Annotated in this window: 78 protein-coding genes and 3 pseudogenes (1 of these 81 running past the window's edge); 54 read left to right on the plus strand and 27 right to left on the minus strand. The window is 61.7% G+C overall.

Translation table 11 applies throughout. From position 1 onward, the window contains the following. The 5 genes from PBR20603_RS17690 to def all read left to right on the plus strand — a co-directional run. Nucleotides 1–737 carry the 3' portion of a DMT family transporter gene (locus PBR20603_RS17690; protein WP_150560811.1) on the plus strand. It extends 250 nt beyond the left edge of the window, so only the last 737 of its 987 coding nucleotides appear in the window; its start codon lies beyond the left edge, outside the window; the stop codon is at nucleotides 735–737. A 122-nt stretch (nucleotides 738–859) separates the two neighbouring features. After that, complete coding sequence (gene smc / locus PBR20603_RS17695) at nucleotides 860–4,375, plus strand: chromosome segregation protein SMC (RefSeq protein WP_150560812.1); 3,516 nt, start codon at nucleotides 860–862, stop codon at nucleotides 4,373–4,375. Nucleotides 4,376–4,414: 39 nt separating this feature from the next. Next, complete coding sequence (locus PBR20603_RS17700) at nucleotides 4,415–5,953, plus strand: cell division protein ZipA C-terminal FtsZ-binding domain-containing protein (RefSeq protein WP_150560813.1); 1,539 nt, start codon at nucleotides 4,415–4,417, stop codon at nucleotides 5,951–5,953. A 173-nt stretch (nucleotides 5,954–6,126) separates the two neighbouring features. After that, a complete protein-coding gene (gene ligA / locus PBR20603_RS17705; protein ID WP_150560814.1) occupies nucleotides 6,127–8,220 on the plus strand; it encodes an NAD-dependent DNA ligase LigA in 2,094 nt (697 codons plus the stop codon). Nucleotides 8,221–8,236: 16 nt separating this feature from the next. After that, entirely contained in the window at nucleotides 8,237–8,770 is a 534-nt protein-coding gene (def, locus tag PBR20603_RS17710) for a peptide deformylase (protein ID WP_150560815.1), read from the plus strand. Between the two features lie 111 nt (nucleotides 8,771–8,881). Here the strand turns inward: def and PBR20603_RS17715 are convergent, their stop codons facing one another. The 3 genes from PBR20603_RS17715 to map all read right to left on the minus strand — a co-directional run bounded on the left by PBR20603_RS17715 (nucleotide 8,882) and on the right by map (nucleotide 14,080). Then, the gene (locus PBR20603_RS17715) at nucleotides 8,882–10,579 is read right to left on the minus strand and encodes a pseudouridine synthase (protein WP_150560816.1); all 1,698 of its coding nucleotides are present in this window, start codon (nucleotides 10,577–10,579) and stop codon (nucleotides 8,882–8,884) included. Beyond that, nucleotides 10,576–13,140 carry a [protein-PII] uridylyltransferase gene (locus PBR20603_RS17720; RefSeq protein ID WP_150560817.1) on the minus strand — a complete coding sequence of 855 codons (2,565 nt, stop codon included), beginning with the start codon at nucleotides 13,138–13,140 and terminating at the stop codon, nucleotides 10,576–10,578. Before PBR20603_RS17720 ends, PBR20603_RS17715 begins: the two co-directional genes overlap by 4 nt. 76 nt (nucleotides 13,141–13,216) lie before the next feature. Continuing rightward, nucleotides 13,217–14,080, minus strand: coding sequence for a type I methionyl aminopeptidase (gene map, locus PBR20603_RS17725; protein ID WP_150560818.1), 864 nt, complete (start codon nucleotides 14,078–14,080; stop codon nucleotides 13,217–13,219). Between the two features lie 485 nt (nucleotides 14,081–14,565). Between map and rpsB the strand changes: the two genes are divergently transcribed. The 16 genes from rpsB (at nucleotide 14,566) to PBR20603_RS17805 (ending at nucleotide 30,119) form a co-directional block, all read left to right on the plus strand. After that, complete coding sequence (gene rpsB, locus PBR20603_RS17730) at nucleotides 14,566–15,315, plus strand: 30S ribosomal protein S2 (protein WP_039374321.1); 750 nt, start codon at nucleotides 14,566–14,568, stop codon at nucleotides 15,313–15,315. Between the two features lie 154 nt (nucleotides 15,316–15,469). After that, a complete protein-coding gene (gene tsf / locus PBR20603_RS17735; protein WP_150560819.1) occupies nucleotides 15,470–16,351 on the plus strand; it encodes a translation elongation factor Ts in 882 nt (293 codons plus the stop codon). Nucleotides 16,352–16,449: 98 nt separating this feature from the next. Then, a complete protein-coding gene (gene pyrH / locus PBR20603_RS17740) occupies nucleotides 16,450–17,163 on the plus strand; it encodes a UMP kinase (RefSeq protein ID WP_039374323.1) in 714 nt (237 codons plus the stop codon). Nucleotides 17,164–17,249: 86 nt separating this feature from the next. After that, a complete protein-coding gene (gene frr / locus PBR20603_RS17745) occupies nucleotides 17,250–17,810 on the plus strand; it encodes a ribosome recycling factor (RefSeq protein WP_039374325.1) in 561 nt (186 codons plus the stop codon). 64 nt (nucleotides 17,811–17,874) lie between these two features. Next, entirely contained in the window at nucleotides 17,875–18,657 is a 783-nt protein-coding gene (gene uppS, locus PBR20603_RS17750; RefSeq protein WP_150560820.1) for a polyprenyl diphosphate synthase, read from the plus strand. Then, nucleotides 18,657–19,466, plus strand: a complete 810-nt coding sequence (locus tag PBR20603_RS17755; RefSeq protein ID WP_150560821.1) for a phosphatidate cytidylyltransferase — start codon at nucleotides 18,657–18,659, stop codon at nucleotides 19,464–19,466. The genes uppS and PBR20603_RS17755 overlap by 1 nt, the downstream gene beginning before the upstream one ends. Nucleotides 19,467–19,468: 2 nt before the next feature. Further along, nucleotides 19,469–20,668: a 1-deoxy-D-xylulose-5-phosphate reductoisomerase gene (ispC, locus tag PBR20603_RS17760; RefSeq protein ID WP_150560822.1), complete on the plus strand. Its 1,200-nt coding sequence runs from the start codon at nucleotides 19,469–19,471 to the stop codon at nucleotides 20,666–20,668. 44 nt (nucleotides 20,669–20,712) lie between these two features. Then, nucleotides 20,713–22,104, plus strand: coding sequence for an RIP metalloprotease RseP (gene rseP / locus PBR20603_RS17765; protein WP_150560823.1), 1,392 nt, complete (start codon nucleotides 20,713–20,715; stop codon nucleotides 22,102–22,104). Between the two features lie 71 nt (nucleotides 22,105–22,175). Then, nucleotides 22,176–24,479, plus strand: a complete 2,304-nt coding sequence (gene bamA, locus PBR20603_RS17770; protein ID WP_174977960.1) for an outer membrane protein assembly factor BamA — start codon at nucleotides 22,176–22,178, stop codon at nucleotides 24,477–24,479. Between the two features lie 47 nt (nucleotides 24,480–24,526). After that, entirely contained in the window at nucleotides 24,527–25,069 is a 543-nt protein-coding gene (locus tag PBR20603_RS17775; protein WP_150560825.1) for an OmpH/Skp family outer membrane protein, read from the plus strand. A gap of 14 nt (nucleotides 25,070–25,083) precedes the next feature. Beyond that, nucleotides 25,084–26,154 (plus strand): UDP-3-O-(3-hydroxymyristoyl)glucosamine N-acyltransferase, encoded by a 1,071-nt coding sequence (lpxD, locus tag PBR20603_RS17780; RefSeq protein ID WP_150560826.1) that lies wholly within the window; start codon nucleotides 25,084–25,086, stop codon nucleotides 26,152–26,154. Then, nucleotides 26,151–26,609 (plus strand): 3-hydroxyacyl-ACP dehydratase FabZ, encoded by a 459-nt coding sequence (fabZ, locus tag PBR20603_RS17785; protein WP_150560827.1) that lies wholly within the window; start codon nucleotides 26,151–26,153, stop codon nucleotides 26,607–26,609. The genes lpxD and fabZ overlap by 4 nt, the downstream gene beginning before the upstream one ends. Nucleotides 26,610–26,626: 17 nt before the next feature. Continuing rightward, a complete protein-coding gene (gene lpxA, locus PBR20603_RS17790; protein ID WP_150560828.1) occupies nucleotides 26,627–27,418 on the plus strand; it encodes an acyl-ACP--UDP-N-acetylglucosamine O-acyltransferase in 792 nt (263 codons plus the stop codon). 3 nt (nucleotides 27,419–27,421) lie between these two features. After that, nucleotides 27,422–28,597: a lipid-A-disaccharide synthase gene (lpxB, locus tag PBR20603_RS17795; protein WP_174977961.1), complete on the plus strand. Its 1,176-nt coding sequence runs from the start codon at nucleotides 27,422–27,424 to the stop codon at nucleotides 28,595–28,597. A gap of 110 nt (nucleotides 28,598–28,707) precedes the next feature. Continuing rightward, nucleotides 28,708–29,343: a ribonuclease HII gene (gene rnhB, locus PBR20603_RS17800; protein ID WP_174977967.1), complete on the plus strand. Its 636-nt coding sequence runs from the start codon at nucleotides 28,708–28,710 to the stop codon at nucleotides 29,341–29,343. Next, a complete protein-coding gene (locus PBR20603_RS17805; protein WP_150560830.1) occupies nucleotides 29,340–30,119 on the plus strand; it encodes a TrmH family RNA methyltransferase in 780 nt (259 codons plus the stop codon). The genes rnhB and PBR20603_RS17805 overlap by 4 nt, the downstream gene beginning before the upstream one ends. Before the next feature lie 96 nt (nucleotides 30,120–30,215). On the opposite strand, the gene ppsR is transcribed toward PBR20603_RS17805, so the two are convergent. Then, on the minus strand, nucleotides 30,216–31,094 hold the full coding sequence (gene ppsR, locus PBR20603_RS17810) for a posphoenolpyruvate synthetase regulatory kinase/phosphorylase PpsR (RefSeq protein ID WP_150560831.1): 879 nt from the start codon (nucleotides 31,092–31,094) through the stop codon (nucleotides 30,216–30,218). 265 nt (nucleotides 31,095–31,359) lie between these two features. Here ppsR and ppsA point away from each other — a divergent pair, with 265 nt between their 5' ends. The 3 genes from ppsA to PBR20603_RS17825 all read left to right on the plus strand — a co-directional run bounded on the left by ppsA (nucleotide 31,360) and on the right by PBR20603_RS17825 (nucleotide 35,519). Beyond that, nucleotides 31,360–33,750 carry a phosphoenolpyruvate synthase gene (ppsA, locus tag PBR20603_RS17815; protein WP_150560832.1) on the plus strand — a complete coding sequence of 797 codons (2,391 nt, stop codon included), beginning with the start codon at nucleotides 31,360–31,362 and terminating at the stop codon, nucleotides 33,748–33,750. Between the two features lie 157 nt (nucleotides 33,751–33,907). Next, nucleotides 33,908–34,342: an NfeD family protein gene (locus tag PBR20603_RS17820; protein ID WP_150560833.1), complete on the plus strand. Its 435-nt coding sequence runs from the start codon at nucleotides 33,908–33,910 to the stop codon at nucleotides 34,340–34,342. 193 nt (nucleotides 34,343–34,535) lie between these two features. After that, the gene (locus tag PBR20603_RS17825) at nucleotides 34,536–35,519 is read left to right on the plus strand and encodes an SPFH domain-containing protein (RefSeq protein WP_150560834.1); all 984 of its coding nucleotides are present in this window, start codon (nucleotides 34,536–34,538) and stop codon (nucleotides 35,517–35,519) included. Between the two features lie 99 nt (nucleotides 35,520–35,618). On the opposite strand, the pseudogene smpB reads toward PBR20603_RS17825, so the two are convergent. Further along, nucleotides 35,619–36,068: pseudogene (gene smpB / locus PBR20603_RS17830) on the minus strand (SsrA-binding protein SmpB); the annotation flags it as partial. 156 nt (nucleotides 36,069–36,224) lie between these two features. On the opposite strand from smpB, the gene PBR20603_RS17835 reads away from it, so the two are divergent. Both PBR20603_RS17835 and PBR20603_RS17840 read left to right on the plus strand, forming a co-directional pair. Further along, a complete protein-coding gene (locus tag PBR20603_RS17835; protein WP_150560836.1) occupies nucleotides 36,225–36,659 on the plus strand; it encodes a type II toxin-antitoxin system RatA family toxin in 435 nt (144 codons plus the stop codon). Next, on the plus strand, nucleotides 36,649–36,984 hold the full coding sequence (locus PBR20603_RS17840) for an RnfH family protein (RefSeq protein WP_150560837.1): 336 nt from the start codon (nucleotides 36,649–36,651) through the stop codon (nucleotides 36,982–36,984). Before PBR20603_RS17835 ends, PBR20603_RS17840 begins: the two co-directional genes overlap by 11 nt. Nucleotides 36,985–37,015: 31 nt before the next feature. Here the strand turns inward: PBR20603_RS17840 and PBR20603_RS17845 are convergent, their stop codons facing one another. Continuing rightward, nucleotides 37,016–37,945 carry a DMT family transporter gene (locus PBR20603_RS17845; protein WP_150560838.1) on the minus strand — a complete coding sequence of 310 codons (930 nt, stop codon included), beginning with the start codon at nucleotides 37,943–37,945 and terminating at the stop codon, nucleotides 37,016–37,018. Between PBR20603_RS17845 and PBR20603_RS17850 the strand changes: the two genes are divergently transcribed. The 4 genes from PBR20603_RS17850 to guaA are packed head-to-tail and all read left to right on the plus strand — an operon-like array spanning nucleotide 37,944 to nucleotide 41,946. Further along, nucleotides 37,944–38,201, plus strand: a complete 258-nt coding sequence (locus tag PBR20603_RS17850; protein WP_150560839.1) for a hypothetical protein — start codon at nucleotides 37,944–37,946, stop codon at nucleotides 38,199–38,201. The genes PBR20603_RS17845 and PBR20603_RS17850 overlap by 2 nt on opposite strands. Before the next feature lie 27 nt (nucleotides 38,202–38,228). Next, a complete protein-coding gene (guaB, locus tag PBR20603_RS17855; RefSeq protein ID WP_150560840.1) occupies nucleotides 38,229–39,689 on the plus strand; it encodes an IMP dehydrogenase in 1,461 nt (486 codons plus the stop codon). A gap of 6 nt (nucleotides 39,690–39,695) precedes the next feature. Then, entirely contained in the window at nucleotides 39,696–40,388 is a 693-nt protein-coding gene (locus PBR20603_RS17860) for a hypothetical protein (RefSeq protein WP_150560841.1), read from the plus strand. Next, complete coding sequence (guaA, locus tag PBR20603_RS17865) at nucleotides 40,363–41,946, plus strand: glutamine-hydrolyzing GMP synthase (RefSeq protein ID WP_150560842.1); 1,584 nt, start codon at nucleotides 40,363–40,365, stop codon at nucleotides 41,944–41,946. The genes PBR20603_RS17860 and guaA overlap by 26 nt, the downstream gene beginning before the upstream one ends. Nucleotides 41,947–42,654: 708 nt before the next feature. Here guaA and PBR20603_RS17880 read toward each other — a convergent pair. Further along, on the minus strand, nucleotides 42,655–44,169 hold the full coding sequence (locus PBR20603_RS17880) for a DHA2 family efflux MFS transporter permease subunit (RefSeq protein ID WP_217425976.1): 1,515 nt from the start codon (nucleotides 44,167–44,169) through the stop codon (nucleotides 42,655–42,657). Between the two features lie 293 nt (nucleotides 44,170–44,462). Here PBR20603_RS17880 and PBR20603_RS17885 point away from each other — a divergent pair, with 293 nt between their 5' ends. Further along, the gene (locus PBR20603_RS17885; protein WP_150560843.1) at nucleotides 44,463–46,016 is read left to right on the plus strand and encodes a hypothetical protein; all 1,554 of its coding nucleotides are present in this window, start codon (nucleotides 44,463–44,465) and stop codon (nucleotides 46,014–46,016) included. A gap of 30 nt (nucleotides 46,017–46,046) precedes the next feature. On the opposite strand, the gene ribB is transcribed toward PBR20603_RS17885, so the two are convergent. From ribB to PBR20603_RS17915, 6 genes are all read right to left on the minus strand, one after another. Continuing rightward, nucleotides 46,047–47,195: a 3,4-dihydroxy-2-butanone-4-phosphate synthase gene (gene ribB / locus PBR20603_RS17890; RefSeq protein WP_150560844.1), complete on the minus strand. Its 1,149-nt coding sequence runs from the start codon at nucleotides 47,193–47,195 to the stop codon at nucleotides 46,047–46,049. Between the two features lie 144 nt (nucleotides 47,196–47,339). After that, a complete protein-coding gene (locus tag PBR20603_RS17895) occupies nucleotides 47,340–49,601 on the minus strand; it encodes a TonB-dependent receptor (RefSeq protein WP_150560845.1) in 2,262 nt (753 codons plus the stop codon). Between the two features lie 373 nt (nucleotides 49,602–49,974). Then, nucleotides 49,975–51,342 carry an acyl-CoA dehydrogenase family protein gene (locus tag PBR20603_RS17900; protein WP_150560846.1) on the minus strand — a complete coding sequence of 456 codons (1,368 nt, stop codon included), beginning with the start codon at nucleotides 51,340–51,342 and terminating at the stop codon, nucleotides 49,975–49,977. 31 nt (nucleotides 51,343–51,373) lie between these two features. Continuing rightward, nucleotides 51,374–51,970 (minus strand): NADPH-dependent FMN reductase, encoded by a 597-nt coding sequence (locus PBR20603_RS17905; RefSeq protein ID WP_150560847.1) that lies wholly within the window; start codon nucleotides 51,968–51,970, stop codon nucleotides 51,374–51,376. Continuing rightward, nucleotides 51,967–52,569 carry a nitroreductase family protein gene (locus PBR20603_RS17910; protein ID WP_150560848.1) on the minus strand — a complete coding sequence of 201 codons (603 nt, stop codon included), beginning with the start codon at nucleotides 52,567–52,569 and terminating at the stop codon, nucleotides 51,967–51,969. The genes PBR20603_RS17905 and PBR20603_RS17910 overlap by 4 nt, the downstream gene beginning before the upstream one ends. Nucleotides 52,570–52,594: 25 nt before the next feature. Then, entirely contained in the window at nucleotides 52,595–53,878 is a 1,284-nt protein-coding gene (locus tag PBR20603_RS17915; protein ID WP_150560849.1) for an acyl-CoA dehydrogenase family protein, read from the minus strand. A 236-nt stretch (nucleotides 53,879–54,114) separates the two neighbouring features. Here PBR20603_RS17915 and PBR20603_RS17920 point away from each other — a divergent pair, with 236 nt between their 5' ends. Then, nucleotides 54,115–55,713, plus strand: coding sequence for a tetratricopeptide repeat protein (locus tag PBR20603_RS17920; protein WP_150560850.1), 1,599 nt, complete (start codon nucleotides 54,115–54,117; stop codon nucleotides 55,711–55,713). Between the two features lie 14 nt (nucleotides 55,714–55,727). On the opposite strand, the gene PBR20603_RS17925 is transcribed toward PBR20603_RS17920, so the two are convergent. From PBR20603_RS17925 to PBR20603_RS17935, 3 genes are all read right to left on the minus strand, one after another. After that, complete coding sequence (locus tag PBR20603_RS17925; RefSeq protein ID WP_150560851.1) at nucleotides 55,728–56,156, minus strand: hypothetical protein; 429 nt, start codon at nucleotides 56,154–56,156, stop codon at nucleotides 55,728–55,730. Between the two features lie 53 nt (nucleotides 56,157–56,209). Then, nucleotides 56,210–56,854: a GTP cyclohydrolase II gene (ribA, locus tag PBR20603_RS17930; protein WP_150560852.1), complete on the minus strand. Its 645-nt coding sequence runs from the start codon at nucleotides 56,852–56,854 to the stop codon at nucleotides 56,210–56,212. Between the two features lie 62 nt (nucleotides 56,855–56,916). Then, on the minus strand, nucleotides 56,917–58,488 hold the full coding sequence (locus PBR20603_RS17935) for an MFS transporter (RefSeq protein WP_217425977.1): 1,572 nt from the start codon (nucleotides 58,486–58,488) through the stop codon (nucleotides 56,917–56,919). Between the two features lie 305 nt (nucleotides 58,489–58,793). Between PBR20603_RS17935 and PBR20603_RS24200 the strand changes: the two genes are divergently transcribed. Together PBR20603_RS24200 and PBR20603_RS17945 are read left to right on the plus strand one after the other, a co-directional pair. Continuing rightward, the gene (locus tag PBR20603_RS24200) at nucleotides 58,794–59,111 is read left to right on the plus strand and encodes a hypothetical protein (RefSeq protein WP_174977962.1); all 318 of its coding nucleotides are present in this window, start codon (nucleotides 58,794–58,796) and stop codon (nucleotides 59,109–59,111) included. Between the two features lie 84 nt (nucleotides 59,112–59,195). Next, nucleotides 59,196–59,400 (plus strand): annotated as a pseudogene (locus PBR20603_RS17945) (IS3 family transposase); the annotation flags it as partial. Nucleotides 59,401–59,425: 25 nt separating this feature from the next. Here the strand turns inward: PBR20603_RS17945 and PBR20603_RS17950 are convergent. Further along, entirely contained in the window at nucleotides 59,426–60,802 is a 1,377-nt protein-coding gene (locus PBR20603_RS17950; RefSeq protein ID WP_150560853.1) for an acyl-CoA dehydrogenase family protein, read from the minus strand. 160 nt (nucleotides 60,803–60,962) lie between these two features. Beyond that, nucleotides 60,963–61,484, minus strand: a complete 522-nt coding sequence (locus tag PBR20603_RS17955; RefSeq protein ID WP_150560854.1) for a hypothetical protein — start codon at nucleotides 61,482–61,484, stop codon at nucleotides 60,963–60,965. A 628-nt stretch (nucleotides 61,485–62,112) separates the two neighbouring features. Between PBR20603_RS17955 and PBR20603_RS17965 the strand changes: the two genes are divergently transcribed. Then, on the plus strand, nucleotides 62,113–62,535 hold the full coding sequence (locus tag PBR20603_RS17965) for a nuclear transport factor 2 family protein (RefSeq protein ID WP_150560855.1): 423 nt from the start codon (nucleotides 62,113–62,115) through the stop codon (nucleotides 62,533–62,535). 186 nt (nucleotides 62,536–62,721) lie between these two features. Here PBR20603_RS17965 and PBR20603_RS17970 read toward each other — a convergent pair. The 5 genes and pseudogenes from PBR20603_RS17970 to PBR20603_RS17990 all read right to left on the minus strand — a co-directional run. Further along, nucleotides 62,722–63,019, minus strand: a pseudogene (locus PBR20603_RS17970) (transposase); the annotation flags it as partial. Nucleotides 63,020–63,048: 29 nt separating this feature from the next. Further along, on the minus strand, nucleotides 63,049–64,305 hold the full coding sequence (locus PBR20603_RS17975; RefSeq protein ID WP_150560856.1) for an MFS transporter: 1,257 nt from the start codon (nucleotides 64,303–64,305) through the stop codon (nucleotides 63,049–63,051). After that, nucleotides 64,302–64,631, minus strand: a complete 330-nt coding sequence (locus PBR20603_RS17980; RefSeq protein ID WP_150560857.1) for a hypothetical protein — start codon at nucleotides 64,629–64,631, stop codon at nucleotides 64,302–64,304. Before PBR20603_RS17980 ends, PBR20603_RS17975 begins: the two co-directional genes overlap by 4 nt. A gap of 2 nt (nucleotides 64,632–64,633) precedes the next feature. Then, complete coding sequence (locus tag PBR20603_RS17985) at nucleotides 64,634–65,197, minus strand: isochorismatase family protein (protein ID WP_150560858.1); 564 nt, start codon at nucleotides 65,195–65,197, stop codon at nucleotides 64,634–64,636. A 29-nt stretch (nucleotides 65,198–65,226) separates the two neighbouring features. After that, a complete protein-coding gene (locus PBR20603_RS17990; RefSeq protein WP_150560859.1) occupies nucleotides 65,227–65,679 on the minus strand; it encodes a MarR family winged helix-turn-helix transcriptional regulator in 453 nt (150 codons plus the stop codon). Nucleotides 65,680–66,053: 374 nt separating this feature from the next. Between PBR20603_RS17990 and PBR20603_RS17995 the strand changes: the two genes are divergently transcribed. From PBR20603_RS17995 to PBR20603_RS18015, 5 genes are all read left to right on the plus strand, one after another. Further along, a complete protein-coding gene (locus PBR20603_RS17995) occupies nucleotides 66,054–66,800 on the plus strand; it encodes an SDR family oxidoreductase (RefSeq protein ID WP_150560886.1) in 747 nt (248 codons plus the stop codon). A gap of 150 nt (nucleotides 66,801–66,950) precedes the next feature. After that, on the plus strand, nucleotides 66,951–67,805 hold the full coding sequence (locus tag PBR20603_RS18000; protein WP_150560860.1) for a DJ-1/PfpI family protein: 855 nt from the start codon (nucleotides 66,951–66,953) through the stop codon (nucleotides 67,803–67,805). Nucleotides 67,806–67,933: 128 nt separating this feature from the next. Beyond that, complete coding sequence (locus PBR20603_RS18005; protein ID WP_150560861.1) at nucleotides 67,934–68,398, plus strand: YybH family protein; 465 nt, start codon at nucleotides 67,934–67,936, stop codon at nucleotides 68,396–68,398. A gap of 198 nt (nucleotides 68,399–68,596) precedes the next feature. Continuing rightward, nucleotides 68,597–69,643, plus strand: coding sequence for an SDR family oxidoreductase (locus PBR20603_RS18010; RefSeq protein WP_150560862.1), 1,047 nt, complete (start codon nucleotides 68,597–68,599; stop codon nucleotides 69,641–69,643). 203 nt (nucleotides 69,644–69,846) lie between these two features. Next, nucleotides 69,847–70,557: a DJ-1/PfpI family protein gene (locus PBR20603_RS18015; RefSeq protein ID WP_150560863.1), complete on the plus strand. Its 711-nt coding sequence runs from the start codon at nucleotides 69,847–69,849 to the stop codon at nucleotides 70,555–70,557. 29 nt (nucleotides 70,558–70,586) lie between these two features. Here the strand turns inward: PBR20603_RS18015 and PBR20603_RS18020 are convergent, their stop codons facing one another. Beyond that, nucleotides 70,587–71,534: a GlxA family transcriptional regulator gene (locus PBR20603_RS18020; RefSeq protein ID WP_150560864.1), complete on the minus strand. Its 948-nt coding sequence runs from the start codon at nucleotides 71,532–71,534 to the stop codon at nucleotides 70,587–70,589. Between the two features lie 207 nt (nucleotides 71,535–71,741). Here PBR20603_RS18020 and PBR20603_RS18025 point away from each other — a divergent pair, with 207 nt between their 5' ends. Next, on the plus strand, nucleotides 71,742–72,161 hold the full coding sequence (locus PBR20603_RS18025; RefSeq protein WP_150560865.1) for a Rid family hydrolase: 420 nt from the start codon (nucleotides 71,742–71,744) through the stop codon (nucleotides 72,159–72,161). Nucleotides 72,162–72,194: 33 nt separating this feature from the next. Here PBR20603_RS18025 and PBR20603_RS18030 read toward each other — a convergent pair whose 3' ends face one another. After that, nucleotides 72,195–72,938 carry an SDR family oxidoreductase gene (locus tag PBR20603_RS18030; RefSeq protein WP_150560866.1) on the minus strand — a complete coding sequence of 248 codons (744 nt, stop codon included), beginning with the start codon at nucleotides 72,936–72,938 and terminating at the stop codon, nucleotides 72,195–72,197. Between the two features lie 99 nt (nucleotides 72,939–73,037). Here PBR20603_RS18030 and PBR20603_RS18035 point away from each other — a divergent pair, with 99 nt between their 5' ends. Continuing rightward, a complete protein-coding gene (locus PBR20603_RS18035) occupies nucleotides 73,038–73,949 on the plus strand; it encodes an AraC family transcriptional regulator (protein ID WP_150560867.1) in 912 nt (303 codons plus the stop codon). A gap of 78 nt (nucleotides 73,950–74,027) precedes the next feature. Further along, nucleotides 74,028–74,264 (plus strand): RidA family protein, encoded by a 237-nt coding sequence (locus tag PBR20603_RS24465; RefSeq protein ID WP_281356065.1) that lies wholly within the window; start codon nucleotides 74,028–74,030, stop codon nucleotides 74,262–74,264. 144 nt (nucleotides 74,265–74,408) lie between these two features. Here PBR20603_RS24465 and PBR20603_RS18045 read toward each other — a convergent pair whose 3' ends face one another. Then, complete coding sequence (locus tag PBR20603_RS18045; RefSeq protein WP_150560869.1) at nucleotides 74,409–75,113, minus strand: SDR family oxidoreductase; 705 nt, start codon at nucleotides 75,111–75,113, stop codon at nucleotides 74,409–74,411. Nucleotides 75,114–75,249: 136 nt separating this feature from the next. On the opposite strand from PBR20603_RS18045, the gene gcvA reads away from it, so the two are divergent. Further along, a complete protein-coding gene (gene gcvA / locus PBR20603_RS18050; protein ID WP_174977964.1) occupies nucleotides 75,250–76,149 on the plus strand; it encodes a transcriptional regulator GcvA in 900 nt (299 codons plus the stop codon). A gap of 42 nt (nucleotides 76,150–76,191) precedes the next feature. On the opposite strand, the gene PBR20603_RS18055 is transcribed toward gcvA, so the two are convergent. Beyond that, nucleotides 76,192–77,454 (minus strand): MFS transporter, encoded by a 1,263-nt coding sequence (locus PBR20603_RS18055; RefSeq protein WP_246174802.1) that lies wholly within the window; start codon nucleotides 77,452–77,454, stop codon nucleotides 76,192–76,194. Between the two features lie 116 nt (nucleotides 77,455–77,570). Here PBR20603_RS18055 and PBR20603_RS18060 point away from each other — a divergent pair, with 116 nt between their 5' ends. From PBR20603_RS18060 to uraD, 10 genes are all read left to right on the plus strand, one after another. Then, the gene (locus tag PBR20603_RS18060; protein ID WP_150560870.1) at nucleotides 77,571–78,509 is read left to right on the plus strand and encodes a LysR family transcriptional regulator; all 939 of its coding nucleotides are present in this window, start codon (nucleotides 77,571–77,573) and stop codon (nucleotides 78,507–78,509) included. Between the two features lie 19 nt (nucleotides 78,510–78,528). Beyond that, a complete protein-coding gene (locus PBR20603_RS18065) occupies nucleotides 78,529–79,143 on the plus strand; it encodes an LON peptidase substrate-binding domain-containing protein (RefSeq protein ID WP_150560871.1) in 615 nt (204 codons plus the stop codon). Between the two features lie 145 nt (nucleotides 79,144–79,288). Next, a complete protein-coding gene (locus PBR20603_RS18070; RefSeq protein ID WP_174977965.1) occupies nucleotides 79,289–80,158 on the plus strand; it encodes a ParB N-terminal domain-containing protein in 870 nt (289 codons plus the stop codon). 2 nt (nucleotides 80,159–80,160) lie between these two features. Continuing rightward, nucleotides 80,161–80,832: a GntR family transcriptional regulator gene (locus PBR20603_RS18075; RefSeq protein ID WP_281356064.1), complete on the plus strand. Its 672-nt coding sequence runs from the start codon at nucleotides 80,161–80,163 to the stop codon at nucleotides 80,830–80,832. Nucleotides 80,833–81,017: 185 nt separating this feature from the next. Next, nucleotides 81,018–81,821 carry a 2,5-didehydrogluconate reductase DkgB gene (dkgB, locus tag PBR20603_RS18080; RefSeq protein WP_150560873.1) on the plus strand — a complete coding sequence of 268 codons (804 nt, stop codon included), beginning with the start codon at nucleotides 81,018–81,020 and terminating at the stop codon, nucleotides 81,819–81,821. Between the two features lie 116 nt (nucleotides 81,822–81,937). Beyond that, nucleotides 81,938–83,248, plus strand: a complete 1,311-nt coding sequence (gene tcuC / locus PBR20603_RS18085; RefSeq protein ID WP_150560874.1) for an MFS transporter — start codon at nucleotides 81,938–81,940, stop codon at nucleotides 83,246–83,248. Between the two features lie 175 nt (nucleotides 83,249–83,423). Continuing rightward, nucleotides 83,424–83,957 carry a tRNA adenosine(34) deaminase TadA gene (gene tadA, locus PBR20603_RS18090; RefSeq protein WP_150560875.1) on the plus strand — a complete coding sequence of 178 codons (534 nt, stop codon included), beginning with the start codon at nucleotides 83,424–83,426 and terminating at the stop codon, nucleotides 83,955–83,957. After that, nucleotides 83,954–84,886 (plus strand): muramoyltetrapeptide carboxypeptidase, encoded by a 933-nt coding sequence (gene ldcA / locus PBR20603_RS18095; protein ID WP_150560876.1) that lies wholly within the window; start codon nucleotides 83,954–83,956, stop codon nucleotides 84,884–84,886. The genes tadA and ldcA overlap by 4 nt, the downstream gene beginning before the upstream one ends. 356 nt (nucleotides 84,887–85,242) lie before the next feature. Then, nucleotides 85,243–86,187, plus strand: coding sequence for an allantoinase PuuE (gene puuE / locus PBR20603_RS18100; protein WP_150560877.1), 945 nt, complete (start codon nucleotides 85,243–85,245; stop codon nucleotides 86,185–86,187). A 139-nt stretch (nucleotides 86,188–86,326) separates the two neighbouring features. Further along, nucleotides 86,327–86,860, plus strand: a complete 534-nt coding sequence (gene uraD, locus PBR20603_RS18105; protein WP_246174804.1) for a 2-oxo-4-hydroxy-4-carboxy-5-ureidoimidazoline decarboxylase — start codon at nucleotides 86,327–86,329, stop codon at nucleotides 86,858–86,860. Nucleotides 86,861–87,031 lie beyond the last annotated feature (171 nt).

Here is an 87,031-nt window from a genome sequence, read left to right on the forward strand (position 1 = left end):
TGCTCGTCGGCGTGGCCTTCGCTGGCGGCACCACCAACGTGGCGTTCGTCTGGGGGACGACGCACGGCCATGTGATGCGCGTGCTGCTGCTTTTCTATCTGACCCCGGTTTGGACGGCACTGTTTGCCCATTGGCTGCTCGGCGAGCGCGTTGGCACGCGGGGCGCGGGATTGATTGCGCTGGCGTTGGGCGGCGCGGGGCTGATGCTCTGGTCGCCCGAACTGGGCTGGCCGGTGCCGAACAACCCGGGCGAATGGGCCGGTGCTATTGCCGGCGCGGCCTTTGCGTTAAATAACGTGCTGCTGCGGCGCGTGAGTCAGTCGCTGCCGGATGTGCGCGCGGAAATGCGCAGTTGGACCCTCTATCTCGGCTGTTTGGTCGGCGGGTTGCTCGTGCTGCCGTTCGACGGCGGCGCCGATGCGGGCCGCGCCACCCTCTCGGCGCTCACGTCGAGCACGGCGACTGCGGCAGTTGCGCTGGCGCTGGGTTGCGCCATCGCGGTGACCAACGTCATTGTGCAGTTCGGCCTGGCGCGTGTGCCGGCCAATCAGGCGGCGCTCATCATGCTCTTCGAGATCGTGGTGGCGGCAATTTCATCCTGGTGGCTCGCCAGCGAAGGGCTGGGCATGCGTGAAATCGCGGGCGGGCTGTGCATTGTGGCGGCGGGTGTGCTGTCCGGAATTTTGCCGGATTCCCGTCGTTGTAAATCCGCGACGCCAGGGGATGCGATGGTATGATGCGTACCGATGTTATATCGATGTAAGCGGCCTGCGCACGCCAGCGTGCGCGAGGCCCGACAGGACCAGCTAGCGCGTCTGCGTCTTTCCCATCATTCAATGACCGATAAAGCGAACCTGCCGTGCGTCTGACCTCCATCAAACTCGCTGGCTTCAAGTCATTCGTCGATCCGACGAACTTCGCGGTGCCTGGCCAATTGGTCGGGATCGTCGGCCCGAACGGGTGCGGCAAATCCAACATCATCGATGCCGTGCGCTGGGTGCTCGGCGAGTCGCGCGCCTCGGAGCTGCGCGGCGAATCGATGCAGGACGTGATTTTCAACGGGTCGACTGCCCGCAAGCAGGCGAGCCGCGCGAGCGTCGAACTGGTGTTCGACAACAGCGCCGGGCGCGCCGCCGGGCAGTGGAGCCAGTACGCCGAAATCGCCGTCAAGCGCGTGCTCACGCGCGATGGCACCTCCAGTTACTACATCAACAATCTGCCGGCCCGCCGCCGCGACATCCAGGACATCTTCCTCGGTACCGGCCTCGGGCCGCGCGCCTACGCCATCATCGGGCAGGGGATGATCTCGCGCATCATCGAGGCCAAGCCCGAAGAGCTGCGCGTGTTCCTCGAAGAAGCCGCGGGCGTCTCCAAATACAAGGAACGCCGTCGCGAGACGGAGAACCGTCTGCAGGACACGCGTGAAAACCTCACGCGCGTGGAAGACATTCTTCGCGAACTCGGCACCAACCTCGAGAAGCTGGAATCGCAGGCTGTGGTGGCCAACCGCTTCAAGGACCTGCAGCGCGACGGCGAGGAGAAGCAGCAACTGTTATGGCTGCTTCGCAAGAACGAAGCGCAGAACGAACAAGAACGTCAGCAACGCGCCATTGAATCGGCTCAGGTCGATCTCGAGGCGCAGATGGCGCGTCTGCGCAGTTCGGAGTCCGATCTCGAAACGCTGCGTGCCGCCCACTACACGGCCACCGACGCCGTGCAGGCTGCGCAAAGCGCCATGTACGAGGCGAATTCGGAAGTCAGCCGTCTCGAAGCCGAGATTCGCTACGTTGTCGAGTCGCGCAACCGGGTGCAGGCCCAACTGGCGGCGCTCACCTCGCAGCGCGAGCAGTGGCAGGCCCGCTCGGCGCAGTCGGAAGAAGCGCTCGCGCTCGCTGAAGAAGAACTCATCATTGCCGAAGAGCGTGCCGCCACGGCGCAGGATCAGGCGGCCGATCAGAACGACGCACTGCCCGCGCTCGAAGCCAACTGGCGCGAAGCGCAGAACCTGCTCAACGAGCAACGCAGCGAGATCGCCCAGGTCGAGCAGAATCTGAAGCTCGAAGCTGCGCACCAGCGTAACGCCGATCAGGCATTGCAGCAGTTGCAGCAGCGCCAGGAGCGCCTGCAAGGCGAGGCGCGCGGGCTCGACAAGCCCGACGAAGCCGAGCTGGAAATGCAGCGTGCCGAGCTCGCCGAACATCAGGCGATGCTCGAAGATGCGCAAGCCGAACTCGCCGATGCCCAGGAGCGGCTGCCGCGACTGGAAGCCGAGCGTGCCGAGGCCCAGGCCAGAGTGCAGTCCGAGGCCGCGACCATCGCGCAGCTCGAAGCGCGTCTGACGGCACTCAAGCAACTGCAGGAGAGCGTGCAGACCGAAGGCAAGGTTCAGCCTTGGCTCGACAAGCACGAACTGGCGCAATTGCCGCGGCTCTGGAAGAAACTGCATATCGAGCCGGGCTGGGAAAACGCGCTCGAGTCGGTGCTGCGTGAGCGTCTTGCGGCACTCGAAATCAGCAATCTCGACTGGGTGAAGGCCTTTGCGAGCGATGCGCCGCCGGCCAAGCTGGCGTTCTACTCGCCGCCGCCGGCCGCCCGTCCTATCGAAACACCGGCCGCTCTGCGTCCGTTGCTCTCGTTGCTGCGGATCGACGATCCGGGCCTGCGTGCCGTGTTGCAGGAATGGCTCGGACACGTTTTCGTTGCCGACGATCTGGCGCAAGCCATGGTCGCCCGGGCGCAATTGCCGGAAGGGGCGTCCATTGTCGTCAAGGCGGGGCATCAGGTCACGCGTGTGGGTGTGCAGCTTTACGCGGCCGACTCCGAGCAGGCGGGGTTGCTCGCCCGTCAGCAGGAAATTGAGAATCTGGGCAAGCAACTGCGCGCGCAGGCACTGCTGTCGGACGAAGCCAAGTCGAGCGCTGTCCGCGCGGAGGCGGCCTACAGTCAGGCGGCGCAGTCCCTGACCGAAGTGCGCGGCCGTGCGGAGCGCGCCACGCAGCGCGTGCATGCATTGCAGATGGATGTGCTCAAGCTCACGCAAGCCTATGAGCGCTACAACGCCCGCAGTACGCAGATCGACGAAGAACTGAGCGAGATCGCCGCGCAGATTGAAGAGCAAGTCGCGCTGCGCGCCGAATCGGAAGCGAATTTCGAGCAAAGCGACGCGCGTCTGGCTGAGTTGCAAGCGACGTTCGAAGACGGTCAGCTCGAGTTCGAATCGCTCGACAGCCAGCTCTCGGAGGCTCGTAACCGTGCGCGCGAACTTGAGCGTCTGGCTCAGGAAGCGTCTTATGGTCAGAAGGGGATCTCGAGCAAGATCGACGAACATCGGCGCAATATCCAGACGGCGCTCGAGCAAGCCGAACGTCTGGTGGTGTCGATCGAGCAGGCGCAGGCCGAACTTGCACAGATCACCGAGCAGACCGTCGAGAACGGTTTGCAGGACGCGCTCGAATTGCGCGCCGAGAAGGAAGAGATACTTGGGGCTGCGCGCATCGAACTCGATGCGCTGACACAAAAGCTGCGTCAGAGCGACGAAGAGCGCCTTGCTGCGGAGCGCGGGCTGCAACCGCTGCGCGACCGCATCACGGAACTGCAGTTGAAGGAGCAGGCCGCGCGCCTGAACCGTGAACAATTCGTCGAGCAACTGACGACGGCCGAAGTCGATGAGGAAGCGCTCTCCAGCAAACTGACGCCGGATCTGAAGCCGTCGTATCTGCAGGGTGAGGTCACGCGTATCAACAATGCGATCAATGCGCTGGGGCCGGTCAACATGGCCGCGCTCGAAGAGCTGGAAACGGCGCGCGACCGCAAGGTTTTCCTCGACGCACAGTCGGCCGACCTGAACGACGCCATCGAAACGCTCGAAGGCGCCATTCGCAAGATCGACGAAGAGACACGCGTGCTGCTGCAAGGCACGTTCGACGAAGTGAACAAGCATTTCGGCGAGCTGTTCCCGATGTTGTTCGGCGGCGGACAAGCCAAACTCATCATGACGGGCGACGAAATTCTCGACGCGGGCGTTCAGGTGATGGCGCAACCGCCGGGCAAGAAGAACTCTACGATTCACCTGCTGTCTGGTGGTGAGAAGGCACTCACGGCGATTGCGCTGGTGTTCGGGATGTTCCAGCTCAACCCGGCGCCGTTCTGCTTGCTCGATGAGGTGGATGCACCGCTCGACGATGCCAACACCGAGCGCTACGCCAAGATGGTGGCGCGTATGTCGGACCGTACCCAATTCGTATTTATTTCGCACAACAAAATCGCGATGGAAATGGCCAATCAGCTCATCGGCGTCACCATGCAGGAACAAGGGGTGTCGCGGATCGTGGCGGTGGACATGGAGTCAGCGATCAATCTGGCCGAGATCGCGTGACCCCGCGCCCAAGATGGAGAAGAGAGAGGAACGCCGCGCATGAATGAACTGCAGCTGAGCTTGATTGCCGCAGGGGTAGTGGTACTGCTTGGAGTGGTCGCTTATAACGCCTGGCAGGGCAGCAAGGCACGCGCACGCATACCGCGTCGCATGCCGGTCGATGGTGCCGGTATCGATGCGACTGCCGGAGCGCCCGACGCCGACGACGACCGCCCGTTCATCGAGCCGACGCTGTCGCCGCCGCGCGTGCCTGCGCATGCCGGCGAGCGTCGTGAACCGACGCTGGGCCCGGCAGCAGCGTCTGGTACGTCGGTGCAGGACGCCTTCGCCATTAACGAAGACGCCTGGGATGCGCCGCCTGCCGCGCGCCGGCGCGCCGCGCAGGAAGCGGCCGCTCTCGCGGCGCAAGCCGGCGATGCGGCCACTGCCACTGCCACGGCCGAGACGGCCAAGACGGCCGAATCGGCCGAATCGGCCGAAACGCCATCGGTGGCCGATTCCGCCCAACACGATCGTCGTGACGAGCAGGCAAGCGATGCGGAGCAAGCTGCCGCCGTGAGCGCGGTGGCGCGTCTCGACGCCGAACTGGCGGCCGACGACACCGTGGATGCTGCCGCAGCCGGTGCGGCTGCCGCGGCAGCCAGTGCACCCGACCACGAGGCCCTTGCCCACGCCGCAGCGCCTGCGGCCGAGCCTGTCGTTTTGCCGGCATCGGCGGCGCCAGTTGCCGCGGCTAGTCCGGCGGTCCCGAGCGGCCCGCCGCCGGTTATTGACGAGCGTATCGACTGCATCGTCGAGCTGCCGTTGGCGAATGTGGTGGCTGCGGAGCGACTGATGCCGCTGACCGTGCGCATGCGGCGCGCGGGCAGCAAGCCAGTCAATGTCGAGGGCCGCGCCGACGAGCATTCGCCGTGGGAATTGATTCGCACCGGCGGGCGCTACCACCAGTTGCGCATGGCCGTGCAGTTGGCCAACCGCGCGGGCGCGTTGAACGAAGTCGAGTTCTCGGAGTTCTCGAACCTCGTGCAGACCCTTGCCGACGCGGTCGACGCCTTGCCCGAACTGCCTGACATGATGGAAACGGTCGCCCGTGGCCGTGAACTCGACAGTTTCGCCGCGCAATGCGACGCCCAACTGTCGGTCAACGTGCTCTCCGACGGTGCTCCCTGGTCGGCAAACTACGTGCAGGCCGTGGCGACGCAGGACGGTCTGCTGCTCTCGCGCGACGGCATGCGTTTCGTCAAGCTCGATACCCGCCAGAATCCGGTGTTCATGCTGCAGTTCGGCGACACCAACTTCCTGCGCGACGATCTGACGTACAAGGGTGGCGATCTGATCACGATGCTGCTCGATGTGCCGGTGGCCGACGAAGACCTGCTGCCGTTCCGTCTGATGTGCGATTACGCGCGTTCGATCGGACAGCGCATCGGTGGGCGCGTCGTGGACGATCAGCGCCGGCCGCTGTCGGATGCTGCGCTGCAAAACGTCGACAAGCAATTGCTCAAGCTCTACGAACGCCTCGAGGCACGGGGCCTGCCGGCGGGCTCGCCGGTGACCCGACGTCTGTTCAGCCAGTAACGACGAGGGCGGTGCGCGGCAGACGACGATCTGTCAGACGCCGCGTTCGATGCACGCCGTTCACCGTCGGGTGAGCGGCGTTTTTGTTCCGATGGATGACGGCTGTCGGCGATGCGCAGGTGCGTACGTCGAAGGCATAATGTCCTGACTTCTCGTATCCCGAGTTTCCACGCATGTCCCAAACTTCCGTTCCGGGTCAGGGCGCGAACGCGCCAACGGCAGCCGATGTAACGGCTGCGGCGCAACGTGCTGCCGAGCTGCGCGTCGAATTGGCGCGCCACAACCGCGCCTATTACGAATATGATGCGCCGCTGATTCCCGATGCCGAGTACGACCGCCTGTTTGCCGAGTTAGTCGCGCTTGAGGCCCAGTTTCCCGAGTTGCAGCGTCCCGATTCGCCCACGCAACGCGTGGGTGGCACGCCAGTGGAGGGTTTCGCGCCGGTCGTGCATCGTGTGCCGATGCTCTCGCTGAACAACGGCTTTGCCGACGAGGATGTCGAAGCGTTCGACCGTCGCGTGTCCGACGGCCTGCGCGGTGCTAACGCGCCTTCTGGCGACCTGTTCGGCATGCCCGTGGAATATGCCGCCGAGTTGAAGTTCGACGGTCTGGCGATTGCCCTGCGCTATGAGCATGGTGTGCTCGTGCAGGCGGCAACGCGTGGCGACGGAACCACGGGTGAGGATGTCACCGCGAACATCCGCACGATCAAGAAGATTCCGCTGAGTCTCGATACCGACAATCCGCCCGAAGTGCTCGAGGTGCGGGGGGAGGTGCTGATGTTCCGCGCCGACTTCGACAAACTCAATCGCGCTCAGGAAGCGGCAGGCGAGAAGGTATTCGTCAACCCGCGCAATGCGGCCGCGGGCAGTCTGCGACAGCTCGATTCGAAGATTACGGCCAAGCGTCCGTTGTCGTTCTTTGCCTACGGGGTGGGCGAATTGGCAGGCGCCGCCATGCCGGAAACGCATTCGGCCTTGCTCGACTGGTATGTCACGCTCGGTATACCGGTGAACGACCGCCGCGAGGTCGTGCAAGGCGCGGCTGGGTTGCTGGCGTTCTACCGCGCGGTTGGCGAGGCGCGTCCAACGCTGCCGTATGACATCGATGGCGTGGTCTATAAGGTCAATCGCCGCGACGAGCAGGACCGTCTCGGGTTTGTCTCTCGCGCGCCCCGCTTTGCGCTGGCGCACAAGTTCCCGGCGCAGGAAGCGCTGACGACATTGCTGGACATCGAAGTGCAGGTTGGGCGAACCGGGGCGATCACGCCGGTAGCGCGCCTGGCGCCGGTATTTGTCGGCGGGGCGACCGTGACCAATGCAACGCTGCATAACGAAGACGAGATTCGCCGCAAGGAAGTGATGATCGGCGATACGGTGATCGTGCGCCGCGCGGGCGACGTGATTCCCGAAGTCGTCGGCTCGGTGCTTGAGCGCAGGCCGGCGGATGCACGGGCCTTCGTCATGCCGACGGCGTGTCCGGTATGCGGATCGGCCATCGAGAAGCTCCCTGACGAGGCGATCGCGCGATGCACGGGTGGATTGATTTGTGCGGCGCAGCGCAAACAGGCGTTGCTGCATTTTGCGCAACGCCGGGCGCTCGATATCGAAGGTCTGGGTGACAAGCTTGTCGAGCAACTGGTCGATCAGCACATTATTCGCACACCGGCGGATTTGTTCAAACTTGGCGTTGCGAAGCTCGCAGCGCTGGACCGCATGGCCGACAAGTCGGCGTCGAATCTGGTGGCCGCGCTGGAGACGGCGCGCCACACGACGCTGGCGCGGTTCATTTTCGCGTTGGGCATCCGGCATGTGGGTGAGGCGACGGCGAAGGATCTCGCCCGGTATTTCGGCACGCTCGATAACGTGATGGCGGCCAGCGTCGAGGAACTGCTGGCGGTGCCTGACGTCGGACCGATTGTGGCCCAGTCCATCGCCAATTTCTTCGGCGAGCCGCATAATGTCGAGGTGATCGAACAGTTGCGGGCGGCCGGTGTGACCTGGCCGGAGTCGGAACCTGCGGCTGTGGCGCCACTGCCGCTGGCGGGCAAGACGTTCGTGCTGACTGGCACGTTGCCGACGCTCTCGCGCGACGAGGCGAAAGCGATGCTCGAGGAACGCGGCGCGAAGGTGGCTGGCTCGGTCTCGGCGAAAACCGACTATGTCGTGGCGGGCGCCGAGGCGGGCAGCAAATTGGCGAAGGCCGAGGCACTTGGCGTGCCCGTGCTTGACGAAGAGGCTATGCGCGCAATGTTGGCCGCGCTTTGATGTGAGGACCCAACCGATGATTCGCGACATTCTGAAGATGGGCGATCCGCGCCTGCTGCGCATCGCCAAACCGGTGGAGCAATTCGGCACGCCCGAGCTGGACAAGCTCGTCGAAGACATGTTCGAGACCATGAAGCACGCGAACGGTGCCGGTCTCGCGGCCCCGCAAATTGGCGTTGACCTGCAAGTGGTGATCTTCGGCTTCGAGCACAACGAGCGTTATCCTGATGCGCCCGAAGTCCCCGAAACCGTGCTCATCAATCCCGTGATCACGCCGCTGACGCAGGATATGGAAGAGGGCTGGGAGGGCTGTCTGTCGGTGCCGGGGCTGCGTGGCATGGTCAATCGCTATTCGATGCTGCGCTACGAAGGGCTGGATCAGCACGGCAACCCCATCGATCGCGTGGCCGAGGGCTTCCACGCCCGGGTCGTGCAGCACGAATGCGACCATTTGATCGGAAAGCTCTACCCGATGCGTATTACGGACTTCAGCAAGTTTGGTTTCACCGAGATTCTCTTCCCGGGGCTCGATTCCAACAGCGACGATTGAGGTCTGACGCCGCCGGCCGGCATCAGGTGTCGGCACGTGGGTAGTGGGTATCGACGGGAATAAAAAAAGCCCGCCTTGATGGCGGGCTTTTTCACGGGCGTCGCCGCTGGCTCAGAATCCTTCGCCAGCGCGCAGATAACGCCACTCACCCACGGGCAAGTTGCCCAGCGTGATCTGGCCCATGCGCACGCGCTTGAGGCCGGTCACATGCAGGCCAACGAGCTCGCACATCCGGCGAATCTGACGCTTCTTGCCTTCCTTGAGCACGAAACGCAGTTGCTCCGGGTTCTGCCACTCGACCTGTGCCGGCTTGAGCGGTTGATCGTCGAGTTCCAGGCCGTGGCGCAACAACGCCAGCCGCTCGGCCGGGAAGTGCGCCTCGACGTTTTTCTCATGCTCGTTGTACGACACACGCACGAGGTATTCCTTCTCGATATCCGAGTCTTCGCCGATCAGTTGCTTGGCGATACGGCCATCCTGCGTCAGGACGAGCAGGCCCGTGGAGTCGATGTCGAGGCGCCCGGCCGGTGCCAGGCTGCGCAGATGAGACGGTGAGAAGCGCACGCCTGCATCGTCTTCGGCCCAGTGGTGCTCACGCGTCACCAGAACGACGGCAGGTTCATAGCCATCTTCCGCTTGCCCGGAGACGTAGCCCACGGGCTTGTGCAGCAGGATCGTGACGCGATTGGCCTGCTCCTTTCGTGCGGCCTGAACGACGGTGATTTCCTGCGTCGGCAGAATCTTCGTGCCGAGTTCCGTGACGACCTTGCCGTCAACGCGCACCCATCCCTTGGCGATCCATTCGTCGGCTTCGCGGCGCGAGCACAGGCCGAGTTCCGACATGCGCTTGGACAGACGCAGCGACCCTGCGGCGTCGTGATGGACTTTGATGTCATCGTCGTCGTCCCGCGTGGCGCGAGGTGCGCGAGCGGGGCCGGGGCGTGTCGAACGAGGGGCGTGGGTTTCACGCTCGTCACGAGCGAAGCGGCCGCGCGGTGTGCCTTCCGTGTCACGGCGCGGACGATCTTCGTCAAAGCGACGCGGCGCGCGATCATCGGTGCCACGCTTGGCCGGGCGAGCGTAATCGCCACGGGCACCGCCTTCGGTGGCGCGGCGCGGACGATCTTCGTCAAAGCGTCGCGGCGCGCGCTCGTCGGTACTGCGTTTCACCGGGCGAGCGAAATCGCCTCGGGCACCGCCCTCGGTGGCGCGGCGCGGACGGTCTTCGTCAAAGCGTCGCGGCGCGCGATCATCGGTGCCACGCTTGGCCGGGCGAGCGAAATCGCCTCGGGCACCGCCCTCGGTGGCGCGGCGCGGGCGATCTTCGTCAAAGCGTCGCGGCGCGCGCTCGTCGGTACTGCGTTTCACCGGGCGAGCATAATCGCCTCGGGCACCGCCCTCGGTGGCGCGGCGCGGACGATCTTCGTCAAAGCGACGCGGGCGCGATGCGTCGTCAGAACGTGCGGGACGTGCCCCTGCAACACGTTCGCGCTGGCCACGTGCCGGCGCACGCTCCCCCATGGAGCGCTTCTCGTAGGGCTTGACCCCGCCGGCGCTTGCCGGTGTGCGTGGCGCAGCACCACTGCCAGCCGGGCGACGTGCGCCTGCCGGCGTCGCGGCATCGTCTGCCGGACGCGGCCGCGCCGGTTTTGCCGCAGGCTTCCTTTTCGCGCCGCTGGCGTCGAGCATCGACGCAGGCACAGCTTTGGTCGCACGACGCAGCGCGCCGGACGAACGCACCGGAGCGCGGGTCTTGTCGAGAGTGCGGGGATGTTTGGCGCCGAGTTTGGCGCGCGGGGTATCGCTCATGGTTCCAATGCTTCGAGTAATTCGGTCTCGACGGCAATTTGCAGACGATTGTCCTGCAAACGGCTGCCGTCAAGCAGGAACGTATCTTCGACACGTTCGCCGAGGGTATTGATGCGGGCGGTACGCACGCTCACGCCATGACGCGCAAGTACGCGAGCGACCGCATATAGCAAGCCGGTGCGGTCGTTAGCCGACACCGACAGCAGGTAGTACTGGCCGCGCTCGTCGGGCCGCAAATCGACGCGCGGCGTGACCGGAAAGCTGCGCGAACGTCGTGGCAGCCGTCCCTTGCTCGGCTCCGCCAGCGGTTCGACGCGCGTTAGCAACGACACCAACTCGCTTTCCACCAGATTGATGATGTCACGGTAGCTGGTATCGAGGCCGGGGTCCGTCAACAGGAAGCTATCCAGCGCGAAGCCGTGGCTGGTCGTGTGCACCTTGGCGTCGAGAATCGACAGTCCCTTACGCTCGAAATAGCCGCAAATGCGCGCGAACAGATCGACTTGATCGCGCACGTACACCATAACCTGCAGCCCTTCGCCAATCGGCGAGGGACGCGCCTTGACGATGGGGACGGCGCTGTCGACGTGCCGCCACAAATGACGCGTCTGCCATGCGACGTCCGCCGGGTCGTTGCGCAGGAAGTACGCAACGTCGAGCGTGTTCCAAAGCGCTTCCTGCGCGCGCTCGGGCACCGTATACAGACGCAGCAGCCCGAGGGCTTCCTCCTTGCGCGTTTTCAACTGTGAGCGCGGATCGGGGTTGGCGCCGCCCAGCACCTGCAAGGTCAACCGGTAAAGGTCTTCAAGCAGCTTGCCCTTCCAGGCGTTCCACACCTTCGGGCTGGTGCCGCGAATATCGGCGACAGTCAGCAGATACAGTGCCGTCAGGCGCCGCTCATTCCCGACTTTCTCGGCAAAACGCCGGATGACCTCGGGATCGGTCGTGTCTTGCTTCTGCGCGACGGTGCTCATCGTCAGATGCTCGCCGACGAGCCAGACGATCAGTTCGGTATCTTCCTTGTCGATGCCGTGACGTGTACAGAAACGTCGCGCATCAGCCATGCCCAGCGTGGAGTGATCGCCACCACGACCCTTCGCAATGTCATGAAAGAGGGCGGCGATCGTCAGCACCCACGGCCGGTCGAAGTTTGCGATCAACTGGCTGCAGAACGGATATTCGTGCGTGTGCTCCGCCACGGCGAACCGCCGGATGTTGCGCACGACCATCAGGATGTGCTGATCGACCGTGTACACGTGATACAGATCGTGTTGCATCTGTCCGACCACGCGACGGAAATTGATCAGATACCGGCCGAGCACGCTCGTCTGATTCATCAGGCGCAACGCATGCGTGATGCCTTGCGGTTGCTGAAGAATCGCAAGAAACGTGCGGCGGTTCTCGGGATCGGCGCGCCAGTGCGCATTCATCAGTTCGCGCGCATTGTACAGCGCGCGAAGCGTGCGTGCGGACAGACCTTTCACGCCGACGACCTGTTCGTACAGCAGGAATGTCTCAAGGATCGCGTTCGGATGACGCTGGTACAACTCGTCGTCCACGATCTCGATCATCCCTTGCTTCTCGACGAAGCGCTCGTTGATCACGCGCGTGACGCCGCTGGTCTGCGGAAACAAGCGAGCCTCGACGTTGAGCAGCAGAACCGTATTGAGCTGAGAAACCGCCTTCGCAGCCCAGTAGTAACGCCGCATGAGTTGCTCGCTGGCCCGTTTCGTCGTTGTGGCGTTGAAGCCAAGGCTCTGCGCGAGCGATGTCTGCATGTCGAACACCAGCACGTCCTGACGCCGCCGCGCAAGCAGGTGAAGTCGTGCTCGCAGCCCTTTCAGAAATTGTTCGTTGCGGCGCAACTCCTTTAGCTCACGGTCGGTCAGCAAATCCCGCGCGAACAATTCCGACCAGCTATTGCCAAGGCCTGCGGCCTTCGTCATCCAGAGAATGACCTGCAGATCGCGCAGTCCACCGGGACTCTCCTTGCAGTTGGGCTCGAGACTGTAAGGCGTGTCCTGATATTTCGCGTGACGCTGGCGAATTTCCAACTGCTTGCTGCGGAAAAACGCGCGTGGATCGAGGTCGGCCGAAAAGCGCTGCTCGAATTCGTCGAAAAGCGCGCGGTTGCCCGTCAGAAGCCGCGCTTCGAGCAGACTCGTTTGTACCGTGATGTCGGCACGTGCTTCGCTGATGCACTCGTTGACCGTGCGCACCGACGACCCGATTTCGAGCCCGATGTCCCAGAGAAAGCCGATGAACGGCTCTACGTGCGACGTGAGCGCTGCGCCCTCGGCATTCCGGTGCAGCAGGAGAATGTCGACGTCGGAGTGCGGATACAGCTCTCCGCGTCCATAGCCGCCGACCGCGACGAGCGCGAGATCGTCGGGCATCTGGCACTCGGCCCAGGCATCGCGCATGGCCTGATCGACGGCATGACACAAGCCGTGCAATAGCGTGTCGATCTTGCCGTGTGAAGAAAAGCGTTCGACAAGTTCGGCCTTGCGTTCCTTGAGGGCCTGACGGAGCGGAGACGGGGCGTGCGCACGCGCGTGCATGACGGCTTCCTGGGTGTGAAAGTAACGAGTCAGACCGGGCGGCCGCCCAACCGTCTGGCGGCCGGACGACGAATGCTCAGGCGGCTGCTGCGAAAGACGTTACGTACGAAGAACCGGGCGGCGGCGGGGGTGTCAGTGCCGAGTGCGTGAGCACTTCGTGACCCGTCTCCGTCACCAGCACGGTGTGCTCCCACTGCGCCGACAGGCTGCGATCTCGCGTCTTGACGGTCCATTGGTCGGGCATTGTCCGAATCTCGCGCTTGCCAGCGTTGATCATCGGTTCGATGGTGAAAATCATGCCGGTTTGCAGCACGAGCCCGGTGCCTTGCCGGCCGTAATGCAGAATTTGGGGGTCTTCGTGAAATACCTGGCCGATTCCGTGGCCGCAGTATTCGCGCACCACGCTGTACCCCTGAGCTTCGGCATGCGTCTGAATCGCCTGGCCGATATCGCCCAGATGTGCACCCGGGCGTACCTGATTGATGCCGAGCCACATGCACTCATACGTGACCTGCGCCAGACGCTTCGCGAGGATCGAGCCTTCGCCGACGATGAACATCCGGCTGGTATCGCCGAAGTACCCGTCCTTGATGACCGTGATATCGATATTGAGGGCGTCGCCGTTCTTGAGCACCTTGTCGCCGGGAATGCCGTGGCAGATCACGTCGTTGACCGAGATGCAGGTGGCCTTGGGGTAGGGCGGATAGCCCGGCGGCTGGTAGTTCAGTGGCGCCGGTACCGTGCCCTGTTCCTTGACCATGTACTCGTGACAGAGACGATCGAGTTCCCCGGTGGTGACGCCGGCGCGCACGTGCGGCGTAATGAAATCGAGCACTTCGCTGGCCAGCCGGCAGGCGACGCGCATCATTTCAATGTCGTGGGCATTCTTTAGGGTGATGGCCATTGCGGAATCGGACAAATTGCGTAAACAGTGCCGCATTATCGCATCAATGGACGGTTTTCGCCCCGTCTGGCGCGGATTTCGGCGTGTTCCGGCGATGATTTTCCGACGCTCCGGGGGCGATGCGGGGCGGCAAGGCGGAATCGGTGGGAACGCCGCGCGAACCGGGCGTTTCCGGCTTGTCATCACAAGTTCACGCGTCGCTTGAGTGCTGGCGTGGTGCGATGCTATAATCTCGGGCTAAGTCGAGGACGAATTGCTAACAAACCCGAGGGTTTTCCCTTGGATTTCAACGGTCTTCGCCGGGTTTTTGGGGTGTTTTCGCCCCAAAGTGGTGCCGAATGGCGCTGCGTCCGGTGAAGGTGCCGGGTAGCAAGCGTCGTCATCGGCTTGGAAATTTTGAAATCGCGGGCCGGCGCACCCAGGGTGCCCGATCTTCGCAGACGGGTCATGCAAAGCTGTATGGCAGTCTGGCGAAACGGGTACGGCAGCCGGTCTAAGACCTAACCCTCACGGAGAATCACATGTCTGTCACGATGCGTCAGATGCTGGAAGCGGGCGTCCACTTTGGTCACCAAACCCGTTTCTGGAACCCCAAGATGGCCCCCTATATCTTCGGCCATCGCAACAAGATTCACATCATCAACCTCGAAAAGACGTTGCCGATGTACCAGGACGCACTGAAGTACGTGCGTCAACTGGCAGCAAACCGCGGCACGATCCTGTTCGTGGGCACGAAGCGTCAAGCGCGTGAAATCGTGGCGGAAGCTGCGGGCCGCGCCGGCATGCCTTTCGTCAACAACCGTTGGCTCGGCGGCATGCTGACGAACTTCAAGACGCTGAAGTCGTCGATCAAGAAGCTCAAGGACATGGAGCAGGCTCTGGAAGCCGGCGAGCAAGAGCGCATGAGCAAGAAGGAAGCGCTGCTGTTCGATCGCGAAATGGCCAAGCTGCAGAAGTCGATCGGTGGTGTGAAGGAAATGGGCGGCATGCCCGACGCCATCTTCGTCGTCGACGTCGGTTACCACAAGATCGCCATCACCGAAGCCAACAAGCTGGGCATTCCGGTGATCGCCGTGGTCGATACGAACCACTCGCCGGAAGGTGTCGATTACGTCATCCCGGGTAACGACGACTCGAGCAAGGCAGTTGAGCTGTACGTGCAAGGCGTTGCTGACGCGATCCTCGAAGGCCGTGCAAACGCCGTGAAGGAAGTCGTGGAAGCCGTTCGCGGCGACGGCGACGAGTTCGTCGAAGTGAACGAAGAGGCGTAAGCGGCCACCGCTGCGTAACAAAAGGGGCTGCTTGTGGCGCCCCTTTTTTTTAGTCCGATTTCCCCGCGTCGGGTGCGCGGGGCGCCGAGAGCGGGCAGTGCGGCCGTTCGGGCGCCATCCTCTCCCGACTGATTCGATATACAGGAGTAACGATATGCCGGCAATTACTGCAGCAATGGTGGGCGAACTGCGCGCCAAGACCGATGCGCCGATGATGGAATGCAAGAAGGCGCTGACCGAAGCCGACGGCGACATGGTCCGTGCTGAAGAAATCCTGCGTGTCAAGCTGGGTAGCAAGGCCAGCAAGGCCGCCAGCCGTATCACTGCCGAAGGCGTGATCGCCGCTTACATCGACGACGGCAAGGGTGCCGTGGTCGAAATCAACTGCGAAACCGACTTCGTCTCGAAGAACGACGATTTCCTGAAGTTCGCCAACGACGTGGCGAAGCTGGTCGCCGAGAACAACCCGGCCGACGTGGCTGCCCTGTCGGCCCTGCCGCTCGACGGCAAGACCGTTGATCAGGTGCGCGCCGACCTCATCGGCAAGATCGGCGAAAACATGACGATCCGTCGCTTCCAGCGCTACGACACGTCGGGCAAGCTGGCAGCGTACCTGCACGGCACGCGTATCGGCGTGGTCGTCGAGTACGAAGGTGCCGATGCTGAAGTCGGCAAGAACGTCGCTATGCACATCGCCGCCATGAAGCCGGTCGCTGTGTCGGGCGATCAAGTCTCGCCGGAACTGATCGAGAAGGAGCGCAAGGTCGCTGCCGAGAAGGCTGCCGAATCGGGCAAGCCGGCAGAGATCGTGGCAAAGATGGTGGAAGGCAGCGTGCAGAAGTTCCTGAAGGAAGTCTCGCTGTTCAACCAGGCTTTCGTGAAGGACGACAAGTCGACCGTCGAGCAGATGCTCAAGGCCAACAATACGACGGTCAAGGGCTTCACCATGTTCGTGGTTGGCGAAGGCATCGAGAAGAAGCAGGACGACTTCGCTGCTGAAGTGGCCGCACAAGTCGCCGCTGCCAAGCAGTCGTAATTCGCGCAGTACCGCAGTATCCGGGGGCGGCGGTGCCGTCCCCGTTGTTTCATCCAGAATACCCCAACAGTGCCCGACCAGACTTCTTAAGGACCGCCATGTCTACTCCTTACAAACGCGTACTTCTCAAGCTCTCTGGTGAAGCCCTCATGGGTGACGATGCATTCGGCATCAATCGTGCGACCATCGAGCGCATGGTTGGCGATATTGCCGAAGTCGTTCGCCTGGGCACGCAATTGGCCGTCGTGATCGGCGGTGGCAATATTTTCCGGGGGGTGGCAGGCGGTGCCGCCGGTATGGATCGCGCAACGGCCGACTACATGGGCATGCTGGCTACGATGATGAACGCTCTGGCGCTGCAAGACGCCATGCGTCACGCCGGCATCGAGGCGCGTGTGCAGTCCGCGCTGCGCATGGACCAGGTCGTTGAACCGTACATCCGCCCGCGTGCGATCCGTCAGCTCGAAGAGGGCAAAGTCGTGATTTTCGCCGCTGGCACGGGTAACCCGTTCTTCACGACCGACACGGCGGCTGCGCTGCGCGGCTCGGAAGTCGGTGCCGAAGTGGTGCTCAAGGCGACCAAGGTCGACGGCGTGTACTCGGCTGACCCCAAGAAAGACCCCGACGCGGTAAAGTATTCGACCATCAGCTTCGATGAGGCCATTTCGAAGAACCTGCAGGTCATGGACGCGACCGCTTTCGCGCTGTGCCGCGATCAGAAGATGCCGGTGCGCGTTTTCTCGATCGTGAAGCCGGGAGCGCTCAAGCACGTTATTCTCGGCGAAGATGAGGGAACGCTCGTCCACGTTTGAGTTCAAATTGCGGCGTCGGCGTGCATTGGCGCGCCGACGCCGTATCATTTACGTTTTGCGTAACAATTCAAGGTTTGGAGGTTGTCATGAGCGTTGCTGACATCAAGAAGAATGTCGAGCAAAAGATGAAAAGCTCGATCGAGTCGTTCAAGAACAACCTGGCGAAGATTCGTACCGGTCGTGCGCATGCCGGCCTGCTCGATCACGTGCAGGTGGACTACTACGGCTCGATGGTGCCCATCTCCCAGGTCGCTAACGTGAACCTCGTGGACAGTCGTACGATCGGTGTGCAGCCGTGGGAAAAGAAGATGGTTCCCGTGGTCGAGAAGGCCATTCGTGAATCGGACCTGGGCCTGAACCCGGCCACGCAAGGTGATCTGATTCGTGTGCCGATGCCCATGCTGACCGAAGAGCGTCGCCGCGAGCTGACCAAGCTGGTCAAGTCGGAAGGCGAAGCCGCCAAGGTTGCGGTGCGTAATCTGCGTCGCGATGCCAACGAGCAACTCAAGAAGCTCGTCAAGGACAAGGAAGCGTCGGAAGACGACGAGCGTCGTGGCAGTGACGAAGTGCAAAAGCTCACGGACAAGTTTGTCGCCGAGATCGACGAGTTGGTGAAGCAGAAGGACGCCGAGATCATGACGGTCTGAGTGCTCAGGCACTCATCGTAAGATCTCCGCCGACTTTCGCACTCGACTCCCGCGCCGTATCTCAATGGGTTTTCTCAGCTCTTCGCTCTCCGTTCCCGAAACAGCGAGCATTCCGCGCCACGTAGCCATCGTCATGGATGGCAACGGGCGTTGGGCTACCAGTCGTAAATTGCCTCGCGTTGCGGGGCATAAGCGTGGCGTTGATGCCGTGCGCGAAGCGGTGACAGCATGCGCCGAACTCGGCGTCGAGTATCTGACCCTGTTCGCGTTCAGTTCCGAGAACTGGCGCCGTCCGCAGGATGAGGTCTCGACGCTCATGCAACTGTTCATCCTCGCGCTCGAGCGTGAGGTCGGGAAGCTGCACAGCAACGGCATCCGTCTGCGCGTCATCGGTGCGCTCGAGGCGTTCGAGCCGCGCATTCAGGAGCTGGTCAAGCGTGCGGAACAACGTACTCAAGACAACAAAGGTCTCACGCTGACGATTGCGGCCAACTACGGTGGGCGATGGGATATTCTGCAAGCCGCACAGAAGCTTGCCGCCGCACGTGTGGCACAGGGCGGCGAAGCCGCGCTCGAGACGCCCTTCAGTGAGGATGATCTCGCGCCATACCTGAGCATGGCTTATGCGCCGGAGCCGGATCTTTTCATCCGCACCGGCGGCGACCAGCGTGTCAGTAATTTTCTGCTCTGGCAACTGGCGTACACTGAACTGTATTTCACCGAAGAATTCTGGCCGGACTTCAACGCCAATACGCTCAAGCGGGCCGTCGCCGAGTTCCAGCAGCGCGAACGCCGTTTCGGTCGTACCAGTGCGCAAGTCCAGAACCCCTCGGGACAATCCGCCTGATGCTCAAGACACGCGTTATTACCGCTGTCGTACTTCTCGCCATTCTCTTGCCTGTGATCTTCGTCGGTACGCCGGCGCAGTTCGCATTGCTCGCTGCCGTGATCGTCGCCGCCGCCGGCTGGGAGTGGGGGCGGCTCGTCGGTCTGAACGGGACGGGCGCCATCTTCTACGGTGCGCTCGCGTTGCTGGGCGTGGGCTTCACGTGGGCGGGCGGCTGGATGCTTTCGTCGATCTGGCTCAAGCCCGCTGCCATTTTCTGGCTGTTGGCCGGGCCGTATACGCTGGCCCGCAAGCCGGCAACCAAGGGGGCATGGCGCGGCTTGCTGCTCGTCGCGGGCCCGGTGTTGCTGATCGCGGCATGGCAGGCGCTGTGCCTGGCGCGTGAGCGCGGCATAGCATTCCTGCTTTCGGTGCTCGTGATCGTCTGGCTTGCCGACACCGGTGCCTATTTTGCCGGTCGTGCGTTCGGTCGCCGCAAGCTCGCCCCCTCCATCAGTCCCGGAAAGTCTTGGGAAGGGGCCATCGGAGGATGGCTGCTGGTGCTCGTGGTTGCGGCGGCGGTTCTGGCGAGCGGCTTACAGGCGCCGACCCTCGTTTCCCATCTCGCAGGCACGCTCGGCCTGGCACTTGGCGCATTGGCGCTGACGGTGCTGGTGGCCTTCTCGGTCGTGGGCGATCTGTTCGAATCTCAACTCAAGCGGCAAGCCGGCGTGAAAGATTCCAGCGCGCTGCTGCCTGGCCACGGGGGCGTGCTCGACAGAATCGACGCGTTGCTCCCTGTGCTCCCGCTGGCTCTGCTCTTCGTCTGATCATGTCGCAACATCTCTCTATTCTTGGCTCCACCGGCTCCATCGGCGTTAGCACGCTCGATGTGGTGGGGCGTCATCCCGATCGGTTCTCTGTCTACGCGCTGTCCGCGCATCGCAATCTGGACCGCCTGTTCGAGCAGTGCGTTGCGCATCGCCCGAAGGTGGCGGTGGTGGCCGATGCCGAAGGCGCTCGTTCGCTTGCGGCGCGTCTGGCAGATGCGGGCCTGAAGATCGAAGTGGCTTACGGTCCGCAGGCGTTGATCGAGATCGCGCAGGCGCCCGAGGTCACGATGGTCGTCGCTGCCATCGTCGGTGCCGCGGGGCTCCAGTCGACGCTCGCCGCCGCTCGTGCGGGCAAGCGTATCCTGCTCGCGAACAAGGAGTCGCTGGTACTCTCCGGCGCGCTGTTCATGGCGACCGCTGAGCGCGCGGGCGCGACATTGCTGCCGCTCGACAGCGAACACAACGCCATCTTCCAATGCCTGCCGCAGGTGGCCGGGGAGAACCGGATTTCGACCCGTGGCGTGGAAAAGCTGGTGCTGACCGCCTCGGGGGGGCCGTTCCGTGAACGCGAGTTGGCGTCGCTTGAGAATGTGACACCGGACGAGGCATGTGCGCACCCTAACTGGGTGATGGGCCGCAAGATTTCGGTGGATTCCGCCAGCATGATGAACAAGGGGCTGGAGGTCATTGAAGCTCGCTGGCTGTTCAATATGCCTGCCGAGAAGATCGAAGTGCTGATCCATCCGCAGAGCGTGATCCACTCGATGGTGACGTACACCGACGGCTCGACGCTTGCCCAGCTCGGCAACCCCGATATGCGCACGCCGATTGCGCACGCGCTGGCATTCCCGGATCGCGTGACTTCCGGGGTGGCGGGGCTGAACCTCGCGGATATCGCCAAACTGACTTTCGAAGCGCCGGATCTGCGACGTTTCCCGTGCCTGCGCCTGGCGTTCGATACCTTGCGCAGCGGGGGGACGGCTGGCGCGCTGCTCAATGCGGCGAACGAAATTGCGGTGGGGGCCTTCCTGGAAGAGCGCATTCGCTTTACCGCCATCGCGCAGGTCGTCGAGCAGGTGCTCGATACGGTCGCGGTCGGTGAGGCCACCTCGCTCGATGTCGTGCTCGAGGCCGATCGTCGTGCGCGCGAAGTGGCGGCGGGTATCGTCGCCAAGCTTCCGGCGCCGGCGTCGTCCTGATGCCCAAGTCCATGTCGTAACGTCCACCGGGCTCGAATTCGCTCATGACTCTGCTGACCACGTTGCTCGCGTTCGCCGTCGCCATTGGCGTGTTGGTGGTGTTCCATGAGTTGGGCCACTACACCGTCGCGCGGCTGTGCGGGGTCAAGGTTCTCCGATTCTCGGTCGGGTTCGGCGTGCCGTTGCTCAAGTGGACGATGGGACGCGATCGCACGGAGTGGACCGTCTGCGCGTTGCCGCTTGGCGGCTACGTCAGAATGCTCGACGAGCGCGACGAGACGCAGGTCGTCGCCCCGGAAGATCGGGCGCGTGCTTTCAATCGTCAGTCTGTCTACAAGCGTTTTGCCATCGTTGCGGCCGGTCCGGTCGCGAACTTCCTTCTTGCCATCGCACTCTACGCAGGCCTTAATCTGGCCGGCGTGACGGAGCCGGTCGCGCGTATTGCGCCGCCGGCCGCCGGGACATTGGCTGCGCGCGCCGGTATGTCCGGCGGCGAGCTGATTACGGGCGTTCGCGAGAATGGCAGCAGCGCTGACGAAGCCGTCGGCGACGAGGTGCCGGTGCGTTCCTGGGAAGACCTTCGCTGGCGTCTGGTCGATCCGGTAATCGAAGGGCAGCGCGTCACGCTGGTGGCCCGTACCCGCGACGGTCGTGCCGAGTACATGCTCGACGCCGCAGGCCAGCATTTCGATGCCGATGGCGAGCAGGACTTCATGCAGCGTCTCGGACTGGTGCCGTCGGCGCGCGTCAAGGTCGGGCAACTCATGGCGGGCGGGGCAGCGGGTCTTGCAGGACTGCGCGTCGGTGACGAGATCACCGCCATCGATGGTAGTCCTGTCGGTTCGGCGAAGGCGCTGGTGGACGCTGTGCGCGCTCACCCGGGAAGGCCGATGACGCTTACGGTGCGGCGTGATGGCGCGCTGCGCAACGTCACGCTGACACCGAGTGCGGAGGTCGATCCGGCCGAGGCGGGTGGCGCACGCGTGGGCAAGATCGGTGCGGCGCTGGCCAGCCAGGTCGACACAGTGACAGTGCGGTACGGGCTATTCGAGGCGATTGGCCGCGGCGCGCAGCGCACGTGGGACGTTACGGCGTTCAGCGTGCGGATGTTCGGGAAGATGATCACCGGGCAGGCATCGCTGAAGAATCTGAGCGGGCCGGTAACGATTGCGGACTATGCGGGGCGTTCGGCCAGACTCGGGCTGGATTATTTCATTGCCTTTCTCGCGCTTGTCAGCATTAGCCTCGGCGTATTGAATCTGTTACCAATTCCAGTTTTGGACGGTGGCTATCTGTTATATTATGCGGTCGAAGCGATTACCGGTCGGGCAGTTTCCGAGCGGTGGCAGGGCGCGCTGCAACGAGTGGGCATCGTTTGCATCCTCGCGCTCTCTGCCGTAGCACTTTTCAATGACCTGTCGAAGTTGCTGCACTAGACGGCGTCACGAGCCTGCCGTCGCAGGCAAATCCGAGTTTTTACGATTCAATTGTTTCTTGGGGAAGCAAGTTGTCGAATAAATACCACCTTGTTCCGAAGACCCTGGTGATTGCGGTTCTGGCGGCACACAGTTTCCTGGCACGCGCCGTCGAGCCGTTCGTGGTCAAGGATATCCGAGTGGAGGGCTTGCAGCGCATCGAACCCGGTACCGTGTTCTCGTACTTGCCGGTCAAACCGGGCGACAAGTTCAACGACGATAAGGGCACCGAAGCAATTCGTGCCCTTTATGCAACGGGCCTGTTCTCGGACGTCAGCGTTGAAGCGCAAGGCAGCGTGCTGGTGGTGCACGTCAACGAGCGTCCCGCGATTGCTTCCATCGATTTCCTCGGCATCAAGGAATTCGACAAGGACGGTCTGAAGAAGGCATTGCGCTCGGTTGGCCTGACCGAAGGCCGCACCTTCGACCGCAACCTGCTCGACAAGTCGGAGCAGGAACTCAAGCGTCAATACCTTACGCGCGGTTACTACGCTGCCGAGGTGAAGACGACGGTCACGCCGCTCGAGCGTAACCGCGTGGGCATCCAGTTCGCCGTGACCGAAGGCCCTAAGGCAACGATCCAGCAGATCAACTTCGTCGGCAACAAGGCGTTTTCGTCGTCGGATCTGATGGCGGAGATGGAACTCGGCACGCCGAACTGGCTGTCGTGGTATTCGAAGAACGACTTGTACTCCAAGGACAAGCTCACGGGCGATCTGGAAAAGCTGCGTTCGTTCTATCTGAATCGCGGTTACCTGGAATTCAATATCGACTCCACCGACGTTTCGATTACGCCGGACAAGGACGAGATGTTCCTGACGATCAACGTGCACGAAGGCGAGCCGTACAAGGTTTCGGACGTCAAGCTCGGCGGCGAGATGCTGGGCAAGCAGGACGACATTCAGAAGCTCGTGCAACTGAAGGCTGGCGACACGTTCTCGGCGGCCAAGCTGCAAGCCAGCACGAAGGCCATTTCCGATCTGCTCGGTAACTATGGCTTCGCATTCGCCAATGTGAATGCCCAGCCGACGATCGACCGTAACAACCACACGGTGGCATTGGCGCTGACGATCGATCCGGGCCGTCGCGTGTACGTTCGCAAGATCAACATCGTGGGTAACTCGCGCACGCGTGACGAAGTGATTCGCCGCGAGCTGCGCCAGCTCGAAAGCTCGTGGTACGACGCCGACCGCCTGAAGCTGTCGCAGGATCGTATCAATCGTCTGGGCTACTTCACCGACGTGAACGTGACGACCGAGCCGGTGGCCGGTTCGAACGATCAGGTCGACCTTCAGGTGAAGGTGGAAGAAAAGCCGACCGGTACGATCAACGTGGGTGCGGGTTTCTCCTCGACCGACAAGGTGGTGCTGCAAGCGGGTATCAGCCAGGACAACGTTTTCGGTTCGGGCACATCGCTGTCGGTGAACGTGAATACCGGTAAGACCTACCGCACGTTGGCGGTTACGCAGGTCGATCCGTACTTCACGGTTGACGGTGTGAGCCGCATTACCGACGTCTACTACCGCACGTATCAGCCGCTGCTGCTTACGAGCGATTCGGATTTCCGTATCAATACGTTGGGCGGTAACCTGAAGTTCGGTGTGCCGTTCTCGGAAGTCGATACGGTGTTCTTCGGCATCGGCTTCGAACAGACGCGTCTGCACCTGACGAGCGATGGCACGACACCGCAACGCTACATCGACTACGCGAACCAGTTCGGCTACGTCAGCAACAACTATCCGCTGACCGTGGGTTGGTCGCGCGATTCGCGTGACAGCGCACTGATTCCGAACCGCGGTCACTATCAGCAGGCCAACCTCGAAGTCGGCACGCCGATCGGCACGACCAAGTACTTCCGTGCTTACTACCAGCACCAGTACTACTACCCGGTGAGCCGTGGCTTCACGCTGGCGCTTAACGGCGAAGTTGGCTACGGCCACGGTATGGGCGGTCAGCCGTTCCCGATCTTCAAGAACTACTTCGCCGGCGGTATTGGTTCGGTGCGGGGTTATGAGCCGAGCTCGCTGGGTCCGAAGGACACCAACAACGAGCCGCTGGGGGGTGCGTCGAAGCTGATCGGTAACATTGAACTGACGTTCCCGCTGCCGGGCACGGGTTATGACCGCACGCTCCGTATCTTCACGTTCATGGACGGCGGTAACGTGTTCGATAACGGCCAGGCGATTACCTTCAATAACCTGCGCTATTCTTATGGTTTTGGCCTGTCGTGGATTTCACCGATTGGCCCGCTCAAGCTCTCGATGGGCTTCCCGCTCGTCAAGAAGACCGGCGACCAGTATCAGAAATTCCAGTTCCAGGTCGGTACGTCGTTCTAATCGCGACACATCGACCGGTTCCGAACGTTTCATCGTTGTAAAGGGGTATGACATTGAACGGTATCCGTAAGCATTGCCTTCGCGGCGTCGCCGCGGCGTTGCTGGCTGGCGCGGCGTTTGCCGCCATGGCTCAGGATGCGCGCATCGCCGCTGTCAATTCGGATCGCATTCTTCGCGATTCCGCACCGGCCAAGGCCGCACAAGCCAAGCTCGAAGCCGAGTTCTCCAAGCGGGACGGGGATCTGCAGGCGATGGCGCAACGTCTGAAGGCGATGTCGGACAAGCTCGACAAGGACAACCCGACGTTGTCCGACGCCGAGCGCGCCAAGCGCCAACGTGATCTGGCTGCTGCCGACACCGAGTTCCAGCGCAAGCAGCGCGAGTTTCGTGAAGACCTGAATCAGCGTCGCAACGAAGAACTCGCGGCGGTGCTCGATCGTGCCAACCGCGTCATCAAGCAGATTGCTGAAACAGACAAATACGATCTGATCGTGCAGGAAGCGGTCTACGTGAGTCCGCGTATCGACATTACCGACAAGGTGCTCAAGACGCTGAACGCAAGTTCGGGTAGTGGCACTGGCGGCAAGTGACGGGCGCGTCGTCCATGCCGGCATTGCCGTCGGTTTCGCTGGCCCAATTGGTCGCCCGCTTCGGCGGCGACCTCGTGGGTGACGGTGAAGTGACGGTCGATGGTCTGGCGCCGCTCGATCGTGCGAGCGCAAAGCAACTCGCGTTCCTGTCCAATCCGCTGTATCTCGCCGAAGTGCCTAACTCGGGCGCGGCGGCCGTGATTCTCTCCAAAGCCGACTTCGACAAGCTGCCATCGCATGACGGGCGCGCGTGGATCATCGCGCCGAATCCTTATGCGTACTTCGCGCGTGTCGCACAGATGTTCGCGCAAGCGGCGGCACCTGTGCCTGCCGCGGGTATTCATCCGAGCGCGGTCGTCGATCCCACGGCCGTGGTGCCGGCATCGTGTGTCATCGGTCCGAACGTTGTGATCGAGGCGGGTGCGCGTCTGGGAGAGCGGGTTCGTCTGGTGGCGAACGTGTTCATCGGCCGCGGCACGACGTTGGGTGACGATGTGCTCGTCTATCCGAACGCCACGCTGTACCACACGAGCGTGATTGGCGCGCGTTGCGTGATCCACGCGGGCGCGGTGATCGGCTCGGACGGTTTCGGATTCGCCCCCGATTTCTCCGCTGCGAGTGGCGAGTGGGTCAAGATTCCCCAGGTGGGACGTGCAGTGATCGAAGATGACGTCGAAATCGGCGCATCGACCTCCATCGATCGCGGCGCGATGGCCGACACCGTGATCGAGCGCGGCTGCAAGATCGACAATCAGGTGCAGATCGCGCACAACGTGCGCGTGGGTGCCTACACGGTGATTGCCGCATGTACGGGCATCGCCGGCAGCAGTACTATCGGGAAGTTCTGCATGCTGGGCGGCGCCGTGGGCGTGGCCGGGCATGTGACGATTGGCGACCGCGTCATCGTGACGGCCAAGTCGGGGGTATCGAAGTCGATTCCTGGCCCGGGTACCTATACGAGCGCGTTTCCGGCAATTCCGAACGCCGAATGGAACAAAAACGCGGCCATCATGCGCAATCTGGATAAGATGCGCGAGCGCGTGCGTCAACTTGAAGCGAAGGTCAAAGACCTGCAAGGCAAATGAGCGAGACTACTATTACTATCGACATCCACAAGATCATGAAGCTGCTGCCGCATCGGTATCCGATGCTGATGGTGGATCGCGTGATCGGCCTGGAGCCGCACAAGAACATCAAGGTCATCAAGAACGTCACGATCAATGAGCCGTACTTCACGGGCCATTATCCGCAGCGTCCGGTGATGCCGGGCGTGCTGATCATTGAAGCGCTGGCGCAAGCCGCTGCGCTGCTGACTTTCTCGGAAGAGGCGGTGCACGACGAGAATTCGCTCTACTATTTCGTGGGCATCGACAGCGTTCGCTTCAAGCGTCCGGTCGAACCGGGTGACCAACTCGTGCTCGACGTCGACTTCCTGAGCGAGCGTCGTGGCTTTTACAAGTTCAAGGGCAAGGTGTTGGTAGAGGGCAAGATCGCGGCGGAAGCCGAGTTCATGTGCATGGTCAAGAAGAACGGCGAATAACCGGAATTGAGACGCTCATGACCAACATTCATCCCACCGCGGTCGTTGACCCGAAGGCGCAACTGGCTGATGACGTCGCCGTCGGCCCTTATGCGATCGTCGGGCCGAATGTGACGATCGGCGCCGGTACGCAGATTCTTTCGCATACGGTCGTCGACGGCCACACGACGCTGGGCGAGGGCAACAAGATTGGCCCGTTCGCGTCGATTGGCGGCAGTCCGCAGGACATGAAGTACGCCGGCGAGCCGACGAGGCTCGTCATTGGCGACCGCAATACGATCCGCGAATTCACGACGATCCACACCGGCACGGTGCAGGACGGCGGCCTGACCGGTGTCGGCAACGACAACTGGATCATGGCTTACGTGCACATCGCGCACGATTGCCACGTGGGCAACCATACGGTGTTCTCGAGCAATGCGCAGCTGGCCGGTCACGTCAATGTTGACGACTGGGCGATCATTGGCGGCATGACCGGCGTGCATCAGTTCGTGCGCATCGGCGCGCATTCGATGGTGGGTGGGGCGTCCGTGCTCGTGCAGGACGTGCCGCCGTTCGTGATTGCGTCCGGCGATCGCGCTGTGCCTTACGGCATCAACGTCGAGGGGCTGCGTCGCCGCAACTTCACGGCCGATGCCATCACTGCGCTGCGCCACGCCTACAAGCTGCTCTACAAGAGCGGGTTGACGCTCGACGAAGCGAAAGTGCAGATCGAGGCCTTTGGCAACGCAGGTGCGACGGACGTGTCCGACGCCGTGCGAACGCTGCTCGATTTCCTCAATTCCAGCACGCGCGGTATCGTGCGCTGACCTATGCCGCCGACCCTTCCCGGCGCCGGCCAGCGAACCCTGGCGATGGTGGCCGGGGAGCTGTCTGGCGATCTCATTGCCGGCAATGTCCTTGCCGGTCTCAAGCAAAGCCTTCCCGCCGACATCGCGTACGCAGGTGTTGGTGGTCCGCATATGGCGGAAGAGGGCTTTGACGCCTATTGGCCGATCGACAAGCTCTCCGTCATGGGCTACGTCGAAGTCATCAAGCATCTGCGCGAAATTCTCTCGATTCGCAAGCAACTTCGCGAGCGCTGGCTGGCGGACAAGCCGTTGGCATTTGTCGGCTTCGACGCGCCAGACTTCAACTTCGATCTCGAAATCAAGCTACGCGAAGCGGGCATTCCCACGATTCATTTCGTGAGCCCGTCGATCTGGGCGTGGCGCGGCGGGCGCATCAAGAAGATCAAGCGCGCGGTCGATCATATGTTGTGCCTGTTCCCGTTCGAGCCGGAGATTTACCACCGGGCGGGCATCGACGCGACGTTCGTCGGCCATCCGATGGCCGACAAGATACCGATGGTGCCCGATGTTGCCGGCGCACGAGCCAGGCTGGCGCTCCACGGGCACGGCCCGGTCGTTGCCGTCTTGCCGGGGAGCCGGACGTCGGAGGTGCAACGTCTCACGCCGGTGTTTTTCGCCGCGATGCGTTTGCTGGCCAGGCGCGACCCGTCGATTCGCTTCGTGCTTCCGGCCGCAACGCCGCGTCTGCGCACGCTGATGCAACCGATCTTCGACGCGCACAGCGACCTCAATCTGACCGTGACGGATGGTCATGCCCCGCTGGCCCTCGAGGCCGCAGACAGCGTGCTGCTCGCAAGCGGTACCGCCACCCTGGAAGCGGCGCTGTACAAAAAGCCGATGGTCATCTCGTACAAAGTGCCTTGGCTGACGGCGCAGATCATGAAACGTCAAGGGTATTTGCCGTACGTTGGTTTGCCGAACATTTTGTCGGGCGAATTCGTCGTGCCGGAGTTGCTGCAACATTTTGCGACCCCGGAAGCGCTTGCCGATGCCGTCTGGAAGCAACTGACCGATCCGGCGTTGCGCGACTCCCTGCAGGCACGCTTTACGAAGATTCACGAGCAACTGCGCCAGAACACGGCGGCGCGTTCTGCCGAAGTGATCGAGCGCGTGTTGCGCGAAAAAGGGCGGATATGAGCGACGAAGTCAAAGTGCGCCGTGTTGCGCCCAAGGGGGCATCGGGCGATAGCGTTGCGCCCAGGGTTGCCAAACCGCGTGCCCGCGCCGCCAAGACACCGTTGCCGCAAATGGCGCTGGATCTGTTTGCCGACGTGGCTGCCGATCTGACCTGCGGCGTGGATGAGGTGGGGCGTGGACCGCTCGCCGGGCCTGTCGTGACGGCAGCCGTCATTCTCGATCCGTCGCGCCCGATCAAGGGGTTGGCCGATTCGAAGAAGCTCACGGCGCAGCGCCGTGAGGCGCTCTACGAGGAAATTGTCGAACGCGCTCTCGCGTATTGCATTGCCGAGGCGAGCGTGGCAGAGATCGATTCCCTGAATATCCTGCATGCCACGATGCTCGCGATGCAGCGCGCCGTGATGGGGCTGTCGCGGGTGCCCACGCTGGCGCTCATTGACGGCAATCGCTGTCCGGCGCTGCCGATGCGTGCCGAAGCCGTTGTTCAGGGCGACGATAAGGTGCCTGCGATTTCGGCGGCGTCGATTCTGGCGAAAGTCACGCGCGACCGTCAGTTGGTCGCCCTGCACGAAGCCTTCCCGCAGTATGGTTTCGACGAGCACGTCGGCTATGGCACGCCACGCCATCTGGAGGCGCTGCGTCTGCACGGACCGAGCCCGCATCATCGTCAGTCGTTCGCGCCGGTGCGCGAGGCGTTTGAAGTCTTCGGCGCGCTCACGGTCTCTCGCATGGCTCGCTCGTCATGAAGCTCATCAGTTCCAAGGACAATCCGTTCTACAAGCGTCTGAAGCAGTTGGCGCAGTCCAATCAGCAGCGACGCAAGCTCGGCCAGACGTTGCTCGAGGGCGTGCATCTGGCCGACGCTTATCTCGATGTGCTGGGGCAGCCGCTCGTTTGTGTGGCGGGGGAATCGGCGCTTGAGAACGACGAAGTCGCACAGATTTGGGCAAGAGTGGACGCCGAGCGCCGCGTAGGTTTGCCGCAGGCGCTGTTCGAGCCGCTATCGACGCTCGTCAACGGCGTACCGCTGCTGTTCGTCGTGGAGATGCCGTCCGGGCATCTGCCGGCGTCGCAAACGACGGACTGCGTCATCCTCGACGCCGTGCAGGACGCGGGTAATGTCGGCTCGATTCTCCGGAGCGCGGCGGCGGCGGGGGTGCGAGACGTGTATTGCATGTCGGGCACCGCGCTGGCGTGGTCGAGCAAAGTGCTGCGTGCCGGCATGGGGGCACATTTCTCGCTGAATATCGTGGAGCATTGCACGCCGGATTCGCTCGCGCCGCGTCTGTCGGTGCCGCTGCTGGCGACGAGTCTGCAGGCGAACACCTCGCTGTACGAGCAGGATCTGCGCGCGCCCGTGGCATGGGTCTTCGGTAACGAAGGTGCCGGCGTGTCGCCACACTGGCTCGAACGCGTGCAGACGCCGATTCGCATTCCCCAGCCGGGCGGCATGGAGTCGCTCAACGTGGCCGCTTGCGCCGCCATCTGCCTGTTCGAAGCGGTGCGTCAACGACTCTCCTGAACCGGCTCGCAACGGCGGGTGATGCCAACAAGAAGGGACGCTCGTGGCGTCCCTTTTTGTCTTCGGCACAGCCGCAACGTGTGCGGCGGAAAGACGTCAGTAGACGTCGCGCTCCAGTTTGATTTCCTGCAGGATGGTCGTGGCGATTTCTTCGATCGACTTGTGCGTCGACGACAGCCATTTGATGCCTTCGCGGCGCATCATGGCCTCGGCCTCGTTGACCTCGTAGCGGCAGTTTTCGAGCGACGCATACTTGCTGCCCGGACGACGCTCGTTGCGAATCTCCGAGAGGCGTTGCGGATCGATGGACAGCCCGAAGATCTTGTCCTTGTACTGGTCGAGCGTGGAGGGCAGCCTTTCCCGCTCAAAGTCTTCCGGAATTAACGGGTAGTTCGCCGCCTTTACGCCGTACTGCATGGCGAGATAGAGCGTCGTCGGTGTCTTGCCGCTGCGCGATACGCCCACGAGGATCACGTCGGCACTTTGCAGATTCTTGTTGGACTGGCCGTCGTCGTGGGCGAGCGAGAAGTTCACCGCCTCGATGCGGTTCTTGTACGCTTCGCTATCGGCGTTCTGGTGGACGCGGCCGATGGCATGCATCGACTTGAGGCCCAATTCCAGTTCCAGCGGTTCGATGAACGTCTGGAACATGTCGAGAATCACGCCCTGGCAATTGCGCAGGATCTCGTTGGCCCGCGCATCGACGAGCGTACTGAAAATGATCGGGCGGACATTCTCCGTCCGATACATTTCATTGATCCGCTGTGCCGTTTCATAGGCTTTATCGACGGAATCCACGAACGGAACGCGAATCTGACGGAAACGCATCTCGAATTGCGCGAGGATCGAATGCGCGAACGTTTCGGCGGTAATCCCGGTGCCATCGGACACGATGAAGACCGGGCGTGCAGCAACCGGTTTGGCCGATGCGGCAAGGGGCGTAGGGGAATTTCCGGTGGTCGGGGAGTCGCTCATGCGCAGAATCGCAAAATGGTGCATTGCACGGTAGAATAGCGGCAACTTGTTGGATAAGCAATTGCGCAACGATCACGTGCCGTACGGCCTCAGGCCCGTCTGGCGGGGCGCAGCGGGAAATTCCGATGGTGAGTTGCAGGTCGTCGGGTGCTAGCCCCTGGTTCTCGACGCTGCCCAGACGCGATTTCTTATCCAACAGGTCGATCGGCCTATGTCAGTCCCAGCCGATCCTCCGAGAATTTTTTTTCTTACCTTAGGGGCTTTTATGACTAACGCAGCACACGACGGCGCCTACGTGGTGCCGTTTGAGCATCTGCGCATGACCGACGTTGAGTCGGTCGGCGGCAAGAATGCATCGCTTGGTGAAATGATCAGCCAACTGGCCGGCGCCGGCGTGCGCGTGCCGGGTGGTTTCGCCACGACGTCTTTCGCATTTCGCGAGTTCCTCCAGCACAACAATCTGACCGAGCGCGTTGCCCAGCGCCTCGAGGGTCTGGACGTGGATAACGTCAAGGCGCTCGCGCAAGCCGGCGCCGAAATCCGTCAATGGATTGTCGACGCACCGTTGCAGCCGCAACTCGAAAAAGACATCCGCGAGCAGTTCGCACGCCTCACGGCTGACCAGCCGGATGCGTCGTTTGCCGTGCGTTCGTCGGCAACCGCCGAAGATCTGCCGGACGCCTCGTTCGCCGGTCAGCAGGAAAGCTATCTGAACGTGGTCGGTATCGAAGACGTGCTCGACCGCATGAAGCACGTGTTCGCCTCGCTGTACAACGACCGTGCCATCTCGTACCGCGTTCACAAGGGCTTCACGCACGCCGAAGTGGCGTTGTCGGCCGGTGTGCAGCGCATGGTCCGCTCGGACTGCGGCGCGTCGGGCGTGATGTTCACGATCGATACGGAGTCGGGTTTCCAGGACGTCGTCTTCATCACGGCCAGCTACGGCCTGGGTGAGACGGTCGTGCAGGGCGCCGTGAACCCGGACGAGTTCTACGTTTTCAAGCCGACGCTCAAGGCGGGCAAGTACCCGGTCATTCGCCGCACGCTTGGCTCGAAGCTCATCAAGATGGAATTCACGCAACCGGGCGAGCCGGGCCGCGTGAAGACCGTCGATGTGCCGATGGAGCTGCGTAACCGCTACTCGATCACCGACGAGGATTGCGTCGAGCTGGCCAAGTTCGCACTGATCATCGAAAAGCACTACGGTCGTCCGATGGACATCGAGTGGGGCAAAGACGGCAAGGATGGCAAGATCTACATCCTGCAGGCACGTCCGGAAACGGTGAAGAGCCAGGCAGCCGGCAAGGTTGAGCAACGCTTCAAGCTCAAGGGCGATGCGCCGGTGCTGGCGACGGGCCGCGCTATCGGTCAGAAGATCGGTGCAGGTCCGGTTCGCGTGATCATGGATCCGAGCGAGATGGAGCGTGTGCAGCCGGGCGACGTGCTGGTGGCGGACATGACCGACCCGAACTGGGAGCCGGTGATGAAGCGCGCTTCGGCCATCGTGACCAACCGTGGCGGACGTACCTGCCACGCGGCGATCATTGCGCGTGAGCTGGGCGTGCCGGCGGTGGTGGGATGCGGTGACGCGACCGACGTGCTCAAGGATGGCGCGCTCGTGACCGTCTCCTGTGCCGAGGGCGACGAGGGCAAGATTTACGATGGTCTGCTCGAGACCGAAATCACCGAGATCCAGCGCGGCGAAATGCCGAAGATCCCGGTGAAGATCATGATGAACGTGGGCAACCCGCAGCTTGCCTTCGACTTCGCGCAACTGCCGAACGAAGGGGTGGGGCTGGCGCGTCTGGAATTCATCATCAACAACAACATCGGTGTGCATCCGCGCGCGATTCTCGAATACCCGAACATCGACGCCGACCTGAAGAAGGCCGTCGAATCGGTAGCGCGTGGTCATGCATCGCCGCGTGCGTTCTACGTCGACAAGCTGGCCGAAGGCATCGCCACGATCGCCGCTGCCTTCTATCCGAAGAGCGTGATCGTGCGTCTGTCGGACTTCAAGTCCAACGAGTACAAGAAGCTCATTGGCGGTTCGCGTTACGAGCCGGACGAAGAAAACCCGATGCTGGGTTTCCGCGGCGCTTCGCGTTATATCTCGGAAGACTTCGCCGAAGCGTTCGAAATGGAGTGCCGTGCACTCAAGCGCGTGCGTGACGAGATGGGTCTGACCAACGTCGAGATCATGGTGCCGTTCGTGCGTACGCTGGGCCAGGCTGAGCGTGTGGTCAACATGCTGGCTGACTACGGTCTGAAGCGTGGCGAGAATGGTCTGAAGCTGGTGATGATGTGCGAAGTGCCGTCGAACGCCATTCTGGCTGACGAGTTCCTCGAGTTCTTCGACGGTTTCTCGATCGGTTCGAACGATCTGACGCAGCTCACGCTGGGCCTGGACCGCGATTCGGGCATGGAACTGCTGGCCAAGGACTTCGACGAACGCGACCCGGCAGTGAAGTTCATGCTGAGCCGCGCGATCAAGGCTTGCCTGTCCAAGGGCAAGTACGTCGGCATCTGCGGTCAGGGTCCGTCGGACCATCCGGATCTGGCCGAGTGGCTGGCGAAGGAAGGCATCGCGTCGATGTCGCTCAACCCGGATACGGTCATCGAAACGTGGCAGCAACTCGCCAAGCTGGCGAAGTAATCGTCACGATAACGACCTGAATTGGGAGGCGTCCGAGCGGCATCTCGGACGCAACTGAAAGGCTGGCCGAATCCCTTCGGATGCGCACGCTGATTGGTTGGTTTCGTGCTATAAACCCCGGTAATACACCGGGGTTTTTTTGCGTCTGGGAGTTACGATGGAGCAGGCTTGGCTTTGGTTCGGCGTTGCCGGATTGACCGTGGTGCTGGAGCTGGCAAGCGGAACGTTCTATCTCTTGATGGTGGCGCTCGGCATGACGGCTGGCGGCATTGCGGCGGTGCTGGGTATCGACTGGCCGTTGCAGTTGGTCATTGCTGCCGTGGTGGCGGGCGTGGCTGTCTGGTCACTGCGTCGCAGCCGCTTTGGTCACCGGCGCATCAAGGTCGATGCGGCAGCGGACCCCAACACCAATCTCGACATCGGGCAGCAACTGCACATCGAGACGTGGCAGGCCGACGGTCGCGCGCGGGCGATGTATCGCGGCGCCGAGTGGGATGTCGAGCTAATGCCCGGTGAGGCTGCCGCCGCAGGCTGGTTCGTCATCCGAGAGGTGCGTGGCAGCCGATTGTTCGTCGCGCACGTCGTGGTGTGAGCGTCGGCCGGTTTGAGTCCGCGAATTCATGAGGCCGTGCGAGCGTAGGAACCGTCTCGTTACCTAATAGGGGATAGCCCGTTTTCGGGCTTGCACGCCGCATCCGGTCTGTGTTCCGTTACGATGCATGGGCCCGCCATTGCGGGGGACGGGGAACCAGCCCGCCGTCATGGCGGGCGCTTCAGGGGGAAACATGTTCGATATATCCAACGTCGCCTTCATTCTTTTCATCATCGCCGTGATCGTCGCGGCACGCTCGATCAAGATCGTGCCGCAGCAGCACGCCTGGGTGATCGAGCGTCTCGGTAAGTACCATGCGACGCTCACGCCGGGGCTTTCGATCGTCGTGCCATTTGTGGATCGTGTGGCCTACAAGCATTTGCTCAAGGAAGTGCCGCTCGATGTCCCGAGCCAGGTTTGTATCACCAAGGACAACACGCAGTTGCAGGTCGACGGGATTCTCTACTTCCAGGTGACGGATCCGATGAAGGCGTCGTACGGTTCGAGCAACTACATCGTGGCGATCACGCAACTCGCGCAAACGACGCTGCGTAGCGTGGTCGGCAAGCTCGAACTCGATAAGACGTTCGAGGAGCGCGAGTTCATCAACCATAGCGTGGTGAATGCGCTCGACGAGGCGGCATCGAATTGGGGGGTGAAGGTGCTGCGTTACGAGATCAAGGATCTCACGCCGCCGAAGGAAATTCTGCATGCCATGCAGGCACAGATCACGGCGGAGCGCGAGAAGCGTGCGCTGATCGCGGCGTCGGAAGGCAAGAAGCAGGAGCAGATCAACCTGGCGTCGGGGGCGCGCGAAGCTGCGATTCAAAAGTCTGAAGGCGAGCGTCAGGCGGCGATCAATCAGGCGCAGGGCGAGGCGTCGGCGATTCTGGCGGTTGCGGAGGCAAATGCCGAGGCCATCCACAAGATTGCGACGGCGATTCAGACGCAGGGCGGCATGGAGGCGGTCAACCTCAAGGTGGCCGAGCAGTATGTCGACGCGTTCAGCAAGATCGCAAGAACGAACAACACGCTGATCGTGCCGGGCAATCTGACGGATTTGAGTGGCATGATTGCATCGGCGCTCAAGATCGTGCGCGGTACGGAAGGCGGGTCGATCGCTGGAGGTGATGGGGGTGGGGTTGGTGGTTTCGGCAATTCGAGTCCCCGGCGCTAATTCGCCTCAGCCATGAAAAACGGCCCATGCGGGCCGTTTTCTTTTGTGGTTGGCGAATGTGTTGGCTGTAACGCGCGCGCCATGCCGATGCGGCGTCTCTCAAGTGGGCGTGCGCATCAAGCGTGCCTTTTCACGATCCCAATCGCGCTTCTTTTCCGTCTCGCGCTTGTCGTGAAGTTTCTTGCCCTTGGCCAGCCCGATCTCGCATTTCACCAGACCTTTGCTGTAGTGCAGATTGAGCGGGACGAGCGTGTAGCCGCGTTGCTCCACCTTGCCGATGAGCTTCTTGATTTCGTCGGCTTTCAGCAGGAGCTTACGGGTGCGCACGGGGTCAGGCTTGATGTGCGTCGATGCGGTCTGCAGCGGGCTGATGTGCGTGCCGATCAGGAAGATCTCGCCGTGTTTGATAACGACATATCCTTCCTTGATCTGCGCCCGCCCGGCGCGAATTGCCTTGACTTCCCACCCCTCGAGCGCGATCCCGGCTTCGTATCGCTCCTCGATGAAGTAGTCGAAGAAGGCTTTCTTGTTGTCAATGATGCTCATGGATCCTTGGCGGGTAACTTGGTCGGACCCGGTGAGTCGGGCTCGGGTAAAATAGCGATTTTAACAAAGAGTCTCGGCAAGAGGCGGCTTGCGACGCGTGGCGACCGATGCAGCATCGATCGCAGACACGTGACGTGAGCACACCTTGCCCGACAGACGATGGCCGAAGTCAGTAAAACCGTTCTCGTGCATTTCTCCGATGAGCAGATGTACGATCTGGTGACCAATGTCGCCGATTACCCCAAATTCCTGCCTTGGTGCGGCGGTGTCGAGATTCGGCATCAGGACGAGCACAGCATGGAGGCATCGCTGATCATCGACTTCAAGGGCCTGAAGCACTCGTTCGCGACACGCAATATCCAGGAGCGTCCGCACTCCATTCAGATGACGTTCGTCGAAGGGCCTTTCAAGCGTTTTCATGGCACCTGGAAATTCACGGCGCTGCGCGAGAATGCCTGCAAGATCGAGTTCGGCCTTCACTACGAATTTGCGAATTTTCTGCTCGAGAAGGTCATCGGCCCGGTGTTCAGCCATATCGCCAATACGTTCGTCGACGCTTTCGTCAAACGCGCGGAGGCGGTGTATGTCGAGTGAGCTGAATGTCGAAGTCTGCTACGCGCTGCCTGATGAGCAGACGATTATCCCGGTAACGTTGCCGCAAGGCGCCACGATGCGTGACGCGATTGAGCGCAGTGGGGTGCTGCAACGCTTCCCTGAGCTGGATCTCGCGCGCGTGAAGGCAGGGGTCTTCGGTAAAGTGCGCGCGCTCGACGCCGCGGTGGAGGCGGGCGATCGCGTCGAGATCTACCGGGGGCTTAAGGCCGATCCGAAGCTGGCGCGCCAGCGACGCGTCGAGAAAGTGCGTAACGAAGGAAGCCGGGAAGGGCAGAAGTGGCTGGGGAGCCGTCGCGGGAGCTAGGCCGCTTGACGTACCCCCGGTCCTGCGCCGGTCAGTGCGTCGATCCCCGCGAATGCAGCCGTACCGACGCGCTCACGCCCGCAAGCAGCAACGCGATGGCGGCGAGTTCCAGCAGGCGCGGCACGCGTTGTTCGTAAATGAAGCCGTAGACCAGCGCGAACAGCGTTTCAAACACGATCATTTGGCCCGACAGCGTCAGCGGCAGCCGCCGGCTCGCCGCATTCCAGAACGCGTTGCCGATCGTCGAGGCGCCAATCGCCACGGCGATATTGACCATCAAAAACATCTGCCAGTCACGAGGCGCGCCGGCCGCGACAGGATGCGGCAGCAGCACGGCCGGGACGGCCAGCGCGAGCGCCAGAGCGCCAGTGGCGACGCCCGTGAGCAACGACCACTCCTGACTCGTGAAATGCCCGAATCGCGCCAGATAGCGGGCATTGGCCACCGCATACCACGTCCAGCTCACGAGGGCGCCGACGGCACAGGCGATGCCGGCGAGCGTCAGCCGCCAGTCTCCGCCGCTCGCCGAAGCGTGCGCGAACACGTCGACGTTGATGCAGACGATGCCCGCTGCCACGAGCGCCAACGGACCCGCCAGCCGGGACAGGGGGATGGCGCCGTGGTCGCGGCTGCCGACCAGTGTGACCGTCACGGGCAGCACGCCGACGATCAGCGACGCCGGGGCAATGCCGGCCATCTGCACTGCGCCGGCGAGAAACAGGTAGTAGATGAGGTTGCCGACCAGACTCAGCCGGAACAATGCGCGCCAGTCATGGCCCGTGACGGAATGCCGCAGGCGCGCCCAGAGCGGGGCGAGCAGCATGGCGGACACCAGTCCGTAAAGCACGTAGCGGGCTGCCGACAGTTCCAGCGGCGAGAAGCCCGGCAGCAGGCGAGGCGCCAGAAAGACCAGTCCCCACAATGCGCCAGCCGCCAGTCCGAAAGAAATGCCTTGCCCCATGAAATTCGTGCCCGTGGTTCGTGATATCGAGATGTCGGTGTTCTGTGCCGCCAGTGCGCCGGTTGTGCCGGTCGGGGCGGTGCAGGAAGGGCGCAAGAATAGCATGGGGCCGATGCGCGTCTATTGTGAAATCCGGCGGTCGGCGGGGCGGGACGTTGGCCAAAATCGGACTGACGCGTATCTGAGCCGTCTCTCGGGGAAAAAGCCCCTTGACATGTGGGGCGGACGTTCCATGCAACTCGCGATTTCTGTATAATTCGGTTTTGCGCCTATAGGATTTGCCATGCGTCTGATCCAAAAAGCACTCACTTTCGATGACGTGCTCCTCGTCCCGGCGTACTCCGCCGTTCTCCCGCGCGACGCCAAGCTGAAAACCAAGCTCACGCGCAACATCACCCTGCAAATGCCTTTGCTGTCGGCCGCCATGGATACGGTGACCGAAGCGCGTCTGGCCATTGCCATGGCGCAGCAGGGTGGTATCGGCATTATTCACAAGAATTTGAAGCCGGCCGAGCAGGCGCGGGAAGTCTCGAAGGTCAAGCGATTTGAGTCGGGCGTTCTGCGTGACCCGATCACGATTCCGCCGCACATGAAGGTTCGCGACGTGATCGCACTGTCGCGCCAGCATGGCATTTCCGGTTTCCCGGTCGTCGAGGGCGCGCAGCTCATCGGTATCGTGACCAACCGCGACCTGCGTTTCGAGAGCCGCCTGGACGAGCCGGTGCGCGCGATCATGACGCCGAAGGAAAAGCTCATCACGGTGCGTGAAGGGGCTTCGCCGGCCGACGCCGAGCAATTGATGCACAGCCACCGCCTGGAGCGCGTGCTGGTCGTCAACGATGCCTTTGAACTGCGCGGCCTGATGACCGTGAAGGACATCATGAAGGCGACCGAGCACCCGCTCGCGAGCAAGGACGAGCACGGCAAGCTGCGCGTTGGCGCGGCGGTCGGTGTGGGCCCGGACAATGAAGAGCGCGTTGAGTTGCTGGTGGCTGCCGGCGTCGACGTGATCGTGGTGGACACGGCTCATGGCCATAGCCAGGGCGTGCTCGACCGCGTGCAGTGGGTCAAGAAGCATTTCCCGCAGATCGAAGTGGTCGGTGGCAACATCGCGACGGCAGGTGCAGCGCGCGCACTGATGGAACATGGTGCAGATGCGGTCAAGGTCGGTATCGGCCCGGGCTCGATTTGCACGACGCGTATCGTGGCCGGTGTCGGCGTGCCGCAGATCACGGCAATCGCCAATGTGGCCGAAGCCCTCGAGGGTACCGGCATTCCGCTGATTGCTGATGGTGGCATTCGCTACTCGGGCGACATCGCCAAGGCGTTGGCGGCTGGTGCGCATACTGTGATGATGGGCAGCATGTTCTCCGGCACGGAAGAAGCGCCGGGCGAAGTGTTCCTGTATCAGGGGCGTTCGTACAAGAGCTACCGCGGCATGGGTTCGGTGGGCGCGATGAAGGACGGTGCTGCTGACCGTTACTTCCAGGATCCAGCCAATAACGCCGACAAGTTGGTGCCGGAGGGTATTGAAGGCCGTGTGGCTTACAAGGGCAGCGTGAACGCCATTCTCCATCAACTGACGGGGGGTATCCGTTCGTCGATGGGGTATCTGGGTTGCCGGTCGATCGAAGAGCTGCACAAGAACGCCGAGTTTGTCGAAATCACGTCTGCGGGCATGCGCGAATCGCACGTGCACGACGTCCAGATCATGAAGGAAGCCCCCAACTACCACGTGGAGTAATTGCCCATGAAGGCCATGTTGCGTACGGTACTGTTCCTCGATGCGGCGCTGAATCTGGCACTTGGTGTGCTGCTGATCGCGTCGTTCTGGTCATCGCTGTACGCGGCCATTGAGGTGCCCGCGCCATCGCCTGTGCTCTATGCGCAGGCGCTCGGTGTGGCCTTCATTGGCGTGGCCTGGCTGCAATGGCACGCCACCGTGAATGGCCAGTTGAGTGCGACCGTCGCGAAAGTGACGGGGCATATCAACTGGGTAACCGGTGCGCTTGTGCTGGGCTGGCTGATCTCCGGCCAACTGGCGGTGACGGGCGGTGGCAAGTTGTTGATGCCAGCGCTGGGTGCTGTCCTGTTGGTGGTGGGCGCCATTCTCGTCAAGCTGGCGTCGAGCGTGCGCACGAAAGAGCGCGTGCAGGCGGCGCAGCAGACGGGCGGGCGAGTGCGCGGCGGTGTTGTCAGCGACACCCGGCGCGACGCACCGTACGAATACTCCGATGCCCGGACCGTCGACGAGGTCCGCGGCACGCGCGCAGAGCCGCGTATGGAGACGCCTGGCGGCGGCTCCACCTCCGTCAACACTACGCCGGTCGCGCCTGTGGGCGCCACCGGCATTGTCACGCCCGTGCCTTCCGCCACGGCGCCGACGTCCAACGAATCCACTTCATCCGTACCTTACGATGCACGACAAAATCCTCATTCTTGACTTCGGCTCGCAAGTCACCCAGCTCATCGGACGCCGCGTTCGCGAAGCGCACGTCTACTGCGAGATTCACCCGAACGACGTTTCGGACGAGTTCATTCGCGAATTCAACCCGAAGGCCGTCATTCTGTCGGGTAGCCACGCGAGCACGTACGAGGATCAGGATCTGCGGGCCCCGCAGGCCGTCTGGGATCTGGGCGTGCCGGTGTTGGGTATTTGCTACGGCATGTTCGCGATGACGGTCCAACTGGGCGGTCAGGTCGAGGCGAGTAACCATCGCGAGTTCGGTTATGCCGAGGTGCGTGCGCATGGGCATACGCCGCTGCTCGAGGGGCTCGAGGATTTCCGTACGGCCGAAGGCCACGGCATGCTCAAGGTGTGGATGAGCCACGGCGACAAGGTCACGCAACTGCCCCCGGGCTTTGCGCTGATGGCGTCGACGCCGAACTGCCCGATTGCGGGCATGGCCGATGTGGCGCGTGGCTACTATGCGGTGCAGTTCCACCCCGAAGTCACGCATACGGTGAAGGGGCGCGAGTTGCTTGAGCGCTTCGTGCTGGAAATTGCCGAGGCGAAGCCGGACTGGATCATGCGCGACCACATTGACGAAGCGGTCAAGTCGATTCGCGAGCAGGTGGGCGACGAGGAAGTGATCCTGGGTCTGTCGGGCGGCGTGGATTCGAGCGTTGCAGCGGCGCTGATTCATCGCGCCATCGGCGATCAACTGACGTGCGTGTTCGTCGATCACGGTCTGCTGCGACTGAACGAAGGTCAGATGGTGATGGATATGTTCCGGGGGCGTCTGCACGCGAAGGTCGTGCATGTGGATGCTGCTGACCAGTTCATGGGTCATCTGAAGGGCGTGACCGATCCGGAGCAGAAGCGCAAGATCATCGGCCGTGAGTTCGTCGAAGTGTTCCAGGCGGAAGCGAAGAAGCTGAAGAACGCCAAGTGGCTGGCGCAGGGCACGATCTATCCGGACGTGATCGAGTCGGGCGGTGCGAAGACGAAGAAGGCGACGACGATCAAGAGCCACCACAACGTCGGTGGTCTGCCGGAGACGCTGGGTCTGAAGTTGCTTGAGCCGCTGCGCGATCTGTTCAAGGATGAGGTGCGCGAGCTGGGTGTGGCATTGGGTCTGCCGCATGACATGGTTTATCGTCACCCGTTCCCGGGGCCGGGTCTGGGCGTGCGTATTCTGGGTGAAGTGAAGCGCGAGTACGCCGATCTGCTGCGTCGCGCCGATGCGATCTTCATCGAAGAGCTGCGCAACACGGTCGAGCCGAACAGTGGCAAGACGTGGTACGAGCTGACGAGCCAGGCGTTCGCGGTGTTCCTGCCGGTCAAGAGCGTGGGCGTGATGGGCGACGGCCGTACGTATGAGTGGGTCGTGGCACTGCGCGCCGTGCAGACGCAAGACTTCATGACCGCACACTGGGCCCACCTGCCGCACGAACTGCTCGGCAAGGTTTCGAACCGCATCATCAATGAAGTTCGTGGTTTGAATCGCGTTGTTTATGACATCTCGGGCAAGCCGCCGGCGACGATTGAGTGGGAGTGAAATCCCGGCTGAATCAGGGGCTTAATCCACTCTTGCAGTCGCGCATTCGCTGATGTTGGGGTGATCCGCGACTGGGCTCTCGGTTCAGTTCGTCCGCTGTCTAGGCTCAAATTTGGACAGAATTTGGAAAAGAAACGGCTTGGCGATTGTCAGGCCGTTTCGCATTATTGAGCTTGTAGCGATGCTGCGGCGCCGGCCGAAACGACTCACGATGCCTCGTCCTCGAGGGGCGATTTGGACGCACGCCAAACCCCGGGTCGCCTCACCCACCTTTGTCCCCGGCGAGACCGTCCAGGACACTGCCCGCCAGTGCCTATCTCGCCGTTACCGACCTCGAACGCTTTTCACTCGCCAACTACGACGGATTGTCCCCGCTATCTCGGGTATCCGGGGGGAGGTCACAGATCACCCGGACTCGCGTGCTGTGGCGCAATGCCTATACGGAAACCGCTGTTCGCAACCGCACACGTAACAATCTCATCCTTCAAGCGCAGATCGCCACTTCGTTTTGATGGGCTGACTGTCGACGGTGCCGGCAGGGTTGCCGGGCGGAGGGGAGGCCCGGCAGATGTCGTCGATTGCGTGGTGTTCCGCACGCCCGACAAGGCGCGACTTCGCGCCTTGTCGGCGATGTGGACTGACAGTGCTGTTCCGAGTGCGCTGCCGGCACGCTGCACCACGTTCAGTCCACTTGTCGCACGAGCGATTTCATGCTTTCGTAATGTACTCAGCGCGGCGCTTGTTGCGGCCATCATCCTTCAACAAGAACGCCGCCGCGCATCCCGCAAGCACAACGACGCCGAGCGAGCAAAGAAAGGTGTGGCTGAACGCCAACCCCAGCCAGGCCGGCGCGGCGTGACCTGGCTCGACGAAGAAAGCAGGCCCTGCGAGGCCGCTTCCCTCAGACGCGAAGCTCGCTATATCGCGCGTGAGCACGACCGTCAGCAAAGCCGCGCCGAGGGCCCCGCTGGCGCACTGCAATACGTTAAAACCACTGGTGGCGCTCGCGATTTCCTGCTTACGCAGGGTACTCAGCGCCGCGCTGGTCACTGGCATCATCGTTGCGCCTTTGCCCAAGCCCAAGACGAAGAGCGCGAGCTCGATGACCCAGAGCGGCGTCGTGTTCTCTAGCGTGCTCAGCATCAAGACAGAGACTGCGATGCACGTGATGCCCACCAGAACAACCCTGCCCGCCGCGATCCGGTCCGTGAGGATGCTCGCGATTGGCATGGCCAATATCGCTCCCAGACCTTCTGCGGCAATCAACAGACCGGTGGCGAGTGGTGAATACCCACGCAACATCTGAAGATACAAGGGCACGAGCAGCGACAGCCCGAAGAACGCAGCACCCAGCAGGAAGCTGGTGAGTGCAGCCGCGCCGACAGTTGGGCGTACGAACAAGCGCACGTCGATGAGCGCGCCTTCGAAGCGCAGCGCGTGCACCACGAAGGTGATGATCATCACAGCGCCGAGCAGCACACATGCATCCGCACTGATCGAGGCCAGGCTCCCAATCGCCGTCGCCTTTGCCATGCCGTAGATGAAGATCGCCAATCCCGGAGAGAGCAGAAACAGGCCCCGCCAGTCCAGGGGGCGAGGGCTTTTCGGGTCATCGGTTGTGAGCACACGGTGAGCGGCATACAGCGCTATGGCGCCAATGGGCAGGTTAATGAAAAAGATCCAGCGCCAGGACACTGCATCGACCAGCCATCCGCCCAAGACCGGGCCCAGGACAGGGCCGATCACAACGGGTATGCCGACAATTCCCATCACCCGCCCCATGCGTCGCGGGCCCGCCGTCTGGCTTAGCAACGTCATGCCCGTGGGCAGAATCATGCCGCCACCCAGTCCTTGAAGCACACGAAACAGGATGAGCGCAGGCATCGACCACGCGATTCCCGACAGCGCGGAGCCAACCAGGAACAGAACGATAGAGAACATGAAAAGACGCTTGGTGCCAAAGCGATCGGCGGCCCAACCCGAGAGCGGGATGACTGCGGCGAGCGAGAGCATGTAGCCCGTCGATATCCACTGCACGGTCTCCAGTGGCGACTCGAACGCCTTCGTCAGCCCTTGGATAGCGACGTTGATGACGGTCGCATCGAGGGTAGACATCAAGGCACCCAGAACGAAGACGCCCATGACACGCAGCAGGTGCGGATCCAGCCTTTGCACTGAAGATGAGTTCAAGTCGCCGTCAGAAGAGTCCTGTGAGAGGTTCACGCAACGCCCACCATCTCGCGCGGCATCAACTCGCTCGTGGAGCCATCGGCATAGGACGCCAGTTTGCTTAATTGCTTCATGTCGTTTTCTAGGTGTGGGATATGCAGAAGCAGTGTTCCACACCCAGCAAGAAAATGAAGTCACAGCAGGTGACGGCGCTTGGATTACGCCAGAACACCCACGTTTCGCCGAATCTGTCACCTGATGTGACCTGCCCACCCGTGGCGCCGGCCACGCGCCTGGCAAAACGCAATAGAATGGGTCGGTTGGCAAGAAATAGGTGAGGGCAGAGTATGGCTCAAAGCGAGATCACACCCCTTTATCTGCAGGAAGAGCGCATCAACGCAGCGGTTTACGCTCTTCTGCAAAGCGAAACCTTTCGGCGTGCAACGCGCATGCGGCAGCTGCTGCAATACGTGGTTGCCGAAACCCTTGCGGGCCGCGGTGAGCGGTTGAAGCAGTTCAATATTGCCGTGGACGCATTCGGATATGGCAGCGATTTCGATCCGCAGATGCTGACCAGCGTGCGCACCGAAGCGTATCGACTTAGATCCCGGCTCGAATATTATTATCGAACCGAGGGCGCGACAGACCAAGTGAGAATCTCTCTTCCGAAGGGCGGATTCATGCCCATATTCGAGCTCAGGAGAGAGAATATTCCGGCGACTGAAGTGCGAGCGGTCGCACGCGCCGTATCCCCGGCCCGATTGTTGATCTTGCCCTTCTCCGGACTGAATATTGCCGACGCGGACATGCTGGTCGCTTTTCACGACGAGATCAGCCTGCATCTGGCCAACCTCCCCCTGGTGGCGTTGCTGTCGCGCAGCACGAGCTCGAAATTTGGGCAGCTAGGCGCCACCCTGCGGCAAGTCGCCAGTGAATCTGAGGCCGCCTACGTCATGGAAGGCAGCCTCTTTCGCCAGGACCGGACCTATCGGCTGATCCTGCGCATTATCGATCCGCAGCAGGACGTAATCGTCTGGTCGACGCGCCACGAACAGCGCGTCGAGGACATGATGGCATTCCAGCGACAGGTCGCCGGCGACGTGGCGGCGTCCGTTCGGTCGTGGCTCGAGGCCAGGCCGTCGTCGTTCGGGCTCGAGGATGCGATGGCGCCGCGCCAGGTGTTTCGCGACGACGTGCTGCTGCGCGAATACCTGCGCCTCGGTCACCTCACGTCCGGCAATACCGCCGAGGCGACCTCGATGTTCAACGAGGCCATCATGGCCAGCCCGGGCGAGGGCCTAACGCACACCGCGATGGCGCTGGGTCATCTCCAATCCGGGCGTCTCCAGGAGGCCTATAGGGCCGCCGAGCGCGGCGTCGAACTGGCGCCGCACTCAGCGCTCACCCATTCGTCGCTCGCCGCGATATACCTGCACATGCGTGACTTCGACGGCGCCATCATGTTCGCGCAGAAGTCGCTCGCCCTCGCCCCGGAGTTCGATGCCGTGAAGCTGCTGCTGGGTGACTGCTATCTACATGCAGGGTTTCACAAGACCGCGATCGCCCAATTGGAGGAAGCGCACCTCCTCATGCACGAACATCCCGCGGCACTGGCGCACCTCGGCTACGCGTATGCCCGCACAGGCCAACAAGGCGAGGCACGGCGCCTCCTGAACATGCTCCAGGATAGCGCCGACGTTGCGGGCGGTCCCAATGCCGCAGCGATGACCTTGATCCACACGGGCCTGGGCGAAGCGGAGCAGGCCTTCGAATGGATGAATCGCGCACTCATGTCCCGCCAGCACTCGCAGCAATTGTTGCTGCTCTCGTCGCCGGCCTATGACAGCCTTCGCGCATATCCCCGCTTTAGCGTGCTGGCCGACCGCGCACAACTGTCGTAGGGCGTCGCGGCCAGATCTTCGTCCGTAGCCCTAGGGGGCAACGGCCACGTCGATGCGCCGTTCTCCCAGTACAGACAGTCCATACCCCGACACGGCAACCAGACTGTGCCGGTGGTTCGATAGCAGGATAACTTGCCGGATACCGAGCTCGGCCAGCACCATGGCGCCGGCGCCGTAGTCACGAAGCTCCTTGACCTCCGCGTCGCGGTCATCCTGGCCGCGCAGCCGCACCGCCGCAGTGAACGCGTCAGCGCGCGGCTTGTTAATGATCACCACGACGCCAGCCCCTTCCTTGGCAATCATTTGCATCGACTGCGCGAGATAGGACGATTGCTCGCCGACCTCGCCAAAAGCGTCGGCAAAAATCGACAGCGCATGCATTCGCACCAGTACCGGCCGTTCAGGGTCGATGACACCCTTGACCAGCGCCACCTGCTCGGTCTTGCTCGCCTTGTTCCAGAACACGTGCGCCTGCCACGGGCCGCCCCACCTGCTATGGAAGGCCACCGCAGCTCGTTGTTCGAGGGGATGGTCGTGAAGCAGCCGGTGCGCGATCAGGTCGCGGATCGTGCCGATCTTCATGCCGTGTTTCCGCGCGAATACGATCAGATCATCCAGGCGCGCCATCGTGCCATCGTCCTTCATGATTTCGCAGATGACCCCGGACGGGTTGAGCCCGGCCAAGCGCGCCACGTCCACCGAGGCTTCCGTGTGGCCCGCGCGAATCAGCACGCCGCCGTCCCGTGCGCGCAACGGAAAGACATGCCCCGGGCTCACGATGTCCGCCGGACCTTTGGCGGTGTCGATGGCCACAGAGATCGTTCGCGCCCTGTCCGCCGCCGAGATCCCGGTGCTCACGCCCTCACGCGCCTCGATCGACACGGTGAACGCAGTTTCGTGGCGCGTTCCGTTCGCGCGGCTCATCGGCTCCAGCCTGAGCTGATCAACGCGCTCCTCGGACAGCGCAAGACAGATCAATCCCCTGCCATGCGTTGCCATGAAGTTGATTGCCTCCGGCGTCGCCATCTGCGCCGGAATGACCAGATCCCCCTCGTTTTCGCGGTCCTCGTCGTCCACCAGGATGAACATGCGCCCGTTACGTGCCTCGTTGATGATCTCCTGCGCAGAGGATATCCGTGTTTCGGTCTCGCGGACCTGCCTGATTCCGTCGTTGATCATGTTAAGTCCCTCTGTTGCACCTCGGCCGGCCACCCGCCGACGCCGCCAATCAAGGCCGCACCGGGAAGAGACCTTCCTGGCCGCGGCACCGTATGAACGCCGATCCCCAGACTTTGGCCAAGGATCTTGAATGTCATTTTCAACCTATAACTTGTAGCGAAAACCGACATAAACGGAGCGTGGCTGTCCAAGACCCTGCCCACGAGAATTGGTCGCACCAGGCGCTAGCGCGATATGTTGACTGGTCGAGACCAGACCACCAGTCACCGCGTATCTAGTGTTGAATGCGTTCTCCAGAATGCCAAACATCTCCCAATGCTTATTGATGCGATATTGGAAATTGGCGCTCGCGACAAAGTATCCTGGCACCTTTCCCATGGCGTTGATTTCATCACCGAAATAGTAGGAACTCGATACTGCTCGCAGCGAGGTCCCGACGACCCAGTTCGGCGTCACGTCGACTTTCATGCTCACTATCAACTGGTGCCTTGGCTCGTTTGGCAATACGTTTCCCGGTTTCACATGAATGTAGCCACTTGCGTCTGCTGAAGTATTGATTGGCTGAAAGAGCGAGAACGACGATTTGAAACGGGCATCGGTGTAGATGTAACCGACGGAGGTCGTCACCGCACCGATGCCAATCTCAGCCCCAAGCTTCACTCCCTGCCGGCGTACCACGCCGACGTTGGCAAGCGACGGCCGGCCGGTACTTGCTGCCACGTAGGTATAGTCAGAAATGTCGGTGCGGTATAGGGCGGCGTTCCAGGCTAATTGGGCGCCAGCTATCGGAAAGCCCAGGTCTGACAACTGACCGCGGAGGCCGATTTTGTAGGTGTGATAAATAGATTGATTCGTGATCGTGTCGGAAACAAACCAGGGCGGCACCGAATTGCATGCCGATTCCCTGTCCTCACAAAACGTTCCCGAAGGCGAGAGCACGCGAGCCGCCTCTGAATAGCCACCATAGGCGATCAATCCCGGCGCAATCGCATAAGTCGCTCCGACGGAAGGAGCGAAATGGGTAAAAGTGCGATTTTGGTTAAACGACGGGCGCGTGCCGCGCAGGTCGCGCTGTTCAACACGCGAATAGCTGAAGCGCCCGCCGGCAGCGACTTTCAGTTTATCGGTGATGTCAACAGCATCGGTCGCGTACAGCCCAACATAGTCGGCGGTTGCGTTGGCGTCTTCCGGCAGGCCTGTCGGCGGGGAGTTGGTTGTACCAAGATTGGTCCCATAGCCTCCGTCGTCGTTCATGGTGCCGATAAGCTGTCTGTAGTTGGCCCACGCGTGCGCCCGGTTGTAGTCGATACCCATGGTGAGATTGTTGGGGCGCCCCAAAAGCTGTCCACGATTGGATGCGCTTGCCGCCGCCCCCCATGATGTCGTCTCGCTTTTCAACACTTGTTGATAGGCGTAGTAATCAGCGCCGGCAGAGCGAAACTGATTGCCATTGATGTCCATGTATGGCGCACCGAGACTGCAGAGTAAGGTCGGGTCGCTCGAACAATCGTTCACCAGGGCGCCGCCAAGCGTGATCACCTGCGTGCTTTTGAATTTACCGAACGATAGTTTGCTCTGAGCCGTCCACCCGTCACCCAGGGCGTAGCTTCCAGTGAGTTTGAGGTGAGTGCTGTTCGTGCCGAACGAAGAAGGATAATTGAGTTGTGCCGTTGGATCTGCCGCAATGAGTTCCACGGGTGACAGCAGCGCACCCTTGTTAGTGCTCGATACGGTATGCACGATGAAATGGTATTCGTTGCCTCCAGTTCGCCAGCCCAGATCACCGTGAGCCTGCCGCATTCGGGCGCCGGCATGCTGTTGCCAGCCATTGTCCTTGACGTCGCTGTAGGCGCCGAATAGCGCAAAGTCGCCGATCTGCCCACCTGCCTGCGTCAGTCCCTGAATGCGTCCGTAGGAACCACCCATTAAATTTATTTCGGCCCCATGATAAGTAAAGCCATTTGCCAGAGGAGCCGGCCCCAACAATGCGTCAAATCCATCGAGGAGAGCGACAGGGCCGATGCCGGCGAGGGCAGGGCCGGGCATGATGCGGGTATTGGATATCTTAAAGTCGGGCTCGCCAGCCCCAATGGGTATGGGAAATACAGGCCCGACCTCGGTCTTGGGTACGCTCATCATTGGCAGGTCAATGGCGCCTGACGGTGGCGGTTCTCCAGGACCGGACGACGGCGGTGCATGCATGCTGGAAGCGCTGTCTGGCCCAGGCATCGGGCTTGGGGTGGCGCTCGAAGCGGCGGCCGTAGGTGGTGCACTTGCGGCGTCGGCGCTCGACGCAGCGGCCTCAGGTGGTGCACTTGCGGCGTCCGCTTTCCCGATCGTGAGGGCGAGCGGCACGCTTGCCGCCAGCAGAAAGGGGAGCCACGGAGATCGGCTCGGTGTATTCATGTTTTTGTCTCCTATAAATCAAGCTTTTCTCCGTCCGGCATGATGGGGCTCTAACGGCCTGTTCCGGACGGGTGCTCTTGTGTGCGCTCCTACCGAGCGCGCATCTTTTTCGACTGACCTTTCGCGCGGACGTGAAAGGCTTCGATGCGGATGGGGCCAACAGATGCTGGTTGATTCCACGGCGCTGCGGCGCGTGGGCTTTGTCGAACAAAGTCACTGCGTCGCGCGCGCCCGCTGCCCCTTGGGATCGATGTGGTTCCGACGTTCGGCGTTGTGCTTACAAGGCAAAGCGATCTGACGACTTCGACGCCCACACCCTACCGGCTGGGCCTCGCCGCCATGCACCAACGCCCGCAGACGATTGAGAATCCGCTTATGGGCGAGGTTCTTCCATCTTCGGCTTTGCGCTGCGTTCGGGCACCGCTCCGCCAAACATGGCAAAGGGCGGGTGACCGAGGAGTCGGCGACCGTTGACCTCCGCCTGCGGGTCGAGGCGAATGGCGCCGTGCGATGTCAGGACGCGGGCATCCCGGACGAAGCGTTGAATCGGGTTGCCGAGGCCGACGGTGGACGAGCCAATCGTCTTCTGCAGGAGGTTGATCGCGTCTTCGCAAAGGTTGGCGACGTACGCAACACTAAGGCTGATTTCGCTCTCCTCCTCACGCGAGAAGTCGCGACCCTCAGCCGTTCGCGCGTCGACCTGGTCAGCGATGCCTTCGAGCGTTGCAGCGGAAACATTGATCATCGCCAGAGCCTTTCCTGCGGCGACCTGCGCGCTCGCCATGTCACCGATCGTCGGGTACGGAAGGCTGAAGGGCTGGCGCTTGTTGGCTTGCGCGATGAAGCAGGAGAGCGTGCCACGAGCCATGCCCAGCACAATCGCGGCGTCGGCAATCGATACCGTAATGAGCAGTGCGGTTCCGTGCTGCCGGTAGCCAGGCCCGCTGTAGCGCTGGTGCAATTCGCCGAACCGCCTCGGGTATTCCGCAAGGTCGAGGAATCGATGCTCTGGAACGAAGGTCTCGGTTGCGACCCGAATCGAGTTGCTCGAGGTTCCCGACAGCCCGCTCACATGCCAGTCGTCGACGATCTCGTAGTCGGGCCGCGGCAACACGACGACACCGCGGCCGGTGCCTGGGTGGGTGGCCGGGTCGTACTCGATACCGAGCATGGCCCAGCGGGCGTGCTTACAGCCGCTTCCGAACGCCCATTTTCCTTCGATCATCCACCCGCCCTCGACGCGACGGCCGCGGCCCACGTTCGTGGCGAACACCGAGGCTCCGACTACAGCGGGTCCAACCCATCCTTGCGCGTCGGCACGAACCTCGTCGACGATCTTGGGGTCGAGGGCCAACAAGTTCTTGACCCCAATTCCCACGAAGGCCGCCCATCCCGCTGACCCGTCTGCCTCTCCAAGAACGCTGATGATCTCAAGCAGGTCGCGTGTACCAAGCCCGTACCCACCCCACTCGATGGGCATGGTCATCTTGTAGACGCCCGCATCATCGAGCGCCTTGAGCACTTGCGGCGTCAGCGCGCCGATTCGCTCGCCTTCCTGAGCCTGTTGGCGAATGAGTGGCATCAGCGCCCGCACCTTGGCGGCGATGGCGCGGCCTGCGTCGGTGAGCCAAGGCGACTCAACGGCACCAGTCGGTGCCGTTGGGGGAAATGGCGGATGGCCATCCGGCCCCACAGGGGGAGCCAGCACCTGATCGCGAATTGATTTATTAGGAAGTGACATGTCTAATTTTCTTGGCAAATGTTTAGGTATCTTAAGTAACTTGGCCAACTGCGTAGCGCGTTGAACGTGCCGCAAATTCGACAACTTGGCGGCCGACCAAATTCAGCTGGTTGGCCGCGGCCTGGTCCTGGCAGGCGCCGTCGGAGAAAACCCGCTCGCTCGTATTGATCGCGGCTCCCATCGGGGTGGGCCAGCCACGCAGCGAGTGGACGATCAAGCGCAGCGCACCAAGCGTTCCGCCGGTCGCCTGCCAGCCATAGGCGGTGGCGATCAAACCGACGGGGACACCGTCCAGATAGACCCGCTCGTCCTTCGCCATTTCTTCGAAATAGTCGATCGCATTCTTGACGAGGCCGGAAATGGTTCCGTGATAGCCGGGGCTTGCGATGAGGAGGCCGTCCGCGGCACGGACGGCTTCGATCAATGCGTGTCCATCACCATTGCGCGCGGTGCAACCGGGTACATAGTGAGGCAGTGCGAGTAGATACTCTCCGCCAAAGAGCTGGGTCCGCCCACCTGCCGCTTCGGCAACCGCAAGCGCAACACCCAGCGCCTGCTCGGTCGATGAGCCCTTTACGGATGTACCACCGATGCCCACGATGAACGGCTTGGAAGAGAGTGTTTTCATGGCCTGAATACCCCCTCCATCACCACCTCCTCGACCGGCCGCCGAACATTGGGCTGTTCGCGCTCTTGAAGGGGGGGCGGCAACACGCTCTTGTCCCCGATCCGGCCGATGGCGATGACCGTTTCAACCCGGAAGTTATCCGGTACGTTCAGCACCCCGGCAGCGTGCTCGACATCGAACCCCGCCATCGCATGCGCGTGCCAACCAAGCTTCGTCGCCTGCAGCGCGAGATAGGCCCACGCCGCGCCAGCGTCGAGCGAATGGCTGTAAGACGGACTCGGGCTAGGAGCGCCTGGAAGCTGTGCCGTGGTTGCAGAAACCAGCACGACCAAGGCGGACGCCCGCACCGCCCAACCCTGGTTCATGGGAACCAGGAGATTGAAAAGTCGCGACCACTCCGGTGTATCCCGGCGGGCGTAGATGAAGCGCCACGGCTGCGAATTGAACGAGGACGGTGCCCAGTGAGCAGCGTCGAAGATCGTCATCAGATCCTCTTCGGAAATGATGGCCTTGTCGTCAAAGGCCCGGGGCGACCAGCGGTCCAGAAAGATGGGGTCGACGGCGTACGTCGACACACGGTTGTTTGAGGAAGTGGGCATATAGAAATTTCTCCTTTGAAAATAATCAGCGCTGTGCCAAGCCGCCGGCAAACATGTTGAAAGGCGCAATGCCAAGGACATGCCGCCCCGCGATTTCCGCAGCCGGGTCCCGACGGATGGCCCCGTGGGTCAGCATCACTCGCACGTCCCGAGCGAAACGTTGGATGGGGTTGCGTAGGCTGACCGATGAAGAACCGATGCAGAGCTGCATCTCGTCGATCGCTTCGCCACAGAGGTTGGCGGCATGGACGATCGTCATCGTGGCGAGGGATTCCTCGCGAGGCGAGAAATCCTCTCCGCGGCGGGCTCGTGCATCGACCTCGTCGGCCGTCTGCATGATCAAGGCCTCGGCCGCCTGCACCATGGCATAGACCCGCCCCGCAACGACCTGAGTCGACGGCATCGTCGCCACCGTTTCATAAGGCAGGTTGAATGGAACGCGCTTATTGGCCTGTTCGACAAAGGAGTCAAGGCAGCCCCTGGCCATGCCGAGTGCAATCGCGATATTGGCGAGCGCCGTGGACAGCATCGTCCCCAGAGGACCCATGCGATAGGTCAGGCCCTCGTATTTCTGCGGCAGCGAGGCCAGGGCGGCGGGCAGGTCTGCGTGGCGCACCACACGGTATGCCGGGACGAAGAGTTTGTTGCGGGCGACGATGCTGTTGCTCGAACTCGCGGCCATGCCCATGACATGCCAATCGTCCAGGATCTCGTACTGATCTCGAGCGAGTAGCGCCAAACCGCGAACCGGCTTGCCATCTTCTTGCCACTCGATACCGACGACCGCCCACGCGGCATAGCTGCAGCCGCTGCCATACATCCACTTGCCCGTGACATGGAACCCATCGTCGGTGCGCGTGGCCTGGCCGACGATGGTGGAAAAGATCGACGCCCCGACCGCAGCCGGCCCGACCCAGTTCGGAAGCGTCGCGCTGACTTCATCGACCGCCTGCGGGCTGAAGGCAAGGACCATACGGATGCCGGACGCGGCGAAACCGCTCCAGCCTGCTGATCCGTCGGCATAGGACGCGGCGGCGATCACCTCGACGAGGTCGCGCGCACCGAAAGCTGAGCCGCCAAACTTCTTCGGCAGCGTGATCCGGAAGAAACCGGTTTCATCCAGTGCACGCAACGCCTCCGGTACGAGGGCTGTCGCTTTTTCGCTCTCCCAAGCGGTGTCGCGCAGAAGGGGTGTCAATGCCTTGATCGCGTCGCGCATCTTCACTGCTTCGGGGCTCGGCCCCCTGACACCGACGGAGGCCGCGCTGGAACCGGCGTCGGTGTTTGCCGGCTTGCTGAGTTGGTTCATGTCGTTTTCATTGGGTTGTAGAAGCTGAGGTAGTGTCGCCAACGCAGCAGGAAAGCGAGGTCTCGGAGGGTTACGACGATTCCACGACGGTCACGGCTTCGGCTGAGTTGAGTCGCTGCAGGCTCGTGACGTCATGTGACCTAGCCACCGGCGGGCGTAGGTATATACCCCGTGCGTCGGGAGACGGGAAACTCAATAGAATCGAGTGGCCATCGTGTAGGACGTACGAAAAAAGTATGCTTTCAGATTGCAATCCCTCTCTCGAACTGCAGAAAGAACGCATTGCTGCGGCGCTTCACGCCATAACGCACAGCGAAACCTTCCGTCGCGCGAAGCGTCTACGGCAGCTATTGCAATATCTGGTGTCAGAAACCTTGGCTGGCCGCGGCGAACGGCTGAAACAGTTCACCATTGCCGTTGAAGCCTTCGGTCACGACGGCGACTTTCACCCGCAACTTCAGACCAGCGTGCGAACCGAGGCGTGGCGTTTGAGATCCCGCCTGGAGGTCTATTTTCAAACTGAAGGGGTGAACGATGAGGTGAGAATCTCATTGCCAAAGGGCGGCTTCATGCCAACCTTCAGGTTTGAGAGAAAAGACAATGAGCCGGCGGCGCTGCAGCCGCTCGCCCGCCAAGCCATCGCGACACGGCTGCTGATTCTCCCGTTCTCAGGCTTGAGCATCCACGATTCAGACATCGTGACGGCGTTTCACGATGAAATCAGCCTGTGTCTGGCCAATCTACCGAGCATGGTGGTGCTTTCCCGGAACTCCAGCGAAGGGTTTGGTCAGATCGAGAACGCGTTGCCGCATGCCCTGCGAGTATCTCAGGCTTCCTACGTGATGGAGGGCAGTCTGTTCCGCCAAGGGCAGACCTATCGATTGAATCTGCGAATCATTGATCCGAACCAGGATGTGACCGTCTGGTCCGCACGTCATGAACAACATGTGGAGGACGTGATCGCCTTTCAAAGACGGGTTGCCACAGACGTTGCGGCTTCGGTGCAATCCTGGCTGCGTTCCCGCCCGCCGTCGATCACGGTGGAAGACGACATGGCCCCGCGTCATGTATTACGCGACAACGTGTTGCTGCGTGAGTATCTCCGTCGCGCGATTCGGGACCGCACCGCGGGCGAGCAGGTGGCGCTCGGGCTGGGCTGCCTCACGTCCGGCCGTATCGACGAAGCGGCACGGATGTTCAACCAAGCGATCATGGCCAATCCGGCAGACGGTCTGCCGCATACCGTCATGGGATTGGGACACCTTCAATCCGGCCGATTGCAGGACGCATTCCAAGCCGCAGAACGCGGGGTAGAACTCGCTCCGCGGTCCGCATTTGCGCATTCATCGCTGGCTGCCATCTGCATGCACATGCGCGACTTTGACGGTGCAATCGTATTTGCCCAGAGGTCGGTGGCTCTGGCGCCCGAGTTCGATGTGGCCAAGCTGTTGCTGGGCGATTGCTTTCTCTATGCAGGATTCCATAAGACAGCGATCGCCCAACTGGAAGAGGTATGCCGCCTGGTGGATGAACATCCCGTGGCTTTGGCGCACCTCGGCTACGCCTACGCGCGCAGCGGAAGAGAAATCGAAGCGAGACGTCTTCTGAGCGTCCTGCAAGAAGGCCGTCATCGACCGGATGACGCCAACTTTGCGGCCATGACCTTGATCCACACCGGACTCGGAGATGTCGAACAGGCGTTTCAATGCCTGGATTGTGCTTTGACGTCCCGCAACCAGATGCAGGAACTGCCGTTACTCACCTCGCCTGCTTATGATGGCCTCCGAGCGCATCCGGCGTTCAACTCCATGGCGAGCCGTTTGAACGTTTCTTAGCCTCGGCAAGCGACTTACTTCGCCAACTCGTCGATTCGGCGTTCACTCAGCACTGACAACGCATCTCTGGAGACGGCCACCAAGCTGTTCTGGCGATTCGAGCGCAGCGATGACTCGCTGAACTCCGAGTCGCCACGCACGGGTCTGGAAGCTCTCGTTGCAGAAACGTTTCGTGGTTTGCCACCGCTCTGATGATCCCTCCGGCATTCATCGTCGCAGAAGGCGATAGGGGGGGGATTGCAGGGCAATTCCCCCAACCTGAACCAGACGATCCAACGCGTACTTGTCCGTTCTTCGTTTTCGATGCCTATCGCGTTCGCGACGGAAAACTGGTCGAACATTGGAGCGGCATCAACAAGATTGCGCCGCCAGGGCCCCTCGGTAATCAAGGTCGCCGCGCCGATCGTGGTCATGCTTATCGCGTCGGTGTAGTTGAAGGCCATGGGTCAACGACATCGCGGCTGCTGTCGTTCGAGCGGACACTTGACCGAAGAGATTAAGGGATCGCCGTCAGGAAGTGCCCCAGGCGCTGGTGCTTGGTCTGCAGGTAGCGGCGGTTGTGCGACTGCGCCGGCACCTCGTGCGCACTGCGCTCCAGCACTTCGATGCCGGCCGATTCCAAGGCTGCGACCTTGCGCGGGTTATTGCTCATCAGCCGCACCGAGCTAAAGCCCAACTGCTTGAGGATGGCCACGGCGACGCCATAGTCGCGCGAATCCACCGGATGGCCGAGAGCGCGGTTGGCGTCCACCGTGTCCAGGCCCCGGTCCTGCAGTTGGTAGGCCGCCAGCTTCTGCGCCAGACCGATGCCGCGGCCCTCATGGCCACGCAGGTAGATCAGCAGGCCTCGGCCTTCCCTTGCGATGCGCTCCAGCGCGAGCGTGAGCTGGGGGCCGCAGTCGCAACGCAGCGAGCCGAAGAGGTCGCCGGTAGCGCATTCGGAATGCATGCGCAGCAGCACACCGGCCGGTGTGCCGACTGCGGTCGGCTGGTCGAGCCCGAGGCTGAGCACCACGTGTTCGAGGGCATCCCCCTCGCGCAGGTAAACCTGGGCGAGGAACTCGCCATGAACCGTGGGCAGGGGGGCTTGGCCGGCGCAGCGGATGCTTGGAATCAACGAGGCAGGGACGGTCTGAGTCATCGGAAAGCAGAGATTGTTGCGCCAGGTGTCGGCGTCGCGCGGCTCGACGCCACTACCTTCGATTACGAAAGTGGATCGCTGTTCTCAACCACGCCCACCCACGGCCTCGGGTACTTCGGGAGCAGAGCGGCGAGAATGACAGCGATCACGCCGCTTCCGGTGAGTATCAGCAGGGGAACGGCGTAGCTGCCGGAAGCCGCCTTGATCACGGTGACGAGGAATGGGGACAGTGCCAGAATCGGCGACGTGATCGCAAGGGTCAGACCTTGCAATGCAGCGAACGATTTCAGTCCGAAGTACCTCGCTATCAATGTGGGGCCGAGTGTCGATTCTGCGCCGCTTGCGAAACCGAGGAATGCCATGGAGACGTAAAGAAGCACTACAGAGCCGGTATTGACGAGCGCCAGCGCCAGACCGACCGGCACCGTCGCGAGGAGCGCCGCCACGACCCATGGATGGCTGGCCCGATCAAGTACGGCCCCGGCGGCGAGTAATCCGATAACCGACGTACTGAAGAGCACGGACAGCGCGAGGGACACCGTTGCTGGATCGATGCCGCTCTGCCCGTAAAAGTCCACCGCGGTCATGCGCATCGCAATCGGTCCCGCGGCGGACAGTATGAGGAACAGCGTAATGAAGATCCATGCGCGCGTCGGTATTGCCTTTTTAAACGGCACACCCGGCAGATTGACATCCACGGTTTTCGGCATGGTCACAACGGGTGTCGGCTTCGGTTCGGATATGAGCCAGAGCACAGCCGGGATGCCGATGACGGCGATCGCGATTGCAATCAAATGGTAGGTACCGTCCCAGCCGAATCCCGTAAAGACACCTGGGTTGACAGCAGAAAGCCCCCCGTGCACTGCAGCAAGATTGCCATCCAGAGCCGGCACGGCCCCATCCAGCGACCGATGTGCACTCGATGGCGCGGCCCCGTTGACGCCCGGCATCATCGAGAGCGACACCGCAGCATTGCCGTTCACCAGCCACTGGAGCAGCGGAGAGAAGACAGCGCTGAAGAGGCTGGATGCGACTCCGATAAGGCCAAATCCGACCCCGCGGTGTTCGGGAAACCACTCAGAGATAACTTTGAACGCTATGCCCAGGCTTGCACTGAACCCAGAGATCGACGCGAGAACGAGGAGTGTTCCCAGTAGCCAGGTCGTACCTGCAAAGAAGGGGACGATCCCCGTGAGGATCGCGTACAGGATAATCGCAGGAAGCGCAACGCGGCGAACCCCCAGCTGATCTGCCCATCGTCCAGCGAGAGGCAGGACGAGCGGGCCGAGGATCAGCGGCAGGGTGGCGAAGATAAGCATCGCTAGCGGCAGTGGCGCGCCTGTCTTCATCGCGAATGCTGGCACCACGAACGGGGTTAACGCTGAGAGGCCGGCGGGGCCCATAGCCACGAGGAGGAGGCTTCCGATGAGTGCAGCCTTGGCTCGACCTGGCACCATCATGAATTCGGCGAGGTACTGTTTCAAACTGAGCTTCGGCGGAGCGCCGTCGTCCGTCTGTGTCGTCCCGGTTCGGGGCTCGGAGCCAGTGACACCGACGCAGGCCGCGCTGGAACCGGCGACGAAGTCTGCCGGCTTGACGAGCTGGTTCATGTCGTTTTCGTTGAGTTGGTTCATGTCGATTTCATTGGGTTGGAGACGCTGAGGTAGTGTCGCCAACGCAGTAGGAAAACAAAGTCTCAGAGGGTTACGACACTGAGCTTGCCCCGGCAAAACGAATCTCTTGCTGAGCGTTTAAACTCAAGCCTGACCCGTGTTGGGATTGGCCAAGCTGACCTGGTGTCGACCTGTCGATCGGTTCCGGCATTCCCCGAGCGTTGCCGGACTCACCGTCTGTGACCCGATAGACGCTTTGTACTGCACCATGAGTGTCCTGTCCTGCGAGTGGGGTTGGCGTTGCGCCCACGACAATGGATACAAGCATGGAACAAAACGAAGTGATTCGGAGCGTTGACACGCATCTGAATACACATGTCGGGGCTGTGATCGGCGACACGGGCAGGCTTCTTGGAACGCTATCGGTCTCGACCGGCAGGGCTGGATATCTCGATCTGTTGACATGGGCGAATTCGTTTGGCTCTTTACGAATCGAAGTGTTGGAAGTCAATCGTCCCGGTCTGCAATCAACGCCTTATGGACCATTGCCATGGTTCGGATGCGCAGCGATCCGCACACCCGCGCCTATGTCGAGCGCCGGACGAAGGAAGGCATGTCCAGCAAGGAAATCCACCACTGCCTGAAGCGCTATATCGTCCGGGAGTGGTACCCGCTCATTCTGAGCCGAGCTGGCCGATTCGACCTCTTCTGCTTGACATAGGGGCGTCAACGCGCCGACCGAAAGCCTGTGGGGTTCGCTGAACGTTGCACGCCGGCATGGCCGGAACTTCGCCACCCGGCGTGCGGCCATGGATGAAATCGTTGACTGGCTTGGCCTTTGTAATTCGCGCCGGCTACGTCAGCCCCATGACGTTCGAGAAAAACTGGTTCGCTGCTCGGCAGGGGCGAGCCGCGTCAATCTCTCTGCTATAGGATTCGTGAAACAGGGGCAAGGTCACTAAGCACGAGGTCCCGTCCCCCCGGGCGGCGGAACCTGTGATGGGTCCGCACTTGGCGCAGGGGCGCTGAGTGCGGCGATCATCGGGAAAGGCTCAAAGCCGAACATGTCTCGTCCGCTGATTTCGGCCGTCGGGTCGATGCGGAATGCACCATGCGTCGCCAGTACATGGATATCGCGTACCGCGCGCTGCAGAGGATTGCTGAGGACGACGGCGGACGAGCCAAGTGCGAGCAGCAAGCCATCAACCATGCGGAGGCACTCGTGCATTTGGTGGACCAGGTCCATCGTGATCTCGGGCTCATCCCACGGGAAGAACTCCTCCTGCGCGAGTGCCCGCCGGTCGATCTCATCGACGTGACGCCAGAGGACGGCATTGGCGCCGTTGAGCACCGCCCGAGCTTTGCCGGCCACGATCTGGATCGACGCCATCTCCGACATCGTCTTGTAGGGAACGTTGAACGGCGGGCGCTTCTTCGCCTGTTCGAGGAACGATTCGAGGGCGCCTTGCGCGATACCAACCGCCAGTGCGGCGAAGGTGCAAGTCGTGGCGAGCATGCCGCCAATCGGACTGTGCTTGAAGGCAAGCCCGGCGTACTTTCCACGCAGCGCGTCCGTGATTCGCGGCAGGTCATCAATGTGGACGACGCGGTAGTCGGGCACGAAGACTTCCTCGTCTGCTCGGACGCTGTTCGAGCTCGTCGCCTGCAGACCCATGACGTGCCAGTCGTCGACGATCGAATACTGGTCTCGCGCGAGTATCCCCAACCCGCGCCGGCGAGTGCCTGTGGCTGCATCGTCGTATTCGAACCCGACTCCGCCCCAGGCTGCGTGTTTGCAACCGCTGCCGAAAGACCATTTCCCCTTGAGCATGTAGCCGCCGTCGACCTTGCGGCCGTCGCCGACCTTCTGCGCGAAGACGGTGGCGCCAAACATGATCGGGCCGACCCAATCGTGGATGCTGGCGAAGACCTCGTCGCGGGCTTTCGCGTCGAAGCCAAGCGCGTTCCTGGCCGCGCTCGAGACGATCACGAGCCAGCCGGCCGACGCATCGCCCTGACCGAGCGCCTTGACGACCTCCGCAGAGTCGCGCGCGCCGAGGGCCAACCCGCCAAGCTCGATCGGAATTGCGATCTTGAAGGCCCCCACGCGGTGGACGGCCTCCAGCGTGGCGGGGGCCAGGGCGCCGAGCTGCTCGCCTTCGGCAGCGTGCTTGCGCAACAGCGGCAGCATCTCGAGGATTTCATCACGCATCCGACGCCCAGCCTCGCTGAGGTACGGCGACTCGGGAAACTTCGGCTGGCGGGCCAAAGGCCCTCCCAGCGGCGGCACTCCGGAAGGGGGAGCTCCTGTGGGCGTCTTAATTTCGAAGGTCATCAGTTTGTACTCTACGTCTATCGTGGTTGAGCGTCAGGTTGCGTCAGGAAGCGAGGCCCTGCCGGTAGACCGGGTGCAGGCATCGGCGACGGCTCGTCCGTGAACCCTGTCGACGACAGGCTCCGCAAGGCGCCCAGGACGAGCGCTCCCTTCGGCATTTTCAATTTCCCATCGGGTTCTGACCGGGCACCACTTTGCGGAAGGTGCTCCAGTGCTCGGCGATCTTGCCGTTGTGGACTCGAAATACCGTGAGGATGTTCCACTCGTAGGTCGCGCCGAGCACAACTGGATCGGGTGCCAGTTCGCGCATCATGAGGCAGCCGACCTCACCGTCGAGAATGACGCTCACAACGGGCGGCGGTGTCGTGCCGGTGATGGGCACAAACCGAAATTGCTCAATGAGTTTCTCACGGCCATGGCCAAATGCGTTTGGGTCGTGCTGAATGTAGTCCTCGGCGATGTACTTCGTCATCACCTCAACTACGCGCTCTTGCACCACATTGTCGCGAACGATCCGGGAAAGGTCGGCTTCGAACTCGATGAGCAGCCGTTTAATCGCGGTGCGCTCTGGCGACGGGTCCGCCGCAACAGCGGCCTTGAACTCGTCGTTGTCAAGCCAGTTCTTGTAGATGGCGGGATCGCTAATCTCAGCGACGCCGTTAACGATTGTGAATCCGCTCATTGTTGGGTTCCTTCATTCAGGGGATCTGCGCGGCGCGGGAGCGTCGCAACTACATACTGTGTCGGCGCACCGGCTCGCTTGCCTTGGCGTACCGCGCCGGAACCGGCGACGAAGGCTGCCGGCTTGCTGAGTTGGTTCATGTGGTTTTCACTGGGTTGGAGACGCTGAGGTAGTGTCGCCGACGCAGTCGGAAAACAAGGTCTCAGAGGGTTACGACATTTTCTCCACCGCCCCTTAGACTTCGAGCGAAACAAGGGGCCTGAATGCGTGACCTCACCTCGGTGAGGCGCACGCCCACAGGGTGAGCCGTCCGGCACAGGCACATTCGGTACCGCCTCGAAGGCTTCGCCCAACGTGCCCTGTGCCACATCGGGCGGCACGATGCGACGCTCGCTCTTGCGGCTGAACAACTGGCGCTGGAACCACGCGAGTGGCGCGCGCAATTGCGCGTTCTTGCTGACCGCCTGAACGGTTCGCAGGCCTTATCAACAGGACGCGCGTGACGCGACCTCCTGTGACTTCCGCATTCCTTGGCCGGCCGTTCATACTTTGCGCCCAGACGCCTCGCGCACCGAAGCAGCGCAAAGCCGGGATTTGTTCATTTGATGTTCCGACACGGAAGAAGACCATGACTAACCAGTTTCAACAGACGGATCAGGCAGCTCGCAACCGGCAGCTTGTCATCGATTTTTACCGGCACGTGTTTGATGCCCGGAATCCCGCGGCGGTAAAGGATTACGTCACGGAGGACTACCAGCAGCACAGTTCCCATCTGCCCAGCGGCCGCGCAGGCCTGGAGGCGCTCGTGGCCGAAATGTTTCGCGGCCTGCCGCCGCTGCCGGTCCGGCCGGACCTCGTCATTCCGCCGGCGCTTATCGTTGCCGAGGGCGATATGGTAGTGATTGCCGGCGAATTCCCTCAGCCCGAGCCGGAAGACCCGACGCGAACCTATCCCTTTTTCGTTTTCGATGCCTATCGCGTCCGGGACGGAAAGCTCGCGGAACATTGGAGCGGTATTAACAAGATCGCGCCGCCTAAGCATCCGAAGTAGAAAGGCAGCCAAAGGCGGCGGCGAACGGTTCTGTCGCATTCCAGTATCGATGACGGTATGTCACCGCCAATGGTATCGAGGGACTTCATCTTTGAGGCTGTTGTCGCAGAGTTGGTACTGAACCTCCGTCGCGGTCCGCGGAGCGGCGGTAAGTGCCTGTGGTATTTCTCGGTATCGTTGGCGGTACCCTTTGCGTGACATCGAGCGAACCAGCTTTGCGTCGGCAATGCGAGTTAGCCAGCCCGGCCAGCGGCAGTGAGCGCCACGGTCGGAGTGCACAATAGGCTGCTCGCCTGTGGGGGCAATGGTCTCGATGGATACATCTGACATCGATTTCACTAGCCCGGCGTCCGGTCGCGTGCCGATGGACCAACTGACAACCATCCCGTCAAAGCCATCGATGACCGGTGACAGATAGACCTTACCGGCAGGGGATCTGGAACCCGGTGATGTCGGTGAGCCATTTCTCATTTGGTACCGCTGCGCCGATTGCGCTGATCGTGTCGTTCAACATCAGCGTGCGTTGTGCCCCTCGTGAAGTTCGTTCCGCCACGGCCGATGAGCCTGCCGCGTCATGGTGTAGGCGGCCACGATGGCTGCTGCGAAGCCTGATGCCGCGCCAACAGCAAGCGACCAACGCGGCCCGAAGTGGCCGGCCACCCAACCCACGATCGGAGCACCGATCGGCGTGCCCCCAAGCGCGATGGCCACACGCAGTGCCATGACCCGCCCTCGCATGCTGGCCTCGGTCGTGAGCTGCATCAGGCTGTTGGTCGCATTGGTGAAGGTCATGCCAGCTACGCCGATGAGGACCAGTGCGCCGGCGAACAGCCAATAGTTCGGGGCAATCGCAGCCAGCGTGCAGCCGAGTCCAAAAATCGCGGCACCGATCAGCAGGGACATGAATCGTGGCCGATCGCGGCCAGCGGCAAGCAGTGCTCCCGACACGGTACCGATGGCCATGACCGACGACAGGAGGCCGTAGGCACGTGCATCGGTGTGGAAGACACTGGCGGCCATGGTCGAGATGAAGATCGGGAAATTTAGTCCGAACGTGCCGATCAGGAACAGCATGATCAGGATCGCCTTGAGGTCCGATCGGGACCACACGTAGCGCAATCCCTCGGTGAGACTCCCCTTGGTGCGGTGTGCCCGTGCGTTCGCATGCAGCCCCGAGACGCGTAGCAGAAACAGGGAGGCCAGCACCGCGACGAAACTCGCGCCGTTGAGCAGGAACGCCCAACCGGTGCCAACCGAAGCGATGAGCAGGCCGGCCACCGCTGGCCCAATCATTCGCGCCGCGTTGAACGAGGTCGAGTTGAGCGCGACCGCGTTTGGCAGCTCCGCATCGCCGACCAGTTCTGCCACAAAGGTCTGGCGCACGGGAGCATCGAATGCCGAGGCGCATCCGGACAGCAGGGCGAACACGTAGACGTGCCAGAGCTGGACGCTGCCAGTGACGGTGAGAAGCCCCAGCGCCAAGGCAAGAAAACCCATTGTCGCCTGGGTCGCCATCAGGAGCTTACGCTGGTTGTAGTGATCGGCCGCAAAGCCGCTCCAGGGCAGCAGCAGGAGCTGTGGCCCGAACTGGAGCGCCATAACCGTGCCCAGGGCCGACGCATCGTGATGGCCGAGTTGGGTGAGGACCAACCAGTCCTGGGCCGTACGCTGCATCCATGTCCCGACATTCGAGACCAGTGCCCCGGCCGCCCAGATCCGGTAGTTGAAGTTTCTCAGCGAACGGAAGACACCTGTTGGCGCTGCACTCACGAACGCTTCGGCGCATTGCCGCCGTGGAAGCGGCCGAATAGTCGCGCGGAAAGCAATCCGATGGCCAGAATGCCGAGCCCGAGGGAGACTGCATCACTCGTGCGCCTCAGGTCGAAGTCACCCACGCGGCAGATGAGCACGTAGCCGGCGACCAGATTGAGAAACCCCCAAAGCACATTGACAGTCGATGACGACAGTCCTTCCCCCGGCGGTTTCGCGAACGGACTCTGGAACGGCTCTCCCATCACGCCGGCGACGAAGTGCGGCACAGCGTTCGTAAGAAACGCGCCGCCGAAGCACCAGGACACAAGATGAAGCCATGCCATTGTCACGCGCTCCTCGTTGCGAGCAGATCGATGATGTCTTGAGCCGTGCCCGTTTCGCCCAGCTTCGGAAAAACGTTCTTGATGCTGTAGTCATGTGCGTCGGCGCGCGCGTCCGTCATGGCGTCGAGGGCCAGGGTGACATTGAAACCGTGCTCATACGCCTGACGCGCGGTCGCTTCGACGCCAGTCCCGGTGGCGACACCGGTGATGACGACCTGGGTAACGCCCAGCGCCTTTAGCCGGTCTTCGAGATCCGTATTGGCGAACGCGCCCCAGGTTCGCTTCGTCACGACGATATCGTTGGGTTGCCGATCGAGCTCGGGGATGAAGTCAGTCCACCCAGCCGGGAACAATCCGTTGTGACGTGGCCGCTCGGTACGGCCCGGCGCTACGCCGGCGACGTTGACGAGAACGACCGGCAGGCCGCGTTCGCGAAACGCATCGAGCAGTGCACGCGAGCGATCCACGATCCCGTCAATGGGATGAATAAAAGGGGAGCCCAAGATGCCTTTTTGCAGGTCAACGATGATTAGGGCGGTGTGCGGATCCAGCGTGGTGAGGGTCACGCTATTTCCTGAAATGGGGCGGGGTTAGCTCAGAAATCAGCGAGGCGCTGCAGCAGCTTCACTGCAGCCGCGAGTTCGCCTTGTTCCTTGGGCGACAGTTGCGCCTGCAGGGCACGGACGAGCCAGTCGTCTTTGGCGGCCCGGCTCTCCTTGAGGGTCTTCCGAAAACCCGGCGTCAGGTCAAAGAGGGTTTGCCGGCCATCGGTCGGATCGGGTTTGCCACTGACGGCCTTCATCACCTCCAGACCGGCCACCGTGATGCGCATGGACTGCGGGCGGACGCTCTCTGCTCGGGCTAGGGCAGACACGGTGGCGGGGCCGTCACGGTCTAGGCGGAGAAGCACCGACTTCTGGGCAGACGTGAAGTCCCCCGGATGGGCTTGCTCCCGCACCCGTCGAATCAGTTTGCCCAGGGAAATGCGCAGTTCGCCGGCTAGGGCGGCAGCTGATGGCGCCTTGGAGATGAGTGATGATTTGACCATGTCCAGACCATAACATAAATACAGAAAAACTGTACAGATTAACTGTGCAGATTAACTGTATTGATAGGTGCGCTGGATGGCGGTGTGCCGTCGATGCATGGCCTTCGGCAGCAAAAATCCCTGGAGATTGCGTCCGGGGATGACGATCTCAGCGTCGCCCGGCGTCGCCAAGCCGCGCTGCCGTGTCGGGGGCGAACGGTCGGCCACTGTCCTTCAACAGACTTGCTAAGTGTGTCTCTTTTTGAGGGATATAAGTCCTTTGAGTCATTCCATGCGGGTTCCATAATTTGCTCATGAAATCAAGTCGAGGCAAGCGCAGCAGCACCTTGACGCTTTTGTTTGATTGATAACGAAGCAGAGAAAGGACCATGGAAATGAGGCTTAAGCATAAATCAGCTTTGATCACGGGGGGCACGAGTGGCATCGGTCTTGCCACTGCCAAACGCTTCATTGCGGAAGGTGCCAAAGTGGCGGTAACTGGTCGCGACGAGGCCGTGTTTGATCGTGTCAAGGCCGAACTTGGCGAGAACGCGCTCGTCCTCAAGGGCGATGTACGTTCGATCAAGGACATGCGAGCGATTGCGGCCGAGGTGAAAGAGAAGTTCGGTGGCCTGGATATCGTTTTTGCCAATGCTGGTTGGGCTTTCCCATCGGCACTCAACGACATTGACGACGAACTCTACAGCGAGATCATGGACATCAACGTCAAGGGCGTGGTGATCACGCTTCAAGCGGTGCTGCCGGACTTGAGAGAGGGCGCCTCAGTCATTCTCAACACATCGTTCGTCGATCAGACCGGCAAGCATGGCATTTCGCTGACCGCGGCGGCAAAGGCCGCCGTGCGGTCGCTTGCCCGTAGCTGGTCCTACGAGTTTCTCGATCGCAAAATCCGCTTTAATGCGATCGCTCCCGGCGCGATGGAGACGCCCCTGATCGGCAGATGGGGTATGGCCGACGAGGACGTTCGCAACCTGAAGGTGGAACTCGCGAAAACCATTCCGGTGGGCCACATGGGCAAGGCCGAGGACATCGCCCACGCGGCACTTTATCTCGCTAGTGACGAATCGTCCTATGTCATCGGCACCGAACTGGTCGTCGACGGTGGGGCTTCGCAGCTTTAAGTCTTCGGTGTCCGATTGCAGCCTCTGAACGTCATCGCCGCCTATCCCAACCCAAATTAATGCCCGCCAGGATTTTCGTCGTGGTGGATCTTCAATCTGGCCCAACTTGGCTGCGCTTGGCGAGGGGCCAAAGTGCAAGGAGAAATTGTCTTGACCGACCATAGCAAAGATAGCGCCTCTGGAGAGCAACTCACCAGCGCAGGGCATTCCCGCCGAGGTGCCCTCAAGTTTGGAAGCATCGCCGCGCTCGGCGCCGTAGTGGGGGGTGGCGCCTTGTTTGGCGGCGCCACTCCCGCTTTTGCGCAGGCGGGCAGTAAGGCGGAGCTTGCTCCGAATGAACCCCTCAATATTCTGATCGTGAATTACGACGGGGGGACGCTTCTCGATTTCGCCGGCCCCAGCGAGATTTTTCACCGGTTGCCGAATACGAATGTTCGCTATGCGAGTCTCAATGGTGGCAACGTCACCCTCGAGTTCGGGGTTGTTTATGGCAACACTGAGCGATTGGCAGATATCGAGAAAACCGACCTGATCCTGGTGCCTGGCGGATCCGATTTGTCGGCGCCCATGCGTCCAGACTACCTGAAGCAGATTCGACGCCTGGCCGACGGTGCCAAACACGTCACATCGGTTTGCAACGGATCGCTCGTACTGGCCGCGACTGGCATCCTCAAGGGCAAGCGAAGTGCCTGTCATTGGGCCTTCGTCAACAAGCTCGCCGAATATGGCGCGATCGGTGTTCCAGATCGTTTTGTGGAAGACGACAACGGCCGGTTCATGAGCGGCGGAGGCGTGACAGCGGGCATTGACTTTGCACTTCGCGTTGCCGCGAAGATGAGGGGGCAACAGGCCGCCGAATTCACTCAGCTCGCGATCGAATACGATCCCGCTCCGCCATTCCATTCCGGTCATCCCAGAGATGCGCGGCCAGAAGTCATCGCGATGGTCGACAAGAAGTTGCCCGGCGCATCCAAGGGCCTCGCCACAATCCCAGGCGTTCGCTGAAATACCCGCTGGCGACGTCTATGAGGACATTGGCTATTTGCTCTGAAGCCGCAACATGCGTTACCTGCGGCACCCCGTCCAATTTGATGCAGTCACCTTCACTTTCCCCCCTGATTGGAAACAGATAGATGCGACAAATTCGTCATTTTGCAGCTGCCGTTGCAGTTTGCGTTTCGCCTTTCGTGGTTGCCCTGCCGGCATTCGCCAATGGCCCGCAGCCTCAAACCGAAGCGGCCATCAAGGCCGAGAACGCTCGATGGGTGCAAGCCTATGCGCGCGGCGATTACGAGGCGATAGGCCGTCTCTACACAAAAGACGGCTCGCTCCTTCCGCCCGGAGGCAACAGGATCATCGGGGCCGCAGCCATCGTCGAGCACTTCACGAAAGCCAACACCGGATCTCAGTCTGACACCGTATCTTTCAGCAATTACGAATTCTACGGAAACGATCAGGTCGTCACCGAGGTGTCGGATGCCGAGATCCACGATCACGGTGGAAAGCTCAAATACCGAGGCAAGCAGATTCTCATCTTCTTGAAGCAGGACGGCACTTGGAAGCTGCATCGCGACATGTGGAATGATTCCGCTCCCTGACTGGCGTTAGAGCCCCCGCATTGTCTTGACGGGGGCCGTTCTGTCCCATACCGAGGCCAATGCCCCGTTTCACACACGTCGCCGCGGACCTGCTGCGACGTGTTGAAAAGGCCAAAGAGGCCAAAGAGGCCCAAAAAGGGCAGGTGGGCAGGTTGCAAGCGCGGAAATTAACGTAATCGTTTTGTGAGTGTCCTAGCCATGAAGACGGTTGTCGTTGCAGGTGCGGTGGGCGTCATAGGCCGAGGCGTCCTCGCGTTCTATGAAGACAAGGAGGTGAACCTGGTGGCAGTCTCCCGTCGGGCACCGGACTTTCCCACGCGCGCGACGCATCTGCCGGTCGACCTGCTCGACCGCGATGCCTGTGAGCGATTCTTTTCTCAGGTACCGCACGCCACCCACCTCGTGTTCGCTGCCTATCAAGACAAGTCCTCCCCGGCAGAACTCGTCGACGTAAATCTGCTGATGCTCAGGAACATGGTCGAGGTTATGGAGAAGCATGCGCCGGACCTGAGGCACGTCACGCTGATGCAGGGGGGCAAGGCTTATGGAGTGCAACTCGGCGCAATGCCGCTCTCGCCGGCAAAAGAGAGCGACCCGCGCCATATGCCACCCAATTTCTATTACGACCAAGAGGACTTTCTCAGAGACCGCTCGGTTGGGAAGGCATGGTCTTGGACAGCGCTTCGTCCGGAAGGCGTTGCTGGCCTGGCGGTCGGGAATCCGATGAATCTGCTTATGGTGATTGCCATCTATGGGACTATCGCAAAAGCGCTTTCCGTTCCCATGTCGTTTCCCGGGCCTCGTGCTGCCTACGACGCGCTGTATCAGGTGACGGACACGCGGATTCTCGCTCGAGCCGTAGATTGGGCCGGGGACACTGCGCAATGCCGCGGCGAGGTCTACAACATCACCAATGGCGACTACTTCCGCTGGGCCCGGGTCTGGCCACGCTTGGCCGAGTTCTTCGGCGTTCCCGCAAGGGAACCGATCCCGATGTCGTTGCACCAGGTCATGGCGGGCAAAGCCGAACTATGGAATGAGCTGGTCAGACAGCGTGGCCTGCGGCCGTACGCCTACGACGAAATCGTATCGTGGAAGTTCGGCGACCTGATTTTCAAGTCAACCTTCGACAACGTCACGAGCACCATCAAGGCACGCAAGCACGGATTCCACGATTGCATCGATAGCGAGGAAATGTACCTCGAAATGCTGGAAGACTTACGGCAGCAGCGGTACATCCCGTGACGTCGGCGTCCAATTGGCTCTGTGATGCCGGCTTCACGCGTGAGGATCTATCTATTCCGCAGCAGCGCAGCCAGTGCGATGACTTGAGGGGTATTAGGCGCCACATGGTCGGCGCGCAGCAGGTTGGCCTAGTTCACCCGAACACGGTTGATAACGTTCGGTTTCGGTGTTTGGTCATCGTATGGACCACGAGGGCAAGCGGTATGAAGACGATTCCTGAAAATAGGCATTTGAAGATTGGCGGCTTGATCTTCCCGAGCATGGACCAATGTGATTTCACAGGTCCCTTTGAAGTGCTGTCGCGCATTCCGAACTCGACGTTCCACACCTTGTGGAAAGACAAAGGTACGGTGCGGGATATGCGAGGCCTGCAACTGGTTCCGGATACTTCGTTCGAAGACGCGCCTCAACTCGATGTGCTGCTCGTTCCGGGAGGGTATGGCCAGGAAGAGGCCGCAACAAACAAGGAAGTTCTCGCATTTATTCGTGAGCAAGCCAAGCGTGCCTTGTACGTGTACTCGGTATGCACCGGCGCGCTTCTATGCGGCGCCGCTGGCTTGCTCCACGGCCGAAAGGCGACAACGCACTGGACAGCAATGGAAGCGTTGCCGTTCTACGGTGCCATCCCCAGCGATGACCGCGTCGTCATCGACGGAAATTACGTGAGCGCAGGAGGTGTTACATCAGGCATCGACGGCTCTCTCATCGTGGCCGCACTGCTTCGCGGAGATCAGATAGCAAAGGAGCTTCAACTCTACATGGCCTACGACCCCCAACCGCCATTTGATTCAGGGTCTCCTGCGAGGGCATCCGCTGAGGTGTTGAACAACGTCCGTGCGCGAGCACAGGAAATCACTGCGCAGCGCCTAGCTAGCGCCCGCGAGTATGCGCGCCGGGGCTTGGCTCCTTTATAACGACGCATTCGGCGCTTTCCATCGGTCAATCAACGGTTGCCGGTGAGCCTGCTTTCGCGTCGGATCGATTGCGGCGGATGCCCATACAGCTTGACGAAGGCTCTGCGCATTCGCTCCGGATCGGTGAACCCCACAGCGAGAGCAATCTGCTCGATGGGTTCGCTACCGTCTTGCAAGCGCAGCCGCGCGGCTTCAACTCGCAAACGCTCGACCGCCTTGGCAGGTGTTTCGCCCGTCTCCCGGCGGAAGGCTCGCCCGAACTGTCTCGGACTTAGATTTGCAGCGTCCGCGAGTCGCTCGACAGGTAATGCTTCGGTCAAATGTTCCCTGGCAAAATTCAGCGCGATGCGAATGCGATCCGATTCCGGGTCCATTTGCGACATGGCCGAGAATTGGGACTGACCTCCTGGCCGGCGATACGGAACAACTAAGAGCTGCGAGACGTTGCGCGCAGTTTCCGCGCCCATATCTTTTTCGATCATGGCTAGCGCCAAGTCGATTCCAGAGGCGATACCTGCCGATGTCCACATGCGACCGTCCGCGATGTAGATACTATCGCCCTCGACTCTGGTGCGAGGGTAGCGAGACTGCAATTGAGCGGTGTAGCGCCAGTGCGTTGTTGCTCTCAGTTCGTTCAATAGGCCGGCTTCCGCAAGCAAAAATGCCCCCGTACACACGCTTGCCACCCGCGACGCTTTGGCACTCAATTTCTTGGCAGCCGCGACGTTCTCCGATTCCTGCATGGGGTCTATATCGCCACCTACGAAGATGACAGTATCAAACGCGCGTCTTCCAATTGGCTTTGTTTCGATCGAAAGCCCCGCATTGCCAGGAACCAATCCTCCCGCCGGTGAGATGACATGAAGATCATATGGAGTATGACCAACGGCTGTGGCTACCTGATTAAAAGTCGAAAGCGGGCCAGCAAGGTCAAGCGCATCGTAGCCACGGCAAACGAAGAATCCAATTCGATGCATGAAGATATTGCCAACCGAGAAGCCTGAGTTGTCGCATTTTAAGGGAAGTTTGAAGATAGAACTGTTTGTCCTAAATCGAGGGAAAAACGTCTTTTGAGACGGCTTAAATCAGGCGTATGGTGGATGGCCTGAGCGGTGCGGGCAAGTCATCGAAGATCTAGCCGTTCATGTCGCTCGATAGAGAGAATCAAGACAAGGACATAAGGAATGACCAAGAAAGCGTTTGAGATCCCCGCGGATCACCCGATGTTTGCTGCGACGCAAAGCGGCTACGAGAGTTATGGTTATTCGCCAGCCGTTCGCGCGGGCAACTTCCTTTTCATCGCTGGTGAAGTCGGTTTTCGATCCGACGGCTCGGTTCCCGAGAGCGTTGCCGAACAGACTGAGGTTGCCCTGGAGCGAACCAAGGAAATCCTACGGCTGCAGGGGCTTACGATGGCCGATCTTGTCGAGGTGGTGAGCTATCACGTCAATCTTAAAGATACGGTCGATGAGTTCTTGCCGGTCAAGGCCCGTTACACCGAGCGTCCGTTCCCTGCCTGGTCGATAATCGGGGTCGAGGCGCTCGCGCTTCCCCAACTCAAGATTGAAATTCGAAGCGTCGCTGTTTTTCCCGAAGGGAAATAACCAGGAGGGATACGGACGCCGCTGGTGTCCGGTTCAGTGTCCGTCGGCCAACATCTCAGCGTCAGCGCCGGCCGGAATCCGCATGGCGCTTGACGGATCGGTCACCGCGCGCCACACCGCTTCGGCCACATCCCGCGCATGGGTGATCGGTCCCGGTTCACGCAATCCCGCCATGAAGCGCTGTACGACCCCGGCATACGCCTCGTGGTCGAGACCCTGCATGTGGGCGCGTCCATTCTCGCCGAAGCGGGTCTCCGGCGCACGCCCTGGCAGCACCAGGTGTGCGCGCACACCGAACGCCCCGAGTTCCAATGCCATCGACTCGGTGAACGCGTTCACCGCCGCCTTGCTCGCGGTATAGGCGGCGATCAGCGGAATTGCTTTCAAGGTGACGCTCGACGTGACGTTCACCACGACGCCGGCTCTGCATTCTCTGAATTGCGGCAGCACCGCCTGCGTCACAGCCATCGTGCCGAAGGTATTGGTCTCGAAGAGTTCGCGTATCGTCGGCAGCGGGGCGAACTCAAAAGGCGCTGCCGAACCGAAGCCTGCATTGTTGACGAGAGCATCTAGCGGCCCCGCGGCCTCGACCGCCTGCCGGATGCTTTCCGGATCCGTCACGTCGAGCGCGAGTACGCGTAGATTTGCGTGGCTGGGCAGCACGTCCTCTCGCGGCGTGCGCATTGTCGCGACAACCTTCCAATTGCGCTCGAGGAAGTACCGGGCAGTTTCAAGGCCGAAGCCGGAAGAGCATCCGGTGATCAAAACGGTTTTCATTGGGTGGCTCAAAGGTGAGTTGCAACGCCAAGACGATAGACCACTGCGACCGGACTTTCTATAATTGAACGTCCAGAATTAATTTGCGGGAGTCCGGATATGATCGACCCGTTGGCAGAGGTGGTCACGCTTCTCCAGCCACACGCCAGGCACGCCAAGCTCGTCGTCGGCGCTGGGCCATGGCATATCCATCGCTCGGATGCCGGGCAGCCGTTTTATTGCGTCGTTCTTGAAGGCGCCTGCCGCCTCGCGGTTGACGGGGGGGAAACGATTGAACTCAGCGCGGGGGATTTCATCCTGGTCCCTGAGGCTTACGGATTCGCAATGTCCAGCATGCTGCCGCTCCCGGCCGATATGCCGGAAGCCGTACCGGTTGCCCTGGCCGTCGGGGAATTCCGGATCGGCGATCAGAATGGATCGCCTGACCTGAGCATGCTGGTGGGCCATTGCAGCTTCGACTCTCCCGACGCGGACCTGCTGGTGTCGCTGCTTCCGCAGGTCGTGCACGTACGTGGCGAGCCGCGACTCACCACCCTTGTTCAGCTTGTCAAAGACGAGTTTCGCGACCGGCGTCCGGCGCGCGAAGTCATTCTCGACCACCTGCTCGAAGTCCTGCTCATAGAAGCCCTTCGCTCGACCACCGGGACACCCGCGTCGCTCGGCCTCGTGCGGGGGCTTGCCGACGAACGCCTTGCCGTCACCCTCCGCCGGATGCATGAAAGCCCGGCCAGAGCGTGGACGGTGGCAGAGTTGGCCAGGGAAGCTGCACTCTCTCGTTCAGTCTTCTTCGAGCGTTTCAGCCGTGCGGTAGGCCTCGCGCCGATGGCGTATCTGCTGACCTGGCGCATGGCCTTGGCGAAGAACATGCTTCGGCGGAGCAACCGTGGCATCGCCGAGATTGCGGAGTGCGTCGGCTATGGTTCCGCGAGCGCGTTCAGCGTTGCGTTCGCCCGTCACGTCGGATTGCCGCCGGCACGCTACGCGCGGAAGCAGGCGATGCCTGCCCTCTGACTGACTTGCATGCGAATGCAAAGCACCCGGGGGTGGCGGGGAATTGCCTCGCGGAGCAAGGCGTCGGCGTCTGCCGCGATGGTGAGACAAACACTTCATGGGCGCGAGCCGCTGAATTTGTGGGTGTTTGATCTTCCGAAGTTATCGAGGAATTTTCATGACGACATGAAGGAATGGCCTGTCTTCAACGATATCGACAAGAGCTACTTCACCGAAGGTAAGTATCCGGCCAGAAGCGCGTTCGGCGTGAATGGCATGGCTTTCGATGCACGCGTCGAAGTCGAGTGCATGGCGTCCAAGTCACCGGAAGCCTGAGGGCGTTGACGAGCGGGCAAGGCGACCGTCCTTATCTTGATAACCCGCCCGAGCCCAAGGTCGTCACGCTGTAATGCAAGTTGGCGACCGATGCGCTGCGCACCCGGGAATGTCTGCAATGCGTCCAACGGGCGCGCGCCTGCCTCAAACCGAGCGTGTCAGTCCACCGTCGACGCGAATGTTCTGGCCGGTGATGTAACCGGCACCTTCGGACGCCAGAAACGCCACGGTCGCCGCGATCTCTTCCGCCTTGCCGTAACGCTGCATCGGTACGCTCTCACGTCGCGTCTCTTGCTGCGGCAGGCTGTCGATCCATCCCGGCAGGACGTTGTTCATCCGCACGTTGTCCTTTGCATACTTGTCCGCAAACAGCTTCGTGAACGACGCCAGCCCGGCGCGAAACACGGCGGATGTCGGAAACATTTCGCTCGGCTCGAACGCCCATGCCGTCGAAATGTTGATGATCGCGCCCGAGCCCTGCTTCTGCATGATCGGGGTCACAAGTCGCGTTGGGCGGATCACGTTCATCAGATACGTATCCATGCCGCGATGCCAATCCTCGTCGCTGATTTCCAGAATCGGCGCACGCGGACCGTGACCGGCACTATTCACGAGGACATCGACGCGCCCCCAGCGCTCGACGGCCAGCTCGACCAGCTTCGTCAGCGCCTCGTTCGACTGATTCGACCCGGTCACGCCCACGCCGCCCAGGGCAGTCGCCAGCGCCTCGCCTTTGCCCGACGACGACAGGATGCCAACCTTGAAGCCGTCCGCCGCGAGACGCCGCGCTGCCGCCGCGCCCATACCGCTGCCGCCTGCCGTAATCAACGCCACTTTTTCTACTGTCATGCTGATATCTTCCGAATACGCTGACGTACACCGCCAGCGGTGGTCAATCCGTATGATTCACGTGCGACAGCGTACCATCGCCGCGAATGCTCGACGAACCAGATTTCGACACATCATCCAGTAGAAAAACTACATCATGACGGAAGCTATCGGCCGATTGCCGTCGCTTAACGCGCTGCGCGCCTTTGAGGCGGCGAGCCGGCATCTCAACTTCCGGCTCGCCGCCGAGGAGCTTGGCGTGACGCAAGGGGCCGTCGCTCAGCAGATTCGCGGGTTGGAGTCGGCATTGGGCATGAAGCTCTTCGAGCGGCACCCGCGAGCGCTGTCGCTCACAGAGAGCGGGCGGCGCTATGCCGGCGGTGTCAGGCGAGCGTTTGAGGTGCTGGTGGAAGCGACGCATGCGTTGCGTCCGGAGCCGCTGCGTCTGACCATCAGCGTGACGCCGACGTTGGCATCCAAATGGCTGATCCCGCGACTCCCGGTGTTCCTCGAGACGCATCCGGATATCGATCTGCGTATTCTCGCGACCGACCGGCTTTCGCATTTTCAGGCAGACGCCGTCGATCTCGCCGTGCGCTATGGAAGACCGCCATTCGGCAGCGGCCTGGTTGTCGAGCCGCTCTTCGACGAGGTGCAGGTTGCGGTCGCGTCGCCGCAAACCATTGCGACAGTTGGTCACCCCGGCGAGACGGGCAGCCTGCGCGGCCATGCGTTGCTGCACGACGCCCATAACGCGTGGCCCCAGTTCCTCGAAATCGCGATGCCGCAAGCGCCGTTGTCGGTCGCGAAGAACGTTCGCTTCAATCAGACGGCGCTTGCCATCGATGCAGCGGTCTCAGGGCAAGGGCTGGCGCTCGCGCATACCGACTTCATCGCCGCCGACGTCGCAGCAGGCCGCCTCATCCGCCTTTTCGACACGGAACTCCGTACAGGCGCGGGTTTTTTCATCGTGTACCCGCGCCGGACGCGTCATGCGGATCAGATCGGCGACGTGCGTGAATGGTTGCTGCGGGAAGCGCGAAGTGAAGCCAGTTGAACGGGACGCAACGGCCCGCCTTTGCTCGGCGGCGGCGCCGATTTAGGAACGCATGCGCGGCACAAAGCCGTGTCGCCTGGCAGCATACGCGACACCCAAAGCGGCCAATGCGAGGATGACAAGCACATGAGGGAGTGCGGCGGCGCCCCATGCAGACAACACGGCACCCCCGAGGATGCCGCTGCCCGCGAACGACAGGTTGAACACCGTCACCAGCATCGATTGCGCGACATCCTCGTGTTTGCCTGCCGCGTTGCCCAGCGCTGTCTGCAGGATCGTTGGTGCGCCGCTGAAGCACAGCCCCCAGAGCACCGCGCCAGCGACGAGCACCGGCCACGATGTCGGCCATGTCCCGAAGGCAACGATCACGACCGTGAACCCGGCGAGCGCCAGCAGAACGAGTCTGCGCAGCCAGCGGTCCACCCACATACCAACGCCCCAAAGTCCCACGAGCGTGCAGATGCCAAAGGTCGACAGGACGGCGGCGAGTCGGTCGCCCATGCCCGCCGACGCGAGAAACGGCGCGATGTAGGTGTAAAGCGTGTAGTGCGCCACGACCCATAGCATCACCACAGCGAGCACCGGACGTACCCCCGGCAAACGCAGCACATCGATTACCGATGGTCGCACGCCCGATGCGCGGCCGGTGTCGCCCGCGTTCGACACATCGGGCACGATCAGGCGCATCCAGCCGGCGAGAATCAGCGCGAACGCCGCCAGGCCGCCGAATACCCAGCGCCATCCGATGAGGTGCCCGAGTGCGGTGGCGGCGGGCACACCGATGGCCAGTGCGAGGGGGACGCCGAGCATGACGAATGCCAGCGCGCGTCCCTGGCGCGATGGGCTGACGAGGCGACGCGCAAACGTCGCGATCTCACTCCACGCCAGACCCGTTGCCAGACCGGCCACGAAGCGCGCGGTCAACGTCAGCGTGAAATCGGATGAGATGGCGGTGACGGCATTGCAGAGGGCAAAGCCGAGCAAGGCGACGACCAGCATCGTGCGTCGCGACCAGCGATGCAAGAGCGCTGTCAGGGGCACCGCGCCGAGGCCAGCGCCGAGGGCGCACAGCGTGACCGTCTGACCCGCCCACGATTCGGAGAGGTGGAAGCCGTCGGCCAGTTGCGGCAGCAGACCGGCGGGCACCGTTTCGTTCGCGGCCGCTACGAACGTGGTGAGCATCAACGCCATCATTGATGCCCACGGTGTGGCGTCGGATGACTTGGAAGGCGTGGAGCGCTTCGCGGCGTGGCCGGGCGGGGTCATGCCGGATGGTGGCGGGGAGGCGCTGGGGGAGACTGACATGGTGGTTCGTCCAAACATGAGATGTCCCGGGAGGGACGATGGGACGAAGTCTGCCAAGGCGCGTTATATTTGATAATCCTCGAAAAATTTGAATGACTTTCAAATCTAAATAGAATATGGCCACAGACAAACTTGGCGATATGCGTCTCTTCACCAGTGCGGCGACGCTCGGCAGCCTGTCGGCGGCCGGGCGCAAGCTGGGGATGTCGCCTGCCGCGGCAAGCGCGCGTCTGGCCAAGCTCGAGGCGTCGTTGCAGACGCGTCTGTTCGTGCGCACGACGCGTCAGTTGCGTCTGACGGACGAAGGGCGTGTCTATCTCTCTCACTGCCTCGTTGCCTTGCAAGCCATTGACGACGGCGAGGCGGCGCTACAGGCGGGATGTGCCGCGATTCGCGGCAAGATCCGGCTGTCTGCATCGACCGACTTCGGCTTGCATAAGCTGTCCCCCTGGCTCGACGAGTTCACGCAGCGCTATCCTGAAGTGCGGCTGTCCCTGACCTTGACCGACTCCATTTCCCATCTCGTGCAGGACGATGTCGATCTCGCGATTCGTTTCAGCGAGCCCGATGACGGCACGCTTGTGGCGCGGCGTCTGGCGCCAATGTGCCGCGTGCTGTGTGCGTCACCGGACTATCTGGCTCGTCACGGGGAGCCGTTGACCCCGGACGCCCTCCCGGCGCATCAGTTCATTGTGTTGGTGACATCGTCGGGGCCGCTCAACGAGTTTCATTTCCGCAAGGGGGAGGAGGTCTGGCAATTCACGGTTCCGATGGCGCAGGCGTGGGAGACGAACGATGGGACGCTGGCGCGCCGCTGGGCGCTCGACGGGCGGGGGATCGTGCGCAAAACGCTGTGGGACGCGGCCGACGATGTGCGGGCCGGGCGGCTGAAGATTCTGCTCTCGGATTACATTGCCCAGGAGCCAGGCGTGTATGCGGTACGGCATCGCACGCGATACATGGTGCCGCGCGTGCGCGCGCTGCTCGACTTCCTGATTGACCGGTTCGCGCAGGAGGCTGTTGCGTGGCCTGACATTGGCACTTGCCGGGGGTGACTTCGTGTCATCATACGGCATGGCCCAGATCCCGCTCTTCCCGCTCGGCAATGCCCTGTTTCCCGCCGGGGTATTGCATCTGCGCATCTTCGAGGTGCGCTATCTTGACCTGGTCAAGCGGTGCCTGTCGGACGGCACCGAATTTGGTGTCGTAGTCTTGCGGCAGGGCAGCGAAGTTCGTCTGCCCGATAGCGTCGAGGAGCCCGCCATGATCGGCACGATGGCGCGCATCGACGACTGGCGCGCGACCATGCCTTCGCTGCTCGAAATCGTGTGTCGCGGCACGACCAAGTTCCGTCTCACGTCCGTCGAGTTGGGGAAATACGGTTTATGGATGGGCGAAGCAGAAATGCTGCCGGATGACGCCAACGTTGCCATCCCCGACACCCTGCAGATCAGTGCAGATACGCTGGGCAAGCTGATCGCCGGGTTGCAGCGCGATCCGGCGCGTGCGGCGAAATTGCCGTTGGCGCCGCCGTATCGGCTGGACGAGTGCGGCTGGGTCGCGGATCGCTGGGCTGAGTTGCTGCCGCTGCCGCCACACGAGAAGGAGACGTTGCTGGGCATGGTGGACCCGGTGGCGCGTCTGGCGCGAATTCAGGCGTTCCTGACCGATCACGGCGTGTTGTCCTGAGCGCGAACGGGCAGCGAGGCCAGCCACGTTTCGTCAATGCCGGTCAGACAGGCGATAATGCCGCCTGCAACGTTTTTCCTTGCCGACGTACCGCGTCGTGTCGCAGTCAGCGGCATCGCGTACGGGGGCATCGTTACAAAAATCCATGACAGTCCAGATCAACGAAGAACTCAAGGCGTACATCGATCCGCTCACGCCTGACGAATATGCTGCGCTCGAACAGAGCCTGCTCACGGAAGGTTGCCGTGACGCGCTCGTCCTGTGGGGCGATGTGCTGGTCGACGGTCACAATCGCTACGCGATCTGCCGCAAGCACGACATCGAATTCCGAACCGTCCAGAACACGTCGTTCAAGTCGATGGACGATGTGCATCTGTGGATGATTGACAACCATCTGGGCCGGCGCAGTGTGTCCGACTACCAGCGCGGCGTGTTGGCGTTGCGCAAGAAGACGATTCTCGAAGCGCGCAGCGGCACGGAAGCGCCCGCTGCGGCGCAGGCGCCGCAGGCTGCGACGCCGGGCGACGGCGCTGAGCAGGATGGCGGCAAGACGTCGATTCCCGCCCACACGATGGCGCTCACGCGTGCGGCGTTGGCGCGCGCGGCACGTCTGTCGAGCAATACGCTGGGGCAGATCGAGCAGATTCACAACGCGGCGGCGCCGGAATTGGTCGATGCGGTCAAGCGCGGCGACGTATCGATCAATGCGGCGGCGGCCGTCTCGACCCTGCCGGCGGCGGCGCAGGTGGCGGCCGTGGTCGCGGGCAAGCAGGAGTTGCGGGAGCTGGCGCGTCAGGTGCGCGAGGCGCGTCCGGTCAAGCCGCGTAAGAAGAAGGACGAAGAGATCGTTGAAGATGACGACGGTACCCCGCCGTGGGACACCAGCGCCGATCCGTCTGACGAACTGACGCGGCTGTCGAAAGAACTCAAGGCCATGACCGCCGAGCGCGACGCACTCAAGAAGAAGGTGGCCCATCTGACGATCGCGCTCGCCGAGGCACGAGCGGGTAAGTAATCATGCGAACCTCCGGACCCCAAGCCCTACATCAGGCCATCCGCGACACGCTTCGAGACGAGATCTTGAGCGGCGTGCTCCCGGGTGGATATCAACTGCGTCAGGAAGCGCTGGCCGAGCGCTTCAACGCGAGCCGGGTGCCAGTGCGCGAGGCGTTGCGTCAATTGGAAGCGGAGGGATTGGTCACGCACCATCTGAACCGCGGCGCGACGGTGGCGAGCATGAACCTCGAGCAGTTGTGCGAGTTGCTCGATATTCGCGTAGCACTCGAATGCCACGCTGCCAAACTCGCTGTGCCCAACATGGCTGAGCGTGACTTTCAGGTGATGGAACAGATCCTGGCCGACTACTCGGCGTCTGAAGTCGTCTCGGAATGGGCCGAGTACAACCGGCGATTCCATTTGGCGCTCTCGGCACCTGCCAATAACCGGCGTTTGCGTGTACTTATCGAAGAGTATTGCCTGAATACCGACCGATATTCGCATCTGGCAATGTCGCAGGCCACCGGCAAAGAGAAGCCTCAGCACGATCACTATGAGATTCTGGCCGCCTGCAGACGCCGCGATGTGACAGCGGTCGTGTCGTTGCTTGAGGCGCACATCCTGACGACCCGCAACGAAATCAAGGCGATGGCGCGTGAGGATGTCGGGTTTCTTTCGCGTGCCGCCATTTAAGCCGCCGTCCTGATTGCTGAGAGCAACATCCTAAGTCGAGCGTATTTGTGAATCTGGCGCACGAATCTTGTGCGCCTGCGGGGCCTTCTGGTGCGCTCGGGAATCCGACACACTGTGCTCCTCAGTCAAGCCATTCAACCGACGTTGATTTTTTTGGCGTGACGTTTTCGACAGGAGTTGCATTCATGAGTCTTCCCGCATTCGGCCTCGGCACGTTCCGTCTGAAGGGCCAAACCGTATTTGATACCGTCACCAATGCGCTCGAGCTTGGCTACCGCGCCATCGACACGGCGCAGATCTACGAGAACGAGGCCGACATTGGCCGCGCGCTCGCTGCGTCGGACGTCGCGCGTGACGAGTTGTATCTGACGACCAAGATCTGGGTCGACAACTTTTCCCATGACAAGCTGATTCCAAGTCTGAAGGACAGTCTGTCGAAGCTGGGCACCGACCGCGTCGATCTCACGCTGATTCACTGGCCGTCGCCTGCTAACGCCGTGCCGATGGAGGCGTATCTGGGGGCGTTGCGCGAGGCCCGTGAACTGGGGCTCACCCGTGCCATCGGCGTGTCGAACTTCACCATTGCGTTGCTGCAGCAGGCCATCGGTATTGTCGGGCCGGGTGAACTGGCGACCAACCAGATCGAACTGAGCCCGTATCTGCAGAACCGGAAGCTGGCTGAGTTTGCCCGCTCGCAGGGGGTGCCTGTCACGTCGTACATGACACTGGCTTACGGCAAGGTGCTGAACGATCCGGTGTTGGCGACGATTGCCGGCAAGCATGGGGCGACCACGGCGCAAGTCGCGCTGGCGTGGGCGATGCAGCAGGGATATGCGGTCATTCCCTCGTCGACCAAGCGCGAGAATCTGGCCAGTAACATGAAGGCGTGCGACTTACGTCTTAGCGACGAGGACATGGCGCAGATTGCAACGCTCGATCGCAATGAGCGTCAGGCCAATCCGGCGTCGCTCGCCCCGGCCTGGGACTGAAATATGCGGTAACACGGGCTTTGCTGGGGGGGGGCGACCCAGTGTGAAACATGGTGTCCCGGCGTCGAATCAAGTGCTATCTTGAGCGAAATCGTGTCCGGAGAGGTGAACGCATCATGGCTACCAGCCCCGTCAACCCCGCGTCGGTTCCGCATGCGTCTCCATCGAAGGTTGCCACCGTGATTCGTGTCACGAGTGGCAATTTCATGGAGATGTTCGACTTCTTCCTGTTTGGCTTTTACGCCACCTACATCTCCGCGACATTCTTTCCGTCGGGCGACGAATTTGCGTCGCTGATGCTCACCTTCATGACCTTCGGCGCGGGCTTCCTGATGCGGCCGTTGGGCGCCATCATTCTGGGCGCGTACGTCGACCGGATCGGGCGGCGACGGGGGTTGATCGTGACGTTGTCCATCATGGCGATGGGCACCATTCTCATTGCGTTCGTGCCGGGATTCGCGACCATCGGGTATCTGGCGCCGCTGCTCGTGCTCATCGGGCGGTTGTTGCAAGGTTTCTCGGCTGGCGTCGAACTGGGTGGCGTATCCGTCTATCTGTCGGAGATGGCGACACCAGGTCACAAGGGGTTCTATGTGAGTTGGCAGTCGGGGAGCCAGCAGGTCGCCATTATTGTGGCGGCGTTGTTGGGATACCTGCTTAACAAATGGCTGACTCCCGGGCAAGTGGCGGACTGGGGCTGGCGCGTTCCGTTCTTTATTGGCTGCATGATCGTGCCGGTGTTGTTTGTCATCCGGCGCTCGCTGCAGGAAACCGAAGCCTTTCTGGCGCGCAAGCATCGTCCGAGCACGGGAGAGATTTTCCGTTCGATCGTGCAGAACTGGGGACTGGTTGTGGCCGGCACCATGCTGGTGGCAATGACGACCGTGTCGTTCTACCTGATCACCGTCTACACGCCGACGTTCGGCAAGTCGGTGCTCAAGCTGTCGACGACCGATGCGCTTGTCGTCACCTTCTGTGTGGGGGTTTCCAACTTCATCTGGCTGCCGGTGATGGGGGCGTTGTCCGATCGCATTGGACGGCGGCCGCTGTTGATCGTCTTCACCGTGCTGACCATTCTGACGGCGTATCCCACGTTGGCGTGGCTCGTTGTGGAGCCGACGTTCAGCAAGATGCTGATGGTCGAGCTGTGGCTGTCGTTCCTCTATGCGAGCTATAACGGCGCCATGGTGGTGGCGCTGACCGAGATCATGCCGGTGGAGGTGCGCACGGCGGGATTCTCACTGGCGTACAGTCTGGCGACGGCGCTTTTCGGCGGGTTCACCCCGGCGGTGGCAACGGCGCTGATCGGCGTGACGGGCAACAAGGCGGCGCCGGGCTGGTGGATGACCTTCGCGGCCGTGTGCGGATTGATAGCAACGCTAGTGCTGTATCGCAAGCGCAGTTCGCCGAACGCCGCGATGGCGTGACGCTGTGACGACTGGCTGAAGCTGCGGGATGTCCGCAGGTGTTGAGGTGTGGTGAGGCGTGTGGCGGTAGCGGAGGGCTGTGCGAGAATAGCGCATTGCCGATAGCGGCCAATTGCGCTGTGCGGAGCGCGTCCGGAGGGGCGAGCAACGCGTAGCGGCTTTTCGTCAACGTTTCATGAATCGAGATTTACCCGCGACCGACGAGACCTACATGGGCCTGGCGCTCGAGCAGGCTCGCGCCGCGATGGCGCAGGGAGAGGTGCCGGTCGGTGCCGTGGTTGTTTGCGACGGGCAGGTGGTAGCCGTTGGACACAATTGTCCGGTGGGCGGCCATGATCCGTCTGCGCATGCCGAGATGCAGGCGCTGCGCGCGGCCGCGCAGGCGTTGGGCAACTATCGTTTGCCGGAGTGCGAGTTGTATGTGACGCTCGAGCCGTGCGTCATGTGTGCTGGCGCCATCATGCACGCGCGAATCAAGCGGGTGGTGTATGGTGCGATGGACCCAAAGACCGGGGCCTGCGGCAGTGTGGTCGACCTGTTTGCGGAACCGCGCCTCAATCATCATGCCGAAGTCATCGGCGGTGTCATGCGCGACGAGTGTGTCGGCATTCTCCAGACTTTTTTCAGTGAACGGCGTGCCGCAGCGAGGGCACGGCGTTTGTCGGCGGCTGCCGAGACGCCAACCCCAACACCCGGATCTTCCAATTGACGCAGACCAAGCATCTCGAACTGATTGCCCCGTCCGGCTATGCGCCCGATGCCGACGTAGCCGCGCGTGGTGTCGAAACGCTGGAGCGGCTGGGTTATACCGTCAGCAATCGTGAAGCGCTCGAGCGCCGGTACTTGCGCTTTGCCGGCACCGATGCCGAGCGCGTGGCCGAGATCAATCGGTTGGCGCAACGAGACCATCCTGTGCCTGACGTGGTGCTCGCGGTGCGAGGTGGGTATGGCGCGGTGCATCTACTCGATCATCTTGACTATGAGGCGCTGCATCGCCGGCTGTCAGGTGCGCCGGTCGCCATGATGGGCCACAGCGACTTCACGGCAGTGCAACTGGCGCTGTTGGCGCAGGCGCATCTGACCACGTTCGCAGGGCCGATGCTGCTGGCGGACTTCGGCGCGGCGGCGTTGAGCGACTTTACCGTCACGCAATTTCAATCGGTGCTGCAGTCGCCCAGTCACGTTGTCCAGTGGCAAGGGGATGGTGCGAGCGGCGACATCGATGTATCGGGCACCCTGTGGGGTGGGAATCTGGCGATGGTATGCAGCCTGATCGGTACGCGGTATCTGCCGCAGATCGAGGGCGGTGTGCTGTTTGTCGAGGACGTGAACGAGCCGCCGTACCGGGTTGAGCGCATGTTGTATCAGTTGCATCAGTCCGGCATTCTGGCGCAGCAACGGGCACTGGTGCTGGGAGACTTCTCGCAGTACCGCGTGACGGACTATGACAATGGCTACGACATGCCGACCATGATCGAGAGCGTGCGCAAGGTCATCGGCATTCCGATCGTGACCGGCATGCCGTTTGGTCATTGCCCCGACAAACTGACCTTGCCGGTCGGGGGGCTGGCCAGATTGCAGACGTCTGACGCACAGGTCACGCTGACGCTTACGGGATATCCCTATATGGCGGCGTAATGCCGGGCTGAGTGTCCGGGACAGCGCAAACGCGGAACACGAAAGCACGCCGGGTCGATTCGATGGCCCGGCGTGCTTTTTTATTGTTTTGCGGATTTTGCGGTGATTGGATGAGGTTTGCGTCTATTTTGTGGTGATTTGTGGTGATTTCGATGAAGTTGGTGTTCCTGTGGGTGGTCGGTTGAGTGCGCGGCAGAGCGCGTTTGGGCGAGGAGCGTGGCGGTGGGCGTGTGACGAAGGCGGGGAGACTATACGTCCAGGCGCAGCCTGAATATCTGAATATGGCTATGTTTGCGCGGGGTGGATTTGGCTACACTTCTTCGATCGTTTCGCCATCACAAGGATGCCAAGACATCATGGCCAGCAACATCGCAAGTTCCACGGATTACCCACGCGACCTGATTGGTTATGGCCGTCATGTGCCGTTTGCCGACTGGCCAGGGCGTGCGCGCATCGCCGTCCAGTTTGTTCTGAACTACGAAGAAGGTGGCGAGAACTGTGTTTTGCACGGGGATCGCGCTTCTGAGCAGTTCCTGTCCGAGATCATTGGCGCGGCGGCTTACGAGGCGCGCCACATGAGCATGGAGTCCATCTACGAATATGGTTCGCGCGCGGGCGTGTGGCGCATCTTGCGCGAGTTCGAGCGTCGCGGGTTGCCGTTGACCGTGTTTGGCGTGGCGATGGCAATGCAGCGTCATCCGGAAGTCACGGCGGCATTTCAGGCGTTGGGGCACGAGATTGCGTGCCATGGCTGGCGCTGGATTCACTACCAGAACATGGATGAGGCGACTGAGCGTGAGCACATGCGCATCGCCATCGACATCTTCAGGGAAATGACGGGCAGCGCGCCGCTTGGCTGGTACACCGGTCGCGACAGTCCGAATACGCGTCGTCTCGTGGTGGAGCAGGGTGGGTTTGTGTACGACTCCGACAACTATGGAGACGACTTGCCGTTCTGGACGAAGGTGCAGACGAGCAGTGGTGAGGTCAAGCCGCATCTCGTCGTGCCTTACACCCTCGATTCCAACGACATGCGCTTTGCATCGCCGCAAGGTTTCAACACGGCGGACCACTTCTTCCATTACCTGCGCGATGCGTTCGACGTTTTGTACGCTGAGGGAGATGAGGCACCGAAGATGTTGTCGATCGGCATGCATTGCCGGTTGTTGGGACGTCCGGGGCGGTTCGCTGCGTTGCAGCGATTCCTTGACCACATCGAGAAGCATGATCGCGTGTGGGTGTGCCGTCGCATTGACGTGGCGCGCCACTGGCAAGAGCGTCACCCGTTCGTGGCGGCGTGAGCGGCCGAGCGAGTTGATGCGTGAGGCCCTGCGCCCTGAAGGGCGCAGAGGCAGGTATCGAAATTGAATCCGACAGGCGTCATCGGGTTGTGCGAAGCGCACAGCGGGGCGCCACCTTTGTTCTCCAGGAGAGCGGTAAATGAACGCCCCGTTGCCTATGACCCAACGTACTGTTGCCGAACTGTCGGCGCTGCCGCGTGCCGAGTTCGTTGCCGCGCTCGACGGCATTTTCGAGCATTCCCCGTGGGTGGCTGAAGCGGCTTGGGAAGACCGGCCGTTTGCCACGGTTGATGCATTGCACGACGCCATGTGCCAGGCCGTGATCGATGCGGGTGAAGGTCCGCAGCTCGATCTCATTCGTGCTCACCCGGAGTTGGCGGGCAAGGCGGCTGTGCGTGGCGAGTTGACGGCGGAGTCCACGCGTGAGCAGGCGGGGGCGGGGCTTGATCAGTGTAGTGCAGAGGAATTTGCGCGTCTGACCGAACTCAATGACGGGTACAAGGCCAAGTTCGGTTTCCCGTACATCCTGGCGGTGCGTGGACATACCCGTAGCAGCATCATCGAGAACTTTGCGGCGCGTCTTGAAAACAGCCGGGGGGACGAGATTGAGGAGTGCCTGCGACAGATCTTCCGGATTGCAGGATTCCGTCTGAATGATCTGGTGCGCGACTAAGGCGCAGGCAGATTGAGCGGAAGGACGTCCGCTGGCGTGTTTCACCCGTGTTTCATTTACCCGTTTCAGACTTTACCGAATCATCAGGAGTTGGCATGGCCCTCGCCCCGCAAGATCCGAACGCACCGGAATTCGTGCGCCGTTACGTCAATCTGGCCGATCCGCGACTGG

The organism is Pandoraea bronchicola (genome assembly GCF_902459805.1).
GTDB classification, from domain to species: Bacteria; Pseudomonadota; Gammaproteobacteria; order Burkholderiales; family Burkholderiaceae; genus Pandoraea; species Pandoraea bronchicola.

Bases quoted from the DNA above. Each gene is read 5' to 3' on its own strand.
- PBR20603_RS17700 (WP_150560813.1), top strand. From the start codon at position 4,415: ATGAATGAACTGCAGCTGAGCTTGATTGCCGCAGGGGTAGTGGTACTG.
- ligA (WP_150560814.1), top strand. From the start codon at position 6,127: ATGTCCCAAACTTCCGTTCCGGGTCAGGGCGCGAACGCGCCAACGGCA.
- def (WP_150560815.1), top strand. From the start codon at position 8,237: ATGATTCGCGACATTCTGAAGATGGGCGATCCGCGCCTGCTGCGCATC.
- PBR20603_RS17715 (WP_150560816.1), bottom strand. From the start codon at position 10,579: ATGAGCGATACCCCGCGCGCCAAACTCGGCGCCAAACATCCCCGCACT.
- PBR20603_RS17720 (WP_150560817.1), bottom strand. From the start codon at position 13,140: ATGCACGCGCGTGCGCACGCCCCGTCTCCGCTCCGTCAGGCCCTCAAG.
- map (WP_150560818.1), bottom strand. From the start codon at position 14,080: ATGCGGCACTGTTTACGCAATTTGTCCGATTCCGCAATGGCCATCACC.
- rpsB (WP_039374321.1), top strand. From the start codon at position 14,566: ATGTCTGTCACGATGCGTCAGATGCTGGAAGCGGGCGTCCACTTTGGT.
- tsf (WP_150560819.1), top strand. From the start codon at position 15,470: ATGCCGGCAATTACTGCAGCAATGGTGGGCGAACTGCGCGCCAAGACC.
- pyrH (WP_039374323.1), top strand. From the start codon at position 16,450: ATGTCTACTCCTTACAAACGCGTACTTCTCAAGCTCTCTGGTGAAGCC.
- frr (WP_039374325.1), top strand. From the start codon at position 17,250: ATGAGCGTTGCTGACATCAAGAAGAATGTCGAGCAAAAGATGAAAAGC.
- uppS (WP_150560820.1), top strand. From the start codon at position 17,875: ATGGGTTTTCTCAGCTCTTCGCTCTCCGTTCCCGAAACAGCGAGCATT.
- PBR20603_RS17755 (WP_150560821.1), top strand. From the start codon at position 18,657: ATGCTCAAGACACGCGTTATTACCGCTGTCGTACTTCTCGCCATTCTC.
- ispC (WP_150560822.1), top strand. From the start codon at position 19,469: ATGTCGCAACATCTCTCTATTCTTGGCTCCACCGGCTCCATCGGCGTT.
- rseP (WP_150560823.1), top strand. From the start codon at position 20,713: ATGACTCTGCTGACCACGTTGCTCGCGTTCGCCGTCGCCATTGGCGTG.
- PBR20603_RS17775 (WP_150560825.1), top strand. From the start codon at position 24,527: ATGACATTGAACGGTATCCGTAAGCATTGCCTTCGCGGCGTCGCCGCG.
- lpxD (WP_150560826.1), top strand. From the start codon at position 25,084: ATGCCGGCATTGCCGTCGGTTTCGCTGGCCCAATTGGTCGCCCGCTTC.
- fabZ (WP_150560827.1), top strand. From the start codon at position 26,151: ATGAGCGAGACTACTATTACTATCGACATCCACAAGATCATGAAGCTG.
- lpxA (WP_150560828.1), top strand. From the start codon at position 26,627: ATGACCAACATTCATCCCACCGCGGTCGTTGACCCGAAGGCGCAACTG.
- lpxB (WP_174977961.1), top strand. From the start codon at position 27,422: ATGCCGCCGACCCTTCCCGGCGCCGGCCAGCGAACCCTGGCGATGGTG.
- rnhB (WP_174977967.1), top strand. From the start codon at position 28,708: ATGGCGCTGGATCTGTTTGCCGACGTGGCTGCCGATCTGACCTGCGGC.
- PBR20603_RS17805 (WP_150560830.1), top strand. From the start codon at position 29,340: ATGAAGCTCATCAGTTCCAAGGACAATCCGTTCTACAAGCGTCTGAAG.
- ppsR (WP_150560831.1), bottom strand. From the start codon at position 31,094: ATGAGCGACTCCCCGACCACCGGAAATTCCCCTACGCCCCTTGCCGCA.
- ppsA (WP_150560832.1), top strand. From the start codon at position 31,360: ATGACTAACGCAGCACACGACGGCGCCTACGTGGTGCCGTTTGAGCAT.
- PBR20603_RS17820 (WP_150560833.1), top strand. From the start codon at position 33,908: ATGGAGCAGGCTTGGCTTTGGTTCGGCGTTGCCGGATTGACCGTGGTG.
- PBR20603_RS17825 (WP_150560834.1), top strand. From the start codon at position 34,536: ATGTTCGATATATCCAACGTCGCCTTCATTCTTTTCATCATCGCCGTG.
- PBR20603_RS17835 (WP_150560836.1), top strand. From the start codon at position 36,225: ATGGCCGAAGTCAGTAAAACCGTTCTCGTGCATTTCTCCGATGAGCAG.
- PBR20603_RS17840 (WP_150560837.1), top strand. From the start codon at position 36,649: ATGTCGAGTGAGCTGAATGTCGAAGTCTGCTACGCGCTGCCTGATGAG.
- PBR20603_RS17850 (WP_150560839.1), top strand. From the start codon at position 37,944: ATGAAATTCGTGCCCGTGGTTCGTGATATCGAGATGTCGGTGTTCTGT.
- PBR20603_RS17845 (WP_150560838.1), bottom strand. From the start codon at position 37,945: ATGGGGCAAGGCATTTCTTTCGGACTGGCGGCTGGCGCATTGTGGGGA.
- guaB (WP_150560840.1), top strand. From the start codon at position 38,229: ATGCGTCTGATCCAAAAAGCACTCACTTTCGATGACGTGCTCCTCGTC.
- PBR20603_RS17860 (WP_150560841.1), top strand. From the start codon at position 39,696: ATGAAGGCCATGTTGCGTACGGTACTGTTCCTCGATGCGGCGCTGAAT.
- guaA (WP_150560842.1), top strand. From the start codon at position 40,363: ATGCACGACAAAATCCTCATTCTTGACTTCGGCTCGCAAGTCACCCAG.
- PBR20603_RS17885 (WP_150560843.1), top strand. From the start codon at position 44,463: ATGGCTCAAAGCGAGATCACACCCCTTTATCTGCAGGAAGAGCGCATC.
- ribB (WP_150560844.1), bottom strand. From the start codon at position 47,195: ATGATCAACGACGGAATCAGGCAGGTCCGCGAGACCGAAACACGGATA.
- PBR20603_RS17895 (WP_150560845.1), bottom strand. From the start codon at position 49,601: ATGAATACACCGAGCCGATCTCCGTGGCTCCCCTTTCTGCTGGCGGCA.
- PBR20603_RS17900 (WP_150560846.1), bottom strand. From the start codon at position 51,342: ATGTCACTTCCTAATAAATCAATTCGCGATCAGGTGCTGGCTCCCCCT.
- PBR20603_RS17905 (WP_150560847.1), bottom strand. From the start codon at position 51,970: ATGAAAACACTCTCTTCCAAGCCGTTCATCGTGGGCATCGGTGGTACA.
- PBR20603_RS17910 (WP_150560848.1), bottom strand. From the start codon at position 52,569: ATGCCCACTTCCTCAAACAACCGTGTGTCGACGTACGCCGTCGACCCC.
- PBR20603_RS17915 (WP_150560849.1), bottom strand. From the start codon at position 53,878: ATGAACCAACTCAGCAAGCCGGCAAACACCGACGCCGGTTCCAGCGCG.
- PBR20603_RS17920 (WP_150560850.1), top strand. From the start codon at position 54,115: ATGCTTTCAGATTGCAATCCCTCTCTCGAACTGCAGAAAGAACGCATT.
- PBR20603_RS17925 (WP_150560851.1), bottom strand. From the start codon at position 56,156: ATGGCCTTCAACTACACCGACGCGATAAGCATGACCACGATCGGCGCG.
- ribA (WP_150560852.1), bottom strand. From the start codon at position 56,854: ATGACTCAGACCGTCCCTGCCTCGTTGATTCCAAGCATCCGCTGCGCC.
- PBR20603_RS17935 (WP_217425977.1), bottom strand. From the start codon at position 58,488: ATGAACCAACTCAACGAAAACGACATGAACCAGCTCGTCAAGCCGGCA.
- PBR20603_RS24200 (WP_174977962.1), top strand. From the start codon at position 58,794: ATGGAACAAAACGAAGTGATTCGGAGCGTTGACACGCATCTGAATACA.
- PBR20603_RS17950 (WP_150560853.1), bottom strand. From the start codon at position 60,802: ATGACCTTCGAAATTAAGACGCCCACAGGAGCTCCCCCTTCCGGAGTG.
- PBR20603_RS17955 (WP_150560854.1), bottom strand. From the start codon at position 61,484: ATGAGCGGATTCACAATCGTTAACGGCGTCGCTGAGATTAGCGATCCC.
- PBR20603_RS17965 (WP_150560855.1), top strand. From the start codon at position 62,113: ATGACTAACCAGTTTCAACAGACGGATCAGGCAGCTCGCAACCGGCAG.
- PBR20603_RS17980 (WP_150560857.1), bottom strand. From the start codon at position 64,631: ATGGCATGGCTTCATCTTGTGTCCTGGTGCTTCGGCGGCGCGTTTCTT.
- PBR20603_RS17990 (WP_150560859.1), bottom strand. From the start codon at position 65,679: ATGGTCAAATCATCACTCATCTCCAAGGCGCCATCAGCTGCCGCCCTA.
- PBR20603_RS17995 (WP_150560886.1), top strand. From the start codon at position 66,054: ATGAGGCTTAAGCATAAATCAGCTTTGATCACGGGGGGCACGAGTGGC.
- PBR20603_RS18005 (WP_150560861.1), top strand. From the start codon at position 67,934: ATGCGACAAATTCGTCATTTTGCAGCTGCCGTTGCAGTTTGCGTTTCG.
- PBR20603_RS18010 (WP_150560862.1), top strand. From the start codon at position 68,597: ATGAAGACGGTTGTCGTTGCAGGTGCGGTGGGCGTCATAGGCCGAGGC.
- PBR20603_RS18015 (WP_150560863.1), top strand. From the start codon at position 69,847: ATGAAGACGATTCCTGAAAATAGGCATTTGAAGATTGGCGGCTTGATC.
- PBR20603_RS18020 (WP_150560864.1), bottom strand. From the start codon at position 71,534: ATGCATCGAATTGGATTCTTCGTTTGCCGTGGCTACGATGCGCTTGAC.
- PBR20603_RS18025 (WP_150560865.1), top strand. From the start codon at position 71,742: ATGACCAAGAAAGCGTTTGAGATCCCCGCGGATCACCCGATGTTTGCT.
- PBR20603_RS18030 (WP_150560866.1), bottom strand. From the start codon at position 72,938: ATGAAAACCGTTTTGATCACCGGATGCTCTTCCGGCTTCGGCCTTGAA.
- PBR20603_RS18035 (WP_150560867.1), top strand. From the start codon at position 73,038: ATGATCGACCCGTTGGCAGAGGTGGTCACGCTTCTCCAGCCACACGCC.
- PBR20603_RS24465 (WP_281356065.1), top strand. From the start codon at position 74,028: ATGGTGAGACAAACACTTCATGGGCGCGAGCCGCTGAATTTGTGGGTG.
- PBR20603_RS18045 (WP_150560869.1), bottom strand. From the start codon at position 75,113: ATGACAGTAGAAAAAGTGGCGTTGATTACGGCAGGCGGCAGCGGTATG.
- gcvA (WP_174977964.1), top strand. From the start codon at position 75,250: ATGACGGAAGCTATCGGCCGATTGCCGTCGCTTAACGCGCTGCGCGCC.
- PBR20603_RS18055 (WP_246174802.1), bottom strand. From the start codon at position 77,454: ATGTCAGTCTCCCCCAGCGCCTCCCCGCCACCATCCGGCATGACCCCG.
- PBR20603_RS18060 (WP_150560870.1), top strand. From the start codon at position 77,571: ATGGCCACAGACAAACTTGGCGATATGCGTCTCTTCACCAGTGCGGCG.
- PBR20603_RS18065 (WP_150560871.1), top strand. From the start codon at position 78,529: ATGGCCCAGATCCCGCTCTTCCCGCTCGGCAATGCCCTGTTTCCCGCC.
- PBR20603_RS18070 (WP_174977965.1), top strand. From the start codon at position 79,289: ATGACAGTCCAGATCAACGAAGAACTCAAGGCGTACATCGATCCGCTC.
- PBR20603_RS18075 (WP_281356064.1), top strand. From the start codon at position 80,161: ATGCGAACCTCCGGACCCCAAGCCCTACATCAGGCCATCCGCGACACG.
- dkgB (WP_150560873.1), top strand. From the start codon at position 81,018: ATGAGTCTTCCCGCATTCGGCCTCGGCACGTTCCGTCTGAAGGGCCAA.
- tcuC (WP_150560874.1), top strand. From the start codon at position 81,938: ATGGCTACCAGCCCCGTCAACCCCGCGTCGGTTCCGCATGCGTCTCCA.
- tadA (WP_150560875.1), top strand. From the start codon at position 83,424: ATGAATCGAGATTTACCCGCGACCGACGAGACCTACATGGGCCTGGCG.
- puuE (WP_150560877.1), top strand. From the start codon at position 85,243: ATGGCCAGCAACATCGCAAGTTCCACGGATTACCCACGCGACCTGATT.
- uraD (WP_246174804.1), top strand. From the start codon at position 86,327: ATGAACGCCCCGTTGCCTATGACCCAACGTACTGTTGCCGAACTGTCG.